The organism is Rhodococcus sp. G6(2025) (genome assembly GCF_058628105.1).
Genome location: NZ_CP179750.1, coordinates 114,753 through 225,962, shown reverse-complemented (window position 1 = coordinate 225,962; position 111,210 = coordinate 114,753). Strand labels below are relative to the sequence as shown.

The window sequence follows — 111,210 nt, the reverse complement described above, 5'->3', positions numbered from 1 at the left end:
GCGGTCCTGCGCCGCGCCGGTCATCGAGAACCTCGTCGAGCGGTTCGGCGAAACCAGTCACCTCGCGGTGATGGAACGGTGGCACGTGCTGTACGTCGACAAGGTGGTCGGTACGCACAACATCACCGTGCAGGGTGCACGCGTCGGCGCCCGTCTCGAAGCACATTGCACAGCGGTGGGCAAGGTCCTCCTGGCGAGCCTCGAGGAGAACGAACTGCACCGGTACCTGGCCGGTCGCCAGTTGCGCAGGCACACGCCGTCGACGATCACAAATGCCGGGGCGCTGCTCGACGCGTTGTCGGTGGCGCGGTCTGCCGGCCACGCCTACGACCTCGGTGAAGCCGTCTCGGAGGTCCACTGCGTCGCCGCGCCGGTGCGTGACGACATGGGTTCCGTGGTGGCCGCGGTGAGCATGAGCATCCCGGTCAGCCGTTTCGTGCCCCGCCGCGTCGAGTTCACCCGTGCCGTCATGGCGGCAGCCCGCGACGTCTCGCACGCGGTCGCGAACACGAACCACGCCACACCCACCACGACCAGGGACGTTCCCGAATCGGGCCGGCCGGCGCTGGCCTCCTGACGTCCCGTCACCCGAAGTCCGAACCGAATGACACAGAGCAGAGGTGCCATGGATACCGTCGCACGTAAGGCCGCCGACCGGTTGCTGGAGGTGTACCGGACGGGCGAACCGATCGACCCGCTGACCCCGGAGCATCCCGACGCGTCGATCGAACTCGCTTATCGCATTCAGCAAGTGCAGGTCGAGGAGTGGACGCTCGGCGGCGACGTCGTCAAGGGGCACAAGGTGGGCCTCGCGTCGCGGGCCATTCAGCGGCAGATGGGGGTGAACCAACCCGACTTCGGACATCTGACCGCGAGCATGTTCCATCTCGAGCACCAGCCCATACCGGCGGGGCGGTTCCTCCAGCCGCGGATCGAGCCCGAGATCGCGTTCGTGCTGGGCCGGCCTCTGTCCGGACCGGGTGTCACCGTCGCCGAGGCGGTCCGGGCGGTCGACTTCGTCCTTCCCGCACTGGAGATCGTCGACTCGCGGATCCGGGACTGGAAGATCGGCATCTTCGACACCATCGCCGACAACGCGTCGTCGGGCGGCGTCATCCTGGGCAGCCGACCGGTCGCGCTCGACGCGGTGGACCTGCGACTGGCGGGGTGCACCCTCCACATCGGCGGTGAACTCGTCGCGACCGGCGCGGGCGGTGCCGTTCTCGGCTCGCCGCTCAACGCGCTCGTGTGGCTGGCGAACACTGTCGGCCCGATGGGCGTGACACTCGAACCGGGCCATGTCGTGCTTCCCGGCTCGATGACCAAGGCATTTCCGGTGAATCCGGGCGATTCGATCGTCGCGCAGATCAGCGGGCTCGGCAGTGTGACGGCCGTCCTCGGCACCAAGGAGGAACAGTGATGGGTACCGACGCATGGAGCGCAGCACTCGTGGCGGAGCGACTTTTACAGGCGGAAGATCGTGCCACGGCCCAGACGTCCATCAAAGCTGAGTGGGAGAGCCTCGACCTCGCAACGGCCTACGCCGCGCAGGACATCGCCCTCGGCATCCGGGTGGCGCGCGGTGAGAAGGTCACCGGCGTGAAACTGGGGGTCACCTCGAAGGCCAAGCAACGTCAGGTCGGTGTCGACGCACCGTCGACCGCGTGGCTGACCGACCGGATGATCCTCCCGATCGGGGAGACCGTGCCCCGCGACCGCCTGATCCACGCGCGGGCCGAACCGGAGATCGCGTTCGTCATGGGACGCCGACTCGAAGGTCCGGGCATCAGCGCAGCGACCGCCTTGGCCGCCGTGGATCACGTCGTGGGCGCGATCGAGATCATCGACAGCCGGTTCTCGGGCTACAAGTTCTCGATGATGGACGCGGTCGCCGACAACAACTCGTCCGGACGCTACGTCACCGGGCCGATCAGCCGGCGGCCCGAAGATCTCGACCTTGCGCTCGAGGCGTGCCTGCTCGAGGTCGACGGCGAAATCGTCGATTCCGCGACCGGTGCTGCGGTACACGGACATCCGGCCGAAGCGCTGGCGTTCGCCGCCAACACGCTCGCCGAACGGGGCCACGCCATCGAGGCCGGCTGGGTGGTGCTCACGGGAGGGATGACCGACGCGGTGCCGGTGGAGCCGGGCGCGCGGATTGCGGCGCACTTCACGAATCTGGGCACGATCACCGTGGCGGGAGGTCGCTGATGCCGATCATCGAGGTCACCATCGCCGAGGGCCGCAGCCCCGAGGAACTGCGCCAGCTGATCCACGAGCTCACCCACGCCGCTCACCGGGCGGTGGGGACGCCCGTCGCGAACGTCCGTGTGATCCTGCGCGAGACACCGAAGACGCACTTCGCGGCCGGCGACGTCACGCTCGCCGAGCGGGAGGAAGCGGCGAACATCCGGGTATCCGGAACGGCCGCCGACGTCGGCACCTGAGGAGTCGGGCATTGCGATTCGACGTCGACGCGAAAACCAGACCCGGGTTACACAGGGAAGGCACGCATGCCGTCCGTCTCAGGAGATCCGATGCCCCCGAACAGTCCCGTCACCCTCGTCGCGGAGGCAGCGCCCGCCTCGCCCGCCGTCGCGCGCATGTCCGACGAGTTGTATCACGACCTGTTGTCCCCGAACGAGGTTCGCGACCTTCGTCTGCGGGTGCGCGACTTCGCCACCCGGGCGATCGAGCCCGTCGCGCATCGCATCGCCGGCGGCGACGAGCGGCTCGACGGCTTCCCACGTGACGCGTTCGAATCGATGGCGGCGGAGGGACTGTTCCGGATCCCGTTCCCGTCCGACGTCGGCGGCGACGGTCTGTCGCATCGCGCCACCGCGACCGCAGTCGCGGTGGAGGAATTGGCGTATTACTCCAACAGCGTCGCGGCCATCTACGACGTGCACTGCATCCTGGCGGGCACCGCGCTCGACCAGGGCACCGACGAGCAGCGACGCCGCTGGCTGCGGCCCCTCGTCGAGGGGGAGATCGTGGGTGCCTTCGCGACCAGCGAACCGGGTGCGTCCAGCGACCTGTCCCCCGACGCCGTGTCCACCGAAGCGACCCCGGACGGTGACGGCTGGATCCTCCGCGGTCGGAAACGGTGGATCACCAACTCAGTCGTCGCCTGTGTGGTGGTGGTGCTCGCACGCACCGGTGACGACCTCACGACCTTCATCGTGCCCACCAACGCGTCGGGCGTCACGATCGGAACCCCCGACCGAAAACTGGGGAACCGCGGGCAGATCACCGCCGATGTCAATCTCGACGACGTCCGCCTCGGGCCGGATTCGGTGCTCGGACGGGTCGGGGGTGGACTGCGCATCGCGCTGCAGACCCTCACCTACGGACGCATCGGGATCGGTGCCGCGGGCGTCGGCATGGCGCAGGCCGCATTCGATCGGACTGTCGCCCATCTGAAGTCGCGGCACGCCTTCGGGGGTTCGCTCGCCTCGAAACAGCACTGGCAGTTCGTGATGGCCGACTACGCCGCGGATCTGGAGTCCGCCCGCAGCCTGTATCTCAAAGCGGCAGTGCGGCTCGACGCCGGCGAGCGATTCCCCGAACCCGAGGCGGCGATGGCGAAACTGCGGGGCACGGACCTGGCCGCGCGGATCGCCCGAGATGCCGTGCAGGCCTTCGGCGGACTCGGCTTCGTCCGGTCGCTCGGCGCCGACGACACCGAGGGTCCGGTGGAGGCCATCTACCGCGACAGCAAGATCGGCGAGATCTACGAGGGAGCCAACGAGATCCAACGGTGGGTGCTGGCGCGTCAGATCTTCGGGCGCGACCACACCGGTTAGAGCGAAGAAAACCTAACGGTCCGTACGTGAATCGCCTTTCCCGTTGTGCTGTTCACGGAAATGCGCGGGGCTGACGCCGAACCGCTTGCGGAATGCGCGGCTGAAGTGTGAGACGTCGCGGAAACCGACACGGTCGCTGATCTCGGCGACGGTCGAGTCGGTGTCGAGGAGCTGCCCTCGGGCGCGGTCGAGGCGCAATTGGTACAGCCATGTGCGTGGGGTGGTGCCGGTCAAGCTGAACAGTTTGTGGATGTAGCGCAGGGACATTCCGAGTTCGACACCGATCTCGGCCGTCGAGTGGTCGGGGTCGTGCAGGTACCGCGTCATCGTCTGCTGCACCGTCCGGAGGTCGTCGTGGTGGACCCGTTTCGTCGCGGTCAGGGGGCGCGCCTGCTCGGTGAGGGCAGAGGTGAGCAGATCGACCGCGGACGCGGCCACCGATGCCGAAGACCCCACCGACAACCGGGCGTCGGTCGTTGCTATGTCGACGAGAAAACGGGAGACGAGGCCGCCCATCCCGGTCTGCCCGGAGATCCCCAGCCCGGCGACGCCCTCCATGGCCTCGGCGGAAAGCCGGGAGATCAATAGTTGGCGGGGTGCACGCAGGACGACCTGCTCGAATTCCGTCCGGCCGTCCACGACGAAGGGTGCGGCCGAGTCGAGGATCCCGAATGCTCCCTGCTCGAGGGTCGCACTCCGCGAATGCTGCTGGAGGGTGGCCGTCCCCCGAATGATCAGACACAGCAGGTAGTCGTCGTTGGGGTCGGACCGGATCATCTCGGGCGTGCGCACGACCGTGTGCGGGTCTGCGTGCACCACACTCACGGTCAGGTCCCCGAAGGGCCGCACCGTCAATTCCGCGGCGAACCGGGCGTGTCTGTCGGGCCAGTCGACGTCCATCTCGCAGTAGGTGGAGTCGAGGGTGTCCGCCCAGCGCACTCGCCCTTCGGTCGACTCCAGCTCGCGCGTACTCAGCACCATCGACGCGGCGCTGTCGGTGCAGGCGGAGTCATCCTTCTGTGCACTGTCGGTCATGTTCGATCGCACCTCCGCCTCCTAGTGTTCCAGATCACAGGCACTCCCCGCGCGGACGATCCCCGAAAGGCTCCGGGCCGCGCCCACTTCGAATCTTGCGAACGACTTCAGAGGAGACAGCGTCATGACCACCAGCACCACGTGGATCGAATCGATCACCATGGAGGAACTCGACCGCGATCCGAACCCGATCTACGACCGGCTCCGGCGCGAGGCCCCGATTGCGTTCGTGCCCGCGGTAGGGATGCACGTCGTGTCGTCGCGCGACCTCTGCCTGCAGATCGCGCAGGATTCCGAGACCTGGTCCACGGTGATCGCGCCCTCGGGTGGACGAACCTTCGGGAAAGGTACCGTACTCGCCGCCAACGGTGAACAGCACGAGAAAATTCGCGAATGGATCGATCCCCAATTGCGGCCCAGTGCAGTGGACTCCTATGTAGAAGCGCTGGTCCGGCCGCAGGCGCGCAGCCTCCTGGAAGGGATCGAGGATCTGGGTGCCGCAGACATCCAGGAGGCCTACTTCGCGCCGATCAGTGTGCGTTCGGTTGGGGACCTGATGGGTCTCACCGAAATCCCTTCGGAGACATTGGTGCGCTGGTTCCAGACGCTGGCGCAGTCGTACGGGAACGCGGAAGTCGACGAGAACGGAAACTTCGCCAATCCCGGGCCGTTCGAGGCCGGTGACCAGGTGAAGGCCGAGATCGTCGCCGCTGTCGGCCCGATGCTCGACCGCTGGACCGAACATCCCGACCACACCCTGATCTCGCACTGGCTGCACGACGGGACGCCCGACGGCCAGGTCCGCGACCGGTCCGAGATCTACCCGAACATCTACGTGTTCCTGCTCGGCGCCCTTCAGGAGCCCGGGCACGTCATGACGACCACCCTGGCAGGGCTATTCCAGCATCCCGACCAGCTCGAACGCGTCATCGACGACCCCACCCTCATTCCGCGCGCCGTCAACGAGGGCGCGCGCTGGGTGGCCCCGATCTGGAGTGCCGCGGTGAAGGTCGCGGGCCGCGATGTCACCATCGGCGGCATCGACCTGCCGACGGGAACACCGGTCATGCTGGCATACGGTTCGGCCAATCGAGACGAGTCCGTCTGGGAGAACGCGGAGGCCTACGAGATCGACCGGCCCATCATGCCGCATCTGGCGTTCGGAGCGGGAAACCATGCTTGCGCCGGAACGTATCTCGGTACCGCGATCGTGCGGATCGCACTCGAGGAGCTGTTCGAGACGATCCCGAACATCGAGCCCGATCCCGACCGCGCCCCGCAGTTCTGGGGATGGACGTTCCGCGGACCGCAGGGCCTGCACGTCACCTGGGAGGTCTGACCGATGGACCGTATGGTGACGGTGTCGGGGCAGGACGGGGCGTTCCCGGTCGCACCCGGCACGTCGGTCCTGGAAGCCGCATTGCGGGCGAATCGCTGGCTTCCGCACGCCTGTTCACAGGGGACCTGTGGCACGTGCAAGATCCGGGTTCTCTCCGGGGAGGTCGACCACGGCGCCGCCGAGGAGACCATCCTCTCCGCCGACGAACGCTCGTCGGGACTCGCGCTGGCCTGCCAGTCGAAACCGCACGGAGACCTGACCATCGCCCCCGTGAACGACGCCGACCCCGGCCGGCCGATGCACCCCCTCCGCGACTACATAGGCACAGTACGGGAACTGTCCGACATCGCTCGGCAGACCCGCAGGCTCGTCGTCGAACTCGACGAGCCGATGGAGTTCGACGCCGGTCAGTACGCCGAACTGATCGTGCCGGGCTCCGGTGTCGCGCGCCAGTATTCGATGGCGAACCCGCCGTCCGAGCAACGGCTGCTCGAGTTCCACGTCCGGAATACGGCGGGCGGCCTCGCCACCGAGGGCTGGATCTTCGACTCACTCGCGGTGGGTGACCGCATCGATCTGCGTGGACCGCTCGGCCAGTTCGGTGTCGTCGAAGCCCGGGAGGAGCCGGCCATCCTGATCGGCGGAGGCACCGGGCTCGCACCGCTCAAATCGATTGTCCGGCATGCACTGGACCACGATCTGCTACCGGCGATTCACCTCTACCACGGTGGTCGCCGGGAAGCCGACCTCTACGACGTCGAGTGCTTCCGCGCGATGGAGGCGACCGATTCCCGATTCCACTATCACCCGGTCCTCAGTGAGGAGAACTGGGACGGGGCAACGGGAATGGTCACCGACGCCGTGCTGGATGACTTCGCCAGTTGCCGTGGCCACAGCGCATACCTGTGCGGACCGCCCGCGATGGTCGCCGCCGCCGTCAAGGCCTTGAAACGCCGCCGCATGTCGCCGCGGTTGATCTTCAAGGAGGAGTTCACCGTGAACACTCCGCGGCCGGCGGCCGAGGCCGTGTGATCCCACTGTCCCCCAACCCGACCTACGACGTCGAGAACAGGAATTTCATGTACCGAGTGAGCATCATTTACAACCCGCCGACCGACCCGGCGGAATTCGACGAGTACTACGCCACAAAACACCTGCCGCTGGTCCGGCAGGTGCCCGGGGTCGTCCAATTCGCCGCCGGCAAGTGTGAGACCCTCGACGGCACTACTCCCGCGGCATACGCGCTCGCCGAGTTGTTCTTCGACTCCAAGGATGCCGCCGCGCAGGCTCTGTCGTCACCGGCTGGGCAGACGGCCGCCGGAGATCTCGCGAACTTCGCCACCGGTGGTGTCACGATGCTCTTCAGCAACGAGGACACCGTTCTTCCCTGACCGTACTTGTTGGCGCAGCGCATCACGAACCTCTGCGCGCGTGCTCCTTCCGGTACAGGCCGGGGCTCGAGCCGAAGGTGCTGCGGAACAACCGGCTGAAATGGGACACGTCGCGGAAGCCGGCGCACTCGCTGACGTCGGCGACGGACAGATCCGTGGTGAGCAGGTACTTTCGCGCAGCCTCGAGGCGGGCCTGGTACAGCCAGGCCCGCGTCGTGGTGCCCTCCGCATTGAACAGCTTGTGCACGGTGCGCAGCGACATACCCGCTGCCGCGGCGATGTCCGACAGCGTGATGTCGGCGTCGTGGAGATTCTGTTCGATCACCCGCTGAACCCGCGTGAGGCCCTCCGTGCGGTGCAGGTCTGCAGCGCTGGTCGCCAACAGGCCCTCGGTCAGGGCCGTGGCAAGCATGTCGACGGCGGAGGATGCGAACGACACGGCAGCACCTTGCGACATCGGCGCGTCCATGTCCGCGATATCGACGAACAACCGACCGACCAGTCCGCCAGCCCCGGTGTCGCCGTGAATCGAGCGCGCCGTGCCGTGTTCGACGATTCGTCCCGGAAGGCGCGACGTGAGCACCTCGCGGGGGGATCGAACCACGACCTGTCGGAACGGGGCGGGTGAGTGGAACACGAACGGTGCGGCGCAGTCGAGGAGCGCGAAGGAACCCGGCTCCACCACCGTGGCCCGGCCGGACTGCCGGACCTCCACGCTTCCGTCCGTGACGAGGCAGACCAAATACCCCTCCCCCGAATCGGACTGGATCATCGCCGGCGATCGGACGACGGTGTGCGCGTCGGCCCGGATCGTGCTGACATGCAGATCACCGAACGGTCGCCCGCCCCACTCCGCGTCGAAGTGACGCCGAGGCTCCGGCCACGCCACGTCCGTCTCGCAGTAGAGCCGCTCCAGCGTGCTCGCCCACTGCATACGGCCCTCCCCGGTATCGAGCTCCCGTGTTCGCAGAGAGACGATCGCGGGCACGTCGGTGCGCGCGGAGTCATTCGATTGTTCGCGCTCAGCCATGTTCCACCACACCTCCGCCTAATAGTGTTCCAGATCACAGGAACGTGGCGTTCGGGTCAATATACCCCACCCCGTCGAGTACGACACCGACAGCGGTGACCGAGGCGCGCCGACGTCCTCGCCTTCCGAAACAGGTTCCTGCCCAACGAGACCAGGAGTGACTCCATGACCACATCAGCATTCGTCGACGATCGCGTCGGAGTTCCGAACGACGTCCGGCCCATGACGGGCGACGAGTACCTCGAGTCGCTGCGCGACGGCCGCGAGGTCTACTTCCGCGGGGAGCGCGTCGACGACGTCACCACCCATCCGGCTTTCCGTAACTCGGCGCGGTCGGTGGCGCGGATGTACGACGCACTGCACCAGCCGGAGGCGAAGGGCGTGCTGGCGGTGCCCACCGATACCGGAAACGGCGGCTTCACGCACCCCTTCTTCAAGACCGCTCGTAGTGCGGACGACCTGGTGCTCGCCCGTGACGCGATCGTGGCCTGGCAGCGTGAGGTGTACGGCTGGCTGGGCCGGTCGCCCGACTACAAGGCCTCGTTCCTCGGCACGCTGGGAGCCAACGCCGACTTCTACGGCCCGTACCGCGACAACGCCCTGCGCTGGTACAAGCACGCGCAGGAGCGGATGCTCTACCTCAACCACGCCATCGTCAATCCGCCGATCGACCGCGACAAGCCGGCCGACGAAACCGCCGACGTGTGCGTGCACGTCGTCGAGGAGACCGATGCGGGTCTGATCGTGTCCGGCGCGAAGGTCGTCGCGACGGGATCGGCGATCACCAACGCGAACTTCATCGCCCACTACGGACTGCCGCTGCGCAAGAAGGAATACGGCCTGATCTTCACGGTGCCGATGGATTCGCCAGGACTGAAGTTGTTCTGCCGCACCTCCTACGAGATGAACGCTGCGGTGATGGGCACGCCGTTCGACTATCCGTTGTCGAGCAGGTTCGACGAGAACGACGCGATCATGGTGTTCGACCGGGTGCTGGTGCCGTGGGAGAACGTCTTCGCCTACGACACCGACACCGCGAACGGCTTCGTCATGAAGTCGGGATTTCTCTCCCGCTTCATGTTCCACGGATGCGCTCGGCTCGCGGTGAAGCTCGACTTCATCGCCGGCTGTGTGATGAAGGGTGTGGAAATGACCGGCTCCGCGGGATTCCGCGGTGTGCAGATGCAGATCGGGGAGATCCTCAACTGGCGCGACATGTTCTGGGGGCTGTCCGACGCGATGGCCAAGTCACCCGAACAGTGGGTGAACGGCGCCGTCCAGCCGAACCTGAACTACGGCCTCGCCTATCGCACCTTCATGGGTGTGGGGTATCCGCGGGTCAAGGAGATCATCCAGCAGGTGCTGGGCAGCGGGCTGATCTACCTGAACTCCCATGCGAGCGACTGGGCGAACCCGGCCATGCGTCCCTACCTCGACCAGTATGTCCGCGGATCGAACGGCGTCGCCGCGATCGACCGCGTCCAGTTGCTCAAGTTGCTGTGGGACGCCGTCGGCACCGAGTTCGGTGGGCGGCACGAACTCTACGAGCGCAATTACGGCGGCGATCACGAGGCCGTCCGCTTCCAGACGTTGTTCGCCTACCAGGCGACCGGACAGGATCTGGCGCTCAAGGGATTCGCCGAACAGTGCATGTCCGAGTACGACGTGGACGGCTGGACCCGGCCCGACCTGATCGGCAACGACGATCTGAGGATCGTTCGGGGCTGAGTGGAACCGACGACGAGGAGCGCAGCCATGACCGAGACAGTGGGCGAACTCGATCCCGAGGTGACGCCGCTACACCTGCGGAAGGCGCTGGGGCGGTTCGCCAGCGGTGTCACCATCGTGACCACCGCCGAATGCGAAGACGAGGACTCGGTGCACGGGATGACCGCCAATGCGTTCACCTCGGTGTCGCTGGACCCACCGCTGGTGCTCGTGTCCATCTCCACACGCGCGAAGATGGACACGAAGATCAGAGAGACCGGGACGTACGGCGTTTCGATTCTCGCCGGAGACCAGGAACCTGTGTCGTTGCACTTCGCGGGCGCGGCACACGAACCGGATCGGGTTCGGTTCGTGTGGCGCAGGGGCGTGCCTCTCCTCGAAGGCGCTCTGGTGCATCTCGCGTGCACCGTGGTCGCCTCGCACCCCGCGGGCGACCACACGCTGCACGTGGGCCGGGTCGAGCAACTCTGGTACGACGACGGGCACCCGCTCGTCTTCTACACCGGCAGTTTCCGGTCGCTGGAACTCCTCGGGCGCGACGAGCCCTGGGGGTTCTGAACCGAGTGCCGACGGCTGGCGCGGCCGCGACGAATGTCGCGGCCGCCCATACGTATGTGTGGTGCAGCTCAGGGCACAGCCTGGGCACGAGCCGCGATCTCACCGGCACGAGTGGTGGCGGCCGCGGTCCCCGCGATCGCCCAGTTCGCCGGGTCGACTTCGATGATCTGTCCGCGCACGAGCGCACGCTGCGCACCGAGGATGTCGACGATCAGATCGGTGAACCGCGCCGCAAGTTCCTGACGTTGCGAGGCGGGGCGTCCGGCGAGCACGATCGCCGTGAAATAGGGCGCAGCGGGCGCGCCGTCTGTAACGGTGGTTCCCGCGACAGCGACATCGTCGGGCCGGTATCGCACGATGAACGCCCTTACGCGGTCAATCGGTGAGTCGAGAACCTCGGAGTAGCACCGACTCGCGGCGGTGAGCAGTTCTCGGTGCTGCTCGGCGGTGTAGGCGCCGTCGACGAGGTGGAAGTGGGCGACAGGCATAGGTGACAATCCTTTTCGGGAGTTGGTCAGTGGATTCCGTGGCGGGTTCCGGCATCGACGTTGATCACCGAGCCGTGCAGCACCGCGGCCTCCGGAGCGAGCAGGGTCTCGACCATCCAGCCGATCTCCTGGAGCGTCGGCAGCCGACCGAGGCTGGTCTTGGCGCGGTAGCGGTTCCAGATCTTCTCCGGATCCTGCCCGGTTTCGGCGGATTCGGTTTCGACGAAGGCACGCAGCCTCGGAGTGTCCACCGGTCCGGGAGCGATCGTGTGGGTGGTGACACCCTTCGGCCCGTAGAGGGCACTGAGTTGGCGCATGAGGTTGAAGACCGCCGCGTTCGCCGTGCCGGGCGCCGCATCGAGCGGACCCGGTTCGAGACCGAGGGAGCCGGCGATGGTGACGAAGCGGGAGCCGTCGACGAGATGGTCGCGGACGGCGTGCAGGAGGCGGACGAGTCCGCCCACCTTGATGTTCGTCGCCAGGGCCAGGTCGCCCGGTGGAATCGTGTCGACGGAACCCCGCACCGGGAGGCCGGCGGCGAACAGCGCCATCCGAACGGGCGAGTCGATACACGCAGAGATCGTGTCGATTGCAGTGTCGTCGGCGATGTCGGCGACGCACGGCGTGATCAGGTCGTCGGAGATCGCGAGCTTCTCGAGTTCGTCGCCTCTGCGGGCGACGGCCAGCACTCGCAGCCCGCGGCGGGCCAGTCGCAGGGTGATTTCGGTGCCCATCGCACCGGTCGCACCGACGACGACACAAAGGTCGGGTGTAGTCACAGCACAGTTCTCCTCGGTTCGGAAAGACGAAGGCCGGGACGGTGGGTACCGCCCCGGCCGCTGGTGGACGAGTTCGATCAACTCCGCAGGCGGATGGTGACCGCTCGGGGCTCGGTGAAGAATTCGCGGGAGTACTGGCCGCCCTCGCGTCCGAGGCCGCTGCTGCCTTCGCCACCGAACGGCAGTCGGAGGTCGCGCTTGAAGAAGGTGTTGATCCACACCGTGCCGGCCTTCCACCGTGCGGCCATGCGGTGCGCACGGTTGAGGTTGTCGGTGAACAGAATCCCTGCCAACCCGTATGGCGAGTCGTTCGCGATGCGCAACGCCTCGTCCTCGGTGTCGAACCCGAGGACGGTCTCGACGGGCCCGAAGATCTCCTCACGCGCGGTGCGCGAGTCGTTGGTGAGCCCGGTGATCACCGTGGGCGGGTAGTAGAAGCCTTTCGCCCGCGCATCGTCGGTGAGCCGCGACCCACCGGTGACGACCTTGCCGCCCTCCTCCTGGGCCAGTTCGACGTAGCCGTGCACCTTCTCGAGGTGTCTTTGCTCGATCAGCGGGCCGAGGAAATTCGACGGGTCTTTCGGGTCGCCGACGGTGAGTTTCTTCGCCTCCTCGGTGAACCGGTCGAGGAATTCGTCCATGATCGAGTTCTGCACCAGCAGGCGGGAGCCGGACAGGCACACCTGCCCGTTGCCGCCGAAGATCGCCCGGATCGCCATCGGAACAGCGACGTCGAGGTCGGCGTCGTCGAAGACGATGTTCGCGGACTTGCCGCCCATCTCCGCCGAGACCGGGGTGTGGTTCACCGCGGCGGCCTGGAGGATCCGCACGCCGGTGGCGCTCGAACCGGTGAACGTGATCCGGTCGACCCTCGGGTCCGCGGTGAGCGGACCGGCGACGGCCTCGCCCCCGAATCCGTGGACCACGTTGAGTACGCCTTCGGGAAGGCCGGCCTCGAGGGCGAGTTGCGCGAACCGGTGCGCGGTGAGCGGCGTCTGCGGTGCGGGTTTGAGAACGGTGGTGTTGCCGAAGGCCAATGCGGGGGCGATCTTCCACGTCGCGAGCATCAGCGGCGCGTTCCACGGGCTGATCGCCGACACCACCCCGGCGGGTGGGTACAAAACGTAGGAGAGCAGGTCGCCGTCCTGGTAGGCCTCGTTGGCGGCCATCGACACATAGTCGGCGAAGAACCGCAGATTGTGTGCCACCCGCGGGATCTCGGCGTGCAGGGACTGGTTGATGCTCTTGCCGCCGTCACGGGTCTCGATCAGCGCGAGTTCCTCACGGTGTTCGTCGACCTTGTCGGCTACTGCGTGCAGGATCTTCGCACGCTCCTTCGGCGACATCCGCGGCCACGGACCGTCATCGAATGCGGTGCGGGCTGCGGTGATCGCGGCCTCGCCGTCGTCGGCGGTTCCGCGGGGGACCGTCCCGAGCAGTGAACCGTCGTGCGGATCACGGGTTTCGAAGGTCGCCCCGTCCGAGGCGGCCACCCAGTCGCCACCGATGAGGTGACGAACCTCGGTCGCCCCGGTTACGGATTCCGTCGTGGTCATGGTGCTCCTTGCCTGTCAGACCCCGGCCGGGGCCGGGGTCTCGTAGGTGCGGCCTGCGAGTTCGGAGGCGACGTCGATGATCATGTCTTCCTGACCACCGATGACACCGCGACGGCCGAGTTCCATGAGGATGTCGCGGGCGGGCACCCCGAACTTCTTCGCGGCCCGCTTGGTGGGGTGGAAGAACGTGGAGTACACACCGGCGTAGCCGAGGACCAGTGCGGTCTCGTCGACGATCTGCGGTTCCTTCATCAGCGGTGCGACGATGTGTTCGGCGGTGTCGATGAGCGGGAAAAGGTCGACCCCGGTGTCCCAGCCGGCGCGTTCGAACGCGGCGGCGAGGACCTCGGTCTGCGCGTTGCCGGCGCTGGCGCCGAGACCGCGCAGGGACCCGTCGATGAACGTGGCCCCGTTCTCCGCGGCGGTCAGCGCGTTGGCGATCCCGACACCGAGGTTGTTGTGGGCGTGGAACCCGATGTCCGCGGTGATCGCCTGCCGCAGAGCGGCGACCCGGTCCCCGGCGTGCCGGGGAACCATGGCACCGGCGGAGTCGACGACGTAGACGACGTCGGCACCATAGGAGTCGAGTTTGGCGGCCTGCTCGGCCAGCGGCTCGGGCTCGAGCTTGTGGCTCATCATCAGGAACGTCATCACCGTCAGCCCCTGCTCCTTGGCCCACTCGACCGGCTGCTGCCCGCAGTCGGCCTCGGTGCAGTGCACCGCGATGCGGACGGTCTTGATGCCGGCGTCGATGGCCTTCTGCAGTTCGGCGAGCGTCGCGATGCCGGGCACGTAGAGGGCGGCGATGTCGGCGTTCTCGACGGCCTCGACGGCGGCGCGGACGTAGTCCGGGTCGGTGGCGGCGGCGAACCCGTACTGGATGGACGAGGCGCCGAGACCGATGCCGTGCGCGACCTCGATGGTCGACACTCCGGCCTTGTCGAGCCCGCGGGCGATGTCGGCCACGTTCTGCGGGGTGAACTGGTGCGAGACGGAGGACATGCCGTCGCGCAGGGTGGTGTCGACGATCGTGACTTTCTTACTCACTGTGCTGCTCCCTGGACGAGGTTCTGCTGGGCCATGACGTCGGCGACCTGGACGGCGGCGGCGGTGATGATGTCGAGGTTGCCGGCGTAGGTGGGCAGGTAGTCGCCGGCGCCGACGACCTCGAGCATGACGGTGACCAGGTCGCCGTCGACGTCGACCAGACGCAGCGAGTAGCCGGGGACGTACCGCTGGACCTTGGCGACCATGTCGACCACGGCGCGTTCGATGGCGGCCGGGTCGGGGTTGCGGACCTTGGCGTAGACGGTGTCGCGCATGTTCATCGGCGGCTCGGCCGGGTTGATCACCGAGATCGCCTTGGCATGGTCGGCGCCGGCCACCTGGGCGAGGGCCTTCCCGGTCTTTTCGCTGAATTCGCTGAGGTTCTGCCGGGTGCCGGGGCCGGCACTGTGGGAGGCGATGGCGGCGACGATCTCGCCGTAGGAGGCGTCGGCGACCTCGTTGATGGCGTAGAGGATCGGAATGGTGGCCTGGCCGGCGCAGCTGACCATGTTCACGTTGGGTGCGCTCAGGTGCGCGTCGAGGTTGACCGCGGGGACGACGTACGGGCCGACCGAGGCCGGGGTGAGGTCGATGGCGGTGATTCCGGCGTCGGCGTAGCGCGGCGCCGCGGCGGCGTGGATCTTCGCCGACGTCGCCTCGAACACGAAGTCCGGCAGTTCCGGTTGGGCCAGGAGCCAGTCGAGTCCGCCGGCGGAGGCTTCGAGGCCCTCCTGGCGGGCCCGGGCCAATCCCTCGCTGTCGGGGTCGATGCCCACCATGCACACGGGTTCGACGTGCTCGGACCGCAGCAGCTTGTACATCAGATCCGTACCGATGTTCCCGGATCCGACGATCGCGGCTTTCAATCGACTCATCTTCTAGGCCTTCCCTGGGCAGGCGGGGTGATGCGGTCGACGCTAGGAAGAATTCGCAGGTCCGGGACCGGCGATTCGGCTGTGCCGGACAGCGAGCGCCATCACGCGACCGCTGTTCGGCTATCACGAAAAGCGCTGACCGCCCCGGACCCCGTCCGCCACGCTCGTGACATCGACCACAACCGGTGCAGCAGGCCCGGACGTCGGAAACCAGGAGAAGCCATGAGTGACGCTCGTTTCGACATCGCGCACCTCGCCCGTGCCGAACTGTTCAGCCCCAAGCCGCAGGAGACGCTGGACTTCTTCACGAAGTTCCTCGGGATGTACGTGACCCACAGGGAAGGGCAGTCGGTGTACCTTCGCGGATACGAGGACCCGTATCAGTGGAGCCTGAAGATCACCGAAGCACCCGAGGCCGGGATGGGCCACGCCGCGATGCGGACGAGTTCTCCCGAAGCGCTCGAGCGACGGGCCAAGTCACTGACAGACGGCAACGTCGACGGCACGTGGAGCGAAGACCAGTTCGGGTACGGCAAGACCTTCGAGTACCAGTCACCCGACGGACACAATCTGCAGCTGTTGTGGGAAGCCGAGAAGTACGTCGCTCCCCCGGAACTGCGGAGCAAGATCCTCACCCGGCCGTCCAAGAAGCCGCTGCAGGGTATCCCCGTCAAGCGCATCGACCACCTCAACCTGATGTCGTCCGACGTGACCGCGGTGAAGGACTCCTTCGAACGGCACCTCGGATTCCGGACCACCGAGCGGGTCGTCGACGGCAACGTCGAGATCGGGGCGTGGATGAGCTCGAACGTGCTCGGTCACGAGGTCGCCTGCATGCGCGACATGACCGGCGGGCACGGCAAGCTGCACCACCTCGCGTTCTTCTACGGCACCGGGCAGCACAACATCGACGCCGTGGAGATGTTCCGCGACTACGACATTCAGATCGAAGCCGGCCCCGACAAGCACGGCATCACGCAGAGCCAGTTCCTGTACGTCTTCGAACCGGGCGGCAACCGCATCGAGCTGTTCGGCGAGGCCGGCTACCTGCACTTGGACCCGGACGCCGAGACCAAGACCTGGCAGATGTCCGACATCGACACCGGACTGGCCGTCGGAGGCGCCAAGCTGCCGTGGGAGTCGTATTTCACCTACGGCACCCCGAGCCCGCTGTCCCTGGACTAGCACATCGAAAAGTACGCCCACTTCGGGCCCGGTGCCCCCGATCCCGACGCCCTCGCGGCGGAACTCTCCGTCCCCGACGAGTTGGAGCACTCCCGCGCTGTCGCCGACGCGTCGCTCTGACACACCCTCGGTGAGCGCCAGGGTGGTCGCGGCCTCGTGCCGTGACCACCCTGGCGTCGCGTAGTCTTCGCGATCGAAGACCCACCGGTGTCAGTTCACTCTGCAGCCCTCGGCGATCGGGGTGTCGTTCAACCGGTCGACGATGTAGGACACGGCGCCGTTGGTGTCGTAGCCGTCGATGAGTTCGGGGCCGAAGTGGTTGGGGATGGTGGTGCCCGGTGCGATGGGCGGTAGGTCGTTGGTGCGGAAGGTGACCTGTGCGCCTCGGTCGCACCAGTCGGTGGCGAGTTGGCGGGCCTGCTCGTAGGGCACGGTGTCGTCGTTGCGACCGCTGGTGACGAGCACCGGGCTGCTCGGGGTGAGGGTGCCGAGGCGCTGCGCGTCGAAGACGGGGGCGGCTTCGGGGATGTCGCGTAGGTTGTCGAGCAAGGATTTGTGGTCGTTCGTGTACGTGCTGGTGCGCAGGAACGGCTGGTTGGTGATGACGTCACCGATGCACTCGGTGCTCACCGTGTTCAGCATTGCCTGGCCCTCGGGAGTGATGCGTTCGTGCAGTGGTTTCTGCAACTCGGGATGGCGTGCGACGAAGCGTTGATCGCGAACCCGATGGCACCGCCGATGAGGTTGCCGTCGATCTGGGCGAGCACGGTGAGGAGGTCGGCCGGCGGTCCGCCCGCCCAGGTGCCCTTGACGTTCAGTTCCGGGGCGTAGGAGGACTGGAGCTCCGCGGCGGCCGCGGCGGCTCCACCGCCCTGGGAGTATCCCCACAGGGCCAGTGGCGTCGTCGGATCGCTGCCGCCGAGTGCGTTCGCGGCGCGCGCGGCGTCGAGAACGGCGTGGGCTTCTTCGAGCCGGTTGACGTAGGTGTGGACTCCGGGGGGTGCCGAGGCCGATGTAGTCGGTGACGAAGACGCGCGCTCCCATCGCGCTCCACACGTTGGCCGACAGCGCTTCCTGGTTGGCGGACAACGAGAACGGGGCCGTGGTCACGTTCAGCCCTGTGGAGAACGCGTGCGACGGGGCGCACTGATCACCCTGCCCGACCGTGCCGGGCGCGATGATCACGGTCGGCCGCGTGCCGCTGCCATTCCAGGGCCGGGTGGCGTCGATGAAGGTCCCGGTGACCGCTGTCGGGGAACCGTCCTGCAGCCGCGACGTGTACATCACCCGCTGCCCGGCGCCCGGCCAGGTGCCGTCCGTTCCGGGCACCGAGGCGAACAACGGCATCGGTTCGGTGCGGATGATCGATCCCGGATCCGACGCGAATTCGGCTGGCAGAGTGCAGAAGTCGTCGCCGGGGGCGGCGTGTGCCGGATGAGCGCCGGCAGTGAGCGCGACCGCGGCGGCTATACAGCTGACGACGGCGAGGACGGCGACCCGGACAGCGTGCGGTGTGTGCGAGCGGCGAAGACGAGAAGGGGTGGTGCGCATGGTCAGATCACCGTTCCGACGTCGCGGGCGACCAGGTGGTCCAGGGCGCGTTCGGCGACCGCGGCGATGGTCATCGACGGGTTGCATGCCGCGGTGTTGCCGGGCATCAGGGCACCGTCGAGCACATACAGACCGCGCTGGCCGAGCACCCGGCCCTCGAGATCGCAGACCGAGCCCATCGATGCCCCGCCGAGCGGATGCCAGGTGGAAGGGAAGATCGAATTGGTGTCCGTGAGTATGGATCCCGGCCCGGCGATCTTCCGCACCATCGGGTCGATGCGGCCGTTCTGGATGACGGCGTCGCCTTCCTTCGGCCAGCGCAGTACCGCGTCGTCGGTGGCCGAGTCGTACACGAAACTCCCACGGCCTTCGCTGACGCCGTATCCGACGAGCATGGTGCTGCGTGCGTCGAGGGACAGTGGTGGCATCGACGCCTGGATGACCGTGACGGCGGTGGCGGGGTCGTCCCAGTTCAAACTGCCGTAGACGACCGGGCCACCCTGCGGAGCGCCGAACTCTTCTTCGAGGCTCGTCCAGACATAGATTCGGTCGGCGTTGGTTCCCCAGCCGGTTCCGAGTCCGTCCGGCAGATCCGGGATCCGGCCCGTCGCCGCCGCGCGCACCAGCAACTTGGTGGTGCCCAGGCTGCCGGCGGCCATCACCAGGGCATTCGTGGTGAGGATCTTGTTCTCGAGTACGTTGCCGGACGTATCGATTCGGTCGACGTACACGGTCCAGCGACCGTCCGGGGCGCGTTCGACATCGGTGACCTGGTGCAGGGTTTCCACCGTCACCCGGCCGGTCGCTTCCGCGGCAGCGATGTAGGTGACGTCGACCGAGTGCTTGCCGCCGTTGTTGACCCCGAGGGCGCCGTCGCCGTTGGTGTACGAAGGTTTCATCCGGCCGCGGAGTTCGTCGAGCGCGAAGTTCCAGTCGATCGGCATCGGGATCTTCGACACGGGCAGTCCCGCTCGCTGCACGTTCTGTGCGAACACCCTCGCGGCCTGGTAATTCGGGCTGTCGATCAACTCGTCGGGGGCGACGGCGAGCCGCAACATCCGCGCGACCCGCGGGTAGTGAACCCGGTCCATCGTGGCCCAGTCGAGCGCTTCGGGCAGGTGCGTGTTGAAGACGGCCTCGGCCGGTTGCAACGTCATCCCCTGGTAGACGAGGGAACCACCGCCGACGCCGGCGGCACACAGTGCGGTCATGTTGTCGCCGGGCACCGCCTCGAGCAGACCGGTGTACGGCTCCAGCGCCACCGGCTCACCGAACAGTTGCGGACTGGACCGGTACCAGAGGATGCGCTTGTCCGGGGCGGTCGCACGGGGAAAGGTGTCCGCGTCCGGCCCTGTGGGCCAGCGTATTCCACGCTCGAGCACCAGGACGGGCACGCCGGCCTCCGCGAGTCGGAGCGCCGCGACGCCGCCGCCGAACCCCGACCCGACGACGATGACCCGGTGATCTTCGCGGGTGAGCGGCACGGTAGTCCGGCGGCCTCCGGTCCCGGCCTGCGCGATGCGCGGACTCGCCAACGCGACGCCCGCGGCAGCTGCCCCGGCCAGAAAGGAGCGGCGATTGAGTGCAGACACAGATTTCCCCCAGATCACAGACGGACTCACTCGGCGAGATGTCGAAAGATCAGCGTGGAGCATTTCTCTTAGGCGAGCTCAAACTAGACACTCTGAGCGAGATGTGTCAAGAAGTGACTGTGACTGCCGTTACGAGCTGGACGGCATCGCCGGCGACAGCCAGCGGGTGAGAAACCGGCGAAGGTCGTCGTCGGCGTGAACGGCGTCGTCGTCGAAGAGGACGACCGACAGCGCCAGCCGAAGTGCGATCTCGACGATATCGTCCAGGCTCGACTCCACGCCGGGATCGCGCTCGACGAGGGGCTCGAGCAGTTCGCGCGCTACGGGTTTCGCGCGGGACATCATGCCCGTGTCGAAAACAGGGTTTCCCCGTTCCGCCTGCAGCAGGGTAGCCAGCACCGGATGCGCGCGCACCGCGGCCCGGCCCGCGACGATGAGTTCGACGACGTACTCGCATGTTGTGTCGGTCGCTTTCGAGCGGGAGTGGATCCCGCCCAGCACCTCGACGGCGAGACCGGCGATCGCCTGCGACACCAGTTCTTCGCGCGACCCGAAGTTGGAGTACACGGTCTGCCGCGTGACGCCCGCACCCTGCGCCGCCGCCGCGATGGTGACCCCCTCGAAACCGTCACTCGCGATCAAGTCGAGCGTGGCGTCCAAGATCTTCCTCCGCGACCGCATGCGATCATTATCGATCACGATCCCGAAGGGTCCGCACCCTCGCTATTCGCGTTGCGGATAGGCCCGTTTCAGTTGCGTCTCGTCGGCTCGCTCGCAGCCGAATTCGCCGATGACTTGCCAGAGTCGTTCCGTGAATCGAGTTGGGCACATCCCGAAGTTGACGAGGGTCTCCTCCTCCGGGGGTCCGCCGAATGGCGCCCAGGTTCGGGCGAAGTCGAGGATGTCGTCGACCTCTTTGCCCGGTCTCGGCTGTTGGGCGCGGTGCCGTTCGGCTTCTCGTCGTCGATCGCGCCACCGGCGGTAGCGCCGGACGTCCACCTCGAACTGATCGGATTGCTGTGAAGGCACGTCTAGGTGGCCTTGCCGCGCGGGATGGGACTGGTGCTCACTTCTCCGGGCGGGACCGAGGGTTCGGCGTCCACGTCGGTGGTTCCCAACTGGGCATAGAGATCGGGGTGGCGTCGCGCGAGCCGCGCACCGAGCACCAGCCCGATCGCCAGGCTTACTGGTGTGACGGCGACGAGGACCGTGTTCACGGCGGGTCCTGCGGCAGTGAGCAAGTCCATCTTGGCCACGATCAACCACGTCGCGTAGGTCAACATGGCGAGCGCGGCAGCGGGCGCTACCCGCACCCTCCACACCGAATGCCCGCGGCGATCCCGCCAGAAGAATGCGAGTACGGCGGCGGCGGCCATGGCCTGGAGTACGACGATGCCCACGACGCCGGGCGAATTCACCCAGAGCAGGAGCTGAAGGTAGGGGTCGGCGCCGGCGAGCGCGAACCCGACGATCACGACCATCGCAAGCAGACTCTGCACGGCGCTCGCCACGTACGGCGACTTGTAGACCGGGTGCAGTGTGCCGAGGACCCGCGGCAGTACGTGCTCGCGCGACAGCGCGAAGGCGTAGCGGGTGATCGCGTTGTGGAACGCGAGCAGGCTGGCGAGGATGCTCGTGATGATCAGCAGTTCCATGAGCGTGCTCGCCCAGCCGCCGACGTAGTTCTCGATGGCGTCGAAGTACATTGCGGCGGGATCGGAGGCTGCGAGCGCGAGCGCCTGATCCGGGCCGTAGGCCTGGATGATGATCCACACCATGAAGGCGTAGAAGAGGCCGAGGAATGCGACCGCGAGGTAGGTCGCCCGGGGGATCGTCCGGGAGGGGTTTTTCGCTTCCTCCCGATACAGGGCGGTCGCTTCGAACCCGATGAACGCGGCGAACGCCAGGGTCAGCACCCCACCCAGGCCGGGGCTGAAGACGTGGGCGGGAGCGAACGACTCGACACCGAGCCCCTCGGCGCCGCCCCGGAGAAGGACGGCGGCCGCGAGCAGGACGAGGATCCCCGTCTCAGCGGAGAGCAGCAGGATCAGGAACCGGGCGCCGACATGGACCGATCGCGACCCCAGGAACCAGACGAGCCCGACGCCGATCAGCGACCACAGTCCCCACGGAAGATTCAGTCCGACCAGATCCGCCATGGTGGACTGGGTGAAATACCCGAGGGCGCCGAAGATCCCGATCTCGAGGGCGTTATAGGAGACGAGGGCGAGTACCGCGGCCGCGAGGCCCCAGCGGGGGCCGAGTCCGATCGAGATGTACGAGTAGAACGCTCCCGCGTTGTGGATGTACTTGCTCATCGCGGTGAAGCCGATCGCGAACACGCCCAGCGCGAGTCCGGCCAGGATGTACCCGCCGGGCGCCCCGATGCCCGCGACGTTCAGGGCCAGGGGAGCCACCCCCGCCATCACCAGCAGCGGCGCGGCGGCCGCCACGACGAAGAACACGATGCCGGAGGTGCCGAGGGCGCCGCCTTCCAGCTGCGTGCCGGAGGCGGGTCCGGGTGCGGATTTCTTCATGAGGGACGTCTCCAGTCAGGGCAAGGGCGCGGCGGCGGGGAAACCCGGGGGCGCGGATACGCGACGAGGTTCTAATCGAATGTGTTTCGATTAGACTAGAACGTTGTGACCGGCGCCACAAGGGCATAATCGAATGAATTTCGATTGGAGAGGTGGGTGCACCGATGGGCAGACCTCGCGTCGCACGCCTGGACCGCGAACGCATCGCGGAGGCGGCGCTCGAACTGGTCGATCGTGACGGCGACTTCAGGATGCCGGATCTGGCCCGGCACCTGAATGTGCAGGTGTCGTCGATCTATCACCATGCCAAAGGCCGCGCGGCCGTCGTCGAACTGGTTCGCCACCGCGTCGTCCGGGAAATCGACGGATCGGCCTTCGAGCGCCTGCCCTGGGACGAGGCCTTCTCCGAATGGGCCCGGTCCTATCGGGCAGCGTTCAGCAGGCACCCCACCGCCATCCGCCTCCTGGCCACCGAGACGGTGCGCGATCCCGGCTCGCTCTCGGTGTACCACTCGGCGGCGGCCGGACTGCGCGACGCCGGCTTCCCGGACGACCACATCATGGCCGTCATCACCGCCGCGGAGAATTTTCTCCTCGGGGCCGCCCTGGACGCGGCCGCGCCGGAGGTCATGATCGAAGCGGATTCGACGACGACCGACGACGCCCTGACGCGGGCGCTTGCCGCCGCACCCCGCGGCCCGGCGAGGGCCGAGCAGGCGTTCGAACTCGGCCTGGCGGCCCTGCTGGCGGGCTTTCGCAACCTCCTGCAGGAATGCGGCGCGGTGCGGCGGTAGCGCCGAACCTCAGTGAACCTGCGTGCCGCCCAACCAGGTTCGGGTCACGGCAAGGTCACTGAGCGCCTGCGTGGACGACAGGTCGTAGGGGTCGACCGGCAGCTGGATCATGTCGGCCCGCATTCCCGGCCGGAGGCAGCCCCACAGGTTCTCCTCGAATCCCTGATAGGCGACGCCGGCCGAATACGCGGCGAGGGCTCGTTCGAGGCCGACGCGTTCGCGCGGCAGCCATCCTTCCGTCGGTACGCCGGACGGGGTCTGGCGGTGAATCGCGGTGGCAATTCCCTTGATCGGCTCGTAGGCGGTGATGGGCCAGTCACTGCCGAAGGCCACCCGTGCACCTCGCTCGGTGAGGGTTCCGATGCGATACTGCTGCGCGCTTCGTTCGGCCCCGATCCGCGGAATCGTCAATTCCGTCATCAGGGCGTCGAGTTGGGCCCACAGCGGCTGGAAGTTGGCGACCGCCCCGAGGGACGTGAACCGGTCGAGGTCGTCACCGTCGACCAACTGCAGATGTGCGATCGTGGCGCGCCGATCACGCGGACCGTTGCTGCGGTCGACGTGCTCGATCGCATCGAGCGCCATGCGCACCCCGGCGTCGCCGATGGCATGGATGTGGATCTGGAACCCGAGCCGGTCCACTTCGGCCGCAGCCCGAGACAGTTCGTCCGTCGTCCAGTTGCTGATGCCGTGGGAGTGCGGACAGTCCGTGTAGGGCGCCAGAAGCGCCGCCGTACCGGCCTCGATCACCCCGTCGGCGAAGAACTTGATCGTTCCTGCCCGAACCGCGTCGCCGCCGCGTTCCTCGACCTTCCGCCGCGCCAGGACGAACGCCTCCCGGTCGGTCTCCCAGCTCTCCGGGGTGGCACGAAACGCGAGGTTGGCACGGGTCGACAGCCTCCCGCGATCCGCGGCGGTCAGCCAGACCTCGACGTCGTCGAGTTCGGTCCACGCATCCTGCACCCACGTGATGCCCGCGGCGGCAAGCATCTTCGACACTGTCGCCAGCGCATCGACCCGGTCGTCGAGGGTCACCTCCGGCACCAGTGCGAGAACCGGATTGATCGCACCCCATTCACGCAGAGTGCCGAGCAGCTCACCGTCGGCGGTTCGCACGATCTCTCCGCCTGCCGGGTCCGGGGTGTCCCGGGTCAGTCCGGCACACCGCAGCGCCGCACTGTTGACCCACGCGGTGTGATGGTCCATCGTGCGCAGGACCACCGGCCGGTCCGGCACCACACTGTCGAGCCACCGGGCCTCGAAGCGCCCGCTCTCGGCGAGCGTCGGCGAAACCCCGTCCCCGAATACGCAACCGGCTCCGGGATTCTCGTCCGCCCACCGGCGCACCTCGCGCAGGACCTCGTCGACGGTTCCGCAGTCGCGGATCGAGGCACCGCGCAAGCCGAGCCCGCCCATCAGCGGGTGGACGTGCCCGTCGCCGAACGACGGCAACAACGCGCCCCCGCGCAGGTCGATCAGTTCGGTGCGGCTCGACTGCAGGGCACGAGCCCGCTCCCCCAGCGCGACCACGCGGCCGCCGGCCACGGCAAGCGCGTCGGTGACCGGCCGGTCGGGATCACCGGTGCGCACCGTGCCTCCAACGACGAGCAGTTCGGCGTCCACGGCACCTCCTCAAATTAATCGAATATGATTCGATTAAGCTAGGTCGTGCTCGGTCCTGCGTCAAGAGTTGCCCGGTCGCGGGGCGGAAACGGAGAGTTCAGCCGCCCTCTTGCGAATCGTAGACCGGTCGTATACAACTGGTGTACGGCCTTTTCGTGATCGGCTTCACAGTCGGATGAAGGCAAGAAAAAAGCGGGCTCGGCAGCTGTTGGAGCAGCCACCGAGCCCCGGCAGCACCATCTGCGCGACCGTTCGAGTCGCCTACTTGGAGGTAGGCGCAAGGACGTGCAGCTCGTCACGTAGCGACGATTCGACCTAGGAGTCGACTATGGCAACCGCCAACAACAAATCTATCAATCGCAGACCCCACACCAGCCTGCCCGTCATTGCAGGTTCGAGCCTCGCCGGTACCGCAGTCGAGTGGTACGACTTCTTCCTGTACGGAACAGCGGCGGCGCTGGTGTTCAACAAGCTGTTCTTCCCCACCGAGGATCCCCTGGTGGGAACCATGCTCGCGTTCGCCACCTACGCGGTCGGCTTCGTGGCGCGTCCCCTCGGTGCCGCGGTACTCGGGCACTACGGGGACGTCAAAGGCCGGCGGGCCACCCTGATCGCCAGCCTGATGCTCATGGGAGTGTCGACCTTCCTCATCGCCTTCCTGCCCACCTACGCGTCCATCGGCGTCGCCGCACCGTTGATCCTGGTGCTTCTGCGGCTGGTGCAGGGCTTCGCCCTCGGTGGCGAATGGGGTGGCGCAGTCCTGCTGGTCTCCGAACACGGCGATTCGACGAGACGGGCGTTCTGGTCCGCCTGGCCGAATCTCGGTCCGCCGCTGGGCAACCTGCTGGCGGCCGGGGTGCTCGCAGTCCTCGGGTCCACGCTGTCGGAGGACGCGTTCCTGTCCTGGGGATGGCGGATCCCCTTCGGGCTGTCGGCCCTGCTGGTGATCATCGGTCTGGTGCTGCGGCTGTACGTCGCGGAGACCCCGCTGTTCGAGCAGTCCCGGGACACCGCGACCGCCGAGAAGAAGGGCATGCCGCTCGCCGCGGCCGTCCGGGGACACTGGCGCCAGATCCTCCTCGCGGCCTTCACCCGCTTCGGCGAGAACGCCGGCTTCTACATCTTCTCGCTGTTCGTCATCACCTACATCACCCAGATCCTCGAACTCGAGCGCAGCACCGGGTTGAACGCCGTCATGATCGGCATGGTCGTCGCCCTGGTGACGATCCCGATGTTCGCCGTGCTCGCCGACCGGATCGGCCGGCGACCGATCTACATCGCCGCGTCCGCCGCCACCATCGTGTGGGCGTTCGTGTTCTTCGCGCTGCTGGACACGAAGAATCCGGCGGCGATCACCCTCGCGGTGTCGGTGGGGTTGCTGATCTTCGCGGCCTACAGCGCAGTGATCGGCGCATTCTTCTCCGAACTGTTTCCCACCGAGGTCCGGTACTCCGGGGTGTCGCTGGCCTACAACCTCGCGTCCGTCCTGGCCGGCTCGCTGGCCCCGATCATCGCGATCGCGCTCTACACCCGGTTCGGCACCGGATACGCCATCGGTGCCTATCTCGCAGCCATGGGAGTCATCTCCCTGATCGCCTCACTTCTCGCGCGGGAAACGCAGTCCGTGGATCTCGCGGCCGTGGGCGACGAGGCCATCTCCCGGACACCGGAAACACCGGCGTCCGTCCACAACTGACTCTCCTCGAAGGGGCAAGCCATGACGACATCGAAGACCACCGGGGCAACGGCACCGGAGCTGGCCTACGAGTGGCTGAAGAACACCATCATCACCCTGCCCCGCGACGAGGAGATGTTTCTGTCCGAGGCGCAGGTCGCCGCGTCCTCCGGAATTTCCCGAACCCCCGTGCGCGAGGCGCTGTTACGCCTCGAGGCCGAAGGTTTCATCCGGCGAGTGCCCCACAAGGGCGCCTTCATCCCGGCGTTGTCCGACAGCGACGTCGAAGCCATCATGCAGGCCCGCCGGGTGGTCGAGGAATGGTCGGTCACCGAAGTGGCGCCCCAACCGGGCCTGGTGCCGGACCGGCTCCGCATTCTCCTGGACCTCCAGGAGAACGACACCGACCCGGTCGACTTCATCGCGCACGACCTCGAATTCCACACGGCCATCATCCGTGCGGCCGGCAACCCCCTGATGAACAACTTCTACAGCTCACTGCGGGACCGTCAGATGCGGATGGGTATCCGCATCGTCATGGCCGACGAAACCCGTAAGAAGCAGGTTCTCATCGAGCACCGCGCCATCGCCGACGCGATCGCGGCAGGTGATCCGCAGGCCGCGGTACAGGCGGTGCGGGAACACCTCGACACCACCCTGCAGTCAATGAAACGGCCGAACATCTAACGGCACGAAGGAAACCCATGAAGATAGCCCTGGCTCAACTGGCCAGCCCCGATTCCGAGACCCCCGCGCATCGACTCGAGCGCGTACGCAACCTCCTGACCGGACTCGACGAGCGAGTCGACCTGATCGTTCTGCCCGAGCTGTGGCGCGTCGGATACAACCACTTCGACGACTACTCGACAGCTGCGGAAACCCTCGGCGGCGGTACCGTCCAGGTCCTGGCATCCGTCGCCGTCGAACGGCAGTGCTACATCCACGCCGGCAGCATCGTCGAACAAGGCGAAGAGGGCAGACTGCGCAACACGGCGGTCCTGATCGGCCCGGACGGACAGATCCACCACCACTACAGCAAAGTTCACGTGTTCGGATACGACTCCCTCGAAGCGCAGCTCCTGCAGCCGGGGACGCAGATCCACACCACCGATACCCCGTTCGGCCCGATCGCGGCCACCACCTGCTACGACCTGCGGTTCCCCGGATTGTGGACCGAATTGGTCGCCGCCGGAGCGCAACTCGTCATCGTGCCCGCCGCGTGGCCGAAGGCCCGCAAGGAGCATTGGCGGCTGCTGACCTCGGCCCGCGCCGTCGACAACCAGGTCTTCGTGATCGCTTGCAACGCCACCGGCACCCACAATTCCGTCGAACTCGGCGGCCACAGCCGGATCGTCGACCCGTGGGGAAGGGTGATCGCCGAGGCGGATTCGTCCGAGGGCATCACCATCGCCGAGATCGACCCCACCGTGGTCGACCGCACCCGCGCCGAGTTCCCGGTCCTGAGGGACCGGCTCGACGACTACAGCTTCCTCAACCGCAGAAAGGTCCTTTCATGACCGGCGCCACCACGGAGGTGCTCACCTTCGAAACCCTCGATTCCTCCGAGATCCTGCAATTCGGCGACGGCCGAACCCTGGTCGCCGGGTACACCGGCCGCGACGAAGCAGCGGTGCAACATCACATCGACGAGCTCGCCGCCATCGGAGTCGCACCGCCGGCACAGGTGCCGATGTTCTACCCCGTCGAGATCGCGACGATCACGACCGCGACGCAGGCCCCCGTCACCGGCGCGCACACCTCCGGCGAGGTCGAGCCGGTGATCCTGAGGCACCGCGGGCGGTACTACCTCGGTGTCGGCTCCGATCACACCGACCGCCAACTCGAGACCGTCGACATCGGTGATTCGAAGCGGGCGTGCCCGAAGCCGGTAGGCCCGGCCGTCGTCGAGATCGCGGACTGGGCGACGTTCGACTGGGACGCGTGCCGGGCCCGATCGTGGGTCGACGGGGTCCTGTATCAGGACGGCACACTGGCCAACCTCCGTACACCGCACAACCTTCTGCAGATCTTCGCCGACCGGATCGGCGACACCGGCGAAGACCTGCTCTGCTTCGCAGGCACCCTGCCGCTGCTCGACGGCAAGTTCACCCCCGGTCACCGGTGGGACCTCGAACTCACCCTGCCCGACGGCCGAACCCTGACCCACTCCTACACCACCGAAGGACACTGACATGCGCACCGGAGCCGACTACCTGGCCTCCCTGAACGACGGGCGCGTAGTGCTCGTCGACGGGGAGAAGATCGACGACGTCACCACCCATCCGGCCTTCGCTCCCGTGACCCGGACGATTGCCGAGATGTTCGATCTGGCCGCGGACGAAGCCAACGGCATGCAGTACGTCGCACCCGAAACCGGGAACGCGGCCAACCGGGTGTTCTCGATCCCCCGGTCGCGGGAGGAGCTCGCGCAGCGGCGGGAGGCGATCGAGCGGTGGGCGAAGCACACGCACGGCTGGATCGGCCGTAGCCCCGACCATGTGGGGACGTTCCTTGCCGCGTTCGCCGCGCATCCCGAGGTGTTCGCGGCCGAGGGTGGGCACGACTTCGGGGCGAACGTGTCCGAGTTGTACCGGCGGCTGCTCGACGAGAACCTCTACGTCTCGTACGCGATCATCCCGCCGCAGGTCTCACGCGCGACGACGGCGTCGGGCTGGGAGGGCGAGTACCTGCAGGCCGGCGTGGTCGAGGAGACCACGGAGGGTCTGGTCATCCGTGGTTCGCAGATGCTCGCGACCGGCGGAGCGATCGCCGACGAAATCTTCGTCTCGTGCATCAAGCCGCTCGGCCCGGACGACAAGGACTTCGCCGTCGGGTTCGTGGTCCCGACCAATGCCCCCGGCCTCAAGCAGTACGTCCGCCGCCCGTACATCCCGGCCGCGACGAGCTCGTTCGACTACCCACTGACCTGCCGCTACGACGAGCCCGACTCGCTCCTCGTCTTCGACGACGTCCTCGTGCCGTGGGATCGAGTGTTCGTCGACCGCGACACCACCGGCGTCCGCCGACAGTTCTTCGAGACCGGCGCCCACGTTCTCGGCAACTGGCAGGCGCAGATCCGCTTCGCGACGAAGCTCGAATTCATTGCCGGCGTGGCGCGTCGGGTCACCCAGGTCAACGGGGTGGACAAGATCCCCAGTGTTCAGGAGAAGCTCGGCGAGCTCGCCGCACTCGTCAGCGGAGTCCGTTCCGCGGTGCTGGCCGCCGAGTACACCGCCGAGCCGGATTCGGCCGGGATGTGGCTGCCGGGTAGGCAGGCGCTGTACGGGTCGATGGGCCTGCAGTCGGAGATCTACCCGCGGGTGATTGCGATCCTGCGCGACCTCGTCGGCGGCGGTGTGCTGCAACTCCCGTCGAGCGTCAAGGATCTCACCAGTCCGCTGACGTCCCGGGACATCGAGCACTACGTCCAGTCCCCCGGTGTGCCGTCCGAGGAGCGCGTCAAGCTCTTCAAGCTGGCCTGGGACATCATCGGATCCGAATTCGCCGGACGACACCAGCAGTACGAGATGTTCTACGCCGGTGCCCCTTTCGTGGTGAAGGGCGCATACACGTACCGCAACTACGACTACGACAGCGCCGTCGCGGCAGTGCAGCAGTTCACCGACGGCTACAAAGCGGAAAGCGAGTAAACCCTCATGGCCAAGCCCGAATTCGAATTCTTCCCGGTCACCGACATCGAGTGGACGGTATGTCCGGGTGACGATCCGAAGATCACCGAACGCATCCTCGCCAAGGACCCGGAAGGCAACGTCGCCACCCGGATCCTGCGCTACGAACCCGGCGCCGACTCGACACCGATGGGCGTGCAGAAACACGACTTCTGGGAGGAGGTCTACATCCTCGAGGGGTCGTTCACCGACCTGACCCTCGGCGAGACGTTCACCGCGGGAATGTACGCCTGCCGGCCGCCCGGCATGCCGCACGGCCCCTGGAGCACGGACGAAGGCGTCGTCACCTTCGAAGTCCGGTACCACAGTAAGTAGGCCCACGATGACCCTTCCGGCATTCCACGCCCCCACCCCGACGGACATGCGACGAAGCATGGGCCGGTTCACCACCGGCGTCGCCGTCGTCAGCGCCGACGACGGCGACGGCAACCCCAGCGCCATGACGATCAGCTCCCTGACCTCGATCAGCCTGGACCCGGCGATCCTGCTCGTCTCACTCACCCACGGCTCCCGCACCACCGAGGCCGTGGAAGCCGCGGGGTCGTTCGCCGTGTCCGTCCTCGGCTCCCGTCAGGAAGCCCTCGCCCGCCGCTTCGCCACGCGGGGCGGCGCCCGATTCGACGACCTGCCCTGCGATCGCAGCCGCTCGGGTCTGCCGCTGATCAAAGACGCTCTGGCCCAGCTCGAATGCAGGGTCCACAGCGCCCACGACATCGGCGACCACCGCGTCTTCTACGGCGAAGTCACCGACATGCGCTGCCGGGAGGGCACCGGCCTGGTGTTCTACTCGGGGCGGTTCGGCGACTTCCACGACTTCGGTCACGACGAAGTCCCCTGGTTGTTCTGATCCGGCCGAACGTGCTCGCCGGCGCATCACCGACGGTGCGCCGGCGAGCACGTGTAATTCGGGCTCCTCGACGTGACTACCGGGTGGAGCCCCGCACGACGAGTCGTCCGTGGAGGTGCCCCGGGGGGACCGGCCGGTCAGAGTTGTCGAGGCGGTTGACCAGCAGTGTGACGGCTACGCGGGCAAGGTGTTCGGGCTGCAGGTCCACCGAGGTGATGGGGGGAACGGCGGATCGGGTGTGTTCCGAGTCGGAGCCGCCGACGATCTGCACGTCGCCGGGGACGTCGAGTCCTCGTTCCCGGACCCGCGCGAGCACCCCGGCCGCGTGCCGGCCGGTGAGGCAGTACACCGCGTCGGGTGGGTCGCTCCGGTCGAACAGTTCGTCCGCGGCGTCGCGTCCGCCGGGCTCGCCGGTGGTCTCGGGCCGGATGGCGACCAGAGCGTCCTGACCGCGCGGCGCTGCCCACTCGCGGTAGGCGGCCTCGGCGCCCAGGTTCCACGAATTGGGATCGGTTCCGGCAACCAGAGCCACTCGCGTCGCCCCCGCGTCCTCGAGGTGCCGCAGCACTCGGCCGGTCATGAGTTCGGTCTCGGTGTCGAGCCAGGCGTCGTACGCGGCCTTCGCCGGATCCTTGCCGACGGACAGGAACGGCACCCCCTCCCCGAGGAGCATCTCGATGAGGGGGTCGTTCGTGACGGGTTCCGTGATCAGGAACCCGTCGCAGGCGAGGGCGGCGGCCGGCGACTCGTCGCGGGTCGGATCGGACACCAGCATGAGCCCGTATCCGAAATCCATCGCGGCCAGAGCCGCCGAACCCGCGAATCGCAGGAAGTAGTCGACGCCCTCGGGGAGAGACGAATCCAGTGTGTCGAGTGGCCGGAGCACGAGGGCGAGCACGCCGAGACGGTTGCTCCGCAGGCTCCTCGCCACCACGTCCGGCCGGTAGCCGAGGGATTTTGCGACCGAGCGGACACGCTCGCGCGTCGCGGTGGCGACGACGCCCTTCCCGCTGAACGTGTGCGACACCGTCGTGGTCGACACCCCCGCGTGCCGAGCCACGTCGGCGATGGTGGGCCTCGATCGCTTCTCCGTCACGCAATCAGGCTACCAACAGCCCGACCTGCACCAAATCGATTTGTAAATTGGCCTGCGCGACTCTTGTCCAAATCGATTTGGTTCCGTACGGTGACCGGGGTCACGCCAGACCGGCGATTGCGCCCACCAGCCGCACATCCGTGCCCATCTATCCGGAGGACCCCATGGCATCGACAAAAGCAGACCCGCGCGCGGTGACGCCCGGCGAAACACCGCCGGCCGATCGCGCCGGGCGGGTGGAGACACACGGCATCGACTTCATCCCCGACAGCGAACGGCACGGCCGCGCCCGGGACCTGTTCGCGGTGTGGGCGGCGCCCAACGTGAGCTACCTGGCCCTGGTCGTCGGCGGCGCACTGATCCTGATGGGCCTGTCCTTCTGGCAGGCGCTGGCGGTGATCGTGGTCGGCAACCTGTTCTCGATCCTCACCGGGATCGTCGCCGCCAGCGGACCCGCGTCGGGCACGCCCAGCGAGGTGATCACGCGGGCGATCTTCGGCATCCGCGGCAACCGGGTGAACATTCTCGTCACCAGCTGGTTCATCAGCGTCTGCTACCTGGCGCTGAACTGGGCGGCCGCGTCGTACACGGCCTTCCGGCTCGTCGAACGGTTCGGGATCGACGCGACCACCCCCGTCAAGGTCGTCGTCATCCTGGCGATCGCCGCCGTCACGCTGGCCATCGGCGTGTACGGGCACGCCACGATCGTGCGGCTCTACCAGCCGCTGGCCCTGGTGCTGACGTCGATCTTCGTGGTGATGGCCGGGTACGTCCTCGGTAACGCCGACTGGGGCTACCAGCCGGCGGAGGCACTCCACGGAATCGGCCTGTGGGCGACGGTGGCCGCGGGTGTGTCGATCGTGGCGTCGGCCCCGCTGTCCTACACCAACAGCGCGGACTTCGCCCGCTACCTGCCGGCGACCACCTCGCCGGTCTCCGTCGCCGTGTGGACGGCGCTCGGCGCGTTCGTCCCCAGCGTGCTGTTCACCGCGCTCGGCGCACTCGCCGGTACCGGACTCGACATGGCCGACCCGCAGATCGCGCTCGAGACCATTCTCCCGGCGTGGTTCACGCCGATCTTCCTGCTCGCCGTCATCGTCGGCACCATCGCCAACAACGCGATGACCGCCTACAGCTCCGGGCTCGCCCTGCAATCGGTCGGCCTGCGCCTGTGCCGCTCGCGCAGCGTCCTCCTCGACGGCTCGATGGGTGTGGCCATGACGCTGTACGCCCTGCTCGTCTCCAACTTCCTCGACACCGTCAGCAACATGATGCAGCTCGTCGTGACCGTGATGGGTCCCGTCATGGCCGTGTACGTCGCCGACGTCCTGTGGCGACGCAACCGCTACGACGGCCTCGAGCTCGGCAACGAAACCAGCAGCAGCCCCTACTGGTACAGCGGTGGGATCAACTGGGCGGGAACGGTCGCCGTCTTCACCGGCATCGCCGCGGCGGCGCTCTGCGTCGCCGCCCCGGTCTACACCGGTCCGATCGCGAACGCGGTCGGCGGCGTGGACCTGTCGCTGCCGGTCGGGTTGATCGTGTCCGCAGCACTGTACGTCGTGCTGATGCGTTCGTACCGAACCCGCTGATCGACTGTGATCGACCGGCACACAGCACTATTCACACCAGCAACACAACGAGGATCACGATGACCGAGACCAGTACCGACCACTCCCACGTCAGCGTGGACGACACCCGGCCGCGCGAACGCGGCATCGCCCGCGGCACGCAGCTGCGCACCGACCTGTCCGCGTCCGTGGAACTGTATCTGCGCCTGTTCGACACGGTCGGCGTAATCGAGTCCCGCACCCGCGACAGCGCGCACCGCCTCGCGGATGTCCTTGCGGCGTGGGGACCCCGGTACCTCGAGGAGATCGAGGGCATCGCTGCCGGCGCCGGGCTCGAGCCCTGGCACGTGATGGCGTTGAACGGCCGGACGGAGATCCTGTCGCAGGCGACCGCGGCCCGTCCCGGCGAGTGCTCCACCATCGCGTACGCACCCGCGGATCGTCCGTCGGCGCCGTTCGGCGTCCAGACCTGGGACTGGCACGAGGAACTGGACCCGTACTGGCACACCCATCAGGTGCGCGGAACCCGCCACAGTTACGTGGGGCTGACCGAGCACGGCATCCTCGGCAAGATCGGGATGAACAGCGCGGGTCTCGGGGTCTTCTTCAACATCCTCGGCCACCGCGACGACGCACCGGCCGGGGTGCCCGTGCACGTCCTGTCGGCGGCCGTCCTCGGTGAAGCCGGAACCGTCGACGAAGCCCTCGAGTTGCTGCGCTCGGCACCGATCGCCACCTCGGGCGCACTGACCCTGATCGACCCTGACACCGTCGCGTGTGCCGAGGTCAGCCCCGTCGGCGTCGCGACGCTCCGCCCGAGCGACGGATTCCTGACCCACACCAATCACTTCCTCGACCCGGCCAACGCCGCCCGCGAGAAGACCGGTCTGTACGAGCCGGACTCGCAGGACCGCTACGGTCTGATCGCGTCCCGGCAGCAGCGGTACGCCGAGCCGGCCGTCGCCGATCACCTCGTCGAGTACCTGTACTCCGACCCGGGGCAGCCTCAGCTGTGCTGCGTCCCCGCCCCGGACGCCGTCTTCGGTCAGCGCTGGGCCACCCTCGCGACAGTGCTGCTCGAACCCGAGCACCGCCGTGCCCGCATCCTCGCCGGCACACCGATCGACGCCCGCCGACGGTCGTGGACCACACTCGACGCCACCGAGCCTGCGTACGTCGTCGGCGGGTGACGCGGCGGCCTGTCCCGGGTACGTGAGCGGCAAAGCGTGTGCCCGCACTCTTTCCCACTCACCTGGGGTCAGGACACCAGATTCGCTGAGGCCCAGTCCATGTGCGTCTGAATCGCTGTGGCCGCTTCGTCGGCGTCGCCGGTTTCGATGGCGTCGACGATCGCGCTGTGGCGGCCGACGTCCATATTGCCGACGGCGCGGTCGAGGCCGGCGAACATGATCGACATCCGGATCGATCCTTCGAGGGAGATCCACGAGTGCAGGAGTGTGTCGTTGCCGGTGAGGGTGCACATGGTGCGGTGAAAGTTCAGGTCGGCCTCGATGCGGGCTTCGAGGACGGCGGTGTCCATGACGTCGAGGGCGGCGCGCAGTTCCGCGATGACGGTGGTGCGGTCGGCCAGGCCGGCGAGTTCCCGGACGGCCAGCGCCTCGAGTGCGGCGCGGACGGCGAAGATGTCGCGGATCTCCTTGGAATCGAGATGCCGGACGTACAGCCGGCCCCGCGCGCCTGCGGAGATCAATCCCTCCTGCTGGAGTTGCCGCATCGCCTCGCGGAGCGTGCCGCGGCTGATTTGCAGCATCTCGGACAGTTCGGTCTCCACGAGCGGGCTGCTCGGCGCGAGTTCCCCGCTGGTGATCGCGACCCTCAGGGCGGCGACGGCTTGCTGACGGAGACTGGTCTTCTCCAGCCCGAGCAGTGCGGCGGGTTGTCCGGCCATGGGTGCCTCCGTGGGGTCAGCGATCAACTGTCGACAGCGGTCTGTTGACAGCAACCTGTTGACAGCCATCGTACGGCCCGCGCCGCCCGGCCTGCGGCGTGGGCCGTACGCACTGGTCACGCCAGTTCGCCCAGAACCTTGGCGACGATCCGGTCCGTGCTCAGGCCGTACCGCTCGTGCAGGGTGGGCAGGGCACCGGCGTCGAGGAACTGGTCCGGGAGAGCGATCGGCACGATCCGCTTGCCGAGCCCGGCCGTGACGACGGCGGCGGCCACGGTCTCGAACAGGCCGCCGATCACGGTGTGGTTCTCCAGGGTGACCACCAGGCGGTCGGTGTTCACCTCCGCGAGGACGGTCTCTGCGTCGAACGGTTTGATCGTCGGCGTGTGCACGACCGCCACGTCGACGTTGTGCTCGGCGAGTCGGTCGGCGGCCTGCAGAGCGCGCATCGTCATCAGCCCACTGGTGACGAACACGACGTCGTTGCCGCCGCGGAGCACCTTGGCCTTGCCGAGTTCGAACGTGTAGTCGTACTCGTCGAGCACGGTCGCGACCTTTCCCCGCAGGAGCCGCAGATAGGTGGGACCGTCGGACGCGGCGAGCTGCGGGACGGCCTGTTCGATGTCGATCGAGTCGCACGGGTCGACGATGGTGAGGTTGGGGATGCCCCGGAAGATGGCCATGTCCTCGGTGGCCTGATGGCTGGGCCCGTAGCCGGTGGTCAGTCCGGGGAGGCCACCGATGATGTTGACGTTGAGGTTCGGTTCGGCGATGTCGAGGCACAGGAAGTCGTAGGCGCGGCGCGCGGCAAACACCGAATACGTGGACGCGAACGGCACCAGACCGGTCTCGGCCATCCCGGCGGCGGCTCCGAGCAGGAGCTGTTCGGCCATCCCCATCTGGAAGAACCGGTCGGGGAACTCCTGAGCGAAGATGTGCATGTCGGTGTACTTGGCGAGGTCGGCGGACAGGCCGACGATCTTGTCGTTCTCCCGGGCAGCCTTCACCAGCGCGTGCCCGAACGGCGCGGACGTGGTCTTCTGGCCGTCGTCGACGAACGAGGCGATCATGGCCGAGGTCTTGAGCTTCGGCTTGCTGGCGGTGGTCATGTCAGGCGTCCTTGTGGTCGAAGCCGGCGGTGAGTTGGTCGCGGCAGATCTGCCACTCGTGTTCGTCGATGCGCATGAAGTGCGCCTTCTCCCGGGACTCGAGCAGGGGCACACCCTTCCCGACGCGGGTGTCGCAGAGGATGATCGACGGTTTGCCGTCGGATTCGGCGGCGGCGTTGTCGAACGCGCGCACCAGTGCGGTGACGTCGTTGCCGTCGACGCGTTCGACGTGCCACCCGCAGGCCGCCCACTTGTCGTGCACGGGTTCGGTGCTCAGCACCGTCGAGGTCGCACCGTCGGCTTGGAGGGCGTTGATGTCGACCATCGCGGTGAGATTGCCGAGCCGGTGGTGGTGGGCGCCCATCGCCGCCTCCCACGTCGAACCCTCGTCGAGTTCGCCGTCGGAGAGGAAGTTGAAGACGCGGGCGGTGGAGCGCTGGTGACGCAGACCGAGGGCCATCCCGACCGCGATGGTCAGACCGTGGCCGAGGGAGCCGCCGGAGATTTCCATGCCGGGGGTGTACGTGGACATTGCCGACATCGGGAGGCGGGAGTCGTCTGAGCCGTAGGTTTCCAGTTCGCTGCGGTCGATGATTCCGGCCTCGGCGAGTGCGGCGTAGAGGCCGATGGCGTAGTGGCCGGTGGACAGCAGGAACCGGTCCCGGCCCTCCCATGCGGGATCGTCGGCGCGGTAGCGCAGTTGGTCGGCGTAGACGGTGGCGAAGATGTCGGCGGCTCCGAGCGCCTGCCCGACGTATCCCTGGCCCTGTTCCTCACCCATGTCGATGACGTTGTGCCGCATGCGGTAGGCGAACTGTTCGACGGTCGCGATGCGCGACGCGTCACTGGTCGTGTCTTCGACCGCGGTGGTGGCGGTTGTGATGGTCACAGGAGTTCCTTTTCCTTGCGGATCGTGGGCGTGGTGCCGGTGGACGTCGGCGCGTCGGTGCTTTTGGAATCGGTGCGCGCCGCAGCCTCGGCGGCGAGGCGCCGTTCGGTGGGTCCCCAGGTCTCCCTGGTGATCAACGCCGCCCACAGTCCGATCAGGGCGTACGTGCTGAACAGCAGCGCCGGACCCCACCAGCCGAAGGAGACGAACAGCAGCGTGGTGACGAAGGGGGTGAAGCCGGAGACCATCGCCGAGATCTGGTAGGCGAGGGACGCTCCCGAGGCTCGGCGCGAGGCGTCGAACAGTTCGGGGAACCACGCTCCCTGCGCTCCCGCCATCGAGTTCTGGCAGACCGCGTAGGCGATCACGATGGTGGCGATGACCAGGATGAACAGACCGGTGTTGACCAGAAGGAACATCGGGATTCCGAACAGTGCCGCGAAGGCGCAGGACGCGATGTAGAGGGGGCGTCGTCCGATACGGTCGGTGAGGCGGGCCCAGGCGACGGTGGCGAAGACGCCGATTGCGGACGCGATGCACAGGGCGACAAGGGTTTCGGACTTTCCGGCGAGACCCTGGTTGTGCAGGTAGGAGATCATGTAGGTGATCGACACCGCGTAACCGGCCGTCTCGGCGACTCGAAGACCGATACCGCGCAGAATGTTTCGCCAGTCGTACTTGATGGATTCGAGTACCGGGGATTTGACGATGTCGCCCTCGTTCTTGACGTCCTCGAAGACCGGGGACTCGGGCACTTTCGACCTGATGACCAGGCCGACCATCACCAGGACGATGCTGGCGAGGAACGGTACCCGCCATGCCCAGTCGCCGCCGAGGTGCACGCTGAACAGGAACACCAGATTCGCCAGCAGCAGCCCGACGGGGAAGCCGGCCTGCACGATGCCGGTGAACTTGCCCTTGGACTTCCAGGGGGCGTGCTCGTAGCTCATCAGGATCGCACCGCCCCACTCGGCTCCGAACGCGAGGCCCTGGACGACGCGGACGAGGACCAGCAGCACCGGCGCGATGAGCCCCACCTGTGAATAGGTGGGCAGCAGGCCGATCGCGAAGGTCGCGAGACCCATCGCGATCAGTGATGCCACCAGCACGGGCTTGCGGCCCAGCTTGTCCCCGAGATGTCCGCCGAGCACCCCGCCGAGCGGGCGCGCAGCAAAGCCGACACCCAGCGTCGCGAACGCGGCGAGTGTTCCGGTGACCGGGTCGGCGCCCGGGAAGAAGGCGGTACCGAAGTACAGCGCGGCGGCCGTGCCGAAGCCGATGAAGTCGTACGTCTCGATCACGGCCCCCACCGAGGAGCCGATTGCTACGCGCTTGGCGTCCTTCGTGCCATGGACGGGACCTCGCATCCTGAGTGTTTCGGTACTCATGGGGACTCCTCTTCGGGCTGCCGGTTTCTACGATTGCCGCCGATTTGTTGACTGTCAACAGTGCGGTTCCAACAGTGTGATCCGAGCCACGTCCATATGTCAACCGTTACCCGCCGACGGTTGACTGTTAACAGTCGATCGGCTTACTGTGGTGGCAGTCACCTACCGCGTCGTCGACCTCCCTGCTCTCCACCGCATCGGACGGGACGCGCGATTCCAGCAACACGAGGAGCGATCATGTCGTCCATTCAGCGCACCGCCGTCATCACCGGCGCCACCTCCGAGCGCGGGATCGGTCTCGCCACCGCCCGCCGCTACGCCGAAGAGGGCTGGGCGATCGTCGTTCTCGACCTCGACGGAGAGAAGTCCGCGAAGGTCGCCGCCGAGATCGGGAACGAGTTCGGTGTCCCGGCCTTCGGTCACGACATCGACGTCGCCGACGAGAACTCGGTCCAGCGGGCACACGACGCCGTCGCCGCCGAAGTCGCCGGCGGCAACCTCCCCGCCGTGGGTGCGCTCGCGAACATCGCCGGCATCACCTCGCCGGTGCCCTTCCTCGAGACCACGCTGGAACTGTGGAACAAGGTGATGGCGGTCAACGCCACCGGCACCTACCTCGTCACCCGCGCATTTCTGCCGGCCATGATCGACAACGGCTGGGGGCGTGTGGTGAACATGTCCTCCGTCTCCGCCCAGCGGGGTGGCGGCGTCTTCGGGAAGGTGCCCTACTCGTCCGCCAAGGCCGCGGTCCTCGGTTTCACCAAGTCACTCGCACGAGAACTCGGCGACAGCGGAGTCACCGTCAACGCCGTCACCCCCGGTGCGGTCGACACCAGCATCCGCGTGGGCAGCACCGCCGAACAGGAAGCCGCACTCTGCCGCGACATCCCCCTCGGCCGGGTCGCGACCACCACCGAGGTCGCCGCCGTCATCACCTTCCTGTCCTCGCAGGACGCCGCGTACCTCACCGGCACCACCGTCGACATCAACGGCGGCAGCCACCTGCACTGAGTCGGTGCAGCCACAGCGGTGGACGGTACCCACCGTCCACCGCCCGAATCCCCCGGGACACCCGATGATCGACCACACGACACTTCACGACGACCTACCCCCAACCGCCGCCGAACGCTGGGGATGGCGATACCGCGCCCACTGCCGCACCACCGAACCCTCCGCCTTCTTCGCACCGGACGGCGAACGACGCGGCGCCCGGATCAGGCGCGAACGACGCGCCAAACAGATCTGCGACGGGTGCGTCGTCACCCGGCAATGCCGCGCACACGCAACCGAACACCGCGAGACCCACGGAATCTGGGGAGGCACCACGGAAACTGACCGGCGCCGAGCCGGCCGGGCGCGATAGATTCGAAAAAAGATTCCGGCGAGTGTGTCGATTCATGTCACTCCCCGTTCGACCTGAGGATGAGAAGGTCCAAGAGGGACCTCGACATCCAAGGAGACGGAACCATGAAGTACATGCTGATCATGCGCGCCACCGACGAGACCTTCGCGGCGTTCCAGGACGTTGACTTCACCGAGATCATGGAGGCGATGGGCAAGTTCAACGACGAGATGATCCGCGCCGGCGTGCTGCTCGCGGCCGAGGGTCTGGACCCCGACCCCGAATCGGGTGTGGTGGTCGACTACTCCTCGGAGACACCTGTGGTGACCGACGGCCCCTATGGCGAGACGAAGGAGTTGTTCGGCGGCTTCTGGATGCTCAACGTCGCGTCGAAGGAGGAGGCCGTCGAGTGGGCCAAGCGTGCCCCGATGGCTGGTCCCGGTTCCAAGGCGGAGATCCGCCGGGTCGCGACGATCGACGAGTTTCCGCAGGACAACGTGTGGATCCAGAAGGAGCGGGCGTGGCGCGAAGCGACCGGTCAGCTCTGAGCGGGTCGACGGGTGACGGCCACACCGGGCGTGAGGCCGTCGCCGCCGTCTGGCGGATCGAGTCGGCACGGATCGTCGGTGCGCTCGCGCGGTACACCGGCGATTTCGCGCTGGCCGAGGACCTCGCCCAGGAGGCGCTGGCCGAGGCACTCGTGAGCTGGCCACGCGACGGCATCCCCCACAACCCCGCGGGATGGTTGCTCACCGTCGGCCGGCGCCGCGCGATCGACGCGTTCCGTCGGCGCTCCGCCCTCGACGAGAGGTACGCCGTCCTCGCTCACGACCTGGGCGAGGGCGGCGCCGTCTCGGGTAGCGGACCCGCCGATCCGGCCAAGGGCACCGGGGACGTGCTGTGGGATCCGGACCAGATCGACGACGACATGCTGGCGTTGATGTTCATCTCCTGCCACCCCGTGCTGTCGCGGGAGGCGAGGGTCGCGCTCACCCTGCGGGTGGTCGGCGGTCTGACGAGCGACGAGATCGCGAAGGTGTTCCTCGTCCCGACCGCGACCGTGCAGGCCCGGATCACCCGGGCGAAGAAGACCCTCGGGGCGGCCCGGGTGCCGTTCGAGGTGCCGCCCGCCGCCGAGCGGACCGGGCGACTCGGCTCGGTGCTCAGCGTGATCTACCTGATCTTCACCGAAGGGTCCTCGGCCAGCTCCGGTGACGACCTGATCCGCCTCGACCTCGCGAGCGAAGCGCAGCGCCTCGCTCGAGTGCTGACTCGGCTGGTGCCCGACGAGCCCGAGGTCCACGGTCTGCTGGCGCTGCTCGAACTGACCGCGGCGCGGTTCCCGGCCCGTACGGGGGCGGACGGCGAACCGGTGCTGCTCGAGGACCAGGACCGCCGCCGCTGGGACCGCACCGCGATCCGCCGGGGACGCGCCGCCCTCGCCCGCTCGGAGCAGGTCGGCCGCGGGCTGGGCGCCTACGGCCTGCAGGCGGCGATCGCCGAATGCCATGCCGTCGCGCCGTCCGTCGACGCGACGAACTGGGAGCGGATCGTCCTCATCTACGAGGCACTCGGCCGGCTCGCGCCGTCACCGGTGGTCGACCTCAACCGGGCGGTGGCGGTCTCCATGGCCCAGGGACCAGCCGCGGCGCTGCCGATCGTGGACGAGCTGGTGGCCGCCCGGGCGCTGTCGAACTCGCACCTGCTGCCGAGCGTTCGCGGCGAACTGCTCACCCGCCTGGGACGCACCGACGAGGCGCGCACCGAATTCGAGGCGGCCGTGCGGTTGTGCGGCAACGAGCGCGAGCGGACGGTGCTGGGGCGTAAGCTCGCCGACCTGCGCTGACCCCGACCGGTGAGCGATCAGAGTGGGTCCAGGCGAGCCTTCAGCAGGCAGAACTCATTGCCTTCGGGGTCGGCCAGGACATGCCACTGCTCCTGCCCTGTCTGGCCGATGTCGGCCCGGCGCGCACCGAGCTTCAGAAGGCGGTCGAGCTCGGCGTCCTGATCGCGGTCGGTGGCGTTGACGTCGATGTGCAGCCGGGATTTCCCCTTCTCCGGCTCATCCCTGCGGCTGAGGATGATCGTCGGCTGCGGACCGCCGAACCCTTCGCGCGACCCGATCTCCACCGAGCCGTCGTCCTCGCGATCGAGCACGACGAAGTCCAGGACCTCGCACCAGAACCGCGTCAGCAGCTCAGGGTCGCGGCAACCGAGCACGAGTTCACTGATACGACATGCCATGACGAAACCTGCTCTCAGCCCGGGAACTGCCGGGAGCCCACACACGAACCTCATGGGCTCCCAGCGGTGAAGACAATCCCGCGATCGTACCGGGCAGTGCTGCCGGCCATCCAGTGAAAAACTGGATTCGAGACCGACCTAGACGGGTGAGCCGACAGTGGCGTGACGGTACGTCGTCGTCTCGAAGTCCAGGTAGCCGCCGAACGACACGGGGTCGGCGAACGGCAGGACCTGGGTGGCCCAGTACCCGGCGATTCCGTTGCGGCGATCGATCCAGTAGTACGAGTTGGCGAGCCCGGCCCACCCGAGCGACCCCCGGGGCCGGCCGGTGGGTGCGTCCTCTTCGTTCACCATGAACGTGTACGCCCACGACTTGCGCTGTCCGGGAAAGAATTCGGCGTCGTTGGTGAGGGCCGGTATTACGGCAGGCAGCATCCCGACCTCTTGTCCCTCGAGGCCGTTGCACACGGCGGCCTGCACCGTGTCGGCCCGCAGCACTCGGCCACCTGGGGCGTCTCCGTCGTTCAGCCACATCCGCAGGAACTTCAGGTAGTCGCCCACCGTGGAGTAGAGGCCGTGCCCGCCCATGTCGATCTCGGGAGTCTGCGGCAGCACCAGATCCAAGGGAGTGAGCCGGCCGTCCTCCTCGCGCTGGTGGATGGTCGCGCGCCGGGCAGCCATAGATCCGGTCAGGGTGAAGGATGTGTCGTGCATGCCGAGGGGCGCGAACACCCGGTCTGTCATCACCTCGCCGAGCCGCTTGCCGCGGATCGCCTCGACCACCTGGCCGGCCCAGTCGATGTTCGTCCCGTACTGCCACTTCTCGCCCGGATCGAAGAGCAACGGCGTGGTCAACGACGCCCGGGTCGCGGTGATCACGCCGGGTTGACCGTGCTCCACCCCCAACCGGTTGTAGGTCTCGTCGAAGAAGTCGTATCCGAACCCGGCGGTGTGCAACAACAGCATCCGGGTGGTGACGTCCCGCTTCGGTGCTCTCAGCATCGGATCGCCGTGGGCGTCGAATCCCTCGATGACCTGAATGTCACCGAGTTCCGGAACGTATTCGCGGGCCGGCGCGTCGAGGTCGAGCAGACCCTCTTCGACGCACTGCAGCACGGTGGTTCCGGTGATCGCCTTGGTGGTGGAGAAGATCGCGAACACGGTGTCGGCGGTCATCGGCTCGCCGTCGGCCAGGGACCGCACCCCGGCGGCACCCTCGAACACCGTGCGGTCGCGATCGGTCACCATCGCCACCACTCCGGGCACCCTCGGCGCACCTTCCTCGGTCACGCTGTCGAGAACCTTGCCGAGCGCGGCGTTGAGATCGGACATCCCACTCTCCTGTCGTGTCTGTGGTCACTGATGGAACGTGACGTTATGACCGGGCGGAGGGTGGCGACGTCTCAGTTCGGCACGGCACGTCTCGGTTCGGCACCTGCTGATGGCGCCGGGATCTTGGTCAGCAGTTCGTGGGTGGCCTGGGCGATGTCGGGGTCGATACCGAGGGCGCGGAGCATGGCTGCCGCGGCGTCCATTTCGTCGGCGCGGCGCCTGGCGTGGCGACGCGTTCCGTCGACGACGCGGGCAATCGTGGCGGCGTCGGCCCGGGTCAACTCGTCGGCGATATTGGTGGTGAGCCATTCTTCGAGGCCGAGCGCGCGACCCGCGGTGAGGGCTTCGACGATGGCCGCGGACATGCCCTTGTAGAAGATGCTGCGCAGCAGTTTTCGTTCCGCGGCCGCACCCGCCGGTGCGTCGAGGATGTCGACGGATGCCCCGTGACGGGTGAGGATTTCCGCGGCCCGGTGTGCGTCGCGACCGCTCGCCATCAGAGGTGTCCGGAGTCCGCGGCCGGGGACCGGAGCCATGATCGCCACGTCGACGAAACCGAGTCCGCGTCGCGCGGCGTGGGCATCGAGGGTGCGTTTGAGGTCGGGCGCGGCGGTGTTCATGTCCACCCAGACGGCATCGGCACTCATTGCGGGGCTTCCCCGTTCGAGTGCGGCCGTTGCGGCGCGCGCGTTGTTCACGCTGAGGACGAGGTCGGCGGTGTCGACGGCCTCGGCCTCGGACCGGCACGCGATGGCTCCGTCCGGTGCGGCGACTGCGGGGTCGAAGGCGCGAACTGAAGCGTCGGCGGCGATCAGATCGCGCGCGAATGCGTCGCCTGCCTCGCCGAGTCCGAGGACGGCGATCGTCGTCTGCTGGGTCATCGGTTCCTCTTTCCTGGGTGGATCTGGTGCCATGTGCGATCCAGGTGACGATGGGTCGGTACAATATCGGTAACAATTTTGGTGATGATCTGAGCGGAGATAGCCCGATGCCGGTGAAGGAAGCTCGCGAGCACAGCACGGATCAGGCTGCGGTCACCGACCTGATTCGCACAGCGATCCTCGACGGGGATTTCGCGCCCAACCAGCGCATGGTCGAGGCAGACCTGTGTGCGCAGTACGACGCCAGTCGCAGCGCGGTCCGGGCGGCCCTGCATGAACTCACCGCCCAGGGCCTCGTCGAACGGATCCAGAACCGCGGCGCCCGCGTGCGGTCGGTGTCGCTGGACGAGGCGGTCGAGATCACCGAGGTACGGATGGTCGTCGAAGGACTGTGCGCGGCGAAGGCGGCCCAGAAGATCACCGACGCGGAGATCGAGGAACTCACCGCCCTGCGCGAGGAATTGACGACGTCGGTCTCGGCCGGAGACGTGTTCGGGTATTCGCGAGCGAACCAGTTGTTGCACAAACGCGTTCGGGAGATCAGTGCGCAGCGCTCGGCCGACGAGATCCTCGAGCGCCTGCGTGGCCAGCTGGTGCGACACCAGTTCAAGCTGTCGATGCACCCCGGCCGGATGTCGGTGTCGCTGCCCGAGCACGTCGCGATCATCGACGCGGTCTGCGCGCGCGACCCGGAGCGGGCGGAGGCAGCCATGCGGCACCACCTGGCGAGCGTGACCACTGCGCTCGAGGACGTCGCCGAAGCCCGGCAGGGATGACCGCACGCGGGCATTCACAAGGAGACCCGTTCGCGCACTGAACTCGTCGTCGCACGCGACCCGACGCGGTCCGTCACGAAGACCACCACCAGCGCTGCCACCGCGAGCAGGGCGGCAACCGCGAAGGCCCCGAACCCCCACCGTGGAGTCCCGGAAGCGACGAGCACGCCGCCCAGCCAGGGGCCGAAGACAGCGCCGAACCGGCCGATCCCCGACGTGAGCCCGACGGCGGTGGCCCGGAAGTCGGCCTCGCTGTGCGCGGCGGCGCCGGCGTAGACCATGGTCTGGGCGCTGAACAACCACACCCCGGTCGCGAAGACCACGGCGTAGGTCGCGGCGAGCGGCATCTGCACCGACAGCGCCGCGATACCGATCGCGGTCAACGCGAACCACACGAGCGCGGTCGGGATCGGTCCGACCCGGTCGGCCACCTGCCCGGCGATCAGCATGCCCGCGATGCCACCGAGATTGATCACCAGCAGGAAGCTCAACGCCGAGCCGAGTTCGTACCCGGTCGACCGCATCATGACCGGCAGCCAGGTGGCCACCCCGTACACCAGCAGCAGCCCGGCGAACGACGCCGTCCACAACGCCGGGGTGGTGATCGCATGGGATCCGGTGAAGAGCAGGCGGATCCGGTGCGCAGTCGTCGACGACGCCCCGCCCCTGCCGGTCGGGGCCGTCACGAAGTCCGCGACCGCCACACCTCGACTGCGAGCGAGCGCTTCGGCATCGGCGACGCGGCCGCGAGCGAGCAGATACCCCATCGATTCGGGGAGGAACTTCAGCATGAGCGGCACGGCGAGTATCAGCGGTAGGCCACCGAGCAGGAACAGGAAGCGCCATCCGCGGCTCTCCAGGAAAAGCATGCTCAGTCCCGGGGCGAGGATGCCACCGGCCTGATGGGCGGTCATCAGCGACGCGACCATCAGGTTCGCCCTGCCGCGCGGGGCGTACTCCATGACCATCGAGATGGCGGTGGGGATGAGCCCGCCGAGGCCGAGGCCGGCCACACCCCGCGCCGCTGCGAAGACCTCGACAGAGGGGGCGACCGCGCAGGCCAGTGACGCGATCGAGAACAACGCGACGCCCGCGACGATCGCGGTGCGCCGGCCGAGCCGGTCGGCGATCGGTCCGGCGGCCAGCGCGCCGATCAGCATGCCGAGGGTCGCGACGCTGCCCACGGTGCCGGCGGCTCCGGGGCTCATTCCGAGGGCCGGGTCGGCGAGCATGCGCGGCAACACCGCACCGTAGACGAAGGTGTCGAGCCCGTCGCACAGGATGGCGAACCAACACAGGGCCAGCACCGTGAGAGCGAGGCGGGTCCGGGCGCGCTCGGACCCGGTGTGGTCGGTGGTCATGGGCACTCCAGATGGTTGTGGGGCTTCAGCCCTGGTCATGCCGTGGTGGGTGCTGTCGGTGCCTCCACGGGCGGATCGGTGAGCCGGGCCTGCCGGGTCCTGGGTCCGAAGACGGCGAGAGCGAGCGCACCGACCAGCCAGCTTCCGGCGATGAAGTAGAAGACGCTTTGATACCCGGTGCCGGTGTACAGCGCGGCGATGACGAGCGGTCCGACGGCGTTCGACAGACGTCCGAGCCCGTAGGAGACGCCAGTGCCCAACGACCGGGTCCGAGTGTCGAACAGTTCCGGGGAGTAGGCGTAGGCCACTGCGGTGTACCCGCGCTCGAAGAAGTTCACGAGGAAGCCGAACACCACGATCATGATCGGGTTGAACGTCAGCCCGTAGAAGAGGCCGCAGATCGCGATCACCACACCGAATGCGACGAGGCACCACTTGCGTTCGACGCGGTCGGTGACCTGTGCGGCGAGGAAGCAGCCCAGCGGCGCACCGACCGTCGTCAGCGCGACGTAGAAGATCGACTTCTCCACGCTGAGGCCCTCCTGCGCCAACAGGGTGGGCGCCCAACTGGAGTAGCCGAAGAAGCCGACGGTCTGGGTCACCCACATGACCGAGAGCAGGACCGTGGGAACCAGGTATCTCTTCTGCAGGAGCAGCCGCAGCGGAGCCTTGGTCTGCTTGGTCGCAACCGCGATCGGGGCGGCAGGATCGGGCAGCGGGCCCTTCTCCGCGGCGACGCGGGATTCGATCTGGCTCAGAACGGCGTCGGCCTTCTCGTACTGCCCCTTGCTCTCGTACCAGCGGGGCGATTCCTTCAGGTGCCGGGTGAAGAGGAGGAAGAGGATGCCGAGACTGCCCCACAGGTAGACCAGCCGCCACGACCAGTCGGTGAGCGGAACGACCGCGGCGGCAACGAGGTTGGTGATCGGCGTGCCGCAGATGCCGATGACGATGGCGTAGGCCTGGTACTTTCCGCGAACGGCGGCGGGGTAGATCTCGTTGACGTAGATGACCGCCACCACGGTCATCGCCGACAGCCCCGCCGAGGTGAGAACCCGCAGTACGCCGAGGGACACGATGTCCCAGGAGAACACCGACGCGAACGAGAAGACGGCGAACCACAGGGTGGTGATGGCCAACGCGTTCTTACGGCCCCAGCGGTCGGCGATCCAGCCACCGATGAGGGAGCCGAAGAACATGCCGACGAAGGACAGGGAGGTCACGTAGGCGACCTGGTTGACGGTGACCCCCCACAGCTTGACGAGTTTGGGGACGGTGGTGGCGAACGTGTTGATGTCCGCGAACTCGAAGAAGTAGGCGAACGAGACGGCCACGAGGGTGATCTTGTGGAACCGCGAAATCGGCAGGCGGTCCAGCCGATTCGCTGCGTTGGAATGCTGCACGGGACAATCCTTCTCGGGAAATGTTGCAGTGGAGGGAGGGCTCAGTAGTCCTCGCCCGGCCAGTACAGGCGCATCGGGTTGGCCACGAGGAGTTTGTGCTGCAGTTCCGGCGTGGTGGCCACGTGGGGAATGTGGTCGACGAGGAGCCCGTCGTCGGGCATGTGGTCGGTGAGGTTGGGGTGAGGCCAGTCGCTGCCCCAGAGCACCGAATCCGGGAACTCCTCGACCACTCGTTGACTGAAGGGCACGACGTCGGTGTAGGCGTTCTGTTCGCCGTTCAGCGCCGGCGGGCCGATGACGGTGAGCCGTTCCGGGCAGCTGACCTTCACCCACGCCTCGTTGCGCGCGACGAAGCTCAGGAATCGGCTGAACTCCGGCCCGTCGACAGGTCGAGTGACGTCCGGTCGTCCCATGTGGTCCACCACCAGCGGGGTGGGCAACGTGTCGAAGAAACCCTCCAGGCCTTCCAGGTCGGGGCCCTCGAAATAGATGACGATATGCCAACCCAGGGGGGCGATCTTCCGCGCGATGGTGGTCAGGTCGTCCTTCGGGGTGCCCTCGACCAGTCGCGGAAGAAAGTTGAACCGCACTCCTCGCACGCCCGCCTCGTCGAGTCGGCGCAACTCGGTGTCGGTGATGTCGGGGCGGACCGTGGCGATGCCGCGTGCCCGGCCGCCTGCCGCCTGAACGGCGTCGACCATCGCGCTGTTGTCCGTTCCGTGGCAGGTCGCCTGAACGATGACGTTGCGACTCATCCCGAGGTGATCACGCAGCGCGAAGAGTTGATCCTTGCTCGCATCGCACGGGGTGTACTTGCGTTCGGTCGCGAAGGGGAACTGGGCGCCGGGCCCGAAAACGTGGCAGTGGGCGTCCACCGATCCCGCCGGCACCTCGAAGCGCGGCGTGGATGGGTTCTGGTACCAGTCCAGCCAGCCCGGGGTCTTGGTGAAAGGTCCGGTCCCCGCCAGTAGTGCGGACGTACTTCCCTGGAACGCGCGTCGACTCAGATCCGACATAGTTTCTTTCTCCTTGGCATCCTGCACAATGCGTCAGCAGTGCGGCCGTTGTGTCCATGTTGACCGGAAATCCCTGCGGGCCAACGAGTACCGACGGCACCGCATCGCTCGCGCCCGAATCGGCGCGGCGCCGCGGCGCCGAACGAAACAGCCGGCATGGCACTCCTCACAGCGATGATCCGATCGCGTGACTCAGGTCACTCGGCACATAACCTATACGATCCGCCACGATCTCCACAACCTTCTCGTCGTGAAAAATGAGTACGTGATTGTTGACAATTTGGTCGGCAATATGCGCTACTTGCTACCGGGCGAGGTGCCCCCGTCCACATCTCGGACAGCGAGGAAAGGAATCTCTCATGGCACATCAGGTAGAACCGGCCCTGCTGGTCGTCAGCGCCCACGCGGGCGACTTCGTCTGGCGGGCCGGCGGAGCCATTGCCGCCGCCACTGCTCGCGGCGAACGCGCGAAAGTCGTGTGCCTGAGCTACGGCGAGCGCGGTGAATCCGCTCGGGCATGGCGGGACGGCAAGTCGCTCGAGGAGATCAAGGACATCCGGCGGGGAGAAGCGGAAGCGGCCGCGTCGGCACTGGGAGCGGAGATCGAGTTCTTCGACGCCGGCGACTACCCGCTGCTGCCCTCGCCGGAGTTGGTCGACCGGTTGGTGCACGTCTATCGCGACGTCAATCCTACTGTCGTGCTGACCCATCCGCTGATCGACCCGTACAACGCCGACCATCCCGCGGCCGCCCGAATGGCGCTCGACGCCCGCATCCTGGCGCAGGCGATCGGGTACCCCGCCGAGGGTGAGCCCCTGGGCGCCCCGCCGGTGTTCTTCTTCGAGCCGCACCAGCCCGAGCAGTGCGACTTCAAGCCGAACGTGCTGATCGACATCACCGACGTCTTTCCGCAGAAGCGCAAGGCGATGGAATCCCTTGTGGCGCAGGAACACATGTGGACCTACTACACCGACCTCGCGCGGCGCCGCGGTGTCCAGGTCAAGCGCAACGCCGGACCGAACCTCGGCTTCAGCACCGACACGATGGGTGAGGCGTACGTGCGGTACTACCCGCAGGTGGCGGAGGTGCTGTCGTGAAAGACCCCGTGATCCTCACCGACCCGGCCAAGACCCCCCTCGACACGGTCGACGCCCTCGCCGAGTTCGGCACCGCGACGGTGCACGAGGCGCAGGGGCGTACCGGCCTCGCCGGCCCGCAGTTCCGGCCCATCCAGTCCGGCGCCCGGATCGCCGGCACCGCCGTCACCGTCCTGTCCTGGCCCGGCGACAACCTGATGATCCACGCCGCCATCGAACAGTGCAGCGCCGGCGACATCCTGGTGGTCACCACCAACTCCCCCTCGACGGACGGCATGTTCGGCGAACTGTTCGCCACCGCCCTGCAGGCGCGGGGTGTCCGCGGACTCGTCATCGACGCCGGCGTCCGCGACGTCGCCGAACTGAACGAGATGGGCTTTCCCGTGTGGTCCACCGCGGTGTCCGCGCAGGGCACGGTCAAGGCCACCGCCGGCGCGGTGAACATCCCCGTGACCCTGGGCCTCGTGTCCGTCGACGCGGGCGACGTCGTGGTGGCCGACGACGACGGTGTGGTCATCGTGCCCCGCGCCACCGCCGCCGACGCGGTCGCCGCCTCCCGCGCCCGGCTGGAGAAGGAAGAGGTTGCGCGACAGTCCTTCCGCGCCGGCGAGCTGGGCTTGGACCGGTACGGTCTGCGTCCGGTCCTCGACTCCCTCGGCGTGCGGTACCTGTCGCAGAAGCAGTACCGGCTGGAACAGCAGGAGACGCTGTGATGGGCGGCATCGCCTGCACGTGGATGCGGGGCGGTACGTCCAAGGGGGCGTTCTTCCTCGCCGCGGATCTCCCCTCCGACCTCCGCGAGCGGGACGATCTCCTGCTGCGCGTCATGGGCTCCCCCGATCCCCGTCAGATCGACGGGATCGGGGGCGCCCACCCGCTCACCAGCAAGGTCGCGGTGATCGGCCCGTCGGATGATCCGCGCGCGGACGTCGACTACCTGTTCCTGCAGGTTGCGGTGGATCAGGCCCTCGTGTCGTCGGCGCAGAACTGCGGCAACATCCTCGCCGGCGTCGGCCCGTTCGCCGTCGAACACGGCCTGGTGCCTGCCGATTCCGAGCACACGAGTGTCCGGATCCGGATGGTCAATTCGGACGGCTTCGCCACGGCAACGTTCCCGACACCGGGCGGGCAGGTCGATCACGCCGGCAGCTGCGAGATCGCCGGAGTGCCCGGCGCCGCCGCACCGATCAGCATCGCGTTCTCCGGCACCGCGGGCTCGACCTGCGGGGCGCTGCTGCCGACCGGCCGCGTCGTCGACACCGTCGACGGAGTGGACGTCACCTGCATCGACAACGGCATGCCGACGGTCGTCATCGCTGCCGCCGATCTCGGGGTGAGCGGACACGAGAGCCCCGCGGACCTCGAGGCCGACACCGACCTGGCCGACCGGCTCGCCCACATCCGTTCGCAGGCAGGCAAATTGATGGGACTCGGCGATGTGTCCACCACGACCGTTCCCAAGATGACCTTGGTCGCCGCCCCGCTCGGCGACGGCACCCTCGACACCCGCACGTTCATCCCCGTGCGGTGCCACACCGCCATCGGCGTGCTCGGAGCGCTCACCGTCGGCACCGCGGTCCGGATCCCCGGATCGGTCGCCGATCGACTCAGCCGTCACCGCGACGACGGCGTCGTCCGCATCGAACACCCCACCGGGTACTTCGACGTCGACATCGACCTGACCTACACCGGTGACGCCGGCGTCGACATCCGCCGCGCCGCCGTGATCCGCACCGCCCGCACCCTGTTCGACGGCACCGTCTACCCCCGGCCCGCCGGCCCCCACACCGAGGACAACTCATGAGCACCGACGACGCCCGCTTCGACATCGCCCACCTCGGCTACGTCGAACTGTTCACCCCGACCTTCGACGAGAGCAGGTGGTTCTTCACCGAACTGCTCGGCCTGCGCGAGGTCGCCGCCGACGGCGACAGCGTGTACCTGCGTTCGTGGGACGACTACCAGCACCACTCCCTCAAGCTCACCGCCCACGACACGTCGGGCATCGGGCGGCTGGGCTACCGGACGTCGAGTGCTGCGGCACTGGAACGCCGTGTCTCGGCGATCGAGGCCGCCGGCCGCGGCATCGGGTGGCGCGACGGTGATCCCGGAATCGGCAAGACCTACACGTTCGCCGACCCCGACGGTCACCCGATGGACCTGTACTGGGAGGTCGAGAAGACCGCTCCTCCGGCGGAGTTCGCGCCGGCGCTGAAGAATCAGGCCGAACGCTACCCGGGTGCGCCCGCCACGGTTCGCCGCCTCGATCACGTGAACTTTCTCGCCGCGGACGTCGAGACCAATGGAACCTTCGTCCGGGACGTGCTCGGCGGCCGTCCCACCGAACAGATCCGGCTGAACACGGGCAAAATCGCCGGACAGTGGCTGACCTTCACGAACAAGAGTTACGACGTGGTGTACACCGAGGACTGGACGGGCAGCAACGGGCGTCTGCATCACATCGCGTTCGCCACCGACACCCGCGAGGACATCCTCCGCGCCGCCGACGTCTTCCTCGAAAACGGTGTTTACATCGAGACCGGACCCCACAAGCACGCCATCCAGCAGACGTTCTTCCTCTACGTCTACGAGCCGGGCGGCAACCGTATCGAGTTCTGCAACCCCGGAGCGCGGCTGATCCTCGATCCCGACTGGGACGTCATCGAATGGACCGAGGCCGAACGGTCGAAGGGTCAGGCGTGGGGAATGAAGACCATCGAGACGTTCCACACCCACGGCACCCCACCCGTTCCGAGCACCCACTGAGACACGGGACGCACCGTCGAAAGGGACCGACATGACCGTCGACGTCACGGGCGGCGAATCGCACGCGACCGTCCGCACCGACCGGCCCGAACGGTACGGCAAACAACTCGTGTCCCACCTCGGCCGCCGCAACGGCGGAGAGTGGACACCGGACACACGATCCGGCTGGATCGACCTGGCCGGCGGCCGCGCCACGGTGACCGCCGGAGACGGCGAACTACACCTGCACCTCGTCGCCGAATCCGGCGAGCTGCCCCGACTGGAAGACGTCGTCGGAAGGCATCTCGTCAGATTCGGCGAACGTGACGGTCTGACCGTCGGATGGGTAAGGGACGGTCAGGTGCCGACGTAGGCCGCGAGGTGCTCGCCGGTGAGGGTGGAGCGGGCGGACACCAGATCCTCCGGCCTGCCCTCGAACACGATCCGGCCGCCGTCGTGGCCGGCGCCCGGGCCGAGGTCGATGATCCAGTCGGCGTGCGCCATGACCGCCTGGTGATGCTCGATGACGATGACCGACTTACCGGAGTCGACGAGCCGGTCGAGCAGTCCGAGCAGCTGTTCGACGTCGGCGAGGTGCAGGCCGGTGGTCGGTTCGTCGAGGACGTAGGTGTCGCCCTTGTCGGCCATGGCGGTGGCCAGCTTGAGCCGCTGCCGTTCGCCGCCGGACAGCGTGGTCAGCGGCTGTCCGAGGCTGAGGTAGCCGAGCCCGACGTCGGCGAGCCTCTGCAGAATCTTGTGCGCCGCCGGGATCCGTGCCTCGCCGGAACCGAAGAACTCCTCGGCCTCGGCCACCGGCATCGCGAGCACTTCGGCGATATTCCGGCCGCCCAGCGTGTACTCGAGCACCTCGGCCTGGAACCGCTTCCCCTCGCACTCCTCGCAGGGGGATTCGACGGTGGCCATCACACCCAGGTCGGTGTAGATGACACCGGCGCCGTTGCATGTGGGGCACGCGCCCTCGGAGTTGGAACTGAAGAGCGCCGGCTTCACACCGTTGGCCTTCGCGAACGCCTTGCGGATCGGCTCGAGCAGCCCGGTGTAGGTCGCCGGGTTGCTTCGCCGGGAACCCTTGATCGCGCCCTGGTCGATCGACACCACGCCGTCCCGCCCGGACACCGAACCGTGGATCAGCGAACTCTTGCCCGAGCCCGCCACTCCGGTCACGACCACCAGCATGCCGAGTGGAATGTCGACGTCGACGCCGCACAGGTTGTGGCTGTCTGCGCCACGCACCTCGAGTGCCCCCGACGGTGTGCGCACCGACTGCTTCAGCGACGCCCGGTCGTCCAGATGCCGCCCGGTGAGCGTGTCACTGGAACGCAGACCCTCGACGGTGCCCTCGAACACCACCTGGCCCCCCTCGGTGCCGGCGCGCGGTCCGAGGTCGACGACGTGGTCGGCGATCGCGATCGCCTCCGGCTTGTGCTCCACCACCAGCACCGTGTTGCCCTTGTCGCGCAACTGCAGCAGCAGGCCGTTCATCCTCTGGATGTCGTGCGGGTGCAGGCCGATGGTCGGCTCGTCGAAGACGTAGGTGACGTCGGTGAGCGACGAACCGAGGTGGCGGATCATCTTCGTGCGCTGCGCCTCTCCACCGGACAGGGTGCCCGACGGCCGGTCGAGGGAGAGGTACCCCAATCCGATCTCCGTGAATGAGTCGAGGAGATGTTGCAGGCCGGTGAGCAGCGGGGCCACCGTTTCCACGGCGACCCGTCCTCCGTCCGCTCCTCGCTCCTTCGTCGCTGCGATGCTCCGTCGTCCTCCTGTCGCCGGCGGTTCGTCCAGACCCCGGACCCAGTCGGCGAGGTCGCTGATCTGCATCGAGCAGACGTCGGCGATGTTCTTGCCCTTGATCTTCGACGATCGGGCACCCTCGCTGAGTCGGGTGCCGTCGCAGTCGGGGCAGGTGGCGAACGTGATCGCCCGTTCCACGAACGCGCGGATGTGCGGCTGCATGGCGTCGACGTCCTTGGCCAGGAACGACTTCTGGATCTTCGGGATCAGACCCTCGTACGTCACGTTGACGCCCTCGACCTTGATCTTGGTCGGCGGCTTGTAGAGCAGGTCCTGCAGTTGCTTTTTCGTGAACTTCGCGATCGGCTTGTCCGGATCGAAGTAGCCGCAGCCCCGGAAGATGCGGCCGTACCAGCCCTCCATGCTGTAGCCGGGGATCGTCAGCGCGCCCTCGTTGAGCGACTTGCTGTCGTCGTAGAGCGCCGTCAGGTCGAAGTCGGTGACCGAGCCCCGGCCCTCGCATCGCGGACACATGCCGCCGGTGATGCTGAAGCTCCGCCGCTCCTTCGTCTCCTGACCGCCGCGCTCGATGGTGACGGCGCCCGCGCCGGAGATCGACGCGACGTTGAAGGAGAACGCCTGGGGCGAGCCGATGTGCGGCTTCCCGAGCCGGCTGAACAGGATGCGCAGCATCGCGTTGGCGTCGGTGGCGGTGCCGACGGTGGAGCGGGGGTTCGAGCCCATCCGCTCCTGGTCGACGATGATCGCCGTCGTCAGCCCGTCGAGTACGTCGACGTCGGGTCGCGCCAGTGACGGCATGAAGCCCTGTACGAAGGCGCTGTAGGTCTCGTTGATCATCCGCTGCGACTCCGCGGCGATCGTGGCGAACACCAGCGAGCTCTTGCCCGAGCCGGAGACACCGGTGAACACCGTCAGCCGGCGCTTCGGGAGCTCGACACTGATGTCCTTGAGGTTGTTCTCGCGCGCGCCGTGCACGCGGATGAGATCGTGACTGTCGGCAAGGTGCAGATCCGGCGACCCTGAATCTTCCCGTCGCTTCGCTCGCCCCGTCGTGCCCGCCTTCGTGCCCGTGCTCATCGTGTCTCCCTCTGTTGGGCGGAGCCGCCTGCGCGGTCTCCGTCGGCGTCGATCAGCGCAGTTCCTGGATACGAACCATGTTGCCCGCGGGATCGCGGAAGGCGCAGTCGCGAACCCCGTACGGCTGCTCGGTCGGCTCCTGAACGACCTCCGCGGAGTCGCTGGCCTGCAGCTTCTCGAAGACGCCGTCGAGGTTCCTGGTGGCCAGGTTGATGGCTGCGTAGGTGCCCTTGGCCATCATCTCGGTGATGGTGCGGCGCTCGTCGTCGGTGATACCGGGGTCGGCGGCCGGCGGATGCAGAACGATGGACGTGCCGGGCTGGTCGGCCGGGCCGACCGTGATCCAGCGCATCCCGTTGTATCCGACGTCGTTGCGGACCTCGAAGCCGAGAGTGTCGCGATAGAAGGCCAACGCGGCGTCCGGGTCGTCCTGCGGGAGGTAGGTCTGGTGAATTGTGATGTCCATGGGATCACGATAATTACGAATCAGCGACCTGCGCTTCTCGATTCCTGATCGGTCTGGTGACCTGTTTCGCCACGCACGACGGAATGCCCGCCGTCGCGTCCGCCTGCTGGCGCCGGTAGGTGCTGGGCGGGACCCCGGTCAGCTCGGTGAAACGCGTGCTGAAGGTGCCCAGCGACGAGCAGCCGACCGCGAAACACACCTCGGTCACGCTGAGGTCGCCGCGACGCAGCAGCGCCATCGCCCGCTCGATGCGCCGCGTCATCAGGTACGAATACGGAGACTCGCCGTACGCGAGCCGGAACTGACGGCTGAGGTGCCCGGCCGACATGTTCACGCCACGGGCGAGCGACTCGACGTCCAGCGGCTGCGCGTGCTCCCGATCGATCCGGTCGCGGACGCGGCGCAGCAGCGCGAGGTCGCGTAAGCGCTGGTTCTCAGCGGTACTGCTCGTCACACACGAGATCGTGCCACGTCGAACCGGAGTTGCCTAGCGTCACTCGCCCCGCGCTCACGCTCCTCACGCCGGGTCGGGTGTTGCGCCTCGGCAGTGGTCGACGAGCGAGACCTGTTCGTCCGGGGCCGGCAGCCGGTCCCGCTCGGCACCGTCCAGGTGCCGAGCTTCCACTGAACCCAGCTGCTCCCAGTAATTCTCCGACCGCGCCAGCGGAGTCCGCCGAAAGTCCATGCGTCGCCCTCCCTGGATTGCCAGGTCCAGTCGTTGTCTGGGCACCCGGGCCGCCGCGACCGTTACCGCGTCGCCGCGGCCCGCCACCCCTCCGCACCGAGTCTTCCCCGCACCGCGAAGCCGAGACAGGGCCGTTCGGCCCTACCACCACGAGCTCGGGCAGCGTCATCGACGGCTGCCCCCGAAATCAGTAATGTTGGATGGCGTCCGGCCGTCTCACGCGGCCACGCTTCCGGAGCGCCTCGATCACCGAGGAGGAGCGGATGACCGAGATCGATACCTCGCACGAGCAGTGCCTCGTCGACTCTCTACGGGCACGCGACGAGTCGGCGTTCGCCGAACTGGTCGACCTGCACACACCGATGATGCTGCGCGTGGCGCGGGGATACGTGGCCAGCGCCGAGGTCGCGGAAGACGTCGTCCAGGAAACCTGGATCGCCGTCCTCCAGGGCATCGACAGATTCGAAGGCCGCTCCACCCTCCGTACCTGGTTGTTCCGGATACTCGTCAACATCGCCAAGAAACGGGGAGTGCGGGACCGGCACGATGTCGACGCCGCGCTGGCCGCCTACACGGGCAGCGCCGCCGTGGACCCGTCCCGGTTCCTGCCGGCATCCTCCCCGGAGGATCCACACCACTGGGCGACTCCGCCGACCAGTTGGCCGGAGACCCCCGAGGGGTCGGTCCTCGGTGCGGAGGTGCTCGACGTCGCCGGCCGCGAACTCGAGCACCTACCCGACCGTCAGCGGATCGTGGTCGTTCTGCGTGACGTCCTCGGCTACGACGCCGAGGAAGTGTCCGCGATGCTCTCGATCACCCCGGCGAACCAGCGGGTGCTGCTGCACCGGGGTCGCGCGCACGTGCGCCAGGCCCTCGAGGATTATCTTGGAACGGGAGCGTGAGACATGGAAGACATGGACTGCCAGGACCTCGTCGAACTCGTCACGGCCTACCTCGAGAATGACATGGACCCCGATGCCCGGGTCCGATTCGAAACCCATCTGGGCGAATGCTCGGGATGCGCCACCTATCTCGAACAGATCGAGCAGACGGTGCACACCCTCGGCGCGCTCCCCCCGGACGAGCTCGATCCGGCGTTGCGGGACCGCCTGCTCGCCGCGTTCCGCGAGTGGCGTTGACGGCGGGAAACTCGCCGCAAAAATAATCTCCGGCAGGGTGTAACGTTTCGCGCCCTCGCAGACACCGTTCGAGTAGCCGTGAACGTTGGGTTCGCGGCACTCGGACAGGAATTCAGACCATGAACGCCACACATTCGCACCAAGACGACCGACGCACCCACCGCGGCTCGCTGCGGAAGCGGATCGTGACCGTGGTGGTGGCTGCAGCCGCATTCGGCGTCCTTCCCGTCGGTGTCGCGGGCGCGGTCGCGCCGGCCGCGGAACACCCGGTCGCCGCAGTGGCCGCCCCTGACACCGGCCGCGACATCCCCGGCGGCAACGACGATCGGACCCGCGATCGGCAGCGCGACCAGCGGCAGGAACGCCGGGCGGAGAACATGCCCACCGATCAGGTCCCGATCATCTGGAACGTCCCAATCAACTGAGTTTGCATACCAACTGAGGGGCAGCATCTTTCGCCACACCCTCGGCTCGGCACCTCCGCCGGTCGGCAATCGGCGGGGCTGCTGTCGCCCTTCGTTCACCGCTGTGTGTTATTCAAGGCTCATGACTGCGTCGTCGATCGATCCGCCCGTAGGAGCCACCCTCTCAGCCATCCGGGCCGTCGCACCCAAGCTGGCTCCGAGCGAGCGTCGGGTGGCGGACGTGTGCGTGGAGCGTCCGCAGGATGTTGCGTGGTGGTCGGCGGCCGATGTCGCGGAACACGCAGAGACATCGACTGCCACCGTGATTCGTGCGTGCCAGAATTTGGGTTTCAAGGGGTTCCAGCACTTACGGATGTTGCTGCTACGGGATCTGGGGTCGGCCGATACCGGATCGGGGGGAACACCCGCCCACGAAGAGAACGGCACCGGACTGGTGCGGGCTGTGTTCGCCGAGCTGGCGACGGATCTCGCCGGCGCCCTGGCACCGCTCGACGAAGACTCGTTCGAGCGGGCGGTGACGGCGCTCGCGGAGGCGGAGCGGGTGCTCGTTGTCGGCAACGGAGCGTCGGGACCGTCGGCGGCTGCCGTGGCCGTGCGGTTCATTCTCAACGGCCGCCACGCCGAGGCGCCGACCGACGCCGTGATCCAGCAATTGACTGCCGGGCGCCTGACCTCCCGTGACGTGTGCCTCGCGGTGAGCGACAGCGGGTTGAACTCGGTCACCCTGCGTCCGGTCGAGGCCGCGCGGGCAGCGGGGGCCACGGTCATCGGCGTCACCAGCTACGCCCGTTCGACTCTCGTGGAGAAATCCGACATCGGACTGGTCATCGGCGGCGGTACGGGACCGTGGGGTGGACTGGGCGCATCGGCCACGGTAGTGCAGCTCGCGTTTCTCATCAGCCTGCAGATCGCTGTCTGCCGGGCGCGGGGCGACTCGGCCGAGGCAGCGGCAGCGGCGTTCAAACAGATTGTGCCGCTGATCTATCCGTGATGGCATCGTGCTACAGCCGTTGCGCGAAGCATCACCGCTGATTGGATCGCCATTTGCCCGCCATTAACCTGACCCTGGCTAACTACCGATGTAACGAAATTCCCCGTCTCGTCGAGATTGGGTAACGTCATTTCATCGGGAGAGGCCAATGGGCAGGATTCGGATCGAGAATCTGAGTCGAAAGTTCGCAGATTTCACCGCCGTCGACAACATCGACCTCGACATCCTGGACGGCGACTTCCTGGTCCTCCTCGGGCCCAGCGGATGCGGAAAGACCACGCTGCTGAGGATGCTCGCGGGGCTGCTCGCGCCGACCAGCGGACGGATCCTGCTCGACGACGACGACATCACCGCGGCGCCCTCCCGCCGCCGGGACGTCGCGATGGTTTTCCAGAGCTACGCGCTCTACCCGCACCTCAGCGTCGCGAAGAACCTCGCGTTTCCGTTGCGTGTCAAAAAGATGCGTAAGTCGGAGGCAGCGGAGCGCGTCGATGCCGTCGCCCGGCAACTCGACATCGCGCACCTGCTCGGCCGAAAGCCGAAGGAACTGTCCGGTGGCCAGCGGCAGCGCGTTGCAGTCGGGCGCGCGATCGTGCGTGATCCGAAGGCGTTCCTGATGGACGAGCCGCTGTCCAACCTCGATGCGAAGCTCAGGACCGCGACGAGGCGCGAGCTCACCGACCTCCATCGTCGCCTCCGCGCCACATTCGTGTACGTCACCCACGATCAGGTCGAGGCGATGACGATGGCGACGCGGATCGCGCTGCTGAACAACGGCGCACTCGAACAGGTCGGAACACCCGAGGACGTCTACGACCGGCCGGCGTCCGTGTTCGTCGCAGGGTTCCTCGGCAGTCCCGCGATGAACCTGCTCGACGCACGCGTCCGCACCGTCGACGGCACTGTTGTCGCGTCCGCCGAGGGCGTGACCGCACCGCTGTGGCGTGGACAGACCGACGGCCGCGACGTCGTCCTGGGCATCCGGCCGGAGCATCTCCGCGTCGCCGACCCTGTGGATCATCCCGGGGTACGGCTGTCGGTCGACGTCACGTCCGTCGAGAATCTCGGCAGCGAGCAGGTCGCGTACTGCGAGGTCGGGGGTGCCACGGTCTGCGTGCGCGCACCGCGACCGATTGCACTGCGCGCCCATCGATCCGCCGCCCTGGCCGCGGATCCCGCCCACGTTCACCTCTTCGACCGCGCGACCGGACGCCGCCTGGAATGGGTCGACGTCCCGGAACTCACCGACTCCGACTCCGCGGCCCCCACGGCTGTGGACCACTCTCCCGAAACACTTTCCGCAACAGGAGCAGCGTGATGCGTAGACCGACATTTACTGTCGTCGTAGTGGCGGCCGTGGCCGCCGCTCTGACCGGCTGTGCCACCGGCGGAGCCGCGCCGGGCGCCTCGGGCACCGGCGCACCGGTCCCGGAACTGTCTCCCGACCAGCAGGTCGACATCGTCTTCGAGTCGTACAACCTCCAGCAGGCCGGGCTCTGGTCGGACACGATCAACGGCCTCGTCGCCGACTTCGAGGCGCAGCACCCGAACATCCACGTGAAGGCCCAGCCGCCGCAGGGCAGCGGCACGGCCGGCGCCGGAACCGCGAGTAGTGTGCAGACGCAGATGCTCGCCGGCTCGCCCCCCGATGTGGCCCAATTGACCTTCGACACTCTCGATTTCGCCGTCAACGAACTCGGCGCCCAGTCGCTCGACGGACTGTTCGGAGCCGAGGCCGTGGACGCGACGTTCAGTGGAGAGCATCCGTTCCACCCGCGGGCCGCGACCCTCGGCGACTGGGACGGCGAAACGTACGGCATCCCGTACGTGTTCTCCACACCCACCCTCTTCTACAACGCGACCGCGCTCACGAAGGCCGGGCTGCCCGCCGACGCCGACCTGTCGACGTGGCCGAAGGTGGCGGCTGCCGCCAAAGCCGTGACCGCGGCGACGGGCAAGCCGGCGCTGTCCGTGTCGTGCTCGGTCAAGGGCGGCAACTGGTGCATGCAGGCGCTGTTCCGCTCGGCAGGCGGCGATGTGCTGTCACAAGACCGCAAGACCATCGAATTCGGCGAGCCCGGTGCGGTGTCGGCGGTGACCGCGTTGCGGCAGATGTACGACGACGGCGTCCTCGCCAACCTCGACTCGACCACCCAGTACGAGAGTTTCGCGAAGGGCGACGTGGCGATTCAGCTGCAGACGTCGGCTCTGCAGGGGATGTTCATGAAGTCGGCGGCGACTGGCGGCTGGGACCTGCGTGCCGCGCCGATGCCCGCCTTCGAGGGTCACGCCGCGGTGCCCACCAACTCGGGATCCGCTCTGTTCACGTTCTCCCAGGATCCGGCGAAGCAGCGCGCGTCGTGGGAGTTCATCAAGTTCATGACGAGCGACCATGCGTACACCGAGATCTCCAGCAAGATCGGCTACCTTCCCCTGCGTCCGTCCCTCACCGAGGATCCGGCAGCGCTGAAGGAATGGGCCGACAACAACCCCCTCCTGGCACCCAATCTCGGTCAGCTCGACACGCTCGAGGCCTGGAAATCCTACCCCGGCAACAGCTATGTGCAGGCCGACGACATCCTCGGCCAGGCGGTGGAGGACGCGGTCTACTACGGCAAGGATCCGGCCGCCACCCTGCAGGCGGCGCAGCAGCGCGTGCAGGAACTCATTCAGTAACCACTTCCGACAGAACGAGACACCGACACAATGACCAGCACTCTGCCTGCGTCGACGAATCATCGACGCCTGAATCTGACCGGCACCTATAACTTCCGCGACCTGGGCGGTTTCCCGACTGATACGGGGACCACCAAGTGGAACAAACTGTTCCGGTCGGACGCGCTTCACCAGCTCGACCAGCCGGCCCGCGACCTGCTCCGGAAGCGGAGACTCGCTCTCGTCATCGACCTCCGCGAACAGCAGGAGCTCGACGACAGTCCGAGCGCACTCGACGGCGTCGGACACCGGGTGGAACACCTGCCGGTGTACGAGGGCGAGATCGACCTCGACGGTGCGAACTTCGACCTCGCGGTCGTCTACCGCGACATGGTCGAGAACTACGGACATCGTTTGACCCGCGCCGTCCGCGCCATCGCCGCCTCGGGCGACGACCCGACCGTCGTGCACTGCACCGCGGGAAAGGATCGCACCGGGCTGGTCGTCGCTCTCACCCTCGCGGCGGTGGGTGTCGATCAACGGGACATCGTCGCCGACTACGCGATGTCCGAGGTCCTGCTGGCCGGCGACTGGGCGCTCGGCATGGCCGAGAAGATGCGCGGCCGCGGCCTTCCCGACGGCGTGGACGTCGATCACCTGGTCGGCGCCAGCCCGGCCGTGCTGATGCGCACGACCCTCGACTCCATCGCAGCCGCGCACGGCGGCGTCCGCGACTACCTCCTCGGCCACGGCATGACCGAGCGTGAACTCGACGACCTGCGCGGCGCACTCGTCGCCTGACACCCACTTCCACAGGAGAGACCTCATGTCCCAGTACGGGGAACCCGACCATTACATCCTGCATGTGAGCGACACCCACTTCGTGACCGATGGCGCCCTGCTCCACGATTCGGTCGACAGCGACGCCAACCTCTCCCGGCTGTTCGAGCGGCTCGAGAAGGCCGGCCGGCGACCCGAGGCCATCGTGTTCACCGGCGACCTCGCCGACAGGGGCGAGCCCGAGGCGTACGTGCGCCTGCGCCGGATCGTCGAGCCCGCCGCGGAGCGCCTGGGCGCGAAGGTGATCTGGGTGATGGGCAACCACGACGCCCGGCCCGCCTTCCGGAGCGGCCTGCTCGACACCGAACCCACCCAGGACTCGGTCGACGCGGTCGTCGATGTCAACGGATTGCGGATCATCGTGCTGGACAGCACCGTTCCGGGTTTCCATCACGGCCTGATCAGCGACGAACAGCTGGCCTGGCTGACGGACGTCCTGGCCGAGCCGGCACCGCACGGCACCCTGCTCGCCCTGCACCATCCGCCGGTGCCGGGTCTGCTCGACGCCATCGAGTCGGTGGAGCTGAAGGAACAGCACCGGCTCGAGAGGGTGCTCGCGGGCACCGATGTCCGCGGAATCCTCGCCGGACACCTGCATTACTCCACGACGTGCACGTTCGCGGGCATCCCGGTGTCGGTGGCATCGGCCACCTGCTACACCCAGGATCTGCTCGTCGACGAGGGCAGCATCCGCGGTCAGGACGGCGCGCAGGGTTTCAACATGGTGCACGTCTACCGCGACCGTGTCCTGCACACGGTCGTCCCCCTCGACGTGTCCCCCGCCGTGTACGAAATGACTGCGGACGATATTCGGCAGTCGATCGAGCAGCTCACGGCGCCCGGCGTCTGATGTTCGTCGAAGTTCCAGCCGCTACCCCCGCCGGCCACGCGGAGACACCGACGGATCCGTCGCGGGCCGGGCGGGTCCGACGCGGTCTCGCGCCGTACCTGTATCTCCTGCCCGCCGTCGTTCTGCTGATCGTGTGGATCTACAAACCGCTCGGGGAGACCATCGGCCTGTCGTTCTACAAGTGGAACATGGTTCCCACCAGCCCGAAGGTTCCGGTGGGAATGGACAACTACGTTCGCGTACTGTCGCTGCCCGAGCTCCATCAGGCACTGCGGAACACGATTGTGTACGTCCTCGCGTTCATGGTGTTCTCGTTGCTGCTGCCGATGGTCGTCGCGCTGCTGTCGAACCGGGTCGCCGGACGGTGGAAGACGGTTTACCAGGCCCTGATCTTCGTCCCGTTCCTCATCACCCCGGTGGCCGGCAGCGCGATCTGGCGGTGGCTGTTCAATCCCGAAGGCGGCACGATTCCCCGAGTCGCCGCAACCCTGGGGTTCGAGTTGGGCAACGTCTTTCGAGAACCCGGCCTCGCGATGCTCGGTGTCGTGCTGATCGTCGGCTGGCAGATGCTCGGCTTCGGTGTGCTCGTCATCTCCGCCGGACTGGCCGGAATCAATCCCGACTACGCGTCGGCGGCGGCCCTCGACGGCGCGTCGCAAGCGACCATCACCCGCAAGATCACCCTGCCGCTGCTGTCCCCGACGCTCGTGTTCCTCGGCCTCATGACGATTCTTCTGGGGGCGCAGTGGGCGTACCCGATCATCGACATCGTCACGCAGGGAGGTCCGAGCGGTGCCTCCACCAACATCTACTACCTGCTCTACCAGTTCGGATTCCAGAATTTCGACGCAGGACTGTCGGCTGCTGCGGGAACCCTGTTCTTCCTGGGCTTCGGATTGATCGCAGTCGTGTTCGTTCGTGTGTCGGACCGGCTGAGCTTCTACGACAACTAGGACACCCCATGACATTTGCACTCGTCGATGCGCCGGCCCGATCGTCCACCGCCGCTGCCCCGACCCGCGATCCCGGCGACGCCCCGGGCGCCATTCGTTCCCGCAGCCGGGTGGCGACCGGGCACGTGGTTCTCGCTGCCGTCACTGTGTTCAGTATCTTCCCGGTGTACTGGATGTTCGCCACCGCGTTCCGCCGTCCCGAGGACTCCCTGTCCGTCAGCCCCGTGCCGTCTCCGTTCAGTCTGGACAACTTCCGCTACGTGTGGGAGACCATTCCGATGGCGTCGATGCTCGTCAACACGTTCGTCATGGCGTTGGCGATGTCCGTCAGCCAGCTTCTGGTTGCGATCCTGGCCGCCTACGCGTTCGCGCGGTGGTCCTTCTTCGGGAAGCAGGTGTTGTTTCTGCTGTTCGTGGGATCGTGGCTGGTGCCGTTCCAGGTCACCATGATTCCGAACTACCTTCTCATCTCACAGATGGGTCTGCTGAATACCGTTGCCGGGATCGTGATCCCGAATCTGTGTTCGGCGTTCGGTGTTCTGCTGATGCGCCAGCACATGGAGGCGTTTCCGCGAGAGTTGCTCGATGCCTCCCAGATTGATGGCCAGAACTCGTGGGCCACCCTGTGGAAGGTTGTGCTGCCCAACATGAGACCGGCACTCGCGGCACTGGGTATCATGTTGTTCATCTCGGCATGGAACGAGTACCTGTGGCCGTCACTGATCATGCGCCAGTCGAATGCGGTCGTCCAGATCGGAATTCGCGGTTTCCTCGGCGCGGAAGGTAACAACTGGGGCGCTGTGATGGCCGCGTCCGGTCTCGCCTGCCTCCCCATCTTCCTGATCTACCTGTTCCTCCAGCGCTACGTGCGCGACGCATTCGTCCGCTCTGGCCTCAAATGACCATCAGCCGAACACAACCCGAAGGACCTCCGATGAAGATCGTCCAGATCAGCGACACGCACCTGTCCGCCCGCGGCGGGCGCACACAGCAGAACTTCGAACGCGTCGTCGACTACGTGAACCATCAGGTCCGTCCGGATCTGATCGTGCACTCCGGCGACATCGTGATCATCCACCCCGATGATGCGGACGACCGTGCGCACGCCCACGAACTGATGCAGCGGTTCGCCGCTCCGGTGCTCGTCGTGCCCGGCAACCACGACGTCGGTGAGCCGGGCTCTGCACCGTGGAAGGGAATCGGCGTGACCGATGAGCGGGTCGCCGCTTTCGAGGAGGTGTGGGGTCCCGATCACTGGCGCCACGACGTCGACGACTGGACGGTGCTCGGACTGAACAGCGAGCTCTTCGGTTCAGGTCTCGACCGGGAAACCGCGCAGTGGGCCTGGATCGAAGACGTGGCCGCGGACGTCGCCGACTCGCAGCGGGTGATCGTATTCCTGCACAAGCCGATCTGGACTGCGCTGGACGAGCCGGTCGGGCACGCCGTCGACATCGGGGAATCCCGTACCCGGTTACTCACAGCTCTCGGGAAGATGTCACTCGCTGCCGTCGGCAGTGGGCACCTGCACTGCTACCGGCAGACCGTCCGCGACGGGGTGCGCGAGGTCTGGGCGCCGTCTACCGGGTTCGTGGCCGGCGAGGGCGAATCCCTGCCCGGGCCGCTCCACCAACTCGGCATCGTCGAGTACGACTGCACCGGAGAGGCCGTACGCGCGAGCTACCGATCCGTGCCGGACCTCGAAGACGTCACGATTGCCGCCGTGCCCGAGGTGACCGCGGCCATCGACGCACTCGGACACAGCACAGTCGGCTGACGTCGAGTGGCGGCAGTCGCGATCCCGGTTTGATCATCGTCACCGGTGACCGAAGCGATCAGGAATCGAGAAGCGCCGACCACCGGGCCGCACTAGCGTCATTGCCGAGAGCCGTAGAACCGGCGGCTCAGTGGTGGATGTCGCGAGGCGAAGTGACCGATGGGAGAGAGCACATGACGAACACCCCAGGCAAGCGCAAACCCGGAACCCCCGGCGCGTTCTCGCGGTGGATGCAGCGAAAGATGAACTCCCGCATGAACCGCAAGATCCGACGCGGCCGAGGCCAGTTCATGGGCATGGACGTGCTGATCCTGAACACCGTGGGACGTCGCAGCGGACAGCCGCGGCAATCGCCGGTGGCGTGGTTCGACGACGGTAACGATGCCCGACTGGTGGTCGCGTCGGGTGGCGGCAGTCAGAACCCGGACTGGCACGCCAATCTGATGGCGCACCACGACAAGGCGTCGATCGAATTGCCCGGCCACGGCGCCACGCCGGTGATTCCGCAGCAGCTCGACGGCGCCGAGCGTGAGCAGGCCTGGCAGCGCATCGCCGCCGCCCAGCCCCGTATCGCGAAGTACCAGAGCAAATCCGACCGGGAATACCCCGTCATCCGACTCACCGCGCGGTAAATTGCCCCGCTGCGCGTCCGTCAGGTGAGCGATCCGTCAGCGGGAGTTGTGGAGGACGTCCTCGCAGGCGCTCGACGCGACATCAGACACCCACCATCGACACCTCCGACCCGATCCGGGTGAACACCGCCGGGAACGGTGGTGTCGCCACGCACGGTGAGATGATCTGCGATCCGAAATGTGCGACGACGAGGTCGAGTTCGCGGGAGACGAACAACCGCTGGCCGTGGATTCCACTCGCCATGAAGGAGTCGAACGGGTCGTTGAGGATCCACCAGTAGTCCCGGTAGCTCATCGTGGCAGGCGAATTCGCCGATGCTCGCGGCAACCGCACCTGAGCGGTGGCTCCCTCGGGGACGGTGCTGATCGCACGCACCACCGACTCCGGCACGATCTGCCGGTCGCCGAGAGCGCCGCCGCAGCGAAGCATCTCCCCCACCTTGGCGATGTCCCGGAGGGTGGCCGCGTAGCCTCCGCAGGCGGTTTCGACGCCGGCGGCGTCGAGGATGTACCGGGCGTCCTCGTCGGCTCCGATCTTCGACCAGATCAACTCGCTCATCAGGTCCGAGACGGTCGCGCCGGTGACGCGGCTGATCAGGGCGCCCATCGCCTCGCAGCTGCCGTTCTCGTAGTGGAAGACCTCGCCGTACGGGCCGGTCGCGCGGGCCGTTTTCAATCGGTCGAGCAGGGTCGTCGGCCCGTCGTATCCGTCGGGCCGCATCCCGGGGGCCACGACTGCCCACCACCGGTGTGCCTCGACCTCACGATGGAACTTTCGTCCCCCGTAGGCCACCTGTGTCGTCATGTCGAGCAGATGACGAATGGTGGCGTCACCGAACGCCGTTCCCGCCAGCTCGGGCACGTGCGTGGAGACCTGATCGTCCCGGGCGAACAGCCCCTGGTCCTCGAGAATCCCGGCGAGCAGGCCGATGAAGGCCTTGGCCATCGACGCGGTCAGGTGCAGGTCCTGACGGCGGAGGCCGTGCAGGTACTGCTCGTAGACGACCGCGCCGCGGTGCAGCACGATCATCCCGTCCGAATGCGAGTCGACGAGGAGCTGGTACAGGGTGCTCGCTCCCCCGCCTCCGGTCTCCACGGCGAGCCGTGAGAGGTCCTGCAATTGCTCCGGCAGTTCCCAGCGCGGACCGTCGCCGCGCCAGACTCGACGCGTGGGGCCGGTCTCGCCGACGGCCGTCGCCTGCCGCCGGACCTGCGCCGGGTCGGTGAATCCGAGCGTCCATTTCAGTTCTGCGAGTGGCAATTGCGGCACAGCGAATCTCCTCTGTCGGATCGGGATACGGGCTGGGGAACATCGAGTTTCAGGCCAGCGCGGCAAGGGCGGCGCCTGCCGTCGCGAGAACGGCGAGGCTGACGGCGGCGGGGATCAGGAGGCCGAGTGGGCGGGGGTCCTCGGCGCGCCTACGGTATCGGCGGTGCCGCGTCACGGCGCCTGCGACCACCGAAGCGGCAGCGACGCATACTCCGGCCACCGCACCGACGTGCGCGAGGTGCGGGTGGAGGATCGCGGTACGCACGAGTGCGGCGAGGCACAGGCAGACCGCCGGTAGCGTGCGGCGCCACGCCAGCACCGTGCGTTCGGCCTGCAGCGCCGGTGCCGGCGCGGTCACGTGGCCGCCCAGACGACGCCGAGCGCGGCGGCGAGACACACACCGGCGACCAGGGCCGGAGCCAGACGTGATGCAGGCAGCGGGACGCCGCGGCGCATCGCGGACTGCACCGACCGCCATCGCAGCAGCGCACCGACCGCGACGAAAGCGGCCAGCAGGATACAGACCGCACCCAGGGTGTCGTGGAGCGCGGCCCCGCCACGCGGGAGGGGGAACTGGCTGACCGCGACCCCGCCCGCGAGCAGAGCGAGCGCGGTACGGATCCAGGCCAGGAAGGTCCGCTCGTTGGCGAGCGTGAACCGGTAGTCGGGCTCCGTCTCCGTGTCGGCGCTCACGGGAGCAGAAGGAATCGGGCGATGCCGTTCTTCTGGATCTCGGAGGACCCGGTGAGGATCCGGAACATCCGCAGACGCTGGAACAGCGATTCCACCTCGCTGCCGCGGACCACGCCCGACTTGCCGTGGATCTGCACGGCGGCGTCGGCGATCGCGAACGCCTTCTCCGCCACGAACAGCTTGCACATGAAGGCCTCGGTCCGCGGCCGCTCGCCCCGGTCGAGCGCGGCGAGTGCGTCGTAGGTCATCGACCGGGCCGCGTAGAAGTCGGTGGCCATGTCCGCGAGGCGGTGCTGGATGCTCTGCAGCATGCCGAGCGGCGCGCCGTGCACCTGCCTGGTGCGGGCGTAGTCGAGGGACAACTCCAGGGCTCGGCGTGCACCGCCCAGCGCCGTCGGGCAGTGCAGGAGCCGGTTGACCGTGACGCGTCCGAGCCCGATCTTCAGCCCCTGCCCCACCTCTCCGAGCAACTGTTCCGGTCCGACGTAGCAGTCGTCGAGAACGATGTCGGCCTCGATGTGCTGGCCCGACATCGGGGTCTCGCCCTGCTGCACCGTGCATCCCGGGGTGTCCAGGTCGACGAGGAACGCGGAGTAACGCGGGCCGTCATCGCCGTCGTCTGCCATCTTAGCGATGAGGATGGAGAAGTCCGCGAACGGTCCGGCGGTGGAGAACACCTTGTGGCCGGTCAGGCGCCACCCGTCGCCGTCCGGGGTGGCGGTGGTGAGCATGCCGCGCACGTCGGAGCCGGCGTCGTTCTCCGTGAGCGAGAAGCAGCACGCGCGTTCGCCGCGCGTGACGGGGAGCAGGTACTTCTCGATCTGGTACTCGGTGGCGTACTGGAAGATGCTGCCCACCCGCAGCGGTCCGCCCATGTCCCCGAGCACCGAGGTCGACAGCACCCGCGGTGAGGCGCCCACTTCTTCCTTCAGGGCTGCGAGTTCGGTGAACGACAGTCCCGCGCCGCCGAGGTCCGCGGGCAGGCTGACACCGTAGAAGCCGAGTTCGCGGCTGCGTCGCCACACCGGCTCGAGCGTCTCGCGGGTGTACACGCTCTCGGAGGTGAGGCCGAGTTCGCGTTCGTAGTCGGCGAGTTCGCCGTCCAGGTAGTCACGCAGCCGGGCGACGAGGTCGTGCAGGCGAGGGTTGTGGTCGTAGGTGGGGTTCAGGGTGAAGGTCATCGACGGCTCCGCTTTCAGTTGACGTGGCGGGCGGCCTGCGCCCAGTAGGATTCGCGCACCGACTTGCGGTCGATCTTGCCGTTGCGGTTGACGGGGAGGCTGTCGACGAAGTCGATCGAGCGGGGCTTCTTCATGCGCGCGAGGCGTTCGGCGCAGTGCTCGATCAGCTCGTCCTCGGTGACCGGGGTCCGTGTGACCACGACGGCTTTGACTGCCTCGCCCCACTTCTCGTCGGGGACACCGACGACGCACGTACCGGACACGGCTGGGTGCTCGTACAGCGCGGCTTCCACCTCGCTGCAGTAGATGTTGAAGCCGCCCGAGATGATCATGTCCTTCTTGCGGTCGACGATGAACAGGTATCCGTCGTGGCGGAAGTACCCGACATCCCCGGTGTGCACCCAGCCGTCGACGAACGTCTCGGCGCTCAGATCCGGTTCGTGCCAGTACTCGCGCACACAGTCGGGGCCGCGCGCGACGATCTCGCCGATCCCGCCGGCCGGCAGCTCGTTGCCCGCCTCGTCCACCACGCGAACCTCGGTGTCGAATACCGGTCGCCCGCAGGACATCAGCAGTTCCGGATCGGATTCGACCCCTCGCACGACGTCGTCGCAGGTGAGCACGGTGATACCACTCGTGGTTTCCCCGAGACCGTATCCCTGCATGATGACGGGGCCGAACATCGCGACGGCGTCGCGTAGCCGTTGCGGTGAGACCGGGGCGCCGCCCACGCCGACGCACCGCAGGCTCGACAGGTCGACGTCGTTCGCGGCGGGATGGTCCATCAGCATGTTGAGCATCGTCGGAACGACGAACGTGGTGGTGATGCGTTCCTTCTCGATGGTGCGCAGGAACAACTCGGTGTCGAACGCAGGCAGGACGACGACCGCGCCGCCGCGGGCGAGCACGCCGAGCATCATCATCCCGGAGGCGTGGGTGATCGGTCCCGGGGCCAGATACCGGTCCGTGTCGGTGGGCGCGCCCGTGGGGCTCATCAAGCGTTTGCGCATGTTGGCGAGTCGGTTGCCGTAGGTCTGCACGGCGGCCTTGAGTTTGCCGGTGGACCCGGAGGTGTAGTTGAGGACGGCGGGCGCGTCTTCGGGAAGGTCGGCGGCGACGGGATCGCCGAGTCCGTCGGCGAGGAGATCCGTGTATCGGTCCGCGCCGGGTGCGCTGTTCCCGTAGTCGTAGACGGCGATGTCGAGGCCGAGGTCCGCGACGACCTTCAACGCCACGTCGGCGTGCGCGAGGTCGACGAAGAGCGTCTTGACGTTCGCGTCGCGCAGGACGTGGCCGAGTTCGTCGGCTCCCAGGCGCGCGTTGACGGGAACGCGCACGAATCCCGCCTTGCACACGGCCATCTCGGTCACGACGAGTTCTCCGCAGTTGCCGGCGAAAGTGGCCACCGCGTCGCCGATCCCGAGGCCGGTGCGCATCAGCGCGGAGGCGAGACGGTTGGTCGAGTCGTCGAGTTCCCGGTAGGTGAGGCGACTGTCGCCGCACACCACGGCCTCGCTGTCCGGCCGGAATTTCGCGCTCCGGGTGAGGTAGGTACCGAGATTCATGCAGTCTCCAAGATCGACGTGTTGATCGTTATTGGACATAGTGTCCAGCATCGGGCGTGATGTCAAGGGTGCACTATGCTGACGGAACTGCAGGCGTGAGACGAAGGGCGGAAGTCACCGTGGCCACCGAAGACCGGCGTGTGCGCCGCACCAAGCGACTGCTGCGCGACGCACTCGTCTCGCTCGCGCTCGAACGGGGATATTCCGCAGTCACCGTGGAGGACGTCACCGAACGTGCTGACGTCGGCCGCGCGACGTTCTACACGCACTACACGGACAAGGACGAACTGCTCGGCCAGATCGTCGCCGACCTCGGCGAGGACCTGAAGGAGCGGTTGCGGCCCCTCGTGTCCGACTCCTCGGTGGGGTTCACCGGCAAACCGGTGCTCGAAATGTTCCGGCACGCCGCCGAGGAACGCGACGCCTACCGCGTCGTACTGCGCGGTGAGGGCGACGGGCGTGCACTGCGCCGATTCGTCGACGAACGGACCGCCCTTGCCGCCCAGATCTTCTCGACTCGATCCGCCGCCAACGGGGTCACACCCCGCATCGATATGGAAGTGCTGTCGCGGGCGTGGGTGGGCGAGCAGGTGGCCGTGCTGCAGTGGTGGCTCGAATCCGATCCACCACCGCTCACCCCGGAAGCCGTCACCGAAATGTTGCTGGAGCTGTCGCTGCGCGGGCGCTACTGGGCATCCGGCTTCGACGGCTCACCCTCGTCGGACGACGACACCACCTGAGAGTCGCGCACCGCGGCGCTGTCTCGTGCGTACGGCCGGTACAGCAGACCGGAACACAGCCCGTTGACGACGGTGAGTGCCACGGTCACGAGCAGGAGCGCTCCCTGCAACCCGATCGCATCGCCCAGATAGCCGACCAGCAGCGCATATCCCGCGTACGCGAGCGCCTCCACCGTCGACAGTGACACCGCGAAGGCCAGGGCCCGTTGTTCCGGGCGCACCACCGCCATGATCAGTGGACGGTTGACCACCGGTACCTGCCCTTGCAGGAACCCGACCACCGCGAAGATCGCGACGAAGAATCCGATCGACGACGTCGGCATCTGCAGCTCGACGAATACCGCTGCCGCGAAGGCCAACTGACTGGCCTGCAGCATCATCACCCGCCCACTCGCGGGCCACCGGCGGTGCACGGCGTCGTTGAGGCGGCCGCCGACCACGGTTCCGAGCAGGTACCCGATCGCGAACGGCGTAGCGACGATCGCTGCGGTGGCCGTCGAGAATCCCCGCTCCTCCACCAGGAACACGACGCCGAAGCTCATGATCACGTTCTGCCCCGAGAACAGCCGTTGCACCAGGATGTAACGGAAGGTTTTGATGCGCAGCAGCTCCCGCACACCGGCGACGACGTTCTGCGCCTTCTTTTCCGCTTTCACCGCCGCGTCGCCGGCCCTGTTCTCGCCCCCGCCGGGGCGTGTGTCGTCGAGAAACACGACGACGAGAACACCGATCAGAATGCACATACAGCCGGAGAGGACGTAGCCGTACCGCCAGCCGTCGTCGAACCCCGACAGCTGACCGAACAGCGGGGCGCTCACGCCGGTGATGATGGCGACGCCGCCGTACAGCATCCCGGTGGCCCGGCCGCGCCGTCTGTCGTCGTAGAGATCGCCCATGATCTCGAGAGCGATGGGCCCGGCGCCCGCGAAGCCCGCAGCCGCGATGCCGTACAGGATGACGAACTGGGTGAAACTGCTCGACAGGCCCGCCAGGATCACCCACACCCCCCAGAAGCCCGAGCACGTCGCAAGCACGGCCCGGCGCGAGAACCGTTTGGCCAGGAACACCCACGGAACCGCGGCGAAGATGCCCACCGCCTTGGACACCGCCACGATGACGCCGAGCGCCGACGACGAGAGCCCCAACGCCTCTCGCATCAGTGGGAACAACACCGTGGTGATGCTGTTCTCGGCGTTGTCCATCGCGGTCGAGGCCGTGAGCAGACTCAGGTTCTTCCCCCGGGTCCGCCGGCCGGCCGTCAGCGTGCGCGAGGTGGAAACGTCCAGTGCCATCTGCGTCCTCTCGACGAGTCACCCTGCGATGCGTGTGGTCCGCATCACAGGAGCCAATGCTGGCGACAGTATCCATAAATGGACGCTGTGTCTATGTTTGGATTTTCGAGGTCCGAAATAGTGACGCGTTTTCCGGATTCACGCTCGCAGGAGAGGACTGCACCGGGACCGACCCCGTGATCACCACTGATCAGCCTCCTCACGCACCCGGTGATCGTGCAAAAACCGACCGCACACCCGTTAATCTCGAATCGACAACGGGAAGTCGACCTGCGCGAGTTCGAGGCCGTGGGAACCGGGATATCAACGAGGAGCGCGACCATGCCGATGGCACCGTTCGACCCCATCACCGCGATCTACACGCCGGCGCACGCCTGGATGTACGAGACCATCGTGGCCCCGGCCGTCTACCGCTCACGCCACGTCATCGACGAGTACTTTCTGCCGCATCTCGCACCGAACGCCCGCATTCTGGATGTCGGATCGGGCGGGGCACTGTTCACGAACTACATCGCCGACCAGCGCCCCGACGTGCACATTCTCGGCCTCGATCTGTCGGAAGCCCAGATCAAGCGCGCCACCAAACGCATGCGTCACTACGGCGACCGGGTCCGGTTCGACGTCGGCGACGCCACGCGGCTCGACTTCCCCGACCAGACCTTCGACGGTGTGATCAGCTACGGCTCCATCAAGCACTGGTCGTCGCGCGAGGCCGGACTCGCCGAGTGCGTGCGCGTCCTCAAACCGGGTGGCCCCCTGCTGATCACCGATGCGGACCGCAGCACGAGTTTCGAGGACGCCGAAAAGTTCGTGGAGAACTACAAGGCGCCGCGCGTCCTCGGCAGCATCAATCTCGCGATCTTCCACACCTGGATCGCCGGTCGCTCCATCAGCCTCGACGAGGCGCGTGACCTCGCGAGCCGACTCGATCTCGTCGACGAGCACGTCTCCCGCATCACCGAGATGCCACTCGTCATGATTTCCGGTCGTCGGCCCGCGTGAACCTCACCGTCCGTCACGTGTTCCGGGCCGGCAGTGCGGCGATGCCGCTGATGAACGCGGAGAGCAGCAGTTCCGGTTCGCCCACCGCGTGGAGTGCGGGGTGGGCGATGAAAAGTTCTTCGAGCATGACGCGCAGCTCCAGCCGTGCGAGGTTCATACCCAGGCAGTGGTGGATGTCTTTCGCACCGAAACCGAGGTGCTTACCGGCGTTCGCCCGGGTGATGTCGAACCGGCCCGGACCGTCGAAGATGCGTTCGTCGTGGTTCGCGGACACGTACCACATGACGACCTTGTCCCCCGCCGCGATGTGGGCGCCGCCGAGCTCGGTGTCGACGGTCGCGGTGCGCCGCATGTAGGGCACCGGGGAGGCGAAGCGGATCACCTCGTCGATCGTGTTGTCGATGTGGCCGGCGAAATCGGCGAGCAGCAATTCTCTCTGATCGGGGTGCTCGGTGAGCAGATGCAGCGCCCAGGCCAACGCTTGACGGGTGGTCTCGAAACCCGCCGTGATCAGCAGGATGACGAACGAACCGAACTCGGTCGGTGTGAGGGCCTCGCCGTCGACCATCGTCGACACCAGCCGGGACGTCAGATCCTCACCGGGATCCGTCTTGCGTCTCTCACCCAGCTCGAGGGCATACCCGTAGATCTGGCCCAGGCCGGCCGCGCCGCCGGGTGCGGTGACGAACTCCTGATCACCACCTCCGGCAACGACGTCGGCCGCCGCGGCCAGGATCATCGGCCGGTCGCTCTCCGGGATCCCGATCAACTCGCAGATCACCTGCACCGGCAACCGGGTCGCTACGTCGGGGACGAAGTCGAACTCGGCATCTCGGGGAAGGTCCGCGGCGATCTGCGCAGCGTAGCCGCGCACCCGCTCGGCGATGCCCCGCACCGACGCCGCGGTGAACGCCGATTGCACGATGCCCCGCAGACGCCGGTGACGGGGATCGTCCATGGCGATCATCGACATGGCGAACTCGAGGATCTCGACCGGGACGTCGTCGATGGTGAAGCCCTTGGCCGAGGAGAAGACCTCCGGGTTCCGGCTGACCGCCACCACGTCGTCGTATCCGACGACCGACCAGAAGCCCGGACCGGCTGTTTCCGTGTGGAACTCGATCGGCGATCGCTGACGAAGCTCCTCGAACATCGCGCGACGACCCGCGAAACGGCGGTCCCAGAACGCCCGTGATGCGGGCGAGATGATTTTTTCGGACGCAGAACCCGTCACCGGTCCCCCTCGGTCGTATCGATACTGCGACCCTACTGGGGAAGCCATGGTTACGCTGATGAGGCATCACCGCAGGTCAACAGCTATGATCATAGGATCACCCGGCGGTGCGCCGGAGATGAAACGGGGAGGATCGACCTGTGGCGTCGAGGGTTCGGCTCGGCAACCTGCGAGAGGTGCGCGATCATCCGTTGGGGATGACCGAGACCGGGTTTCGCGCCGACCTGACCCAGCCCGAAGCGTTCGCCAGAGGTCGTGGCCCGTTTCCCGGTGATGCCGACAGCGTCCGGTCCGAGCGTGAACTGTTCGTCACCGCGCCGGACGACGAGGTGCTCGCGGTGGCGACGATCACCGGGGTCCGCGAGCACGACGGCGAACTCGTCGTCGACGGAGACCTGGTTGTCGATCACGAACGGGTCGGGACGCGGCTGCTGATACGAACACCGGCCGAGAACGTCTTCTCCTGCGCGGACGAGGAATCGGCGTGGGCGGGCTCGATCGAGCGGGCGCGGTGGGTCTACGTGCGGGCGCTGGTCGAGGTCGCAACGGTCAAGACGGCGTCCTACGACCGCAGGCTCGCGGGCGCAGATCCCGCCGCCGACCCCGAGCTGACCCTGGCGACTGCCAACGAGACGATGCAGGTGGTTCCGCGGTACGTGATGATCCACCGCAGCGGAAAGCTGCGTCTCGGCGGGCCGTACGCCGACACCGCGGACTGGGACGGCCACGTCGAACCCTGGACGGATTACGGGTACGTCGATTGCCTGCGCCTCGACGACGTCCTGGGCACCAGCGGCGACCTCGACATCGACGTGCTCCGGCCGCTCACGTCGCGGGCCACCGCCGCGGAACTTCTCGAGTCATTGGGCTGGGACAAGGTCATCCGTCGATTCGTCGACGACCGCACACCCCCGCAGTAGCACCGAGCCGGCAGTGATTGCCGCGGGCGCTTGGCCTGTTCGGCCGCGACCCGGGTCGGATCGGTGGCATTGTTAGTACGGGCTGTTATCTCATCGTGGGTGCGGCACGCGGCCGCACAGGTGCTACTCGGCTGGGCTTCGTCCAGCCGCCGAAGTTCATTGCAGAAGGCATGATCCGTTACCACTCGACGGGAGTTCATCGCATGGCCACGCACACCCATCTCGGACACATCTTCCACATCGCCGGCACACCGAAAGTGACCGAAGCCGCGGCCGCCCTGGTATCGATTCCCGACGGCGCCCTGGTGCTGGACGACGGCGGGCGAATCGTGTTCTGCGGTGACCGAGCGGAGATCCCGTCGGATTACGAGTCCGGCACCGTGCACGACCACAGGCCCGGCTTTCTGCTGCCGGGGTTCGTCGACACCCACATCCACTTCCCGCAGACCTACGCCGGCGACTCCTACGGCGGCGGTCAGCTGCTGGAATGGCTGACCCTGTGCATGTTCCCGTCGGAGACGAAGTTCGCCGACCCGGAGTTCGCGCAGCAGGCGGCCGTCGAGTTCACCAACCGGCGCATCTCGGCGGGCACCACGGCCGCCATGGTGTTCGGGTCGGCGTTCCCACATGCGCAGGACGCGTTGTTCACCGAGACGCAGAAGGCCGGTCTGCGGATCGTCAGCGGCCGCGGAATTCAGACCGTCGGCGGCGAAACCGCTCAGCCGCTGATGACCTCCGAAGAGGACGCGATCCGGCTCACCCGCGAGGAGATCGAGAAATGGCACGGCGCCGACACCGGCGATGTTGCCACGGCGTTGCTGCACGTGGCGATCATCCCGCGGTTCTCGCTGTCGGTGACCCCCGAGACCCTGAAAAATCTCGGAGAACTCTACGAAGAGGTCCGCGACCGCGGGGTGTACGTGCACTCGCACCTCAACGAGAACAATCGTCCCGGCACCGGCGAGGTCGACTCGACCAAAGAGACCTATCAGGTGAATTCATACCTGGACACCTACGACGGGAAGTTCCTGCCCGGTTCGGAAGTGGGCGGGAAGAGCCTGCTGGGCCGACGCACCATCCTCGCGCACTGCGTGCACTGTCAGGATGTCGAGCTCGAACGGATGGCCGAGACCGGCACGTCCGTCTCGCACTGCCCGATCTCGCAGCTGTTCCTGGGATCCGGAACGATGCCGTGGAAGCGCACCGTCGCGTCGGGCGTCAACATCTCGGTGGGAACCGATTTCGGCGGCGGCGACGAATGGCTGATTCCCCGGGTGCTCGGCGACGCGTTCAAGGTGCACATCACCGAGGCCGGTGACGACGGGGTGTCGATGCATCCGGCCGAGATGCTGTTCGTCGGCACCCTCGGCGGTGCCCGGGCACTGGACATGGAGGACCGGTTCGGCAATTTCGACGTCGGGAAGGAAGCCGACTTCGTCGTCGTCGACCCGTCCGGCACGCCTGCGCTCGACGGCCTGCTGCGCAACGCCGTTCGCGCCGCCGATCCCGATCTGGCCCGCGATCAGACCCTGTTCGCGTTGCTGATGGGGATACGCGACACGTCCATCTCCGAGGTCTACGTCGCAGGCCGGAAAGCCAAGGCGTCCTAGACGGGTGGTTTCCCGTGACCGCCGGACGACCTCACGGTCGACCGGCGGTCACGGCTAGGGGTTCACCGACGAATGGTGGTTGGCGATCAGCCACCTTCCGTCTTCGTACCGATAGACCCACGTCACCCTGGCCGCCACATCTAGACCGTTGGCGTTGATGACCCAACGGCCCACGTTGTAGGCGAGGTTGCAATCCGAATACTTGACACTTTCTTCCATACGGGCAATGGGATCGGCCTTGATCAGGTTGACGAAATACTCCGTTATCTCCTCCGGAGTGTCCGCCATAGGCACCGACAGGGCCGGCAGCAGCACCGCATCCGGCCGGTACAACGCGGCGACCCTCCTCGCGTCACCGCTTTCCAGTGCGTCATTCCAACTCGTGAAGAGCGCATCCAGTTCACTGTCTGTCGCGCGCACGCAATTGTCTTCGGAGTCAGAGGATCTGCCCGAGGAACAGGCGACCGCCGAAATCGCCAACGCGAGAATCGCGAAGCCCGAGCCGAACGGTGTGGTATTCATACCAACCTCCGCGGAGAAAGGCGCCTACCGGAATTGACCCGCTAACCGATAAAGCGTAACTCCGGGGCCTGGCTCTGCGGATCGGATCAGCGCACGTCGACCCACGCACGAGATGCGACCGATGCCGTGATGGCGTCGAGAGTTTCGGCCGCGGCCACGGCGTCGGCGATCGTTGCGCCACGGGGCTTTCCGTCGACGATCGAGGCGATGAAGTTGTTCCCTTCGATGACCTTGAGGTCGTCGTAGCTCATCGAGGACGCGGAACCCGGCTGGAAACGGGCATACGCTCCGGCGTCGGGGCCCACCCACACCGTGGTGATCGACTGGTCCTGGTATGTGCTCCCAAGGCTCGTTCCGAGTTCGTTCATCCGGCGGAAGTCCCAGTACACCGCACCCCTGGTGCCGTGGATTTCGAACCCGTAGTTGTTCTGCTCGCCGACGGCCACGCGACTCGCGTCCAGCGTGACCCGTCCGCCGGACGACAGGCGAACCAGCGCGCTGACGAAGTCGTCGTTCTCCACCGGCCCCAACTTGCCGCCCGTCGCGCGCGCATGCCCGCTGGTGGCACCCGTCGGGATGGCGCGCCGGGGGATGAAGATCGCGGTGTCGGCCACGACTGCGTCGATGTCGCCGAGCAGGTACCGGACCAGGTCGACACCGTGCGAGGCAAGGTCGCCCAGAACGCCCGACCCACCGCGCGCGTTCTCGTAGCGCCAGCTCAGCGCGCCGTCCGGATGCGCGGCGTAGTCGCTGAGGAAGCGGAAGCGTGAGTGCGTGATGGTGCCCAGCTCGCCCGCCGCGATGAGATCGTGCGCCATCGCAACGGCCGGTGCGTTTCGGTAGTTGAATCCGACGGTCGACTGGACGCCTGCCTTCTCCACAGCGGCGGCGACTGCCTTCGCGTCCTCGGACGACAGCCCGACCGGCTTCTCGATCCAGATGTGCTTGCCCGCCTCCGCCATCGCGACGCCGATCTCGCGGTGCAGGAAGTTGGGTGCGGTGATGCTGACCGCGTCGATGTTCTCGTCGGCGGCGATGTCGCGCCAGTCGGTCAGCGCTGCGCCGAACCCGAACTGGGCGGCAGCTTCCTCGGCGCGGCCGGGTACCTCATCGGCGACGGCCCCCAGACGGATGGACGGCGCTTCCGGAAAGTGCTGGCGCTGACGCAGATACGCGTTCGTGTGCACTCGGCCCATCCAGCCGAATCCGGCGACGGCTACTGCGATTTCGGTGGGGTTGACGTTGGTCAAGATCGACTCCGGAATGATCGGTGCGGCGTGTGTCTCTACGACAGTGCTGCGCGCCACGAGCCAAGTCAATCATTTGTTCTGACAAAGTGGCTCTCGAGGTGATTTTGATGGCTTTTTCGGGCCTCGCACCGCAATCGCGCGGAGGGACCGCTGATCGCGCGGACCAGCGTTCCCCTTCCGCAGCAGGTGCCGACCCGGCGCACCTCCACCAGCGACTACGCGCCCGCGCGTCGCACCAACGCCGGTACGCCGGCGTCGACCCGAACCATCCACTGATCCAGCGACTCGAACATCTCGTCCCCCGACGGTCCACCGGGCACAGAAAGTTCATGCAACGCTTGGCCTTCCGAAGGAACAAGCGAAACCTGAGGCGGAACGTCCTCACCCGATGCCGGGCCCGACGCCACGTCCGCAGTTCGCAGGACAGCGGCGAGAATGCTGCCCTGTTCGTCCGTCAGGACCTGCATCTGGGAAACCCTTGGCGATTCCTGTGTCGTCATGCGAGGACGCCTCCTTCCAGATGGAACCACACGCCCGAAGTGGAGCTGTTGTGAATGCCGAGCACGTAGTACTGCTTGCTGGGGCCGCCGAACACCGGTGCGTTCGCGGTGCCCTGCCATTGCGTCATCAGGATCTTCGTGCCACCACCGCCCTGGCTGGCGTCGAGTCTCGCAGTCGCCAACTGCGGGCCCTTCCAGATGTCTCCAAACGAGAAGGAGAATTGATTCGCCTGCCCAGCGGCGAGAAAAAGCCCCTGAGGAGTTGTCGACCAAGCCATTTCGGTGTCCTTTCGTCGAATCACGAATGCGATACAGGACCGACCGTACGAGGACCCTCGCCAGTTGAACCGAGTAGTCGACTACTCGAATCTATCGGCCGAGGGCCTGACCGGTCGACGCATCGATCGATGCGAACACGGAAAATGAGCAACGGTCAGGTGGTCAGTTTCCGTTGCCGGTTCGCTGCCCGCCGGATCTGAAGGATCCGGACACCGCCGACGAGCGCCATGACCACCGCGCCCGCGATGGCCGCGAACAGCAGAGTGACCCCAAGCGGGACCGTGAACTCCCAGACGAACAGTTCCAGGACGACGCTGTCGAGGTTCTGCAGGATGAACACGAGAAGCAGGACCAGAACGAGAATGCCGATGACCAGACCAGTCCACGTCGCCCCGGTACGCGTGTGCTTGATCCCCTTACCTCTCGCCACATCCGGCGGTATCCCGGAACCCGCGTCATGGGCGTGCGGGTCGGAAGGAGGCACCCCGCCGCCCGGCGTCTGTCCTGCCGGCAGGTGCGGTCCGGCGTTCGGTGTTTCGTCCGTTGGGGGCAACATGGGACCCGATTACCCAGGCCGTCACCCCACCAACCGGGTCAGGGCTGTTCCCTCCGGCACGTCGGGATGTCGATCATCGTGGCGTGATCAACAGGGGCACGAACCGGTCGATCAACTCCTGGATGGGATCCTGCGCCACCGGCGGTGGTGGTGACGCCGGATCCTCCGCGAAGGCACCGAGAACGTCACCGGTGTGCTGGTCGGCAGTGCCGTACGTGTTGGCCGCTACCGAGAAATCGGGCCCGAACGACGCGGAAGCGACAACACTGGGCCCCAGGTCCGACCACCCCCACTTGGTTCCGGTCACCGACGGCAGCCGCCCGGTACCCCAGTTCTGATGGGTTCCGTCGGCGGCGACGGGGGCCGCGGTGGCCATCCACTCCAGAATGCGGCTGTCCGGATCGGTGGTCTTCTTCGCCTCGAGGAACGTCACGGTGTCCGCGGTGCTGGTAACCGCATCGCCCCAGAATCCGGAGCCACGGGTACTGGTCAGCCCATACTCGGCCGCGATCGCATCGATCGACTGCGGGTACTTGGCGTACGCCTGCGAGGCGGCGGAGTCGTCGCTGTCGCGGATCATTTGCTGTCCGAGCGCGAGGTCCTCGGGAGAGCCGTCGCCGTGCCGGAGCATGTAGTCGGCTACATACAGCTTCACGATCGACAAACCCGGCCGGGCTTCCCCCTGATTCGCCGTCCCGACGCGCGTTCCGCTCGGGGTGTGCATGAACGACAGCGCCGTCCGCCCCGGCACCTCGTCGATCCTGTCGGGCGCCGGAGCCGAATGGGCCGTCACTCCGGACGCGGACGCGACGAGCCCGGCCACCAACAGTGACAGCGCGGCGCGGCACGCCCACCTCTTCATAACGTGCGAGTACCCGGTTCCACCCGGGCTCAGCCGCCCGATCACCGGAAATCTGCCAATGCTCCCGGCCTCGATTCGGACTCTGCCTGATCATGGGCTCGACGCCATCGCCGAGAGCAACCGGCCGCTGACGCTTACGGAACTTGCGGCGAAGACGGGGCTTCCGCGGTCGACGGTCCATCGATTGATCCAAGCGTTCGAGCAAGAGCTGTACGTGGTTCGAGTGCCCGAACGCCCTGGATACGTTCTGGGGCCGGGGTTGTTGAAGTTCGGGATGAACGCGCACTTGCGGCTGCTGGCCGCCAATCGTGGCGCTCTGGTGTCTCTGGCGCGGTCGGTCAACGAGAACGTCGAGTTGGCGGTATTCAGTGGCCGGGAGGCGGTCGTGGTGGACCAGATCGCTGCGCCGGACCGCCTGAAAGGTGTCACCAAGGTCGGGAAGAGCTTCTCGCTGCACGCGAGTTGTATCGGTCTGGCACTGCTGGCGCACCTCCCCGATGACCGAGTGGCTGAGCTCCTGCCGCAACACCTGCAGCGGTTCACTGCGAATACCATCACCGATCATCAGGCGTTGACCGATCGGCTGGCCGAGGTGCGACGCTCGCATATTGCATTCGACATCGAAGAGCACGACGTCGGAATCTGTGCCATCGCTACCGGCATGACCGGGCCGACAGGCGCTGTGCAGGCAATCGCCGTGGTGATGCCGACCCGCCGATTCAAGGAGAAGGCGCACATGGCAATTGACAGTCTGCAGCTGGCCAACCGGCTTGTTCAGCCCAGTCTTGCTCGTGGTCAACTCCGGGTGAGCCAGCGTGCCGCCGAGGATGCCGGCGGCGACTAAAGCGTGTCTTCGGATAAATGACGAGCGCCGCGCAGCAGGTACCCGGGGCCTGTCCCGCTCGCCATTGCCAGTTCCGCGCTGCCACCAAGCGAGTAGCCTGACACTGCACCAGGGTCGGGATCCAACACGAGAGGCTGACGCCGTGCGTCGTGCAGCAATTCGCCGTTCGTTCGTAGCCTGGGCCGCGGCATCCGTGGCGGTCCTCGCGATCCCGCTCTTTTCGTCCGCCACCGCGATGGCGGACCCGCCGCCGGTCCCGGCAGCGACGACCACGGCGTTCCAGGTCCCGGTGCGGTTCGTCGCAGGATGCCTGTTGCTGACCACGTTGGCCTGTGACTACCCGCCGCCGCTGTCGACCGTGACACCGTCAGCAACGACGGGTGCATCCGGCGTGGTGACCTTTGCGGCGGAGCGTTCAGCGACGACCGCGAGATACTGCGTCGCAGTGTCGGTGAACTGGCGGAACCTGACCACCGGCGTCGCCGGCTCTACCGCCCTCCGACTCGTGGAGCCCGACCACAGTCGGCCCACCGCACCGGAGGATCGGTGCCGATACGCCCCCGCGACGGTCGTCACCGGCAGCGGCACGATCGCCGCGCTCGCGGACGTAGGCGCACACCCCCCGGCCGACGGGTACCAGATTCTGGTCCACCCGGGGCTCGGCACCTTCCCTGTCCCGTAGAGAATGTGTGCTAGGTGACCGGGTAGTGCGCCGGTCCGTCTCAGGCAGACGCTTTCACTCCGGCCGAAGGCTCGCCGGCCGGGGTGCCATCGGAGATGGCGTCGGCCGCCTTCGAGTTCGACGCGCGATCGGTGAGGTAGAGGACGAACACCGCCACAAGGCAGATTGCGGCCGCCGCGCCGAACGCGGTGAACAGACCCTGCGCTCCCCCGGAGGCCACCGCCGCACCGCCGATCACGGGGCCGAGGAAGGCGCCGATGAACGAGGTGCCGTTCGACCATCCGAGGGCGGTGGCGCGGACCGGGAGTGGGTAGATGTCGGCTGTGGTGGTGTGGATGAGGTTCATGGTGGAGTGCCCGCCGATTCCCATCAGTGCGATGCACGATGCCGTTGTCACGATCGACGGGGGAAGCGCGAGCATTCCGAGTAATCCGGCGAGGGTGCAGGCCGCCGTGAGGACGGCGACGAGGGCACAGCCGCGCCGGTTGGCGGCCCAGGCGCTGAGGAACGAGCCTGCTACTGCTGCTCCGGTCAGGGTGAAGGTGAACAGCAACGCTGTTCCCAACGAGTACCCGAGATTGACCATGGCCTGCATGGCCCAGACGTTCAGCCCCTGCCAGGCGACCATGTTGGCTATCGCGCACAGGGCGATGACCGCGGCGATGAGCGGCGCACCACGTAGGAGAGAGGCCTATGCCGGCCCACACCGTCCGTTCCGGGCAGCACGATCGCCTTGCCGCACATACCGATTACTGGGAGTCGCAGCTCCATGCACGCTGCCGCCGGTTGGGAGCGACAACTTTCTTCGCTCCGGACGACGAGACCGGTGGCGAACGGGCCCGCCGGGAGCGCGATGCGAAGAAGATCTGTTCCTTCTGCGAAGGCCGCACGGACTGCCGTTTCTCGCGGCGGGCCTGACTTTCAGCGCAGTCCTCGGAGTGTCCGGTTCATCGCCACGCGTCGCGGCTGGTCGCCACCCCTACGCAGAACTGTGCCGAGTCCGCGCGGTGCCTGTTTCCCGAGTCGGTGCGCCGCTCGGCACCGTCGGTGCACACTGAACTCAGTCCCGCGGCCCGGATCGGTGCTCTTACCGGAACCGCGGTGGCGGTGCAGGAGGACCGGATGTTCCACCGCGGCGAGCACGCCGTCACCGAAGCCCACACGCTCGACGAGGACCTGCTCGTCGAGCCCGTGGTCCGCCGCCGCCCGTGGGTCGAATTCTTCACTTCGACGCCCGGGCGGCTGACCGTGCTGGGGATCGCGCTCATCGCCGCGGTCATCGCCGCGGGCGCCATCACCTCGGGGGCGGTCGGCGCGCGCCAACAGCGAGTCGAGACATTGCGCACCCACACCGAGCCCCTCGCAAACGCGGCCCAGGCGCTCTACAGCTCGCTGTCGATCGCCGACGCCGCCGCGACCACGTCGTTCGTCTCCGGTGGCGGTGGTGTCGAGTCGACTGCTGGCGCGGAGCAGTTCACCCAGGCGATCGGGGACGCGTCGAACGCGCTGGTCACGGCGACCAATGGGGTGTCGTCGCAGGACGCCGAATCGCTGGCACTGCTGTCGGACGTGGTGCGCGACCTCGCCGAGTACTTCAACCTCGTCGCCACGGCTCAGGCGAACGACCGGGCCGGTAACCCGGTCGGGGTGGCGTATCTGGCCGATGCGTCCGCGCTCATGCAGGCCACCATCCTCCCGTTGGCGGAGCGACTCTACGTCCATCAGGCCGAGGCGGTCGCCGAGATCCAGACGCACACCGCCCAGCTGCCCGCGACCGCCTTCACGGTGACCGCGGCCGCCCTCGTCGCCCTCGTCCTCGCCCAGCTGTACCTCGTCCGGAAGAGCAAGCGCCGGTTCAACCCCGGCCTCGCTGTCGCCACCCTGCTCATGGCCGGGCTTCTGCTGTGGCTGATCGGCGGAAGCCTGGTGTCGACGTCGGCGAGTGAACACGCGAGAACCGAAGGAACACAACCGATCAACGCGGTTGCCCGCGCTCGCATCCTGGCGCAGCAGGCCCGCGCCGACGAAACCCTCGCAATCCTGCAACGCGGTTCCGACACCCAGTCGGAAGTCGACTACGCGCGGCACTCCCAGGCCTTGTCCGACGAACTCACCCGGCAGCTGGAGAGCTCGCATGGTCGCGCCGCCGAGCAACACCTTCGCGACGCCGTGACGGCCCGCGACGGCTGGCTGGCCGCGCACCGGGACATCGAGATCGCCCTCGAGCGCGGTGACTACCCGACCGCCGCGGCGATCGCCGCCGGATCCGGCTCGGGCACGTCGTCGACGCAGTTCGCCGCCCTGGACGAGTCCCTCCGGAACGCGATCGACCGACTCCGCGACGACGAGGCCAACGCGGTGACGGACGTCTACCGGTCGATGTCGGCACTGGCAGTCGGTAGCATGATTATTGGCGTGTCCTGCGGATTCGCCGTCGGCGGGGGGATCTGGCCGCGACTGAACGAGTACCACTGATGACACAGGTGAGGCTTCCGAGACCGGGGGCGAGACCGCGTGCCCGGCACCTCGTCGGCGTACTCGCCGTCGCCGTGCTCGCCGGCTGCGCCGCACCCGACCCTCTCACCCCGACCGTCGCGGCCACGTACACCGCACGACCGATGACGGACGGTGCGCAGATCATCCCGCCCACGGACAGTCCGCCGCCGGAGCCACCGCTCCCCGAGTCGTGTGGGGCGCTCGCGAGCCTGCGCCCCGGCCCGCAACCCCCGCCCGGGCAGATGCCGCCCGGTGGATCACTTGCCGAGATCGCAGGGCGGGGCCGGTTGATCGTCGGCGTCGACCAGAACACCAATCTGTTCAGCTTCCGAGATCCGACCACCGGCACCCTGCAGGGGTTCGAGATCGATGTGGCGAAGGAGATCGCCCGCGACATCTTCGGCGATCCGACGAAAGTCGAGTTCCGGCTACTCACCACCGCCGGCCGGTTCTCCGCACTCGAGAACAACGACGTCGACGTCGTCGCACATGGATTCTCGATCACGTGCGAACGCGCCCAACGCGTCGGTTTCTCCACCGAGTACGTCCGCGCCTTCCAGCGTATTCTGGTCCCTCGCGGTTCCGACATCGCCGGACCGGCGGACCTGGCCGGAAAACGGGTCTGCACCTTTCTCGACACCACCTCGCTCGGCACCGTCCAACGAGTCGCGCCGGACGCCACGATCATCGCGGTCCCCAACTGGGACGACTGCCTCGTCACCATGCAGAAACGGCAGGCCGACGCGACCAGCACCTCCGACTCGCTCCTCGCCGGGCTCGCCTCCCAGGACCCGAATTTTCAGATCGTGGGGCCACGGCTGGAGACAGAAGAGCACTGGGCGATCGGTGTCAACAAGTACAAGGAGGACCTGGTGCGGTTCGTCAACGGCACCCTCGAACGCATACGCGCCGACGGAACGTGGATGCGCGTGTACGACCGGTGGCTGGCCACACCACTCGGGCCGATCGCGGGCCCACCCCCGGCCACGTATCGCGATTGAGGGTCGACGCGGACATCGGACGTGCTGGAAAGTTGTTGCGACACTGAGCGCGCCCACCACCGATCCCGAACCTCCGACGGTGTGGGGAAGGCCCACGCATTCTGGCTGAAAACCCCCCGGCGAGTCGTATCCCGGACTGCCTGATCTCGACCCGACGGGATACGGCCCGCACCCTCCACGGTAAACCGCCTCCGGACGGACCTCAATAGCCAGTACGACGGCGGTTTCCGTCGTTAACCGGGACCGTCATTGCACCGGCGTCAGCGATCACCTCGCACCAGCTTCGGGGCGGGAAACAACGCGTGCGCCAGTGTCCTCTGCGACTGCAACCGTGTGTGCCGCGTCCATGCCTCTGCAACACCGCCGAGCGCGTCTGGAGACCCGGCGTCGACGACGATCAAGTCCGGATCGAGGCAGCCGCGAGACCCGCACGCGCACAGAACGTCAGAGGTGTCGTCGATGCGTAGCGACCGCACCTACCGACAGCCCGCCACGATCCGCCGACGAGCCGGCTAGTTGATGCGTGGCCTCCGGACGCGTTCGGCGTTGCGCGGCGGGAAGGGTTCGCCATTGTTGTATTCGCGTTCGAGGACGGTGAGGTAGTGGGCGAGGGCTTCGTCGACGAGGCTGGACCAGCTGTTGGGGGCGCCGGCGATGTGGCCGATGGCGGCGACGGCATTCTTGCCGTTTTCGACCTTGGCGCGGTTGATGAGGACGGATTCCTGCTTCTTGTCTGCGGGGACCCGTCTGGTGGTCTTCTTTTCCTCGCCGAGGGCCACCGGTTCGGCTGTGGTGGCTGCTTCTTGTGCGACGTCCACGCCCTGTTCGACGAGGTTCGGCAGTCGTCGCTTGCGGCGTTCGAAGGGGTTGCTTGCGAGTCCTGCGACGTCCACGCCCTGTTCGACGAGGTTCGGCAGTCGTGGCTTGCGGCGTTCGAGGGGGTTGTTGGCGAGTCCGGGTTTACGTGTCACGCTCGTCAGGAGGTCCTTGTGACCGGTTGTCGAGTACGTCCCGTCCTGGTGGGCGCCTGTGCGGGGCTGGGGGCGGCGTGCGAGGGGGTTGTTAGCGAGTCCCGGCTTACGTGTCACGCTCATCGGGGGTCCCTTTCGACGAGTTCTTGGGCGGCGTCGCGGTAGGCGCGCGCTGCGGAGGAGGACGGTGCCCACCTGACGACGGGTTCTTCGGCGCTGTAACTTTCGCTGACGCGGACGGACTTCGGGATGATGGTGTGCATCGTCTGATCGGGGTAGGTCTCGCGGAGCGCGGCGAGGACCTGCTGGTCGATGACCTGGCCGAGTTCGACGCGGCCGCACAGAATGTGATTGAGCCGTGCAGTGGGATTGAGCAACTCGACCTGCTCGGTGATGTAGTTCTCGATCCGCATGAGCGCTTCGAGTTCCATGGCTCCCGTCATGACAGCGGCAAGCACTTCGGTGCAGGCGACGAGTGCGCTGATGGTCAGGTGGTCGAAGTCTCCGGGGCAGTCGAGGAGGTTGAAGTCGACGTCGGGGGCGCCGGCGAGGGCTTTGCGCAGGACGCCGTGTGCACCGGGCTTCTTGAGGAAATAGGGCCCGACGGAATCGAGTTCCTTGGTGGCGGGAACGAGGTGGATCCCGGACGCGGTGATGGTGGTGGCATCTTCGATGCTCGCCACCAGCATGAGTACCGACAGGACATCGTTGTCGACGGCTTCGGGCGTGGCGCCGAGCCAGGTGGTGGCGTTGCATTGTGGGTCGAGGTCGACGACGCGGACGGTGTAGCCGGCTTCGACGAGGGCTTGGGCGAGGTTGACCGCGCTCGTGGTTTTGGTGGAACCACCTTTATGGTTGACCACTGCGATGGTGCGGGTCATGTGGGCCTGTCCCTTCGTGTAAATATAGTGACCTAGCTCAAGATACTTAACTTGGTCGAGGCACGCGGATGACCCGCCGATCCGAGCGCGGAACCCTCGACCTCTGTGTGACGGCGGCTACACGAATGTGAACTGCAGCCGCGTCAGGTGGGAGTGCGGCCTGAACGATTCGGCCTGCCCCGCCGGCCCCGCCCGCCAGGCACTCCCCCGGTGGTCCGACTACCGACGTGGTTCTACAGCGGCTACCGGTAGCGTGCTCCGCATTTCATCGGATGCAGATGTCGTGAACCGCCGCGCACAAGTCGAGTGGCGTGTGAGAACGAACGAGTGGCACTCGGCGAACAGAGATCTCCTGGTGCTCCTCGGCCCTAGAATCGAGCGATGGACAGAACCGACCGCGCCAGCCGGGTGATCGCGGCATCACCGGCGACTGTCTACGGCGCCCTCCTCGACCGGGAGTCTCTCGAGGCCTGGTTGCCGCCGGACGGCATGCGCGGGCGGGTCGAACGGTGGGATCCTCGGCCCGGTGGTGGATTTCGGATGGTCCTCACCTACCTCGACCCTGCCGACAGTCCCGGCAAGACTTCGGATACGACGGATGTCGTCGATGTCGGATTCGCCGACCTGGTGCCACCGGAACGCGTGGTGCAGCTGGCGGTGTTCGAAGCTGACGACCCGTCGTACGCGGGCACCATGACGATGACCTGGCACCTCGCTGCCGCCGGTGACGGGACCGAGGTGACCGTCACCGCCACGGACGTGCCACCCGGCATAGACCAAGCGGCACACGAGGCCGGGATCACCTCCTCGCTGGCGAACCTGGCATCGTACGTCGAAGGATCCCGCTGATCAGGTCGGCTGCGACTCGGGCCGGGCCCTACACGACCTGCTTCTCGGCTCGGGCGGTCAGCGGGTACGCCTCGACGAGCTTGTCCAGTTCCTGGTGGTACGACTCCACGTTGGCGACCTTGATCTGTTCGTACCCACGGATGAGGTCGGGCGGTTCGGCGATCTCCACCGCGGCGGTCAGGCTGTGCGGGTTGAGTAGGTGAAGGAGTTGCTCGATGGTTTCGCGGTATTCGGTGATCAACTCGCGTTCCATCTTCCGGATGTGGTGGTAGCCGAACACATCGAGCTTGGTGCCGCGGATCTTGCGCATACGGTGCAGGGTCCGGAATCCGGGGTTGATCCAGGATCCGAGTGAGAGCTTGTTCGTCATCCCCATGGCGCGCAGCACCGGGGGGTGTAGCCGGACGGCGCTACCGGCGCGCCCGCGATGTTTCGATCGACTCTGTCAGCTGAGCTGCTCCATCCGTTGAATCGTCATGCTGGTTCTCCTACTTCGTCGCGCGGCCCCTCGTGGCCACTGGTCTTCCTGGAACGGAGCCGGACCGTTGTCGGTGAGGTCTACCACGACCCACTACGACCTGGCGGCGGCTATCTCAGGCCGGACACCGAGCCCATGGCAGGCTGGGACGAGATGGGGTGCTGATTCACACGGCCACCCTCGGCCCGACCATCCGAGGTGAGGCGCACAGATGAAAGGGGACGTCGCCGATGACCGTCCGTACCGTGAACACTGAGGCAGGGCGACTCTCCGGTGACCACACCGACGGGGTCGCCCGATTCCTGGGAATCCCCTACGCAGCAGCTCCAGCGGGCGAACGCCGATTCGCACCCCCTGGTCCTGCCGAACGATGGGCAGGGACCAGGAACGCCACCGGTTACGGCGCTACCGCACCCCAGCCGGCATTGCACCCCGCTCACGGGAATCTGGCGCCGCTGATCGGGCCCGGATGGGTCGCCGGAGACGGCGACTACCTCAATCTCAACGTCTGGACACCCGACCCCGGCACGGGTGGGCTTCCGGTGATGGTCTACGTCCACGGCGGCGGGTTCATGATCGGCTCGGGCGCCGCCCCCGCCTTCGACGGCACCTCGTTCGCGCGCGACGGCGTCGTCCTGGTCACCGTCAACTACCGACTCGGGGCGGAGGGCTTCCTCGCACCGTCCGGTGCGGTCGCGAACACGAACATCGGATTGCGCGATCAGATCGCCGCCCTGCGCTGGGTTCGCGACAACATCACCGGGTTCGGTGGAAACCCGGACAACGTCACCGTCTTCGGCGAATCGGCCGGCGGCTCCTCGGTCGCGTTCCTGCTGCACTCCCCGCTGGCCGCCGGACTGTTCCGGCGCGCGATCGTCCAGAGCGGACACGACGAGATGGCCCGCCCGCTCGAGCTCACCGAAGGACTCACGAAGGCTCTCGCCGCCCGGCTCGGAACCTCCCCGACCACAGACGCATTCCGCGCATTCTCTGCCCCCGACCTGGTGCGCGCGCAGGCCGCTCTGCTCAGAAACGAACCCCACCCAGACCTGCGCGACGGCAACGGTGTCGACCCAGGCCACCGTCGTGCACTGTTCCTCCCCACCACGGGTGACGACGTCCTCCCCGACCCGGTCGGAGTCCCGAGCACCCATTCGCGCGGCGTCGACCTGCTGATCGGCACAACACTCGAGGAGGCCAACCTCGGTTTCGGTGCCGACCAGTTCGCCGCCTTCGACGCGCATGACGCCGTAGCCGAGCTGGCCGCCACCTACCCCGATGCCGAAGCGCTCCTCGAACGACACGGTCTCCACGACCCGGCCCTCACCCCCGCGCGTGCACTCACAGCCGCCTACACGGACCTGATGTTCCGATCACCGAGCCGCCGCACCGCGCGCCGCCACCCAGGCCCCACCTACGTCTACGAATTCGCATGGCGATCACCACTGCACGGCGCCGCACACGGCCTCGACGTCCCCTTCGTCTTCGACACCACACAGGCATGCCGCGACCTGATCGGCGACGCCGCACCCGGCACCCTCACCCAGGCGATGCACCAAGCCTGGCTCGACTTCGCCACCCACGGAGATCCAGGCTGGCCCACCTACGACGACGCAAGAAACGCGATGAGGTTCGATGCCTGCCCGCACCTCTGCGAGGACACCGCTCCCGACGACACCGGCGCCGAATACCTGCCCTGACCCAGGCCGGCGGGAGCGCGGCACTGGCGGTATCGGCGTCCGGCGCGGATCCGGACGCCGATACCGTTCACGTCAGTCCGAAGCCGTGTCGGCGGCCCGGCCGAGGTGGCGGGCGAAGAACCGGGCCGAGCTGTCGCGTTCGTATTCGGGTACCGGGTAGTGCCTGCCCGAGTAGGCGTGCAATGTCTTCTCCTTCGCGGCGAAGGCGTCGAACAACGCGACCCCGGAGGTGCGGTCGAATTCCTCGTCGTCCCAGGGAATCCGGTACTCGACCGGGACGGTGATCTTTCTTGCCACCTCGATCAGAGCGTCGCACACGAAAACCCCACCGAAGCTCACGGCAGCGATCCGGGATTCGACCGCCGTCAACATCAGCCCGGTCACGACACCCAACGTCATGCCGCCGTAGCCGATCGGCGCTTCGACGCCGATCTCGGGCAGCGCCTGCAGGGCGTCCAGAGTCGCTTGCCATTCCGGCACCGCACGCTCCGCCAGCGACATGTTGTAGTCGATCACGATCGGGGCGATCGGCTCGCCCGCCGCCCGGGCCCGATGGATCGCCTCGGCCCACCGTTGATCCTGAAGGGTTCGCGGCCGGTCGCCATGTCCGGGCGCGTCGATGGCAGCGACGGTGTACCCATAGGTGGTCACGCAGTGGAGTGCACCGGCGACCAACCCCGGCGCCTTCTTGTGCATGCCGCCGGAGTGCCCCGACAGCAGCAGCGGTGCGCCGACGGTTCCGGATGTGGGCGACCAGAGCACGCCGGTGATCCCATCCAGAGTGAATGTACGTTCGATGACACCGTTCGACGATGTCTCAGACGTGAAATGCATGGTGTTGCCTTTCGGGATTGCCTTGTTGTCGAGGCGCTCCCGGCGACACCTATGTCAATCGCCGAACCGTGAACACGAGCGGGAGCACCCACATGGTTACTGCGTTCATGGGTCTCACCTCCTCGCGTGATGTCACGGTCTCGCGCACGCTATCAACCTGAACCGAATCCCGTCCAACCTATTTCCTGCATGCGAGGGCCGATCGCCGATGGGCCGCGCCTGGTATTCCTACAGGTCAATGGAGTGTGGGTCGGTAGATGAGCTCTTGGATGTGACCGTCCAGCGTCCGGTTCTCGAGCAGTTCCAGGTCGAAGTCGGCCCCACCCTGGAAGATCGGGTCATCACCGGTCAGACCGGTGATCACAGGGAAGAGCGTCACCTGCAGGCGGTCGACGAGGCCGGCGGCCATCAGCGCCCGATTCATCGACAGGCTGCCGTGCGAGCGCAACGGCACCTCGGACTCCTCCTTGAGCCGGGCGACGACGTCGACGGCGTCACCGCTCACGACGGTCGCGTCCGGCCAGTCGAGAGGCCCTTCCAGCGTCGTCGACACAACCGTCGCCGGCAGGCTCCTCATCCGGGTGACCCATGGGTCACGCACTTCGGACTCCTCGGTGCTCGAGGCCAGCATCTGCGCGAACGCCCGATACGTGTTGGCCCCGAAAATCATCCGCTGCTCCGCGCCATACAAGGCAAGGCGGTGGTCGAGCAACTCGGGGCCTTGCTTGCCCCAGTAGCCGCCCCAGTCGCCGCCGCTGATTCCGCCGAAGCCGTCGAGGCTGGAAAAGACGTCGAAGGTGTAGGTCGCGGTCATGTCGTTCTCCTCGAGTGCGGTTGTGATCGGTGTAGGTACAGACTGGGAACCACTGCGAAACTCATCGCTGTCGGAGTGGGCGACTGTGGTCGCAACAAAAGTGTCGCGTCCTTCGTTCCGGCTCGCCGCCTCGCACGTGGCGGGCGAGGCGGCGAGATCGGTCTGTGCGGTGAACCGGCGGCTCAACCCTTGATGAGGTCGTCGATCTGGCCGATCGCCTGCGAGGCACCTTCGACCACACCCATGTCGAGCACCTGCTGGAGACCTTCGGCGGTTGCGTAGGTGCTGACGTAGGTGGCGATGGTGCTGCCGTCCTTCTCCTCGAAGGAGAACTCGTTGGTGGACACCGGCATCGATTCGATCGGGGTGAAATCCGCATCGGCGAATCCGTCGGTGAAGGTGAAGCCGGTCGGCTCATCGACGGAGACGATGTTCCAGTAGCCCGCATGCTTGTCACCCTCGGGTCCGGTCATGTAGTAGGTGACCCGACCGCCGGGAGTGAACTCGTGGTCGACCACCGTCGCCGGGTACGTCGGCGGACCCCAGATCTTCTCGAGCTGGCGAGGATCGGCATAGATCTGCCAGATCCGCGCGCGGGGCGCGGCGAACTCGGCGGTGATGGTCAGGGTCAGTGCGTCGATGTCGTGGCTGACATTGGTGACAGGCATCGTTCATTCCTTCCGTTGGGGTTCTGTCGCGATCAGTTCGTCGATGCGCGCGATTCGCCCACGCCAGACGTGTTCCAGCTCCGCGAGCATGGACGACACCGCGCGAACTGCGTCCACATCGCCCGTGGCGAGTTGTTCACGGCCGCTGCGTCGTTTGACGAGTAGGCCTGACTTCTGGAGAACGGCGACGTGCTTCTGTACCGCAGCGAAACTCATGTCGTACTTCGCTGCCAGTGCCGAGACGGAATGCTCGCCGGCCAGCACGCGACGCATGATGTCGCGCCTCGTTCGGTCGGACAGCGCGTGGAACAGGGCATCGGCCCGGTCCTCATCTGTTTCTGACACACCCGAAACATACAACCGATTGGTTGTATGTGCAAGGCCCCTTCGACTCTCAGCTTGAAGTTATTGCAGGCGGCGTGCCGACGAGAGCGATCTAGCTCGGGGAGAACCCGCCGACATCGATCGAGATCCACAGCGGTGCGAACATCAGGCAGAGACCGGTGAAGCCCAGCAACACCGTGAGCGGCGGCGGTATCGCCCACGCCACCCAATACCCCACCGTTGGGCCAAGGACACCCGGTGCCCGGTCTGCGATCCAGCGAACTGGCCCAGCAGAGCGGCCACCAGCTCATACCAGGGCTCCTCACCCGCGCCCGCCGTTCCGGCGTCGTCAAGGTTCGGCTCGGATCGCATCGTCCCATTGTCCTCCGCAGGATTCATCCGTGCTGGTCGCCGACGGTTTCGCACACAAGTTTCGACACGCCACGTATCTCCGTGGGGGCGCGGCCAGGCACGGGCGCACCTCATCCTTCGCGACGGGCCAGTGCGTCCATTTTCGGTCTCCTCCGTCTGTCCTGGTACCCATCCCCACGGATCAAGGAGTCACCATGACCAACGCCGACAAGTTCGAAAACCCGACGACGGATCGGACGGACGCAAACCCACGGACTGCGGCACCCACGTGTTGCAGCACCGAACGACAAGCCACCTGCTGCGACCTCAGCGAGAAGTCGACGTGCTGCGGTCCGACGGCGACGGCCGGCGACGGATGCGGCTGCCAGTAGCCCTCAGGTGACAACGGTGCGGTGCGAGCGAAGATGGCTCGCACCGCACCGCAGTCTTGTCAGCGTGACCTCGCCCGGTCGCCCCGTCGCCGTCACCAGAGATGATTCGCCGGTCTACTCGTCGTCCGATGGCGTGGCTCCGCAGTCGCAGGATCCGCTGCGGGGCTGGTAGTCGTGGACGTGGCCGGTGCGATCCTGGCTGATCTGACAGCAGGCGTGCAATTGGGCCTGGAGGGCGGCGCGGCCGCGTTGACCCGGGATTTCATCCCGGACACCGAGATTCCCACCTCGCTGGCGGCGGCGGCGTTGGTTCGGGCGTCGAGGTCGACCATCCTCACCGCCGCGGCCTGCTCGGCGGGCAGCCCGGAGAGCATCGGCACCAGGCAGGAGGCGAGTTCCTTCTCCGCCGTCTCGTCGGCGTCAGGTTCTCCGTCGGGCCGGTTGTCGGGGACACTGTCGACAGCCAGCTCGCGGCGGTGGGGTGCGGACCGGTAGTAGTCGGTGATCGCGTTGCGGGTGATGGCATACATCCACCCGAGGATTCGGTCCTGCTCCCGCAGGTTGTCGAGGCTCTTGGCCATCCGCAGGAACACGATCGACAGAATGTCGTCGGCGTCCTCGGGACGGGAGACCCGGCGGGCGATGAAGGCCCGCAAGTCGCTCGAGAAGCGGCGCCAGAGCTGGTCGAGATCAGCTGGTGCCGGCTGGGGTGTCGTCGCGGTGGTGGCCGAGTCCTCGTTCATGATCTGTGGTTCCTCTCCGTCTTTCAGGATCCCCGCCTTACGGCGCGGTCGCGACCCCCTGAGGGCGTCCTCTCTCAGGTACGGACGACGGTGACCGCGGTCGGACGCACCTGCGTCCGAATCCGAAGTTCCTCGTCTGTATGGGTGTCGATGTCGATTCCGGATGCTCCGGTTCGACGTACCAGTAGAAGCACGGTGAGGAGGTGAGAGCAATGCTGACTACACATCTGTTGTCGGGCCTGACCAGTGAAGAGGTCGATCTGATCGTGGCGGAGGAGCTGCATCTGCTCGACGCCGCCGCATGAGCGTCATCGACGCCCGCACCGGGCGCATCTGCTGACCACAGCGCTCTCCTAGCCTCTACCCCTCCATCGGGTAGGGGCTTGGAGAGTGCCCGGCTCCGGACGGACATCGAACACGCAAAACCCGCCCCGTCCCCCGTGGGATGGGGACGGGGCGGGTTCGTTGTCAGCGGGTGCGCGCTGACCGAATCATGCGGGTGACGACGGGAACGGCGGTCACCACCGCCCACAAACCGATCGCCGCGACCAGGGCGGTAAGAGTGTCCCCGGCGGTGGCGGTGCCGAGCACGTGGCCGCGCAGGGCGTCGGTGGCGTGCGCAACCGGATTCACTGTCGCCATGGCCTGCATCCAGCCGGGCATGGTCTCGATCGGCGCGAACGCACTCGAGACGAACATCAGCGGCATCATCACCATCATCCCGGCGAACTGGACCACGTCCGGCCGGCGGAGCCGGTCCCCGATCAGCCCGAAGAGGGCGCTCATCGCCCCGGCCAACACCACCAGCACGACAACCGCGGCGACGGCATCCCCTGCGGTGCCGTGGAACTCGAAACCCAAAGCGACGGCGGCGATCCCGAGCAACACAGCCCGGGCGAGGGTGAACACGGCCTCGTTGATCGTGCGAGCCACCCCCGGCAAGGCCGCCCGCATCGGCAGGGCCGCGAAGCGGTCGTGCAGGCCGTTGGTGTGATCGATCGCGGCGGAGACTCCGGCGTTGGTGCCGGCCATCACCGTGGAGACGGCGAGCATCGCCGGGGTGAGGAAGACGATGTAGCTGACCCCGGCAGGAAAGCCCGGTCCTGCGGCGACGCTGCGGAACACCTGACTGAACAGCACCAGCATCGCCATCGGCATGGTCAGCGAGAACATCAACAGCTGCGGAACGCGGGCGCTGGTGCGCAGGTTCCGGACGGTGAGTGCGGCGAGTTGGTCCCCGACCGAGGGACGCCCTACCGAAGGGGTGGCTGTGGTGGTGCGGATGGTGGTCATCGGTGGGCTCCGGGGGTGTGGGCGAGGTGGGTGAAGACGTCGTCGAGGCTCGGCGAGGTCACGTCCAGGTCGGTGACCTCGATGCCGCCGCGGTGCAGGTCGGCGACCAGCGCGGTCGCGGCGGGGGCGTCGTCGACGGTGACGGACACTCGCAGGCGGTCGCCGTCGACCCGCGGATCGGTGTCCGGGATGAATGGCAGCGCGGCGAGCTGACCGGCGGGGATGGTGGCGCTGAGGACCTTGCCGCCGACGATCCGTTTGAGCTCGGCGGGGGTGCCGCGGGCGGCGACCCGGCCCCGGCGCAGGACCACGATGTGGTCGGCGAGCCGGTCGGCCTCCTCGAGGTACTGGGTGGTGAGCACGACCGTGGTGCCCGCGTCGGTGAGCTCGTCGACGACGTTCCACAATCCGGCGCGGGCGAGGGGATCGAGACCGGTGGTCGGCTCGTCGAGGAACAGTACCGACGGGGAGCCGACGAGGCTGGCGGCCAGATCGACCCGGCGGCGCGAGCCCCCGGAGAGTTCCCCGACCCGCCGGGACGCGTATTCCTGCAGCCCGAGCCGGTCGATCAGCGCGTCGGCCCGCGCGCGGGCGGTGCGGCGCAGCCCGGTCAGGCGGCCGATCAGCTCCAGATTCTCTCGGGCGGTGAGGAATTCGTCGAGGCCGGCGTATTGGCCGGTCACGCCGATCCGGCGGCGGACCTCGGTGGCGTGGACGACGACGTCCAGGTTTTCAATCTGCACGCGGCCGATGGTGGGCCGCACCAGGGTGGTGAGGGTGCGGATCAGGGTGGTCTTGCCGGCACCGTTGTGGCCGAGCACACCGAGCGTGGCTCCGGCGGCAGCCTCCAAGTCGACACCGTCGAGGGCCCACGTCGTGCCGTAGGCGACGTGCAGATCCTCGACCACGACGGTCGGCGCGCTCATCGCACTCCCCCGAACCGGTGAGCGGCGGGGCGGGCAATCGGGTGGATGGTCATCGGAGGTTCCTCTCGGAAGATGTGCTCCCACCCGGTGGTGAGTGGGAGTCCGCTTCCTCAGACGAACCAAGTTCGAGTTGGACGCACCCGCGGCAGAATCAGGCAGGTCAGGAGATGGTGGCGCCATCGGCGGCGGGTTCGGGTTCGTCGAAGAACCCGGCGCCGCCGCATACCCCGGTCTCCGGCAACGTGAGTTCGACGCGGGCGGCGGCGGCGTGGTCGCCGGCCAGGGCGGCGGCGATACTGCGGACCTGCTCGTACCCGGTCATTGCCAGGAACGTCGGCGCCCGCCCGTAGCTCTTCATCCCGACCAGGAACACATTCGGCTCCGGATGCGACAGTTCGGCTACCCCGTGCGGGTAGACGCTGCCGCAGGAGTGCACGTTCGGATCGATCAACGGCGCCAACCCGACCGGGGCCTGCAGCACCGGGTCCAGGCCGAGGCGGACTTCCGAGAGCCAGGACAGGTCGGGACGGAAGCCGGTGAGCACCACCACCCGATCGACGTTCTCGATCCGGGCTCCGGTGTCGGACACCAACACCACCTGACCATCGGCGGCAGCTTCGACGGCCGCGGTGCGAAATCCCGTGACCACCCGCAACATTCCGTCGTCGACGGCCCTCTTGGCGCGCAATCCGAGGGCGCCGCGAGCGGGCAGCTGGTCGCCCTCGCCGCCGCCGAAGGTGGATCCGCCCTCGCCGCGGCGCAGCACCCAGCTGATTCGGGTACCCGGCGTCTGCTTCTCCAGGCCCGCCAGCGCCACGATGGCGGTCAGCGCCGAGTGCCCGCTGCCGGCGATCACGATGTGCTTGCCCGCGTACCGGGCGCGCACCTCGGGGTCGTCGATGTTCGGGACCCGGTATTCGAGAACGTCGGCGGCGGCGCGCTCTCCGAGCGCGGGCAGGCCTTCCCCGCCGAGGGGATTGGGGGTGGCCCAGGTGCCGGAGGCATCGATCAGGGCCTGCGCGGTGATCCGATCCTCGGTGCCGTCGGCGCGGCGGATGTGTACCGAGAGGGGTTCGGTGTCGCGGCCGGCGTCGACGACACGGTCCCGGCCCCGCCGGGCCACCCCGACCACCTCGGTGGACAGCTGCACGGTGTCGCCGAGTGCGGCAGCGAGGGGTTGCAGGTAGTTCGCGGTCCAGTCCTGGCCGGTCGGGTACGCCTGGTCGTCCGGCGCCACCCAGCCGGTGGCGTCGAGAAGGCGGCGGGCCGACGGATCGATCAGCTCACCCCAACGGGAAAACAACCGCACGTGATTCCACTGAGCGATCGCCGCACCGGCTATCGGACCGCGGTCGAAGACCAGCGGGGTCAGGCCGCGCTCACGCAACTGGGCCGCGGCAGCGAGGCCGATCGGTCCGGCCCCCACGACGACAACGGGCACAGAGTTCATCTCGGACGTCCTTTCATCGACATGCATCGATCCTTCCTGCGGAGAGTATCGATACGCGTCGATGAAGGCAACCATCGATGGATATCGATATAGTGGGTGCATGACTGCACTGGACATTCCGGTCGCTCGCACCGCCAACGAGGTGGATGCGTTGGCGCCGGAGGACGCGGCCACCTATGCCGGGTGGTTCGCCTGCCTGGCCGATCCCACCCGGGTGCGACTGCTGCACCAGGTCGCCTCCCGCCCGGCCGGGATCAACGTGGGCGAGCTGGCCGAGGCTCTGGGCATCGGCCAGCCCACCGTCTCGCACCACGTGCGCAAGCTTGCCGCCGTCGGATTCGTCTCGGTCCGCAAGAGCGGAACCAGCACCGTGGTCATGGTCAATCCGGCCTGCTGCACCGGGCTGCCGCACGCCGCCGACGCAGTGATGGGCGTGCTGACCCCGCGCCCCTGCTGCCCGGACGACCTGCCGGGCGACGTCACCGTGCGAACCATGACCGATCAGGACTGGGATGACGTGCGCCGGATCTACGGCGAGGGCATCGCCACCCGCAACGCCACCTTCACCACCGAGGTCCCCACCCAGGCGACGCTCGATGGACTGTGGCTGCCCGGGCATCGGTGGGTCGCCGAGATCGACGACGTCGTGGTCGGCTGGGCCGCCCTGTCCCCGGTGTCCGGGCGAGCCTGCTACGCCGGGGTGGCCGAGAACTCGATCTACGTCGCCGACGGGATGCGCGGGCGCGGCGTCGGCAAGGCCTTGCTGCGCTCCCAGGTCATCGCCGCCGACGAGGCCGGACTGTGGACCTTGCAGACCTCGATCTTCCCCGACAATCGGGCCAGCATCGCCCTGCACCACTCCGCCGGATTCCGCACCCTCGGTGTGCGCGAACGCATCGCCCGACTCGACGACATATGGCGCGACACCGTGTTTCTCGAGCGCCGTTCCCCCGTCGTCGGATAATCCTCCGAATCGACTGGGGCATAAGATGTCCGAGCAGCAACCTGTCGATCGTGCCGCGATCGCCGCGGAGCTCGAACGCGCCCGGAGCGTGCTGCACGAATTACTCGACGGCGCGAGTGCCCCAGATCTCGCGAGGCGTTCGTCCGGAACCCGGTGGACCAACGAGCAATTGCTGTTCCACATGGTCTTCGGCTACATGGTCGTTCGCCGGCTGCTCCTGCTGATCCGGATGTTCTCCCGGTTGCCGGAGGGGGCGAGCCGACGGTTCGCGCACGTGCTCGACGCGGCCACCCCAGCCTTCGACGAGGTCAACTATCGGGGCTCCGCCCTGGCAGCGGTCGTCTACAACCGCCACCGGATGGGCCGCCACTTCGACCGCGTCATCGCTTCGCTGCAACGCTCCCTCGCCCGGCAGACCGATGCAGACCTACAGCGCAGCATGTCCTTTCCGGTGCGCTGGGACCCGTTCTTCACCGAGACCATGACCGTCGAGCAGGTCTTTCGATACCCCGGGAAGCACTTCGACTTCCACCGACAACAGCTCACTCTCAACTGAACCGGGGCAGCTGCCCGTTGTCGATGGGGATGGTTCATCGATGCGCCGGCGCGCCCGCCCCGCATGATCGACATATACGACACGTAGGAATTCGATTCCTACCGACGTGACGAAATCATGGTGGACAGTTGTTTAATATCAGAATGTGAGAAAAAGCGTCATTAATAGAAACGTTCTGCAGACCCGTGCGCGATAGGCAAAGTAAGCGGAGATCGACGATCCCGTGGTTCACAGAAACAACAGAGAAGAGAATTACTCGCACTCGGCTGACGATCGAGTGATCCAGGACAGGGATTCTCGGCTCCCACCGGTAGCCGAGAATCCACACCCTGAACAGGGGTAATATACCTCCGCCAGTGTGGCGTCGGAACATTTGACAAACCAGTGACGCGAACTCGGGAGAAAACTGACAATTCCGCTGCAGGAGTCGGGGATTATCGAATGAGGTGAGCATTATGAAAAACAAATTCGCTGTGCGATCGGCAGTCGTGGCCGCCGTCATCGCTCCCACCCTGGTTTTCGCAGGCGGCACTCCCGCCACGGCGGCACCAACACTGAACGCGGGCGGATCCGGCCAGGTAGAGGTCAGGGTCCCGACCGGTGAAAGCTGGACATGCTTCGCATTCGACTCGAATTTCACGTTCAAGACGGGTGCCTTCGCGGCGGGTCTCGGTACGCTCGACGGATTCGCGAAGGGATCGAATGTGACCGCGTTCTGCTTCGGCAACATGGCCCCGTTCTTCTTCTCGGGCAGTGTGAAAGTCACCTAGACCGGAGTCCTTTCGCCGCATCGAACGTGCCCTCGGCAGTATGTTGGAGACATGAAGGCCTTACTCGCCCTTCTGTCTCTGCTGCTCGCCGTCGTGGTGGGCTGCTCCGGCGAGCAGCACACCGTCGGCGGGCAGTGACACGTCCGCCACCAAGATCGAGGTCGGCGGCGGCGACGCGTTGCAGTGGGGAGATGGCGAGTACGGAGTGGTGCTGGCCCACGGTGCCGTCTTCGACGCCGCCAGCTGGGAAGACCAGGCCTCGGCGATCGCCAACCAGGGTGCCACTGTTATCGCCGTCGAGGACATCACGCCGGAGTCGATCGCGGCCACCGTCGCCAGCCTCATCGACAATGGGCACCCCGACGTCGCGCTGGTGGGCGGAAGCGCGGGCGCCGACGCCATCCTGCAACTGGCCTCGCAGCAGCCCGACCTTCCCGACCAGCTGGTGCTGCTCTCCCCGAATCGGGTGGTCGACGGCCTCGGCAGTGAGCCCAAGCTGTTCATCGCCAGCGAGGACGAGCCCGTCGCCGGCGTGTCGCAGCAACTCGCCGACGGCTCACCGGGCGCCGACAACAAAGTGATCCTTCTGCCGGGCTCCGCCCACGGGCAGAACATCTTCGACGGTGAGAACGCTGACGCGGCAATGGACGCAATCCTCCAACGACTGGCCCACTGAGGACCGAATTGCCGTGTCAACTCGCCGGAGCGGCCGCGCCGAGTCCGCGAACACGTCACAATGAGGGGCGTGATCATTCCCGATATTCGCCCCGCAATCGTTCACACCGGGGTTCGGATACTGCTGGGCCGCACCAAACTCCGCACGGCCGAGGACACGCGGCGCGACGTCCACGCGACGACGCTGCGGCCGGCCTCGTTCAACCCGCCACCATCTCCGCTCCTGCGCGGGGTGCGGCTCTCCGCCGACCGCACGGGCGGATTTCCCGTCTTCACCGTCGAACCGGACAACGGGCGATACGGAAAGACTGTGGTCGACTTCCACGGCGGTGCCTATGTCCGCGAAATAACGTCCTTCCACTGGCTGTTCGCGCGCACCATCACCGCGGCGGCATCGGTCCGGCTTCTGCTACCGATCTACCCCCTCGCCCCGCACCGGACGGCCGCCCGCACCGTCGCCGATGCGGCGGACCTCGTCGAATCGGCAATCTCCGCCCGAGGCGCCGACAACGTGGCGGTGATCGGCGATTCCGCCGGTGGCGGGCTCGCGCTCGCCGCAGCGCAGGAACTCAAACGGAGGGGCGCACCCCAGCCGTCGCGGCTGATCCTTGTCGCCCCGTGGCTGGACGCCACCATGAGCGACCCCACGCAAGCCATCATCGAGAAGCGCGACATCCTCCTCGCGCGCGGAGGACTGGAAGAAGCCGGCCGACTCTACGCGGGAGACCTCGAGGTCACCGACTGGCGCGTCAGCCCCCTCTTCGGCGACCTCACCGGCCTCGCGCCCATGAGCGTGTACACCGGCACCCACGACATTCTCGTCACCGACTCCCGCGCGCTCACTCAGCGAGCACGCGACGCCGGCACGACAGTCGACTACATCGAGGAGATCGGGATGCAGCACGACTACGCACTCTTCCCCCTGATCCGCCAGGCACGTGCCGCCCGCGAAGACATTGTCCGCACACTGCGAGCGTAACACCGACGAGATAGAACACGTGTCAGATCTTCCGCCCGCGACACCTCCCGCTGTAGCATTCGGGGATGAGTCGAGTAGGTAGCTACAGTGACGATGACATGGCAGGTTGGCTGTCGATCTCACCCGAGCTGGGTGGGGCACTCGGCGCTTTCACGGACGCCGTGTACAACCGGAACCGGTTACCGTTACGGGTCCGGGAGATCGCGCGGATGGCGGTCGCGGAGGCCAATGAGTGCGCCGTGTGCCTCGGCACCCGCGACAGGAGTGGCGCCGATGCGGGGATCGACGAGCACTTCTACGATCACGTTCTCGAGTGGGAGTCGTGGCCCGGGTACAGCGCCGAGGAGCGGACGGCGGCGGAGTTCGCCCACCGGTTCGCCACCGATCACACGGCGCTCCGCGACGACGAAGACTTCTGGGCTCGGTGTCACGAGCATTTCACCGACGAGATCCTGACGGACCTGGCGCTCTCGTGCGCGTTGTGGCTGGGGACGGGCCGGGTACTGCGGGTGCTCGACATCGGTCAGACGTGCAAGCTCACGCTCTGAGCACTCCGGTTCTCATTCCCACTCCCGCCTCGGCAGGACGTCCTCCATGAACCTGCGCAACGCGGGGTTCCGGTTGTCCGACCGCCAGGCGGCGTTCATCTGGACGGGCCGGTCGCGGACGGCGGAGACGGGACGGAACACGACCCCCTCCGGGTGCATCGTCTGCGCGGATTCGGGCACGAGGGCCATGCCGAGCCCGGACCGGACGAGCACCAGCATGGTGTGCACCTGCGTGACGTACTGGACGTAGCGCGGAGAGGCGCCGACGATCGTGAACGTGCTGATGAGCAGTTCGTGGAAGTACCGCGCATCGACGGGCGAATACATGACGACGGGCTGATCGTCGAAGTCCTCCACGGACAGCTGCTCGGCGTCGGCGAGGGGGTGACCGGCGGGCAGCGCGGCGACGAGCCGTTCGTGGTGGATGGGGCGCGTGTCGATGCCGGGGCGGGTGAGGATCGGGCGGATCAGCCCGAGGTCCAGTTCACCGCTGATCAACGATTCGATCTGCACGGAGGTGACCATTTCCCGCAGAACGACTTTCACGTCCGGGAGTCTGTCCCGGGCGGCCTCGAGCAACCTCGGCAGCACCGCGTGCGCGGACGCGCCGGTGAATCCGACGACGACGGTGCCGAGGTCACCGGCCGGGACGCGCCGCACCGTCAGTGCGGCACTCTCCGACAGGCTCAGGATGCGCCGGGCGTCGGGCAGGAACGCGGTACCGGCGGCGGTGAGGGTGACGGATCGGCTGGTGCGGTCGATCAACTGCACGCCGAGTTCGCTTTCGAGTTGCTGGATCTGACGGCTCAGCGGCGGCTGCGTCATATGCAGGCGTTCGGCGGCGCGACCGAAGTGCAGTTCCTCCGCGACGGCGATGAAACACGACAGCCGCGCGAGGGAGAACATTCGATCCACTCCTTTGCCTCGGGGTGGACTCAATGTATCCCACCCCGAAGGCGCCGACCGAGACCGCGGTCGGCGCCTCCGATGAGACAGTTACCAGCGAGGGCAGGTGTTCTCGAACGTCGGATCCACCGACTGCATGTATCCGGTGTCGTCGCGGTCGCGCACCCCGCAGTCGAGGTACTGCTGGTGCAGGACGGCGAGGGCGTCCTCGTCGATCTCCACACCGAGACCCGGCGTCGTCGGCACCGGGACCGCGCCGTCGACGAACTTCAGCACACCGGGCTTGACGACGTCCTCGGTCTTCCACGGCCAGTGCGTGTCACACGCGTACGTGAGGTTCGGTGTGGCGCCGGCGAGGTGCACCATCGCGGCCAGGCTGATGCCGAGATGCGAGTTGGAGTGCATCGACAGGCCCAGACCGAAGTTGTCGCAGATACCGGCGAGCAACCGCGACCGCTGCAGGCCACCCCAGTAGTGGTGATCCGACAGCACGACCTGGACCGAATCCTTCCGCACCGCGGGCTCGAGCTGATCGAAAGCGACGACGCACATGTTCGTCGCCAGCGGCATCTTCGCCTCCCGCGCGACCTCGGCCATGCCGTCGAGGCCCGGCGTCGGGTCCTCGAGGTATTCGACGATGCCGTCGAGTTCCGACGCGACCCTGATCGACGTGTCGACGGTCCACGCGGCGTTGGGGTCGAGGCGCAGCGGCAGGTCGGGGAACGCGGCACGCAGTGCCTTGATGCCGGCGATCTCTTCGTCCGGCGAGAACACGCCGCCCTTGACCTTGATGGCCTCGAAGCCGTACTCGCCGATCATCTTCTGCGCCTGACGGACCAGACCGTCGGGGTCGATCGCCTCGCCCCATTCGTCGGGCTCGGCGCCCGGGTGCCCGGCCCACTTGTAGAACAGGTAGGCGCTGAACGGGACGGCGTCGCGCACCTTGCCGCCGAGCAGATCGGACACCGGCCGGCCGAGCGCCTTGCCCTGCACGTCGAGGCACGCCACCTCGAACGGGGAGAACACGCGGTCGGTGGTGCTGGCCGTGGTGATCATGCCCGCGACACCGTCACCGCCCGTGACGGTCAGGGTCGCGACCTTCTCGTCGATCGCCGCGCGGATCGCGTTGAGCGCGAATACGTCCAGCCCGACGATCGCCTCGGCTGCCGCCTCGAGCCGGATGAGGTGGGCTGTGTCGGCGTACGTTTCACCGAGGCCGACGAGCCCGCCGTCCGTGTCGAGCTGAATGATCGCACGCAGCGCGTAGGGCTGGTGCACGCCGACGGTGTTGAGGAGCGGCGGGTCGACGAACGCGACGGGAGTGATCCGCGCGCCGGTGATCCGGATGGGTGCGGCAGCCATCAGACTGCCGCCTGCACAGCCAGGGCGTCGGCGAGCACGGCGCGGCCGGCCGCGGTGATCTGCGCGAGTTCGAGCAGGTGGGCCTCGCTCGTCGGAACGAGCGGCGGCCGCACGGACCCGGCGTCGATACCTTCCATCGCGACACCCGACTTGATCAGCGACACCGCGTATCCGGGCACCTGGTCGCGCAGGCGCACCAGGGGGTGAAAGAAGTCGCGGAGCAGCGCGTCGGTGAGTTCCTCGTTGCCGGATTCGAGCGCCTCGTAGAACCCGAGAGCGAGTTCGGGCGCGAACGCGAACGTCGCGGACGAGTACAGCGTGACGCCGATCGCGCGGTACGCCTGCTGGGTGACCTCGGCGGTGGGCATGCCGTTGAAGAACAGGAACGGCTTGCCGGACGGGGCGAGCGCATCCTTCACCGCACGCACGATGCGGCCCACCTTGTCGAGATCACCGGTGCCGTCCTTGAACCCGACCACGGTCGGGAACTGCGCGACCTCCACGGCGGCCGCCTCGTCGAACCGGGCGTTACCGCGGTTGTAGACGACGAGCGGGAGATCGGTGGTGTCGGCGACCGCGCGGGTGTACTCCACCAGACCGGCCTGCGGCATCGTCACCAGGTACGGCGGGAGCAGCAGGATGCCGTCGGCGCCATTCTCCTTCGCGCTGGCGGCGAATTCCTTGGCCTGCTGCACCGAGCCGCCGGCCCCGGCGAACACGGGGACGCGTCCGGCGACGACCTCGGTGGCCCTGGCGACGATCTTGCCGAACTCCTCCAGCCCGAGGGCGTGGAATTCGCCGGTGCCGCAGGCGATGAAGACGCCTCCGGGGCCGGCGTCGACACCCTTGGCAACGTGCTCGGCGAGCCGGTCGTAGTCGACGTCGCCGGATGCGGTGAACGGGGTGACGGGGAAGAACAAGACGCCGTCGAGCATGGGGAACTCCTTCACGAAGGGAAAATCAGGCTTGGGTGAGTCGACCGTCGATGCGACGCCACAACTGGTCGGGGTTGCCGTCGGCGATGGCGGCGGGGAGCAGCGAGCTCGGAACATCCTGGTAGGCAACGGGACGCAGGAACCGTTCGATCGCCAGCGAGCCGACGGACGTGGTACGCGAGTCGGAGGTCGCGGGATGCGGGCCACCGTGCACCATCGCGTGGCCGACCTCGACCCCGGTGGGCCAGCCGTTGAACAGGATCCGGCCGGCCTTGAGCTCGAGGACGGGCAGCAGCCGTCCGGCCTCGTCGAGATCGGCGTCGTCGACGTGGACGGTCGCGGTCAACTGGCCTTCCAGCTGCGCCGCCACGGCACGCACCTGCTCGGCGTCGCGGCACTTGACGATCAGACTGGACGAACCGAATACCTCCTGCTGCAACACCTCCAAACCCAGGAACGTGTCGGCGTCGCTGCTGAACAGGGCGGCCCGGCACGAATTGGGTGCGTCGGACTCGACGCCGCGGGCCTCCACGGTGGCCGCACCCTCGAGGGCGGCGACACCGTCGGCGTAGGAGCCGGCGATGACCGGAGTGAGCATCGGCGTCGGCACCGCCTCGGCGACCGCGGCATTCGCGGCCGCGACGAACTCGGCGAGTCCGGGACCGTCGACGGCGATGACGAGTCCGGGGTTGGTGCAGAACTGGCCGGACCCGAGCGTCAGCGACCCGACGAACGCGCGGCCGAGGTCGGCGCCGCGGGTGGCGAGGGCGTTCTCGAGAAGGAATACCGGGTTGATCGAACTCATCTCGGCGTACACCGGGATGGGTTCCGGACGTCCGGCGGCAGCGGCGACCAGAGCGGTTCCACCGGAACGGGATCCGGTGAATCCGACGGCCTTGATGCGCGGGTCGGTGACCAGTGCGGTGCCGAGCCCGCGGCCCGAGCCGAACAGCAGGGAGAACGTGCCCGCGGGCATGCCGGTGCTCGTGACGGCGTCGGCGATGGCGCGGCCGACGAGTTCGGAGGTGCCGGGGTGCGCGTCGTGAGCCTTCACGACGACGGGGCAGCCCGCAGCCAGCGCGGACGCGGTGTCGCCGCCGGCCACGGAGAAGGCGAGGGGGAAGTTGCTCGCGCCGAACACCGCGACGGGTCCGAGCGGTACCTTCCGCTGCCGGATGTCGGCACGGGGCAGGGGCGTCCGGTCGGGCATCGCGGGATCGATGCGGGCACCGTTCCAGCCACCGTCACGCAGGACGCCGGCGAACAGCCGCAGCTGTCCGGACGTGCGGCCCACCTCACCGGTGATACGGCCCTGGGGAAGTCCGGATTCGGCGCAGGCCCGTGCGATGAGCGTCTCGCCGAGGGCCTCGATGTTGTCGGCGATCGCCTCGAGGAACTGGGCGCGCTTATCGCTGCTCGTTGCGCGGAACGGCGCGAACGCCTCGGCGGCGGCGGCGCAGGCGGCGTCGACGTCTCGTTCGTCACCGTGCGCGAAGCCCGGTTCCAGCCGGCCGTCGGTGGTGGGGTCGATGCCGTGGATCGTCGTGCCGGAACCCTGGACGGGCTTCCCTGCGATGATCATCTGTCCGGTCACGTCGGTCCGGTTCACCGTTGCTGTCATGATTCAGTCCTCGAGTTCTCGTCTGCGTTTCGTATGTGCCGGTGAGAGGTCACTTGGCTGCCACGGTGGGCTCGTCGGAGCCCACCTCTGGCAGGTCGGCGACGTCGTCGATGTCTTCCTTGTCGCGCCGGAAGTACGTCACCGCCGCGGCGGCGGCCAGGGCGAAGAGCGACAACACGACGAGGCCGATCGTCACCGTGCCGGTCTGCTCCTTGATCACTCCGAAGCCGAACGGGGCCACGAAGCCACCCAGGTTGCCCAGCGAGTTGATGATCGCGATCGCCGGCGCCAGCACCATCGGGTGGAGTGTGCGCTGCGGAATGGACCAGAACAGCGGGCTCGCGCTCTTGAATCCCATCGTCGCGACGCACAGCAGCGGAAGCGCCAGCCAGGGCGTGACGAACGCGGCGGCCATCGTGCCGATACCGCCGATGAGCAGCGCGGCGACGAGGTAGGGCTTGTGCCGTCCGGTGCGGTCGGCGGAGCGGTTGGAGTAGTACATCGCGAAGATCGCGCAGATCCACGGCAGCGAGGAGAGCAGCCCGACGGTGACGTCGGTGGTGCCCGGGATGCGGCGGATGATCGACGGGAGCCAGAACGTGTTGGCGTAGATCGCCATGGTGATCGCGAAGAAGATGCCGCAGCACACCAGGATCCGCGGCTGCAGGAGCAGCTTCCAGCGCGAGCCCGACTCGCCGCGCTTCGCGGACGCCTCACTGCGCAGCACGTCCTCCTCGGCGATGACGGCCTGCAGGTCGTGCTTCTCCGGACCGGTGAGCCACTTCGCGTCGTCGATCTTCGAGTCGAGCAGGCGGTAGGCGATGCATCCGACGACGACGGACAGCAGTCCCTCCAGCGCGAACATCCACTGCCAGCCGTGATGCCCGCCGAGTCCGTCGAGGGACAGCAGCGGTCCGGACAGCGGTCCCGAGATGGCGGCCGCGATGGAGGATCCGGCGATGAACAGTGCCGTGGCGCGGCTGCGGTGGTTGTTCGGCAGCCACCGGGTGAAGTAGAAGATGATGGCCGGGAAGAAGCCGGCCTCGGCGACACCGAGGAGGAACCGCAGGGCGTAGAACATCTCCGGGCCGTTGACGAACGCCATCGCCGCGGACACCAGGCCCCACGAGATCATGATGCGGGTGAGCCACACCTTGGCGCCGAACTTCTC

The 111,210-nt window shown here is 67.2% G+C and carries 114 protein-coding genes and 4 pseudogenes (2 of these 118 running past the window's edge); 60 read left to right on the top strand and 58 right to left on the bottom strand.

The features are described 5' to 3' along the window. The 5 genes from ACLIVD_RS01145 to ACLIVD_RS01125 form a co-directional block, all read left to right on the top strand. On the top strand, window positions 1–577 hold the 3' portion of the coding sequence (locus ACLIVD_RS01145) for an IclR family transcriptional regulator (RefSeq protein WP_491931802.1). It extends 239 nt beyond the left edge of the window; the window shows 577 of its 816 coding nt (coding positions 240–816); its start codon lies off the left edge, out of view; its stop codon occupies window positions 575–577. 48 nt (window positions 578–625) lie between these two features. Then, window positions 626–1,420: a 2-keto-4-pentenoate hydratase gene (locus ACLIVD_RS01140; RefSeq protein ID WP_054246730.1), complete on the top strand. Its 795-nt coding sequence runs from the start codon at window positions 626–628 to the stop codon at window positions 1,418–1,420. Beyond that, window positions 1,420–2,211, top strand: coding sequence for a 2-keto-4-pentenoate hydratase (locus ACLIVD_RS01135; RefSeq protein WP_005572659.1), 792 nt, complete (start codon window positions 1,420–1,422; stop codon window positions 2,209–2,211). Before ACLIVD_RS01140 ends, ACLIVD_RS01135 begins: the two co-directional genes overlap by 1 nt. Beyond that, a complete protein-coding gene (locus ACLIVD_RS01130) occupies window positions 2,211–2,447 on the top strand; it encodes a tautomerase family protein (protein ID WP_283353013.1) in 237 nt (78 codons plus the stop codon). The genes ACLIVD_RS01135 and ACLIVD_RS01130 overlap by 1 nt, the downstream gene beginning before the upstream one ends. Before the next feature lie 90 nt (window positions 2,448–2,537). Continuing rightward, window positions 2,538–3,806 (top strand): acyl-CoA dehydrogenase family protein, encoded by a 1,269-nt coding sequence (locus tag ACLIVD_RS01125; RefSeq protein ID WP_283353014.1) that lies wholly within the window; start codon window positions 2,538–2,540, stop codon window positions 3,804–3,806. Between the two features lie 12 nt (window positions 3,807–3,818). Here ACLIVD_RS01125 and ACLIVD_RS01120 read toward each other — a convergent pair whose 3' ends face one another. Then, a complete protein-coding gene (locus tag ACLIVD_RS01120; RefSeq protein ID WP_283353015.1) occupies window positions 3,819–4,841 on the bottom strand; it encodes an AraC family transcriptional regulator in 1,023 nt (340 codons plus the stop codon). Between the two features lie 124 nt (window positions 4,842–4,965). Between ACLIVD_RS01120 and ACLIVD_RS01115 the strand changes: the two genes are divergently transcribed. Genes ACLIVD_RS01115 through ACLIVD_RS01105 form a run of 3 tightly spaced genes read left to right on the top strand, consistent with a single transcriptional unit; the run spans window position 4,966 to window position 7,571 of the window. Next, the gene (locus ACLIVD_RS01115) at window positions 4,966–6,180 is read left to right on the top strand and encodes a cytochrome P450 (protein WP_491931801.1); all 1,215 of its coding nucleotides are present in this window, start codon (window positions 4,966–4,968) and stop codon (window positions 6,178–6,180) included. A 3-nt stretch (window positions 6,181–6,183) separates the two neighbouring features. Further along, window positions 6,184–7,212 (top strand): NADH:ubiquinone reductase (Na(+)-transporting) subunit F, encoded by a 1,029-nt coding sequence (locus ACLIVD_RS01110; protein ID WP_491931799.1) that lies wholly within the window; start codon window positions 6,184–6,186, stop codon window positions 7,210–7,212. Then, window positions 7,209–7,571 carry an EthD family reductase gene (locus tag ACLIVD_RS01105; RefSeq protein WP_491931798.1) on the top strand — a complete coding sequence of 121 codons (363 nt, stop codon included), beginning with the start codon at window positions 7,209–7,211 and terminating at the stop codon, window positions 7,569–7,571. The genes ACLIVD_RS01110 and ACLIVD_RS01105 overlap by 4 nt, the downstream gene beginning before the upstream one ends. A 22-nt stretch (window positions 7,572–7,593) precedes the next feature. Here the strand turns inward: ACLIVD_RS01105 and ACLIVD_RS01100 are convergent, their stop codons facing one another. Further along, window positions 7,594–8,601 carry an AraC-like ligand-binding domain-containing protein gene (locus tag ACLIVD_RS01100; RefSeq protein WP_491931797.1) on the bottom strand — a complete coding sequence of 336 codons (1,008 nt, stop codon included), beginning with the start codon at window positions 8,599–8,601 and terminating at the stop codon, window positions 7,594–7,596. Window positions 8,602–8,766: 165 nt separating this feature from the next. Here ACLIVD_RS01100 and ACLIVD_RS01095 point away from each other — a divergent pair, with 165 nt between their 5' ends. After that, the gene (locus tag ACLIVD_RS01095; RefSeq protein WP_005572668.1) at window positions 8,767–10,329 is read left to right on the top strand and encodes a 4-hydroxyphenylacetate 3-hydroxylase family protein; all 1,563 of its coding nucleotides are present in this window, start codon (window positions 8,767–8,769) and stop codon (window positions 10,327–10,329) included. 27 nt (window positions 10,330–10,356) lie between these two features. Then, entirely contained in the window at window positions 10,357–10,887 is a 531-nt protein-coding gene (gene nphA / locus ACLIVD_RS01090; RefSeq protein WP_005572670.1) for an NADH-dependent flavin reductase, read from the top strand. Between the two features lie 68 nt (window positions 10,888–10,955). Here the strand turns inward: nphA and ACLIVD_RS01085 are convergent, their stop codons facing one another. The 5 genes from ACLIVD_RS01085 to ACLIVD_RS01065 form a co-directional block, all read right to left on the bottom strand. Then, window positions 10,956–11,375, bottom strand: a complete 420-nt coding sequence (locus tag ACLIVD_RS01085) for a tautomerase family protein (RefSeq protein ID WP_491931796.1) — start codon at window positions 11,373–11,375, stop codon at window positions 10,956–10,958. Window positions 11,376–11,401: 26 nt separating this feature from the next. Then, window positions 11,402–12,154 carry an SDR family NAD(P)-dependent oxidoreductase gene (locus ACLIVD_RS01080; RefSeq protein WP_283353022.1) on the bottom strand — a complete coding sequence of 251 codons (753 nt, stop codon included), beginning with the start codon at window positions 12,152–12,154 and terminating at the stop codon, window positions 11,402–11,404. A 77-nt stretch (window positions 12,155–12,231) separates the two neighbouring features. Then, complete coding sequence (locus ACLIVD_RS01075) at window positions 12,232–13,710, bottom strand: aldehyde dehydrogenase (RefSeq protein ID WP_491931795.1); 1,479 nt, start codon at window positions 13,708–13,710, stop codon at window positions 12,232–12,234. A 15-nt stretch (window positions 13,711–13,725) separates the two neighbouring features. Beyond that, window positions 13,726–14,757: a 4-hydroxy-2-oxovalerate aldolase gene (dmpG, locus tag ACLIVD_RS01070; RefSeq protein ID WP_283353024.1), complete on the bottom strand. Its 1,032-nt coding sequence runs from the start codon at window positions 14,755–14,757 to the stop codon at window positions 13,726–13,728. Continuing rightward, a complete protein-coding gene (locus tag ACLIVD_RS01065; protein WP_283335704.1) occupies window positions 14,754–15,632 on the bottom strand; it encodes an acetaldehyde dehydrogenase (acetylating) in 879 nt (292 codons plus the stop codon). Before ACLIVD_RS01065 ends, dmpG begins: the two co-directional genes overlap by 4 nt. Before the next feature lie 222 nt (window positions 15,633–15,854). Here ACLIVD_RS01065 and ACLIVD_RS01060 point away from each other — a divergent pair. After that, window positions 15,855–16,937, top strand: a pseudogene (locus ACLIVD_RS01060) (VOC family protein). Between the two features lie 90 nt (window positions 16,938–17,027). Here the strand turns inward: ACLIVD_RS01060 and ACLIVD_RS01055 are convergent. The 5 genes and pseudogenes from ACLIVD_RS01055 to ACLIVD_RS01035 form a co-directional block, all read right to left on the bottom strand. Then, window positions 17,028–18,368, bottom strand: a pseudogene (locus tag ACLIVD_RS01055) (lipase family protein). Window positions 18,369–18,370: 2 nt separating this feature from the next. Next, window positions 18,371–19,960, bottom strand: a complete 1,590-nt coding sequence (locus tag ACLIVD_RS01050) for a GMC oxidoreductase (protein WP_491931794.1) — start codon at window positions 19,958–19,960, stop codon at window positions 18,371–18,373. Window positions 19,961–20,089: 129 nt separating this feature from the next. Continuing rightward, entirely contained in the window at window positions 20,090–20,641 is a 552-nt protein-coding gene (locus ACLIVD_RS01045; protein WP_491931793.1) for a TetR/AcrR family transcriptional regulator, read from the bottom strand. 42 nt (window positions 20,642–20,683) lie between these two features. Further along, window positions 20,684–20,989 (bottom strand): hypothetical protein, encoded by a 306-nt coding sequence (locus tag ACLIVD_RS01040; protein WP_491931792.1) that lies wholly within the window; start codon window positions 20,987–20,989, stop codon window positions 20,684–20,686. Between the two features lie 2 nt (window positions 20,990–20,991). Further along, window positions 20,992–22,497: an APC family permease gene (locus ACLIVD_RS01035; RefSeq protein ID WP_491931791.1), complete on the bottom strand. Its 1,506-nt coding sequence runs from the start codon at window positions 22,495–22,497 to the stop codon at window positions 20,992–20,994. 164 nt (window positions 22,498–22,661) lie between these two features. Between ACLIVD_RS01035 and ACLIVD_RS01030 the strand changes: the two genes are divergently transcribed. Continuing rightward, window positions 22,662–23,291 (top strand): TetR/AcrR family transcriptional regulator, encoded by a 630-nt coding sequence (locus tag ACLIVD_RS01030; RefSeq protein ID WP_317570869.1) that lies wholly within the window; start codon window positions 22,662–22,664, stop codon window positions 23,289–23,291. A 9-nt stretch (window positions 23,292–23,300) separates the two neighbouring features. Here the strand turns inward: ACLIVD_RS01030 and ACLIVD_RS01025 are convergent, their stop codons facing one another. Next, entirely contained in the window at window positions 23,301–24,914 is a 1,614-nt protein-coding gene (locus ACLIVD_RS01025; protein ID WP_491931790.1) for an amidohydrolase, read from the bottom strand. Between the two features lie 328 nt (window positions 24,915–25,242). Between ACLIVD_RS01025 and ACLIVD_RS01020 the strand changes: the two genes are divergently transcribed. Genes ACLIVD_RS01020 through ACLIVD_RS00990 form a run of 7 tightly spaced genes read left to right on the top strand, consistent with a single transcriptional unit; the run spans window position 25,243 to window position 31,125 of the window. Next, window positions 25,243–26,610: an MFS transporter gene (locus ACLIVD_RS01020; protein WP_491931789.1), complete on the top strand. Its 1,368-nt coding sequence runs from the start codon at window positions 25,243–25,245 to the stop codon at window positions 26,608–26,610. A gap of 21 nt (window positions 26,611–26,631) precedes the next feature. Further along, complete coding sequence (locus ACLIVD_RS01015) at window positions 26,632–27,276, top strand: GntR family transcriptional regulator (RefSeq protein ID WP_105414707.1); 645 nt, start codon at window positions 26,632–26,634, stop codon at window positions 27,274–27,276. 17 nt (window positions 27,277–27,293) lie between these two features. Further along, entirely contained in the window at window positions 27,294–28,106 is an 813-nt protein-coding gene (locus ACLIVD_RS01010; protein WP_491931787.1) for a carbon-nitrogen family hydrolase, read from the top strand. Beyond that, window positions 28,103–28,780: a DUF2848 domain-containing protein gene (locus ACLIVD_RS01005; protein WP_491931786.1), complete on the top strand. Its 678-nt coding sequence runs from the start codon at window positions 28,103–28,105 to the stop codon at window positions 28,778–28,780. The genes ACLIVD_RS01010 and ACLIVD_RS01005 overlap by 4 nt, the downstream gene beginning before the upstream one ends. Window position 28,781: 1 nt before the next feature. Beyond that, window positions 28,782–30,239, top strand: coding sequence for a pyrrole-2-carboxylate monooxygenase subunit (locus ACLIVD_RS01000; protein ID WP_011596400.1), 1,458 nt, complete (start codon window positions 28,782–28,784; stop codon window positions 30,237–30,239). A gap of 6 nt (window positions 30,240–30,245) precedes the next feature. Continuing rightward, window positions 30,246–30,593, top strand: a complete 348-nt coding sequence (locus tag ACLIVD_RS00995) for a cupin domain-containing protein (protein WP_317570874.1) — start codon at window positions 30,246–30,248, stop codon at window positions 30,591–30,593. Window positions 30,594–30,600: 7 nt separating this feature from the next. Beyond that, on the top strand, window positions 30,601–31,125 hold the full coding sequence (locus ACLIVD_RS00990; RefSeq protein ID WP_005237834.1) for a flavin reductase family protein: 525 nt from the start codon (window positions 30,601–30,603) through the stop codon (window positions 31,123–31,125). A 76-nt stretch (window positions 31,126–31,201) separates the two neighbouring features. Here ACLIVD_RS00990 and ACLIVD_RS00985 read toward each other — a convergent pair whose 3' ends face one another. Beyond that, window positions 31,202–32,221 (bottom strand): LacI family DNA-binding transcriptional regulator, encoded by a 1,020-nt coding sequence (locus tag ACLIVD_RS00985; RefSeq protein ID WP_491931785.1) that lies wholly within the window; start codon window positions 32,219–32,221, stop codon window positions 31,202–31,204. Between the two features lie 164 nt (window positions 32,222–32,385). Between ACLIVD_RS00985 and ACLIVD_RS00980 the strand changes: the two genes are divergently transcribed. Further along, window positions 32,386–33,813: a purine-cytosine permease family protein gene (locus ACLIVD_RS00980; RefSeq protein WP_491931784.1), complete on the top strand. Its 1,428-nt coding sequence runs from the start codon at window positions 32,386–32,388 to the stop codon at window positions 33,811–33,813. 59 nt (window positions 33,814–33,872) lie between these two features. Then, entirely contained in the window at window positions 33,873–34,982 is a 1,110-nt protein-coding gene (locus ACLIVD_RS00975) for a C45 family autoproteolytic acyltransferase/hydrolase (RefSeq protein ID WP_491931783.1), read from the top strand. A 68-nt stretch (window positions 34,983–35,050) separates the two neighbouring features. Here the strand turns inward: ACLIVD_RS00975 and ACLIVD_RS00970 are convergent, their stop codons facing one another. From ACLIVD_RS00970 to ACLIVD_RS00955, 4 genes are all read right to left on the bottom strand, one after another. Then, a complete protein-coding gene (locus tag ACLIVD_RS00970; protein ID WP_280782771.1) occupies window positions 35,051–35,701 on the bottom strand; it encodes a GntR family transcriptional regulator in 651 nt (216 codons plus the stop codon). Between the two features lie 116 nt (window positions 35,702–35,817). Further along, a complete protein-coding gene (locus ACLIVD_RS00965; protein ID WP_283353034.1) occupies window positions 35,818–36,810 on the bottom strand; it encodes a transketolase family protein in 993 nt (330 codons plus the stop codon). Between the two features lies 1 nt (window position 36,811). Beyond that, window positions 36,812–37,699 carry a transketolase gene (locus ACLIVD_RS00960; RefSeq protein ID WP_477951372.1) on the bottom strand — a complete coding sequence of 296 codons (888 nt, stop codon included), beginning with the start codon at window positions 37,697–37,699 and terminating at the stop codon, window positions 36,812–36,814. After that, the gene (locus tag ACLIVD_RS00955) at window positions 37,696–39,087 is read right to left on the bottom strand and encodes an MFS transporter (RefSeq protein WP_283335725.1); all 1,392 of its coding nucleotides are present in this window, start codon (window positions 39,085–39,087) and stop codon (window positions 37,696–37,698) included. The genes ACLIVD_RS00960 and ACLIVD_RS00955 overlap by 4 nt, the downstream gene beginning before the upstream one ends. 237 nt (window positions 39,088–39,324) lie before the next feature. On the opposite strand from ACLIVD_RS00955, the gene ACLIVD_RS00950 reads away from it, so the two are divergent. From ACLIVD_RS00950 to ACLIVD_RS00935, 4 genes are all read left to right on the top strand, one after another. Beyond that, window positions 39,325–40,098, top strand: a complete 774-nt coding sequence (locus tag ACLIVD_RS00950) for an SDR family NAD(P)-dependent oxidoreductase (RefSeq protein ID WP_280782775.1) — start codon at window positions 39,325–39,327, stop codon at window positions 40,096–40,098. Window positions 40,099–40,162: 64 nt separating this feature from the next. Further along, entirely contained in the window at window positions 40,163–40,450 is a 288-nt protein-coding gene (locus ACLIVD_RS00945; RefSeq protein ID WP_280782776.1) for a WhiB family transcriptional regulator, read from the top strand. Between the two features lie 104 nt (window positions 40,451–40,554). After that, the gene (locus tag ACLIVD_RS00940) at window positions 40,555–40,977 is read left to right on the top strand and encodes a YciI family protein (protein ID WP_037236036.1); all 423 of its coding nucleotides are present in this window, start codon (window positions 40,555–40,557) and stop codon (window positions 40,975–40,977) included. Then, window positions 40,950–42,275, top strand: coding sequence for an RNA polymerase sigma factor (locus ACLIVD_RS00935; protein ID WP_317570878.1), 1,326 nt, complete (start codon window positions 40,950–40,952; stop codon window positions 42,273–42,275). The genes ACLIVD_RS00940 and ACLIVD_RS00935 overlap by 28 nt, the downstream gene beginning before the upstream one ends. 17 nt (window positions 42,276–42,292) lie before the next feature. Here ACLIVD_RS00935 and ACLIVD_RS00930 read toward each other — a convergent pair whose 3' ends face one another. The 3 genes from ACLIVD_RS00930 to ACLIVD_RS00920 form a co-directional block, all read right to left on the bottom strand. After that, window positions 42,293–42,673, bottom strand: a complete 381-nt coding sequence (locus tag ACLIVD_RS00930) for a VOC family protein (protein WP_491931782.1) — start codon at window positions 42,671–42,673, stop codon at window positions 42,293–42,295. Window positions 42,674–42,811: 138 nt separating this feature from the next. Beyond that, the gene (gene acmB / locus ACLIVD_RS00925; protein WP_283335728.1) at window positions 42,812–44,005 is read right to left on the bottom strand and encodes a methyl acetate hydrolase AcmB; all 1,194 of its coding nucleotides are present in this window, start codon (window positions 44,003–44,005) and stop codon (window positions 42,812–42,814) included. Window positions 44,006–44,076: 71 nt separating this feature from the next. Further along, window positions 44,077–44,886 carry a DUF1932 domain-containing protein gene (locus ACLIVD_RS00920; RefSeq protein ID WP_491931781.1) on the bottom strand — a complete coding sequence of 270 codons (810 nt, stop codon included), beginning with the start codon at window positions 44,884–44,886 and terminating at the stop codon, window positions 44,077–44,079. 107 nt (window positions 44,887–44,993) lie between these two features. Here ACLIVD_RS00920 and ACLIVD_RS00915 point away from each other — a divergent pair, with 107 nt between their 5' ends. After that, window positions 44,994–45,662, top strand: coding sequence for a GntR family transcriptional regulator (locus tag ACLIVD_RS00915; protein WP_317570882.1), 669 nt, complete (start codon window positions 44,994–44,996; stop codon window positions 45,660–45,662). 14 nt (window positions 45,663–45,676) lie between these two features. On the opposite strand, the gene ACLIVD_RS00910 is transcribed toward ACLIVD_RS00915, so the two are convergent. The 3 genes from ACLIVD_RS00910 to ACLIVD_RS00900 are packed head-to-tail and all read right to left on the bottom strand — an operon-like array spanning window position 45,677 to window position 49,442. Continuing rightward, window positions 45,677–47,023: an MFS transporter gene (locus ACLIVD_RS00910; RefSeq protein WP_491931780.1), complete on the bottom strand. Its 1,347-nt coding sequence runs from the start codon at window positions 47,021–47,023 to the stop codon at window positions 45,677–45,679. A gap of 35 nt (window positions 47,024–47,058) precedes the next feature. Further along, window positions 47,059–48,426 (bottom strand): MFS transporter, encoded by a 1,368-nt coding sequence (locus tag ACLIVD_RS00905; protein WP_491931779.1) that lies wholly within the window; start codon window positions 48,424–48,426, stop codon window positions 47,059–47,061. 41 nt (window positions 48,427–48,467) lie between these two features. Further along, complete coding sequence (locus ACLIVD_RS00900; RefSeq protein ID WP_491931778.1) at window positions 48,468–49,442, bottom strand: amidohydrolase family protein; 975 nt, start codon at window positions 49,440–49,442, stop codon at window positions 48,468–48,470. Window positions 49,443–49,801: 359 nt separating this feature from the next. Between ACLIVD_RS00900 and ACLIVD_RS00895 the strand changes: the two genes are divergently transcribed. Genes ACLIVD_RS00895 through ACLIVD_RS00875 form a run of 5 tightly spaced genes read left to right on the top strand, consistent with a single transcriptional unit; the run spans window position 49,802 to window position 53,657 of the window. Beyond that, a complete protein-coding gene (locus ACLIVD_RS00895; RefSeq protein WP_280782785.1) occupies window positions 49,802–50,539 on the top strand; it encodes a PIG-L deacetylase family protein in 738 nt (245 codons plus the stop codon). Next, window positions 50,536–51,252 carry a 4-carboxy-4-hydroxy-2-oxoadipate aldolase/oxaloacetate decarboxylase gene (locus ACLIVD_RS00890; protein ID WP_491931777.1) on the top strand — a complete coding sequence of 239 codons (717 nt, stop codon included), beginning with the start codon at window positions 50,536–50,538 and terminating at the stop codon, window positions 51,250–51,252. Before ACLIVD_RS00895 ends, ACLIVD_RS00890 begins: the two co-directional genes overlap by 4 nt. Next, the gene (locus ACLIVD_RS00885) at window positions 51,252–52,343 is read left to right on the top strand and encodes a 4-oxalomesaconate tautomerase (RefSeq protein ID WP_491931776.1); all 1,092 of its coding nucleotides are present in this window, start codon (window positions 51,252–51,254) and stop codon (window positions 52,341–52,343) included. The genes ACLIVD_RS00890 and ACLIVD_RS00885 overlap by 1 nt, the downstream gene beginning before the upstream one ends. Beyond that, window positions 52,340–53,305, top strand: coding sequence for a VOC family protein (locus tag ACLIVD_RS00880; RefSeq protein WP_491931775.1), 966 nt, complete (start codon window positions 52,340–52,342; stop codon window positions 53,303–53,305). The genes ACLIVD_RS00885 and ACLIVD_RS00880 overlap by 4 nt, the downstream gene beginning before the upstream one ends. Window positions 53,306–53,336: 31 nt before the next feature. Next, complete coding sequence (locus ACLIVD_RS00875) at window positions 53,337–53,657, top strand: DUF2218 domain-containing protein (protein WP_283353043.1); 321 nt, start codon at window positions 53,337–53,339, stop codon at window positions 53,655–53,657. Here ACLIVD_RS00875 and ACLIVD_RS00870 read toward each other — a convergent pair. The 4 genes from ACLIVD_RS00870 to ACLIVD_RS00855 form a co-directional block, all read right to left on the bottom strand. Next, a complete protein-coding gene (locus ACLIVD_RS00870; protein ID WP_491931774.1) occupies window positions 53,642–56,137 on the bottom strand; it encodes an ATP-binding cassette domain-containing protein in 2,496 nt (831 codons plus the stop codon). The genes ACLIVD_RS00875 and ACLIVD_RS00870 overlap by 16 nt on opposite strands. Window positions 56,138–56,189: 52 nt before the next feature. Further along, the gene (locus ACLIVD_RS00865) at window positions 56,190–56,603 is read right to left on the bottom strand and encodes a VOC family protein (RefSeq protein ID WP_005260756.1); all 414 of its coding nucleotides are present in this window, start codon (window positions 56,601–56,603) and stop codon (window positions 56,190–56,192) included. Window positions 56,604–56,616: 13 nt separating this feature from the next. After that, window positions 56,617–57,057: a helix-turn-helix transcriptional regulator gene (locus ACLIVD_RS00860; protein WP_105414745.1), complete on the bottom strand. Its 441-nt coding sequence runs from the start codon at window positions 57,055–57,057 to the stop codon at window positions 56,617–56,619. Window positions 57,058–57,120: 63 nt separating this feature from the next. Next, window positions 57,121–57,288 carry a hypothetical protein gene (locus ACLIVD_RS00855; RefSeq protein WP_009476923.1) on the bottom strand — a complete coding sequence of 56 codons (168 nt, stop codon included), beginning with the start codon at window positions 57,286–57,288 and terminating at the stop codon, window positions 57,121–57,123. 200 nt (window positions 57,289–57,488) lie between these two features. Between ACLIVD_RS00855 and ACLIVD_RS00850 the strand changes: the two genes are divergently transcribed. The 12 genes from ACLIVD_RS00850 to ACLIVD_RS00795 all read left to right on the top strand — a co-directional run bounded on the left by ACLIVD_RS00850 (window position 57,489) and on the right by ACLIVD_RS00795 (window position 67,550). Continuing rightward, window positions 57,489–58,190, top strand: a complete 702-nt coding sequence (locus ACLIVD_RS00850) for an RNA polymerase sigma factor (protein WP_491931773.1) — start codon at window positions 57,489–57,491, stop codon at window positions 58,188–58,190. Between the two features lie 12 nt (window positions 58,191–58,202). Beyond that, window positions 58,203–58,427, top strand: a complete 225-nt coding sequence (locus tag ACLIVD_RS00845) for an anti-sigma factor family protein (protein WP_491932975.1) — start codon at window positions 58,203–58,205, stop codon at window positions 58,425–58,427. Window positions 58,428–58,546: 119 nt separating this feature from the next. Next, a complete protein-coding gene (locus ACLIVD_RS00840; RefSeq protein WP_283335741.1) occupies window positions 58,547–58,852 on the top strand; it encodes a hypothetical protein in 306 nt (101 codons plus the stop codon). A gap of 121 nt (window positions 58,853–58,973) precedes the next feature. After that, the gene (locus tag ACLIVD_RS00835; protein ID WP_491931772.1) at window positions 58,974–59,843 is read left to right on the top strand and encodes a MurR/RpiR family transcriptional regulator; all 870 of its coding nucleotides are present in this window, start codon (window positions 58,974–58,976) and stop codon (window positions 59,841–59,843) included. Between the two features lie 148 nt (window positions 59,844–59,991). Beyond that, the gene (locus ACLIVD_RS00830; RefSeq protein WP_491931771.1) at window positions 59,992–61,161 is read left to right on the top strand and encodes an ABC transporter ATP-binding protein; all 1,170 of its coding nucleotides are present in this window, start codon (window positions 59,992–59,994) and stop codon (window positions 61,159–61,161) included. Beyond that, entirely contained in the window at window positions 61,161–62,519 is a 1,359-nt protein-coding gene (locus ACLIVD_RS00825) for an ABC transporter substrate-binding protein (protein WP_491931770.1), read from the top strand. The genes ACLIVD_RS00830 and ACLIVD_RS00825 overlap by 1 nt, the downstream gene beginning before the upstream one ends. Window positions 62,520–62,549: 30 nt before the next feature. Further along, entirely contained in the window at window positions 62,550–63,299 is a 750-nt protein-coding gene (locus ACLIVD_RS00820; RefSeq protein ID WP_283335745.1) for a tyrosine-protein phosphatase, read from the top strand. Window positions 63,300–63,324: 25 nt separating this feature from the next. Next, a complete protein-coding gene (locus ACLIVD_RS00815) occupies window positions 63,325–64,188 on the top strand; it encodes a phosphodiesterase (protein WP_317570896.1) in 864 nt (287 codons plus the stop codon). Continuing rightward, window positions 64,188–65,141 carry a carbohydrate ABC transporter permease gene (locus tag ACLIVD_RS00810; protein ID WP_491931769.1) on the top strand — a complete coding sequence of 318 codons (954 nt, stop codon included), beginning with the start codon at window positions 64,188–64,190 and terminating at the stop codon, window positions 65,139–65,141. The genes ACLIVD_RS00815 and ACLIVD_RS00810 overlap by 1 nt, the downstream gene beginning before the upstream one ends. A gap of 8 nt (window positions 65,142–65,149) precedes the next feature. After that, on the top strand, window positions 65,150–66,043 hold the full coding sequence (locus tag ACLIVD_RS00805; RefSeq protein WP_491931768.1) for a carbohydrate ABC transporter permease: 894 nt from the start codon (window positions 65,150–65,152) through the stop codon (window positions 66,041–66,043). Between the two features lie 32 nt (window positions 66,044–66,075). Then, window positions 66,076–66,918: a metallophosphoesterase family protein gene (locus ACLIVD_RS00800; RefSeq protein ID WP_491931767.1), complete on the top strand. Its 843-nt coding sequence runs from the start codon at window positions 66,076–66,078 to the stop codon at window positions 66,916–66,918. A 173-nt stretch (window positions 66,919–67,091) separates the two neighbouring features. Then, window positions 67,092–67,550 carry a nitroreductase family deazaflavin-dependent oxidoreductase gene (locus ACLIVD_RS00795; protein WP_491931766.1) on the top strand — a complete coding sequence of 153 codons (459 nt, stop codon included), beginning with the start codon at window positions 67,092–67,094 and terminating at the stop codon, window positions 67,548–67,550. Between the two features lie 82 nt (window positions 67,551–67,632). Here the strand turns inward: ACLIVD_RS00795 and ACLIVD_RS00790 are convergent, their stop codons facing one another. From ACLIVD_RS00790 to ACLIVD_RS00770, 5 genes are read right to left on the bottom strand one after another with little or no spacing between them, the layout of a single operon-like run. Next, window positions 67,633–68,820 (bottom strand): serine hydrolase domain-containing protein, encoded by a 1,188-nt coding sequence (locus tag ACLIVD_RS00790; protein WP_491931765.1) that lies wholly within the window; start codon window positions 68,818–68,820, stop codon window positions 67,633–67,635. 49 nt (window positions 68,821–68,869) lie between these two features. Beyond that, window positions 68,870–69,178 carry a DUF202 domain-containing protein gene (locus ACLIVD_RS00785; protein WP_491931764.1) on the bottom strand — a complete coding sequence of 103 codons (309 nt, stop codon included), beginning with the start codon at window positions 69,176–69,178 and terminating at the stop codon, window positions 68,870–68,872. Further along, on the bottom strand, window positions 69,175–69,513 hold the full coding sequence (locus tag ACLIVD_RS00780) for a YidH family protein (protein ID WP_491931763.1): 339 nt from the start codon (window positions 69,511–69,513) through the stop codon (window positions 69,175–69,177). The genes ACLIVD_RS00785 and ACLIVD_RS00780 overlap by 4 nt, the downstream gene beginning before the upstream one ends. Continuing rightward, window positions 69,510–70,694: an acyl-CoA dehydrogenase family protein gene (locus ACLIVD_RS00775; RefSeq protein WP_491931762.1), complete on the bottom strand. Its 1,185-nt coding sequence runs from the start codon at window positions 70,692–70,694 to the stop codon at window positions 69,510–69,512. The genes ACLIVD_RS00780 and ACLIVD_RS00775 overlap by 4 nt, the downstream gene beginning before the upstream one ends. 14 nt (window positions 70,695–70,708) lie before the next feature. Then, window positions 70,709–72,259 carry an acyl-CoA synthetase gene (locus ACLIVD_RS00770; RefSeq protein ID WP_491931761.1) on the bottom strand — a complete coding sequence of 517 codons (1,551 nt, stop codon included), beginning with the start codon at window positions 72,257–72,259 and terminating at the stop codon, window positions 70,709–70,711. Window positions 72,260–72,378: 119 nt separating this feature from the next. On the opposite strand from ACLIVD_RS00770, the gene ACLIVD_RS00765 reads away from it, so the two are divergent. Beyond that, window positions 72,379–72,999, top strand: coding sequence for a TetR/AcrR family transcriptional regulator (locus ACLIVD_RS00765; RefSeq protein WP_283353056.1), 621 nt, complete (start codon window positions 72,379–72,381; stop codon window positions 72,997–72,999). On the opposite strand, the gene ACLIVD_RS00760 is transcribed toward ACLIVD_RS00765, so the two are convergent. Further along, on the bottom strand, window positions 72,945–74,291 hold the full coding sequence (locus ACLIVD_RS00760; protein WP_491931760.1) for an MFS transporter: 1,347 nt from the start codon (window positions 74,289–74,291) through the stop codon (window positions 72,945–72,947). The genes ACLIVD_RS00765 and ACLIVD_RS00760 overlap by 55 nt on opposite strands. Window positions 74,292–74,612: 321 nt before the next feature. Here ACLIVD_RS00760 and ACLIVD_RS00755 point away from each other — a divergent pair, with 321 nt between their 5' ends. Continuing rightward, window positions 74,613–75,293, top strand: coding sequence for a class I SAM-dependent methyltransferase (locus ACLIVD_RS00755; protein ID WP_491931759.1), 681 nt, complete (start codon window positions 74,613–74,615; stop codon window positions 75,291–75,293). A 13-nt stretch (window positions 75,294–75,306) separates the two neighbouring features. On the opposite strand, the gene ACLIVD_RS00750 is transcribed toward ACLIVD_RS00755, so the two are convergent. Then, window positions 75,307–76,527 carry a cytochrome P450 gene (locus tag ACLIVD_RS00750; protein ID WP_491931758.1) on the bottom strand — a complete coding sequence of 407 codons (1,221 nt, stop codon included), beginning with the start codon at window positions 76,525–76,527 and terminating at the stop codon, window positions 75,307–75,309. Window positions 76,528–76,667: 140 nt separating this feature from the next. On the opposite strand from ACLIVD_RS00750, the gene ACLIVD_RS00745 reads away from it, so the two are divergent. Both ACLIVD_RS00745 and ACLIVD_RS00740 read left to right on the top strand, forming a co-directional pair. Beyond that, a complete protein-coding gene (locus ACLIVD_RS00745) occupies window positions 76,668–77,447 on the top strand; it encodes a hypothetical protein (protein ID WP_283353059.1) in 780 nt (259 codons plus the stop codon). A gap of 203 nt (window positions 77,448–77,650) precedes the next feature. Beyond that, window positions 77,651–79,057: a guanine deaminase gene (locus ACLIVD_RS00740; protein ID WP_491931757.1), complete on the top strand. Its 1,407-nt coding sequence runs from the start codon at window positions 77,651–77,653 to the stop codon at window positions 79,055–79,057. A 54-nt stretch (window positions 79,058–79,111) separates the two neighbouring features. Here ACLIVD_RS00740 and ACLIVD_RS00735 read toward each other — a convergent pair whose 3' ends face one another. From ACLIVD_RS00735 to ACLIVD_RS00710, 6 genes are all read right to left on the bottom strand, one after another. After that, window positions 79,112–79,579: an SgcJ/EcaC family oxidoreductase gene (locus ACLIVD_RS00735; RefSeq protein WP_283335764.1), complete on the bottom strand. Its 468-nt coding sequence runs from the start codon at window positions 79,577–79,579 to the stop codon at window positions 79,112–79,114. 86 nt (window positions 79,580–79,665) lie between these two features. Next, the gene (locus ACLIVD_RS00730; RefSeq protein ID WP_491932974.1) at window positions 79,666–80,829 is read right to left on the bottom strand and encodes a Gfo/Idh/MocA family protein; all 1,164 of its coding nucleotides are present in this window, start codon (window positions 80,827–80,829) and stop codon (window positions 79,666–79,668) included. A gap of 215 nt (window positions 80,830–81,044) precedes the next feature. Further along, entirely contained in the window at window positions 81,045–81,329 is a 285-nt protein-coding gene (locus ACLIVD_RS00725; RefSeq protein WP_283335766.1) for a hypothetical protein, read from the bottom strand. After that, the gene (locus tag ACLIVD_RS00720) at window positions 81,326–81,607 is read right to left on the bottom strand and encodes a hypothetical protein (protein ID WP_009476898.1); all 282 of its coding nucleotides are present in this window, start codon (window positions 81,605–81,607) and stop codon (window positions 81,326–81,328) included. The genes ACLIVD_RS00725 and ACLIVD_RS00720 overlap by 4 nt, the downstream gene beginning before the upstream one ends. Before the next feature lie 155 nt (window positions 81,608–81,762). After that, a complete protein-coding gene (locus tag ACLIVD_RS00715) occupies window positions 81,763–82,164 on the bottom strand; it encodes a LapA family protein (RefSeq protein ID WP_280782807.1) in 402 nt (133 codons plus the stop codon). A 73-nt stretch (window positions 82,165–82,237) separates the two neighbouring features. Further along, window positions 82,238–83,026 carry a hypothetical protein gene (locus tag ACLIVD_RS00710; protein ID WP_491931756.1) on the bottom strand — a complete coding sequence of 263 codons (789 nt, stop codon included), beginning with the start codon at window positions 83,024–83,026 and terminating at the stop codon, window positions 82,238–82,240. Window positions 83,027–83,084: 58 nt separating this feature from the next. On the opposite strand from ACLIVD_RS00710, the gene ACLIVD_RS00705 reads away from it, so the two are divergent. Together ACLIVD_RS00705 and ACLIVD_RS00700 are read left to right on the top strand one after the other, a co-directional pair. Then, the gene (locus ACLIVD_RS00705; RefSeq protein WP_491931755.1) at window positions 83,085–83,870 is read left to right on the top strand and encodes an IclR family transcriptional regulator; all 786 of its coding nucleotides are present in this window, start codon (window positions 83,085–83,087) and stop codon (window positions 83,868–83,870) included. A 142-nt stretch (window positions 83,871–84,012) separates the two neighbouring features. Continuing rightward, a complete protein-coding gene (locus ACLIVD_RS00700) occupies window positions 84,013–84,552 on the top strand; it encodes a hypothetical protein (protein WP_491931753.1) in 540 nt (179 codons plus the stop codon). A gap of 40 nt (window positions 84,553–84,592) precedes the next feature. On the opposite strand, the gene ACLIVD_RS00695 is transcribed toward ACLIVD_RS00700, so the two are convergent. Further along, window positions 84,593–85,198 (bottom strand): MFS transporter, encoded by a 606-nt coding sequence (locus ACLIVD_RS00695; RefSeq protein ID WP_491932973.1) that lies wholly within the window; start codon window positions 85,196–85,198, stop codon window positions 84,593–84,595. A gap of 47 nt (window positions 85,199–85,245) precedes the next feature. Between ACLIVD_RS00695 and ACLIVD_RS00690 the strand changes: the two genes are divergently transcribed. The 3 genes from ACLIVD_RS00690 to ACLIVD_RS00680 all read left to right on the top strand — a co-directional run bounded on the left by ACLIVD_RS00690 (window position 85,246) and on the right by ACLIVD_RS00680 (window position 88,049). Continuing rightward, on the top strand, window positions 85,246–85,470 hold the full coding sequence (locus ACLIVD_RS00690) for a WhiB family transcriptional regulator (protein ID WP_491931752.1): 225 nt from the start codon (window positions 85,246–85,248) through the stop codon (window positions 85,468–85,470). Between the two features lie 108 nt (window positions 85,471–85,578). Beyond that, a complete protein-coding gene (locus tag ACLIVD_RS00685; protein ID WP_491931751.1) occupies window positions 85,579–87,027 on the top strand; it encodes a GlnX family signal transduction membrane protein in 1,449 nt (482 codons plus the stop codon). After that, a complete protein-coding gene (locus ACLIVD_RS00680) occupies window positions 87,027–88,049 on the top strand; it encodes a glutamate ABC transporter substrate-binding protein (RefSeq protein ID WP_280782814.1) in 1,023 nt (340 codons plus the stop codon). Before ACLIVD_RS00685 ends, ACLIVD_RS00680 begins: the two co-directional genes overlap by 1 nt. A 512-nt stretch (window positions 88,050–88,561) precedes the next feature. On the opposite strand, the gene ACLIVD_RS00675 is transcribed toward ACLIVD_RS00680, so the two are convergent. Together ACLIVD_RS00675 and ACLIVD_RS00670 are read right to left on the bottom strand one after the other, a co-directional pair. Next, window positions 88,562–89,143, bottom strand: a complete 582-nt coding sequence (locus ACLIVD_RS00675) for a hypothetical protein (RefSeq protein WP_280782815.1) — start codon at window positions 89,141–89,143, stop codon at window positions 88,562–88,564. After that, window positions 89,140–89,901: a ParA family protein gene (locus ACLIVD_RS00670; protein ID WP_280782816.1), complete on the bottom strand. Its 762-nt coding sequence runs from the start codon at window positions 89,899–89,901 to the stop codon at window positions 89,140–89,142. The genes ACLIVD_RS00675 and ACLIVD_RS00670 overlap by 4 nt, the downstream gene beginning before the upstream one ends. A gap of 381 nt (window positions 89,902–90,282) precedes the next feature. Between ACLIVD_RS00670 and ACLIVD_RS00665 the strand changes: the two genes are divergently transcribed. Beyond that, entirely contained in the window at window positions 90,283–90,750 is a 468-nt protein-coding gene (locus ACLIVD_RS00665; protein ID WP_283335769.1) for an SRPBCC family protein, read from the top strand. Between the two features lie 28 nt (window positions 90,751–90,778). Here the strand turns inward: ACLIVD_RS00665 and ACLIVD_RS00660 are convergent. Beyond that, window positions 90,779–91,150 (bottom strand): annotated as a pseudogene (locus tag ACLIVD_RS00660) (DUF6537 domain-containing protein); the annotation flags it as partial. Window positions 91,151–91,458: 308 nt separating this feature from the next. Here ACLIVD_RS00660 and ACLIVD_RS00655 point away from each other — a divergent pair. Next, entirely contained in the window at window positions 91,459–92,928 is a 1,470-nt protein-coding gene (locus ACLIVD_RS00655; RefSeq protein ID WP_491931750.1) for a carboxylesterase/lipase family protein, read from the top strand. Window positions 92,929–93,000: 72 nt separating this feature from the next. On the opposite strand, the gene ACLIVD_RS00650 is transcribed toward ACLIVD_RS00655, so the two are convergent. The 8 genes and pseudogenes from ACLIVD_RS00650 to ACLIVD_RS00615 all read right to left on the bottom strand — a co-directional run bounded on the left by ACLIVD_RS00650 (window position 93,001) and on the right by ACLIVD_RS00615 (window position 100,723). Next, entirely contained in the window at window positions 93,001–93,762 is a 762-nt protein-coding gene (locus ACLIVD_RS00650; protein WP_491931749.1) for a dienelactone hydrolase family protein, read from the bottom strand. 235 nt (window positions 93,763–93,997) lie between these two features. After that, window positions 93,998–94,576 (bottom strand): dihydrofolate reductase family protein, encoded by a 579-nt coding sequence (locus tag ACLIVD_RS00645; protein WP_283353070.1) that lies wholly within the window; start codon window positions 94,574–94,576, stop codon window positions 93,998–94,000. Window positions 94,577–94,758: 182 nt separating this feature from the next. Further along, window positions 94,759–95,244: an SRPBCC family protein gene (locus tag ACLIVD_RS00640; RefSeq protein WP_283335774.1), complete on the bottom strand. Its 486-nt coding sequence runs from the start codon at window positions 95,242–95,244 to the stop codon at window positions 94,759–94,761. Between the two features lie 3 nt (window positions 95,245–95,247). Then, window positions 95,248–95,589, bottom strand: a complete 342-nt coding sequence (locus ACLIVD_RS00635) for an ArsR/SmtB family transcription factor (RefSeq protein WP_280782828.1) — start codon at window positions 95,587–95,589, stop codon at window positions 95,248–95,250. A gap of 836 nt (window positions 95,590–96,425) precedes the next feature. After that, a pseudogene (locus ACLIVD_RS00630) lies at window positions 96,426–97,054 on the bottom strand (sigma-70 family RNA polymerase sigma factor). 468 nt (window positions 97,055–97,522) lie between these two features. Beyond that, a complete protein-coding gene (locus ACLIVD_RS00625; RefSeq protein ID WP_491931748.1) occupies window positions 97,523–98,347 on the bottom strand; it encodes an ABC transporter permease in 825 nt (274 codons plus the stop codon). Continuing rightward, window positions 98,344–99,273 carry an ATP-binding cassette domain-containing protein gene (locus ACLIVD_RS00620; RefSeq protein WP_491931747.1) on the bottom strand — a complete coding sequence of 310 codons (930 nt, stop codon included), beginning with the start codon at window positions 99,271–99,273 and terminating at the stop codon, window positions 98,344–98,346. The genes ACLIVD_RS00625 and ACLIVD_RS00620 overlap by 4 nt, the downstream gene beginning before the upstream one ends. Window positions 99,274–99,433: 160 nt before the next feature. Continuing rightward, window positions 99,434–100,723 (bottom strand): NAD(P)-binding domain-containing protein, encoded by a 1,290-nt coding sequence (locus ACLIVD_RS00615; protein ID WP_491931746.1) that lies wholly within the window; start codon window positions 100,721–100,723, stop codon window positions 99,434–99,436. A gap of 100 nt (window positions 100,724–100,823) precedes the next feature. Here ACLIVD_RS00615 and ACLIVD_RS00610 point away from each other — a divergent pair, with 100 nt between their 5' ends. The 6 genes from ACLIVD_RS00610 (at window position 100,824) to ACLIVD_RS00585 (ending at window position 105,215) form a co-directional block, all read left to right on the top strand. Beyond that, window positions 100,824–101,687: a helix-turn-helix domain-containing GNAT family N-acetyltransferase gene (locus tag ACLIVD_RS00610; protein WP_491931745.1), complete on the top strand. Its 864-nt coding sequence runs from the start codon at window positions 100,824–100,826 to the stop codon at window positions 101,685–101,687. A gap of 25 nt (window positions 101,688–101,712) precedes the next feature. Further along, window positions 101,713–102,243 carry a DinB family protein gene (locus tag ACLIVD_RS00605; RefSeq protein ID WP_491931744.1) on the top strand — a complete coding sequence of 177 codons (531 nt, stop codon included), beginning with the start codon at window positions 101,713–101,715 and terminating at the stop codon, window positions 102,241–102,243. Between the two features lie 455 nt (window positions 102,244–102,698). After that, on the top strand, window positions 102,699–103,013 hold the full coding sequence (locus tag ACLIVD_RS00600; RefSeq protein WP_283335781.1) for a hypothetical protein: 315 nt from the start codon (window positions 102,699–102,701) through the stop codon (window positions 103,011–103,013). A gap of 178 nt (window positions 103,014–103,191) precedes the next feature. Continuing rightward, a complete protein-coding gene (locus ACLIVD_RS00595; protein WP_491931743.1) occupies window positions 103,192–103,689 on the top strand; it encodes an alpha/beta fold hydrolase in 498 nt (165 codons plus the stop codon). A gap of 69 nt (window positions 103,690–103,758) precedes the next feature. Then, window positions 103,759–104,667, top strand: a complete 909-nt coding sequence (locus ACLIVD_RS00590; RefSeq protein WP_491931742.1) for an alpha/beta hydrolase fold domain-containing protein — start codon at window positions 103,759–103,761, stop codon at window positions 104,665–104,667. Window positions 104,668–104,732: 65 nt separating this feature from the next. Continuing rightward, the gene (locus ACLIVD_RS00585; protein ID WP_491931741.1) at window positions 104,733–105,215 is read left to right on the top strand and encodes a carboxymuconolactone decarboxylase family protein; all 483 of its coding nucleotides are present in this window, start codon (window positions 104,733–104,735) and stop codon (window positions 105,213–105,215) included. Between the two features lie 12 nt (window positions 105,216–105,227). On the opposite strand, the gene ACLIVD_RS00580 is transcribed toward ACLIVD_RS00585, so the two are convergent. From ACLIVD_RS00580 to ACLIVD_RS00560, 5 genes are all read right to left on the bottom strand, one after another. Next, window positions 105,228–106,121 carry a LysR family transcriptional regulator gene (locus tag ACLIVD_RS00580; protein WP_491931740.1) on the bottom strand — a complete coding sequence of 298 codons (894 nt, stop codon included), beginning with the start codon at window positions 106,119–106,121 and terminating at the stop codon, window positions 105,228–105,230. 90 nt (window positions 106,122–106,211) lie between these two features. Continuing rightward, a complete protein-coding gene (locus tag ACLIVD_RS00575) occupies window positions 106,212–107,483 on the bottom strand; it encodes a glucarate dehydratase family protein (RefSeq protein ID WP_491931739.1) in 1,272 nt (423 codons plus the stop codon). Further along, a complete protein-coding gene (locus ACLIVD_RS00570; RefSeq protein ID WP_280782839.1) occupies window positions 107,483–108,418 on the bottom strand; it encodes a 5-dehydro-4-deoxyglucarate dehydratase in 936 nt (311 codons plus the stop codon). Before ACLIVD_RS00570 ends, ACLIVD_RS00575 begins: the two co-directional genes overlap by 1 nt. Before the next feature lie 25 nt (window positions 108,419–108,443). Next, complete coding sequence (locus ACLIVD_RS00565) at window positions 108,444–110,039, bottom strand: aldehyde dehydrogenase (NADP(+)) (protein WP_491931738.1); 1,596 nt, start codon at window positions 110,037–110,039, stop codon at window positions 108,444–108,446. A 49-nt stretch (window positions 110,040–110,088) separates the two neighbouring features. Next, a protein-coding gene (locus ACLIVD_RS00560; protein WP_061044312.1) for an MFS transporter crosses the window boundary here: on the bottom strand, window positions 110,089–111,210 show its 3' portion. Its footprint extends 240 nt past the window's final position; the window shows 1,122 of its 1,362 coding nt (coding positions 241–1,362); the start codon falls outside the window, past its right edge; the stop codon is at window positions 110,089–110,091.

Bases quoted from the DNA above. Each gene is read 5' to 3' on its own strand.
- ACLIVD_RS01135 (WP_005572659.1), top strand. From the start codon at position 1,420: ATGGGTACCGACGCATGGAGCGCAGCACTCGTGGCGGAGCGACTTTTA.
- ACLIVD_RS00755 (WP_491931759.1), top strand. From the start codon at position 74,613: ATGCCGATGGCACCGTTCGACCCCATCACCGCGATCTACACGCCGGCG.
- ACLIVD_RS01140 (WP_054246730.1), top strand. From the start codon at position 626: ATGGATACCGTCGCACGTAAGGCCGCCGACCGGTTGCTGGAGGTGTAC.
- ACLIVD_RS01000 (WP_011596400.1), top strand. From the start codon at position 28,782: ATGCGCACCGGAGCCGACTACCTGGCCTCCCTGAACGACGGGCGCGTA.
- ACLIVD_RS00645 (WP_283353070.1), bottom strand. From the start codon at position 94,576: ATGACCGCGACCTACACCTTCGACGTCTTTTCCAGCCTCGACGGCTTC.
- ACLIVD_RS01095 (WP_005572668.1), top strand. From the start codon at position 8,767: ATGACCACATCAGCATTCGTCGACGATCGCGTCGGAGTTCCGAACGAC.
- ACLIVD_RS00930 (WP_491931782.1), bottom strand. From the start codon at position 42,673: ATGGCATGTCGTATCAGTGAACTCGTGCTCGGTTGCCGCGACCCTGAG.
- ACLIVD_RS00990 (WP_005237834.1), top strand. From the start codon at position 30,601: ATGACCCTTCCGGCATTCCACGCCCCCACCCCGACGGACATGCGACGA.
- ACLIVD_RS00880 (WP_491931775.1), top strand. From the start codon at position 52,340: ATGAGCACCGACGACGCCCGCTTCGACATCGCCCACCTCGGCTACGTC.
- ACLIVD_RS00875 (WP_283353043.1), top strand. From the start codon at position 53,337: ATGACCGTCGACGTCACGGGCGGCGAATCGCACGCGACCGTCCGCACC.
- ACLIVD_RS00615 (WP_491931746.1), bottom strand. From the start codon at position 100,723: ATGAACTCTGTGCCCGTTGTCGTCGTGGGGGCCGGACCGATCGGCCTC.
- ACLIVD_RS00910 (WP_491931780.1), bottom strand. From the start codon at position 47,023: ATGACCACCGACCACACCGGGTCCGAGCGCGCCCGGACCCGCCTCGCT.
- ACLIVD_RS00920 (WP_491931781.1), bottom strand. From the start codon at position 44,886: ATGACCCAGCAGACGACGATCGCCGTCCTCGGACTCGGCGAGGCAGGC.
- ACLIVD_RS01085 (WP_491931796.1), bottom strand. From the start codon at position 11,375: ATGCCTGTCGCCCACTTCCACCTCGTCGACGGCGCCTACACCGCCGAG.
- ACLIVD_RS00680 (WP_280782814.1), top strand. From the start codon at position 87,027: ATGACACAGGTGAGGCTTCCGAGACCGGGGGCGAGACCGCGTGCCCGG.
- ACLIVD_RS00795 (WP_491931766.1), top strand. From the start codon at position 67,092: ATGACGAACACCCCAGGCAAGCGCAAACCCGGAACCCCCGGCGCGTTC.
- ACLIVD_RS01030 (WP_317570869.1), top strand. From the start codon at position 22,662: ATGGGCAGACCTCGCGTCGCACGCCTGGACCGCGAACGCATCGCGGAG.
- ACLIVD_RS00955 (WP_283335725.1), bottom strand. From the start codon at position 39,087: ATGAGTACCGAAACACTCAGGATGCGAGGTCCCGTCCATGGCACGAAG.
- ACLIVD_RS00690 (WP_491931752.1), top strand. From the start codon at position 85,246: ATGCCGGCCCACACCGTCCGTTCCGGGCAGCACGATCGCCTTGCCGCA.
- ACLIVD_RS00655 (WP_491931750.1), top strand. From the start codon at position 91,459: ATGACCGTCCGTACCGTGAACACTGAGGCAGGGCGACTCTCCGGTGAC.
- ACLIVD_RS00570 (WP_280782839.1), bottom strand. From the start codon at position 108,418: ATGCTCGACGGCGTCTTGTTCTTCCCCGTCACCCCGTTCACCGCATCC.
- ACLIVD_RS00675 (WP_280782815.1), bottom strand. From the start codon at position 89,143: ATGAGCGTGACACGTAAGCCGGGACTCGCTAACAACCCCCTCGCACGC.
- ACLIVD_RS00650 (WP_491931749.1), bottom strand. From the start codon at position 93,762: ATGCATTTCACGTCTGAGACATCGTCGAACGGTGTCATCGAACGTACA.
- ACLIVD_RS00950 (WP_280782775.1), top strand. From the start codon at position 39,325: ATGTCGTCCATTCAGCGCACCGCCGTCATCACCGGCGCCACCTCCGAG.
- ACLIVD_RS00710 (WP_491931756.1), bottom strand. From the start codon at position 83,026: ATGAAGAGGTGGGCGTGCCGCGCCGCGCTGTCACTGTTGGTGGCCGGG.
- ACLIVD_RS00620 (WP_491931747.1), bottom strand. From the start codon at position 99,273: ATGAGCGCGCCGACCGTCGTGGTCGAGGATCTGCACGTCGCCTACGGC.
- ACLIVD_RS01130 (WP_283353013.1), top strand. From the start codon at position 2,211: ATGCCGATCATCGAGGTCACCATCGCCGAGGGCCGCAGCCCCGAGGAA.
- ACLIVD_RS00900 (WP_491931778.1), bottom strand. From the start codon at position 49,442: ATGTCGGATCTGAGTCGACGCGCGTTCCAGGGAAGTACGTCCGCACTA.
- ACLIVD_RS00895 (WP_280782785.1), top strand. From the start codon at position 49,802: ATGGCACATCAGGTAGAACCGGCCCTGCTGGTCGTCAGCGCCCACGCG.
- ACLIVD_RS00575 (WP_491931739.1), bottom strand. From the start codon at position 107,483: ATGGCTGCCGCACCCATCCGGATCACCGGCGCGCGGATCACTCCCGTC.
- ACLIVD_RS01110 (WP_491931799.1), top strand. From the start codon at position 6,184: ATGGACCGTATGGTGACGGTGTCGGGGCAGGACGGGGCGTTCCCGGTC.
- ACLIVD_RS00815 (WP_317570896.1), top strand. From the start codon at position 63,325: ATGTCCCAGTACGGGGAACCCGACCATTACATCCTGCATGTGAGCGAC.
- ACLIVD_RS00975 (WP_491931783.1), top strand. From the start codon at position 33,873: ATGACCGAGACCAGTACCGACCACTCCCACGTCAGCGTGGACGACACC.
- ACLIVD_RS00610 (WP_491931745.1), top strand. From the start codon at position 100,824: ATGACTGCACTGGACATTCCGGTCGCTCGCACCGCCAACGAGGTGGAT.
- ACLIVD_RS01120 (WP_283353015.1), bottom strand. From the start codon at position 4,841: ATGACCGACAGTGCACAGAAGGATGACTCCGCCTGCACCGACAGCGCC.
- ACLIVD_RS00885 (WP_491931776.1), top strand. From the start codon at position 51,252: ATGGGCGGCATCGCCTGCACGTGGATGCGGGGCGGTACGTCCAAGGGG.
- ACLIVD_RS00640 (WP_283335774.1), bottom strand. From the start codon at position 95,244: ATGCCTGTCACCAATGTCAGCCACGACATCGACGCACTGACCCTGACC.
- ACLIVD_RS01065 (WP_283335704.1), bottom strand. From the start codon at position 15,632: ATGAGTCGATTGAAAGCCGCGATCGTCGGATCCGGGAACATCGGTACG.
- ACLIVD_RS00840 (WP_283335741.1), top strand. From the start codon at position 58,547: ATGAACGCCACACATTCGCACCAAGACGACCGACGCACCCACCGCGGC.
- ACLIVD_RS00735 (WP_283335764.1), bottom strand. From the start codon at position 79,579: ATGAATACCACACCGTTCGGCTCGGGCTTCGCGATTCTCGCGTTGGCG.
- ACLIVD_RS00845 (WP_491932975.1), top strand. From the start codon at position 58,203: ATGGACTGCCAGGACCTCGTCGAACTCGTCACGGCCTACCTCGAGAAT.
- ACLIVD_RS00565 (WP_491931738.1), bottom strand. From the start codon at position 110,039: ATGACAGCAACGGTGAACCGGACCGACGTGACCGGACAGATGATCATC.
- ACLIVD_RS00820 (WP_283335745.1), top strand. From the start codon at position 62,550: ATGACCAGCACTCTGCCTGCGTCGACGAATCATCGACGCCTGAATCTG.
- ACLIVD_RS00805 (WP_491931768.1), top strand. From the start codon at position 65,150: ATGACATTTGCACTCGTCGATGCGCCGGCCCGATCGTCCACCGCCGCT.
- ACLIVD_RS00915 (WP_317570882.1), top strand. From the start codon at position 44,994: ATGCCGGTGAAGGAAGCTCGCGAGCACAGCACGGATCAGGCTGCGGTC.
- ACLIVD_RS00850 (WP_491931773.1), top strand. From the start codon at position 57,489: ATGGCGTCCGGCCGTCTCACGCGGCCACGCTTCCGGAGCGCCTCGATC.
- ACLIVD_RS00760 (WP_491931760.1), bottom strand. From the start codon at position 74,291: ATGGCACTGGACGTTTCCACCTCGCGCACGCTGACGGCCGGCCGGCGG.
- ACLIVD_RS00775 (WP_491931762.1), bottom strand. From the start codon at position 70,694: ATGACCTTCACCCTGAACCCCACCTACGACCACAACCCTCGCCTGCAC.
- ACLIVD_RS00965 (WP_283353034.1), bottom strand. From the start codon at position 36,810: ATGACCACCGCCAGCAAGCCGAAGCTCAAGACCTCGGCCATGATCGCC.
- ACLIVD_RS00715 (WP_280782807.1), bottom strand. From the start codon at position 82,164: ATGTTGCCCCCAACGGACGAAACACCGAACGCCGGACCGCACCTGCCG.
- ACLIVD_RS00670 (WP_280782816.1), bottom strand. From the start codon at position 89,901: ATGACCCGCACCATCGCAGTGGTCAACCATAAAGGTGGTTCCACCAAA.
- ACLIVD_RS00625 (WP_491931748.1), bottom strand. From the start codon at position 98,347: ATGACCACCATCCGCACCACCACAGCCACCCCTTCGGTAGGGCGTCCC.
- ACLIVD_RS00995 (WP_317570874.1), top strand. From the start codon at position 30,246: ATGGCCAAGCCCGAATTCGAATTCTTCCCGGTCACCGACATCGAGTGG.
- ACLIVD_RS00600 (WP_283335781.1), top strand. From the start codon at position 102,699: ATGAAAAACAAATTCGCTGTGCGATCGGCAGTCGTGGCCGCCGTCATC.
- ACLIVD_RS00980 (WP_491931784.1), top strand. From the start codon at position 32,386: ATGGCATCGACAAAAGCAGACCCGCGCGCGGTGACGCCCGGCGAAACA.
- ACLIVD_RS00665 (WP_283335769.1), top strand. From the start codon at position 90,283: ATGGACAGAACCGACCGCGCCAGCCGGGTGATCGCGGCATCACCGGCG.
- ACLIVD_RS00770 (WP_491931761.1), bottom strand. From the start codon at position 72,259: ATGAATCTCGGTACCTACCTCACCCGGAGCGCGAAATTCCGGCCGGAC.
- ACLIVD_RS00830 (WP_491931771.1), top strand. From the start codon at position 59,992: ATGGGCAGGATTCGGATCGAGAATCTGAGTCGAAAGTTCGCAGATTTC.
- ACLIVD_RS00740 (WP_491931757.1), top strand. From the start codon at position 77,651: ATGGCCACGCACACCCATCTCGGACACATCTTCCACATCGCCGGCACA.
- ACLIVD_RS01045 (WP_491931793.1), bottom strand. From the start codon at position 20,641: ATGCGGTCGCGGAGGAAGATCTTGGACGCCACGCTCGACTTGATCGCG.
- ACLIVD_RS00720 (WP_009476898.1), bottom strand. From the start codon at position 81,607: ATGGCTTGGTCGACAACTCCTCAGGGGCTTTTTCTCGCCGCTGGGCAG.
- ACLIVD_RS00800 (WP_491931767.1), top strand. From the start codon at position 66,076: ATGAAGATCGTCCAGATCAGCGACACGCACCTGTCCGCCCGCGGCGGG.
- ACLIVD_RS01015 (WP_105414707.1), top strand. From the start codon at position 26,632: ATGACGACATCGAAGACCACCGGGGCAACGGCACCGGAGCTGGCCTAC.
- ACLIVD_RS00705 (WP_491931755.1), top strand. From the start codon at position 83,085: ATGCTCCCGGCCTCGATTCGGACTCTGCCTGATCATGGGCTCGACGCC.
- ACLIVD_RS00810 (WP_491931769.1), top strand. From the start codon at position 64,188: ATGTTCGTCGAAGTTCCAGCCGCTACCCCCGCCGGCCACGCGGAGACA.
- ACLIVD_RS00835 (WP_491931772.1), top strand. From the start codon at position 58,974: ATGACTGCGTCGTCGATCGATCCGCCCGTAGGAGCCACCCTCTCAGCC.
- acmB (WP_283335728.1), bottom strand. From the start codon at position 44,005: ATGTCCGATCTCAACGCCGCGCTCGGCAAGGTTCTCGACAGCGTGACC.
- ACLIVD_RS00580 (WP_491931740.1), bottom strand. From the start codon at position 106,121: ATGTTCTCCCTCGCGCGGCTGTCGTGTTTCATCGCCGTCGCGGAGGAA.
- ACLIVD_RS01125 (WP_283353014.1), top strand. From the start codon at position 2,538: ATGCCCCCGAACAGTCCCGTCACCCTCGTCGCGGAGGCAGCGCCCGCC.
- ACLIVD_RS01075 (WP_491931795.1), bottom strand. From the start codon at position 13,710: ATGACCACGACGGAATCCGTAACCGGGGCGACCGAGGTTCGTCACCTC.
- ACLIVD_RS00945 (WP_280782776.1), top strand. From the start codon at position 40,163: ATGATCGACCACACGACACTTCACGACGACCTACCCCCAACCGCCGCC.
- ACLIVD_RS00825 (WP_491931770.1), top strand. From the start codon at position 61,161: ATGCGTAGACCGACATTTACTGTCGTCGTAGTGGCGGCCGTGGCCGCC.
- ACLIVD_RS00865 (WP_005260756.1), bottom strand. From the start codon at position 56,603: ATGGACATCACAATTCACCAGACCTACCTCCCGCAGGACGACCCGGAC.
- ACLIVD_RS01035 (WP_491931791.1), bottom strand. From the start codon at position 22,497: ATGAAGAAATCCGCACCCGGACCCGCCTCCGGCACGCAGCTGGAAGGC.
- ACLIVD_RS00940 (WP_037236036.1), top strand. From the start codon at position 40,555: ATGAAGTACATGCTGATCATGCGCGCCACCGACGAGACCTTCGCGGCG.
- ACLIVD_RS01005 (WP_491931786.1), top strand. From the start codon at position 28,103: ATGACCGGCGCCACCACGGAGGTGCTCACCTTCGAAACCCTCGATTCC.
- ACLIVD_RS00970 (WP_280782771.1), bottom strand. From the start codon at position 35,701: ATGGCCGGACAACCCGCCGCACTGCTCGGGCTGGAGAAGACCAGTCTC.
- ACLIVD_RS00870 (WP_491931774.1), bottom strand. From the start codon at position 56,137: ATGAGCACGGGCACGAAGGCGGGCACGACGGGGCGAGCGAAGCGACGG.
- nphA (WP_005572670.1), top strand. From the start codon at position 10,357: ATGACCGAGACAGTGGGCGAACTCGATCCCGAGGTGACGCCGCTACAC.
- ACLIVD_RS00585 (WP_491931741.1), top strand. From the start codon at position 104,733: ATGAGTCGAGTAGGTAGCTACAGTGACGATGACATGGCAGGTTGGCTG.
- ACLIVD_RS01010 (WP_491931787.1), top strand. From the start codon at position 27,294: ATGAAGATAGCCCTGGCTCAACTGGCCAGCCCCGATTCCGAGACCCCC.
- ACLIVD_RS01115 (WP_491931801.1), top strand. From the start codon at position 4,966: ATGACCACCAGCACCACGTGGATCGAATCGATCACCATGGAGGAACTC.
- ACLIVD_RS00605 (WP_491931744.1), top strand. From the start codon at position 101,713: ATGTCCGAGCAGCAACCTGTCGATCGTGCCGCGATCGCCGCGGAGCTC.
- ACLIVD_RS00855 (WP_009476923.1), bottom strand. From the start codon at position 57,288: ATGGACTTTCGGCGGACTCCGCTGGCGCGGTCGGAGAATTACTGGGAG.
- ACLIVD_RS01100 (WP_491931797.1), bottom strand. From the start codon at position 8,601: ATGGCTGAGCGCGAACAATCGAATGACTCCGCGCGCACCGACGTGCCC.
- ACLIVD_RS01020 (WP_491931789.1), top strand. From the start codon at position 25,243: ATGGCAACCGCCAACAACAAATCTATCAATCGCAGACCCCACACCAGC.
- ACLIVD_RS00725 (WP_283335766.1), bottom strand. From the start codon at position 81,329: ATGACGACACAGGAATCGCCAAGGGTTTCCCAGATGCAGGTCCTGACG.